The organism is Bradyrhizobium sp. BR 1433 (assembly GCF_051547665.1).
In the GTDB taxonomy this organism is placed as follows: domain Bacteria; phylum Pseudomonadota; class Alphaproteobacteria; order Rhizobiales; family Xanthobacteraceae; genus Bradyrhizobium; species Bradyrhizobium australafricanum.
This window is the reverse complement of sequence record NZ_JBPUGG010000001.1, coordinates 4,047,501-4,160,971: the sequence shown is the minus strand read 5'-3', so window position 1 is coordinate 4,160,971 and position 113,471 is coordinate 4,047,501. Positions and strand designations below refer to the sequence as shown.

General features: G+C 64.6%; 98 protein-coding genes, 2 tRNA genes, 2 rRNA genes, 10 pseudogenes and 1 riboswitch (2 of these 113 cut by a window edge). Of the genes and pseudogenes, 63 read left to right on the top strand and 49 right to left on the bottom strand.

The window, feature by feature from the left end:
* Window positions 1-423 carry the final stretch of a PepSY domain-containing protein gene (locus tag ACSKB9_RS20315; protein WP_438075269.1) on the top strand. The gene continues 1,077 nt to the left of window position 1, outside the view, so the window shows 423 of its 1,500 coding nt (coding positions 1,078-1,500); the start codon falls outside the window, past its left edge; its stop codon occupies window positions 421-423.
* A 7-nt stretch (window positions 424-430) separates the two neighbouring features.
* On the opposite strand, the gene ACSKB9_RS20310 is transcribed toward ACSKB9_RS20315, so the two are convergent.
* The gene (locus tag ACSKB9_RS20310; RefSeq protein ID WP_438075267.1) at window positions 431-904 is read right to left on the bottom strand and encodes a tetratricopeptide repeat protein; all 474 of its coding nucleotides are present in this window, start codon (window positions 902-904) and stop codon (window positions 431-433) included.
* Between the two features lie 76 nt (window positions 905-980).
* Complete coding sequence (gspD, locus tag ACSKB9_RS20305; protein ID WP_438075265.1) at window positions 981-3,362, bottom strand: type II secretion system secretin GspD; 2,382 nt, start codon at window positions 3,360-3,362, stop codon at window positions 981-983.
* Window positions 3,363-3,700: 338 nt separating this feature from the next.
* On the opposite strand from gspD, the gene ACSKB9_RS20300 reads away from it, so the two are divergent.
* The 9 genes from ACSKB9_RS20300 to ACSKB9_RS20260 are packed head-to-tail and all read left to right on the top strand — an operon-like array spanning window position 3,701 to window position 11,890.
* Entirely contained in the window at window positions 3,701-5,377 is a 1,677-nt protein-coding gene (locus tag ACSKB9_RS20300) for a GspE/PulE family protein (protein WP_438075263.1), read from the top strand.
* A gap of 4 nt (window positions 5,378-5,381) precedes the next feature.
* Window positions 5,382-6,593: a type II secretion system F family protein gene (locus tag ACSKB9_RS20295; RefSeq protein WP_253606581.1), complete on the top strand. Its 1,212-nt coding sequence runs from the start codon at window positions 5,382-5,384 to the stop codon at window positions 6,591-6,593.
* A gap of 17 nt (window positions 6,594-6,610) precedes the next feature.
* The gene (gspG, locus tag ACSKB9_RS20290; RefSeq protein WP_057017723.1) at window positions 6,611-7,129 is read left to right on the top strand and encodes a type II secretion system major pseudopilin GspG; all 519 of its coding nucleotides are present in this window, start codon (window positions 6,611-6,613) and stop codon (window positions 7,127-7,129) included.
* A gap of 15 nt (window positions 7,130-7,144) precedes the next feature.
* Window positions 7,145-7,609, top strand: coding sequence for a pilus assembly FimT family protein (locus ACSKB9_RS20285; protein WP_438075261.1), 465 nt, complete (start codon window positions 7,145-7,147; stop codon window positions 7,607-7,609).
* Window positions 7,575-7,994, top strand: a complete 420-nt coding sequence (locus tag ACSKB9_RS20280; RefSeq protein WP_438075259.1) for a prepilin-type N-terminal cleavage/methylation domain-containing protein — start codon at window positions 7,575-7,577, stop codon at window positions 7,992-7,994. Before ACSKB9_RS20285 ends, ACSKB9_RS20280 begins: the two co-directional genes overlap by 35 nt.
* The gene (locus ACSKB9_RS20275; RefSeq protein ID WP_438075257.1) at window positions 7,991-8,698 is read left to right on the top strand and encodes a PulJ/GspJ family protein; all 708 of its coding nucleotides are present in this window, start codon (window positions 7,991-7,993) and stop codon (window positions 8,696-8,698) included. The genes ACSKB9_RS20280 and ACSKB9_RS20275 overlap by 4 nt, the downstream gene beginning before the upstream one ends.
* On the top strand, window positions 8,698-10,686 hold the full coding sequence (locus ACSKB9_RS20270; RefSeq protein ID WP_438075255.1) for a PilN domain-containing protein: 1,989 nt from the start codon (window positions 8,698-8,700) through the stop codon (window positions 10,684-10,686). The genes ACSKB9_RS20275 and ACSKB9_RS20270 overlap by 1 nt, the downstream gene beginning before the upstream one ends.
* A complete protein-coding gene (gene gspM / locus ACSKB9_RS20265) occupies window positions 10,683-11,246 on the top strand; it encodes a type II secretion system protein GspM (RefSeq protein WP_063790101.1) in 564 nt (187 codons plus the stop codon). Before ACSKB9_RS20270 ends, gspM begins: the two co-directional genes overlap by 4 nt.
* Window positions 11,243-11,890, top strand: coding sequence for a hypothetical protein (locus ACSKB9_RS20260; protein WP_438075253.1), 648 nt, complete (start codon window positions 11,243-11,245; stop codon window positions 11,888-11,890). The genes gspM and ACSKB9_RS20260 overlap by 4 nt, the downstream gene beginning before the upstream one ends.
* Window positions 11,891-11,910: 20 nt before the next feature.
* Here the strand turns inward: ACSKB9_RS20260 and ACSKB9_RS20255 are convergent, their stop codons facing one another.
* Window positions 11,911-12,348 (bottom strand): prepilin peptidase, encoded by a 438-nt coding sequence (locus ACSKB9_RS20255; RefSeq protein ID WP_438075251.1) that lies wholly within the window; start codon window positions 12,346-12,348, stop codon window positions 11,911-11,913.
* 298 nt (window positions 12,349-12,646) lie between these two features.
* Here ACSKB9_RS20255 and ACSKB9_RS20250 point away from each other — a divergent pair, with 298 nt between their 5' ends.
* From ACSKB9_RS20250 to ACSKB9_RS20235, 4 genes are all read left to right on the top strand, one after another.
* Window positions 12,647-13,432 carry an EfeM/EfeO family lipoprotein gene (locus ACSKB9_RS20250; protein WP_438075249.1) on the top strand — a complete coding sequence of 262 codons (786 nt, stop codon included), beginning with the start codon at window positions 12,647-12,649 and terminating at the stop codon, window positions 13,430-13,432.
* Window positions 13,429-14,805, top strand: a complete 1,377-nt coding sequence (locus tag ACSKB9_RS20245) for a cytochrome c peroxidase (RefSeq protein ID WP_438075247.1) — start codon at window positions 13,429-13,431, stop codon at window positions 14,803-14,805. Before ACSKB9_RS20250 ends, ACSKB9_RS20245 begins: the two co-directional genes overlap by 4 nt.
* 243 nt (window positions 14,806-15,048) lie before the next feature.
* Window positions 15,049-17,100, top strand: coding sequence for a phospholipase C (locus ACSKB9_RS20240; protein ID WP_438080310.1), 2,052 nt, complete (start codon window positions 15,049-15,051; stop codon window positions 17,098-17,100).
* A gap of 118 nt (window positions 17,101-17,218) precedes the next feature.
* Window positions 17,219-17,905: a hypothetical protein gene (locus tag ACSKB9_RS20235; RefSeq protein ID WP_438075245.1), complete on the top strand. Its 687-nt coding sequence runs from the start codon at window positions 17,219-17,221 to the stop codon at window positions 17,903-17,905.
* A 12-nt stretch (window positions 17,906-17,917) separates the two neighbouring features.
* Here ACSKB9_RS20235 and ACSKB9_RS20230 read toward each other — a convergent pair whose 3' ends face one another.
* Complete coding sequence (locus ACSKB9_RS20230) at window positions 17,918-19,267, bottom strand: cytochrome c peroxidase (RefSeq protein WP_438075243.1); 1,350 nt, start codon at window positions 19,265-19,267, stop codon at window positions 17,918-17,920.
* Window positions 19,268-19,655: 388 nt separating this feature from the next.
* Between ACSKB9_RS20230 and ACSKB9_RS20225 the strand changes: the two genes are divergently transcribed.
* Window positions 19,656-20,282: an alkaline phosphatase family protein gene (locus tag ACSKB9_RS20225; RefSeq protein ID WP_438075241.1), complete on the top strand. Its 627-nt coding sequence runs from the start codon at window positions 19,656-19,658 to the stop codon at window positions 20,280-20,282.
* On the top strand, window positions 20,212-21,426 hold the full coding sequence (locus ACSKB9_RS20220; RefSeq protein WP_438075239.1) for an alkaline phosphatase family protein: 1,215 nt from the start codon (window positions 20,212-20,214) through the stop codon (window positions 21,424-21,426). Before ACSKB9_RS20225 ends, ACSKB9_RS20220 begins: the two co-directional genes overlap by 71 nt.
* A 104-nt stretch (window positions 21,427-21,530) precedes the next feature.
* Here ACSKB9_RS20220 and ACSKB9_RS20215 read toward each other — a convergent pair whose 3' ends face one another.
* Both ACSKB9_RS20215 and ACSKB9_RS20210 read right to left on the bottom strand, forming a co-directional pair.
* Entirely contained in the window at window positions 21,531-23,246 is a 1,716-nt protein-coding gene (locus tag ACSKB9_RS20215; RefSeq protein ID WP_438080309.1) for a DUF5801 repeats-in-toxin domain-containing protein, read from the bottom strand.
* Between the two features lie 19 nt (window positions 23,247-23,265).
* Window positions 23,266-26,037: a DUF5801 repeats-in-toxin domain-containing protein gene (locus ACSKB9_RS20210; RefSeq protein ID WP_438075237.1), complete on the bottom strand. Its 2,772-nt coding sequence runs from the start codon at window positions 26,035-26,037 to the stop codon at window positions 23,266-23,268.
* 446 nt (window positions 26,038-26,483) lie between these two features.
* Between ACSKB9_RS20210 and ACSKB9_RS20205 the strand changes: the two genes are divergently transcribed.
* Both ACSKB9_RS20205 and ACSKB9_RS20200 read left to right on the top strand, forming a co-directional pair.
* A complete protein-coding gene (locus ACSKB9_RS20205; RefSeq protein WP_253606599.1) occupies window positions 26,484-27,122 on the top strand; it encodes a FecR family protein in 639 nt (212 codons plus the stop codon).
* A 37-nt stretch (window positions 27,123-27,159) separates the two neighbouring features.
* Window positions 27,160-28,023: a tetratricopeptide repeat protein gene (locus tag ACSKB9_RS20200; RefSeq protein WP_438075235.1), complete on the top strand. Its 864-nt coding sequence runs from the start codon at window positions 27,160-27,162 to the stop codon at window positions 28,021-28,023.
* Window positions 28,024-28,076: 53 nt separating this feature from the next.
* Here ACSKB9_RS20200 and ACSKB9_RS20195 read toward each other — a convergent pair whose 3' ends face one another.
* The 4 genes and pseudogenes from ACSKB9_RS20195 to ACSKB9_RS20180 all read right to left on the bottom strand — a co-directional run bounded on the left by ACSKB9_RS20195 (window position 28,077) and on the right by ACSKB9_RS20180 (window position 31,684).
* Entirely contained in the window at window positions 28,077-28,943 is an 867-nt protein-coding gene (locus ACSKB9_RS20195) for an efflux RND transporter periplasmic adaptor subunit (protein WP_438075233.1), read from the bottom strand.
* Entirely contained in the window at window positions 28,940-29,146 is a 207-nt protein-coding gene (locus tag ACSKB9_RS20190) for a DUF1656 domain-containing protein (protein ID WP_028333641.1), read from the bottom strand. Before ACSKB9_RS20190 ends, ACSKB9_RS20195 begins: the two co-directional genes overlap by 4 nt.
* Window positions 29,143-31,194, bottom strand: a complete 2,052-nt coding sequence (locus ACSKB9_RS20185; RefSeq protein ID WP_438075230.1) for an FUSC family protein — start codon at window positions 31,192-31,194, stop codon at window positions 29,143-29,145. The genes ACSKB9_RS20190 and ACSKB9_RS20185 overlap by 4 nt, the downstream gene beginning before the upstream one ends.
* A gap of 2 nt (window positions 31,195-31,196) precedes the next feature.
* A pseudogene (locus ACSKB9_RS20180) lies at window positions 31,197-31,684 on the bottom strand (MarR family winged helix-turn-helix transcriptional regulator).
* Window positions 31,685-31,896: 212 nt separating this feature from the next.
* On the opposite strand from ACSKB9_RS20180, the gene ACSKB9_RS20175 reads away from it, so the two are divergent.
* From ACSKB9_RS20175 to ACSKB9_RS20160, 4 genes are read left to right on the top strand one after another with little or no spacing between them, the layout of a single operon-like run.
* Complete coding sequence (locus ACSKB9_RS20175; RefSeq protein ID WP_438075228.1) at window positions 31,897-32,073, top strand: hypothetical protein; 177 nt, start codon at window positions 31,897-31,899, stop codon at window positions 32,071-32,073.
* A gap of 16 nt (window positions 32,074-32,089) precedes the next feature.
* A complete protein-coding gene (locus ACSKB9_RS20170) occupies window positions 32,090-32,317 on the top strand; it encodes a DUF6894 family protein (protein ID WP_438075226.1) in 228 nt (75 codons plus the stop codon).
* Complete coding sequence (locus ACSKB9_RS20165) at window positions 32,314-32,550, top strand: hypothetical protein (RefSeq protein ID WP_438075224.1); 237 nt, start codon at window positions 32,314-32,316, stop codon at window positions 32,548-32,550. The genes ACSKB9_RS20170 and ACSKB9_RS20165 overlap by 4 nt, the downstream gene beginning before the upstream one ends.
* Before the next feature lie 29 nt (window positions 32,551-32,579).
* Window positions 32,580-32,792: a hypothetical protein gene (locus ACSKB9_RS20160; RefSeq protein WP_028333636.1), complete on the top strand. Its 213-nt coding sequence runs from the start codon at window positions 32,580-32,582 to the stop codon at window positions 32,790-32,792.
* 58 nt (window positions 32,793-32,850) lie between these two features.
* On the opposite strand, the gene ACSKB9_RS20155 is transcribed toward ACSKB9_RS20160, so the two are convergent.
* Window positions 32,851-33,408: an HNH endonuclease gene (locus ACSKB9_RS20155; RefSeq protein ID WP_168857820.1), complete on the bottom strand. Its 558-nt coding sequence runs from the start codon at window positions 33,406-33,408 to the stop codon at window positions 32,851-32,853.
* Window positions 33,409-33,600: 192 nt separating this feature from the next.
* On the opposite strand from ACSKB9_RS20155, the gene ACSKB9_RS20150 reads away from it, so the two are divergent.
* On the top strand, window positions 33,601-35,361 hold the full coding sequence (locus tag ACSKB9_RS20150) for a chloride channel protein (protein ID WP_253606614.1): 1,761 nt from the start codon (window positions 33,601-33,603) through the stop codon (window positions 35,359-35,361).
* Between the two features lie 109 nt (window positions 35,362-35,470).
* On the opposite strand, the pseudogene ACSKB9_RS20145 reads toward ACSKB9_RS20150, so the two are convergent.
* The 6 genes and pseudogenes from ACSKB9_RS20145 to ACSKB9_RS20120 form a co-directional block, all read right to left on the bottom strand.
* Window positions 35,471-36,447 (bottom strand): annotated as a pseudogene (locus ACSKB9_RS20145) (peptidyl-alpha-hydroxyglycine alpha-amidating lyase family protein).
* Between the two features lie 106 nt (window positions 36,448-36,553).
* Window positions 36,554-38,341 (bottom strand): flavin-containing monooxygenase, encoded by a 1,788-nt coding sequence (locus ACSKB9_RS20140; protein WP_438075221.1) that lies wholly within the window; start codon window positions 38,339-38,341, stop codon window positions 36,554-36,556.
* Window positions 38,342-38,452: 111 nt separating this feature from the next.
* Entirely contained in the window at window positions 38,453-39,538 is a 1,086-nt protein-coding gene (locus ACSKB9_RS20135) for a DUF2855 family protein (RefSeq protein ID WP_438075219.1), read from the bottom strand.
* Window positions 39,539-39,642: 104 nt separating this feature from the next.
* A complete protein-coding gene (locus ACSKB9_RS20130) occupies window positions 39,643-41,160 on the bottom strand; it encodes an acyl-CoA synthetase (RefSeq protein ID WP_438075217.1) in 1,518 nt (505 codons plus the stop codon).
* 15 nt (window positions 41,161-41,175) lie between these two features.
* Entirely contained in the window at window positions 41,176-42,366 is a 1,191-nt protein-coding gene (locus ACSKB9_RS20125; protein ID WP_438075215.1) for an ABC transporter substrate-binding protein, read from the bottom strand.
* A gap of 29 nt (window positions 42,367-42,395) precedes the next feature.
* Window positions 42,396-43,367 (bottom strand): NAD(P)H-dependent flavin oxidoreductase, encoded by a 972-nt coding sequence (locus tag ACSKB9_RS20120; RefSeq protein WP_438075213.1) that lies wholly within the window; start codon window positions 43,365-43,367, stop codon window positions 42,396-42,398.
* A 179-nt stretch (window positions 43,368-43,546) separates the two neighbouring features.
* Between ACSKB9_RS20120 and ACSKB9_RS20115 the strand changes: the two genes are divergently transcribed.
* Window positions 43,547-44,434: a LysR family transcriptional regulator gene (locus ACSKB9_RS20115; RefSeq protein WP_438075211.1), complete on the top strand. Its 888-nt coding sequence runs from the start codon at window positions 43,547-43,549 to the stop codon at window positions 44,432-44,434.
* Window positions 44,435-44,443: 9 nt separating this feature from the next.
* On the opposite strand, the gene ACSKB9_RS20110 is transcribed toward ACSKB9_RS20115, so the two are convergent.
* Window positions 44,444-46,006: a glycosyl hydrolase family 17 protein gene (locus ACSKB9_RS20110; RefSeq protein ID WP_057017748.1), complete on the bottom strand. Its 1,563-nt coding sequence runs from the start codon at window positions 46,004-46,006 to the stop codon at window positions 44,444-44,446.
* Between the two features lie 166 nt (window positions 46,007-46,172).
* Window positions 46,173-46,826, bottom strand: coding sequence for a DNA-3-methyladenine glycosylase family protein (locus tag ACSKB9_RS20105; RefSeq protein WP_229193514.1), 654 nt, complete (start codon window positions 46,824-46,826; stop codon window positions 46,173-46,175).
* 133 nt (window positions 46,827-46,959) lie between these two features.
* Between ACSKB9_RS20105 and gluQRS the strand changes: the two genes are divergently transcribed.
* On the top strand, window positions 46,960-47,829 hold the full coding sequence (gene gluQRS / locus ACSKB9_RS20100) for a tRNA glutamyl-Q(34) synthetase GluQRS (RefSeq protein ID WP_438080306.1): 870 nt from the start codon (window positions 46,960-46,962) through the stop codon (window positions 47,827-47,829).
* Between the two features lie 115 nt (window positions 47,830-47,944).
* Window positions 47,945-49,291 carry an ATP-binding protein gene (locus tag ACSKB9_RS20095; protein WP_438075209.1) on the top strand — a complete coding sequence of 449 codons (1,347 nt, stop codon included), beginning with the start codon at window positions 47,945-47,947 and terminating at the stop codon, window positions 49,289-49,291.
* On the opposite strand, the gene ACSKB9_RS20090 is transcribed toward ACSKB9_RS20095, so the two are convergent.
* Complete coding sequence (locus tag ACSKB9_RS20090; RefSeq protein WP_370143883.1) at window positions 49,218-50,078, bottom strand: YihY/virulence factor BrkB family protein; 861 nt, start codon at window positions 50,076-50,078, stop codon at window positions 49,218-49,220. The two genes, ACSKB9_RS20095 and ACSKB9_RS20090, sit on opposite strands and share 74 nt — an antisense overlap.
* Window positions 50,079-50,243: 165 nt before the next feature.
* Here ACSKB9_RS20090 and ACSKB9_RS20085 point away from each other — a divergent pair, with 165 nt between their 5' ends.
* The 5 genes from ACSKB9_RS20085 to ACSKB9_RS20065 all read left to right on the top strand — a co-directional run bounded on the left by ACSKB9_RS20085 (window position 50,244) and on the right by ACSKB9_RS20065 (window position 54,036).
* Entirely contained in the window at window positions 50,244-50,438 is a 195-nt protein-coding gene (locus ACSKB9_RS20085) for a twin transmembrane helix small protein (protein WP_028340366.1), read from the top strand.
* Between the two features lie 79 nt (window positions 50,439-50,517).
* The gene (locus ACSKB9_RS20080; protein ID WP_092080510.1) at window positions 50,518-51,090 is read left to right on the top strand and encodes a cob(I)yrinic acid a,c-diamide adenosyltransferase; all 573 of its coding nucleotides are present in this window, start codon (window positions 50,518-50,520) and stop codon (window positions 51,088-51,090) included.
* Between the two features lie 118 nt (window positions 51,091-51,208).
* On the top strand, window positions 51,209-51,958 hold the full coding sequence (locus ACSKB9_RS20075) for an electron transfer flavoprotein subunit beta/FixA family protein (protein ID WP_016845285.1): 750 nt from the start codon (window positions 51,209-51,211) through the stop codon (window positions 51,956-51,958).
* Window positions 51,958-52,908 (top strand): electron transfer flavoprotein subunit alpha/FixB family protein, encoded by a 951-nt coding sequence (locus ACSKB9_RS20070; protein WP_438075206.1) that lies wholly within the window; start codon window positions 51,958-51,960, stop codon window positions 52,906-52,908. Before ACSKB9_RS20075 ends, ACSKB9_RS20070 begins: the two co-directional genes overlap by 1 nt.
* A 246-nt stretch (window positions 52,909-53,154) precedes the next feature.
* Window positions 53,155-54,036, top strand: coding sequence for a 3-hydroxybutyryl-CoA dehydrogenase (locus tag ACSKB9_RS20065; RefSeq protein ID WP_438075204.1), 882 nt, complete (start codon window positions 53,155-53,157; stop codon window positions 54,034-54,036).
* Between the two features lie 11 nt (window positions 54,037-54,047).
* On the opposite strand, the gene ACSKB9_RS20060 is transcribed toward ACSKB9_RS20065, so the two are convergent.
* The 3 genes from ACSKB9_RS20060 to ACSKB9_RS20050 are packed head-to-tail and all read right to left on the bottom strand — an operon-like array spanning window position 54,048 to window position 55,761.
* Complete coding sequence (locus ACSKB9_RS20060; RefSeq protein WP_438075202.1) at window positions 54,048-54,173, bottom strand: hypothetical protein; 126 nt, start codon at window positions 54,171-54,173, stop codon at window positions 54,048-54,050.
* Window positions 54,170-55,381, bottom strand: a complete 1,212-nt coding sequence (locus ACSKB9_RS20055) for a pyridoxal phosphate-dependent aminotransferase (protein WP_438075200.1) — start codon at window positions 55,379-55,381, stop codon at window positions 54,170-54,172. The genes ACSKB9_RS20060 and ACSKB9_RS20055 overlap by 4 nt, the downstream gene beginning before the upstream one ends.
* The gene (locus ACSKB9_RS20050; RefSeq protein WP_438075198.1) at window positions 55,378-55,761 is read right to left on the bottom strand and encodes a tautomerase family protein; all 384 of its coding nucleotides are present in this window, start codon (window positions 55,759-55,761) and stop codon (window positions 55,378-55,380) included. Before ACSKB9_RS20050 ends, ACSKB9_RS20055 begins: the two co-directional genes overlap by 4 nt.
* A 104-nt stretch (window positions 55,762-55,865) precedes the next feature.
* On the opposite strand from ACSKB9_RS20050, the gene ACSKB9_RS20045 reads away from it, so the two are divergent.
* Entirely contained in the window at window positions 55,866-56,723 is an 858-nt protein-coding gene (locus ACSKB9_RS20045) for a LysR family transcriptional regulator (RefSeq protein ID WP_438075196.1), read from the top strand.
* Window positions 56,724-56,731: 8 nt separating this feature from the next.
* Here ACSKB9_RS20045 and ACSKB9_RS20040 read toward each other — a convergent pair whose 3' ends face one another.
* Window positions 56,732-56,989: a hypothetical protein gene (locus tag ACSKB9_RS20040; protein ID WP_438075194.1), complete on the bottom strand. Its 258-nt coding sequence runs from the start codon at window positions 56,987-56,989 to the stop codon at window positions 56,732-56,734.
* Between the two features lie 196 nt (window positions 56,990-57,185).
* Here ACSKB9_RS20040 and ACSKB9_RS20035 point away from each other — a divergent pair, with 196 nt between their 5' ends.
* The 3 genes from ACSKB9_RS20035 (at window position 57,186) to ACSKB9_RS20025 (ending at window position 58,249) form a co-directional block, all read left to right on the top strand.
* Window positions 57,186-57,761 carry a DUF2975 domain-containing protein gene (locus ACSKB9_RS20035; protein WP_438075192.1) on the top strand — a complete coding sequence of 192 codons (576 nt, stop codon included), beginning with the start codon at window positions 57,186-57,188 and terminating at the stop codon, window positions 57,759-57,761.
* A gap of 10 nt (window positions 57,762-57,771) precedes the next feature.
* Window positions 57,772-57,990 (top strand): helix-turn-helix domain-containing protein, encoded by a 219-nt coding sequence (locus ACSKB9_RS20030; RefSeq protein ID WP_057017783.1) that lies wholly within the window; start codon window positions 57,772-57,774, stop codon window positions 57,988-57,990.
* A gap of 70 nt (window positions 57,991-58,060) precedes the next feature.
* The gene (locus tag ACSKB9_RS20025) at window positions 58,061-58,249 is read left to right on the top strand and encodes a putative motility protein (RefSeq protein ID WP_229191846.1); all 189 of its coding nucleotides are present in this window, start codon (window positions 58,061-58,063) and stop codon (window positions 58,247-58,249) included.
* On the opposite strand, the pseudogene tlpA reads toward ACSKB9_RS20025, so the two are convergent.
* Window positions 58,250-58,943 (bottom strand): annotated as a pseudogene (gene tlpA / locus ACSKB9_RS20020) (thiol:disulfide interchange protein TlpA). It lies immediately after the preceding gene.
* Between the two features lie 114 nt (window positions 58,944-59,057).
* On the opposite strand from tlpA, the pseudogene argH reads away from it, so the two are divergent.
* The 3 genes and pseudogenes from argH (at window position 59,058) to lysA (ending at window position 62,098) form a co-directional block, all read left to right on the top strand.
* Window positions 59,058-60,454 (top strand): annotated as a pseudogene (gene argH / locus ACSKB9_RS20015) (argininosuccinate lyase).
* Window positions 60,455-60,546: 92 nt separating this feature from the next.
* The gene (gene lptM, locus ACSKB9_RS20010; RefSeq protein WP_018268957.1) at window positions 60,547-60,816 is read left to right on the top strand and encodes an LPS translocon maturation chaperone LptM; all 270 of its coding nucleotides are present in this window, start codon (window positions 60,547-60,549) and stop codon (window positions 60,814-60,816) included.
* Window positions 60,817-60,832: 16 nt separating this feature from the next.
* On the top strand, window positions 60,833-62,098 hold the full coding sequence (gene lysA / locus ACSKB9_RS20005; RefSeq protein WP_438075189.1) for a diaminopimelate decarboxylase: 1,266 nt from the start codon (window positions 60,833-60,835) through the stop codon (window positions 62,096-62,098).
* 180 nt (window positions 62,099-62,278) lie between these two features.
* Here the strand turns inward: lysA and ACSKB9_RS20000 are convergent, their stop codons facing one another.
* Window positions 62,279-63,190 carry an NAD(P)-dependent oxidoreductase gene (locus ACSKB9_RS20000; protein ID WP_438075187.1) on the bottom strand — a complete coding sequence of 304 codons (912 nt, stop codon included), beginning with the start codon at window positions 63,188-63,190 and terminating at the stop codon, window positions 62,279-62,281.
* Window positions 63,191-63,387: 197 nt separating this feature from the next.
* Entirely contained in the window at window positions 63,388-63,771 is a 384-nt protein-coding gene (locus ACSKB9_RS19995; protein ID WP_018268955.1) for a carboxymuconolactone decarboxylase family protein, read from the bottom strand.
* Window positions 63,772-63,943: 172 nt separating this feature from the next.
* On the opposite strand from ACSKB9_RS19995, the gene ACSKB9_RS19990 reads away from it, so the two are divergent.
* The 4 genes from ACSKB9_RS19990 (at window position 63,944) to ACSKB9_RS19975 (ending at window position 68,946) form a co-directional block, all read left to right on the top strand.
* Window positions 63,944-66,583 (top strand): TIGR02302 family protein, encoded by a 2,640-nt coding sequence (locus tag ACSKB9_RS19990; RefSeq protein WP_438075184.1) that lies wholly within the window; start codon window positions 63,944-63,946, stop codon window positions 66,581-66,583.
* Window positions 66,584-66,823: 240 nt separating this feature from the next.
* Entirely contained in the window at window positions 66,824-68,059 is a 1,236-nt protein-coding gene (locus ACSKB9_RS19985; protein ID WP_438075182.1) for a pilus assembly protein TadG-related protein, read from the top strand.
* 72 nt (window positions 68,060-68,131) lie between these two features.
* Window positions 68,132-68,572, top strand: a complete 441-nt coding sequence (locus ACSKB9_RS19980) for a TadE/TadG family type IV pilus assembly protein (RefSeq protein ID WP_141340959.1) — start codon at window positions 68,132-68,134, stop codon at window positions 68,570-68,572.
* Window positions 68,569-68,946 carry a TadE/TadG family type IV pilus assembly protein gene (locus tag ACSKB9_RS19975; protein WP_225164603.1) on the top strand — a complete coding sequence of 126 codons (378 nt, stop codon included), beginning with the start codon at window positions 68,569-68,571 and terminating at the stop codon, window positions 68,944-68,946. The genes ACSKB9_RS19980 and ACSKB9_RS19975 overlap by 4 nt, the downstream gene beginning before the upstream one ends.
* Before the next feature lie 171 nt (window positions 68,947-69,117).
* On the opposite strand, the gene ACSKB9_RS19970 is transcribed toward ACSKB9_RS19975, so the two are convergent.
* Both ACSKB9_RS19970 and ACSKB9_RS19965 read right to left on the bottom strand, forming a co-directional pair.
* On the bottom strand, window positions 69,118-69,495 hold the full coding sequence (locus ACSKB9_RS19970) for a response regulator (RefSeq protein ID WP_016845302.1): 378 nt from the start codon (window positions 69,493-69,495) through the stop codon (window positions 69,118-69,120).
* A 37-nt stretch (window positions 69,496-69,532) separates the two neighbouring features.
* The gene (locus tag ACSKB9_RS19965; RefSeq protein WP_438075179.1) at window positions 69,533-70,399 is read right to left on the bottom strand and encodes an MJ0042-type zinc finger domain-containing protein; all 867 of its coding nucleotides are present in this window, start codon (window positions 70,397-70,399) and stop codon (window positions 69,533-69,535) included.
* 181 nt (window positions 70,400-70,580) lie between these two features.
* Between ACSKB9_RS19965 and ftsE the strand changes: the two genes are divergently transcribed.
* From ftsE to ACSKB9_RS19945, 4 genes and pseudogenes are all read left to right on the top strand, one after another.
* The gene (gene ftsE / locus ACSKB9_RS19960; RefSeq protein ID WP_016845305.1) at window positions 70,581-71,240 is read left to right on the top strand and encodes a cell division ATP-binding protein FtsE; all 660 of its coding nucleotides are present in this window, start codon (window positions 70,581-70,583) and stop codon (window positions 71,238-71,240) included.
* Window positions 71,233-72,205, top strand: a pseudogene (locus tag ACSKB9_RS19955) (cell division protein FtsX). Before ftsE ends, ACSKB9_RS19955 begins: the two are co-directional and overlap by 8 nt.
* A 166-nt stretch (window positions 72,206-72,371) precedes the next feature.
* On the top strand, window positions 72,372-73,082 hold the full coding sequence (locus ACSKB9_RS19950; RefSeq protein WP_438075177.1) for a YdcF family protein: 711 nt from the start codon (window positions 72,372-72,374) through the stop codon (window positions 73,080-73,082).
* A 139-nt stretch (window positions 73,083-73,221) separates the two neighbouring features.
* A complete protein-coding gene (locus ACSKB9_RS19945) occupies window positions 73,222-73,989 on the top strand; it encodes a lysophospholipid acyltransferase family protein (protein ID WP_438075175.1) in 768 nt (255 codons plus the stop codon).
* Between the two features lie 229 nt (window positions 73,990-74,218).
* Here ACSKB9_RS19945 and ACSKB9_RS19940 read toward each other — a convergent pair whose 3' ends face one another.
* The 3 genes and pseudogenes from ACSKB9_RS19940 to ACSKB9_RS19930 form a co-directional block, all read right to left on the bottom strand.
* Window positions 74,219-75,442 carry an ABC transporter substrate-binding protein gene (locus ACSKB9_RS19940; protein ID WP_438075173.1) on the bottom strand — a complete coding sequence of 408 codons (1,224 nt, stop codon included), beginning with the start codon at window positions 75,440-75,442 and terminating at the stop codon, window positions 74,219-74,221.
* Window positions 75,443-75,604: 162 nt separating this feature from the next.
* Window positions 75,605-75,757 (bottom strand): annotated as a pseudogene (locus tag ACSKB9_RS19935) (aldehyde dehydrogenase family protein); the annotation flags it as partial.
* A gap of 6 nt (window positions 75,758-75,763) precedes the next feature.
* Entirely contained in the window at window positions 75,764-76,675 is a 912-nt protein-coding gene (locus tag ACSKB9_RS19930) for a LysR family transcriptional regulator (protein ID WP_438075171.1), read from the bottom strand.
* A 130-nt stretch (window positions 76,676-76,805) separates the two neighbouring features.
* Here ACSKB9_RS19930 and ACSKB9_RS19925 point away from each other — a divergent pair, with 130 nt between their 5' ends.
* Window positions 76,806-78,035 (top strand): MFS transporter, encoded by a 1,230-nt coding sequence (locus tag ACSKB9_RS19925; RefSeq protein ID WP_438075169.1) that lies wholly within the window; start codon window positions 76,806-76,808, stop codon window positions 78,033-78,035.
* A gap of 175 nt (window positions 78,036-78,210) precedes the next feature.
* Here the strand turns inward: ACSKB9_RS19925 and ACSKB9_RS19920 are convergent.
* From ACSKB9_RS19920 to ACSKB9_RS19910, 3 genes and pseudogenes are all read right to left on the bottom strand, one after another.
* Window positions 78,211-79,690 (bottom strand): annotated as a pseudogene (locus ACSKB9_RS19920) (aldehyde dehydrogenase).
* Window positions 79,691-79,800: 110 nt separating this feature from the next.
* On the bottom strand, window positions 79,801-80,268 hold the full coding sequence (locus ACSKB9_RS19915) for a peroxiredoxin family protein (RefSeq protein ID WP_438075167.1): 468 nt from the start codon (window positions 80,266-80,268) through the stop codon (window positions 79,801-79,803).
* A gap of 188 nt (window positions 80,269-80,456) precedes the next feature.
* Entirely contained in the window at window positions 80,457-81,338 is an 882-nt protein-coding gene (locus tag ACSKB9_RS19910) for a LysR substrate-binding domain-containing protein (protein ID WP_438075165.1), read from the bottom strand.
* A 128-nt stretch (window positions 81,339-81,466) separates the two neighbouring features.
* On the opposite strand from ACSKB9_RS19910, the gene ACSKB9_RS19905 reads away from it, so the two are divergent.
* Window positions 81,467-82,120, top strand: coding sequence for a hydrolase (locus ACSKB9_RS19905; protein ID WP_438075163.1), 654 nt, complete (start codon window positions 81,467-81,469; stop codon window positions 82,118-82,120).
* Window positions 82,121-82,272: 152 nt separating this feature from the next.
* On the opposite strand, the gene ACSKB9_RS19900 is transcribed toward ACSKB9_RS19905, so the two are convergent.
* A complete protein-coding gene (locus ACSKB9_RS19900) occupies window positions 82,273-85,566 on the bottom strand; it encodes an efflux RND transporter permease subunit (protein WP_438075161.1) in 3,294 nt (1,097 codons plus the stop codon).
* Between the two features lie 64 nt (window positions 85,567-85,630).
* On the opposite strand from ACSKB9_RS19900, the gene ACSKB9_RS19895 reads away from it, so the two are divergent.
* Window positions 85,631-85,864, top strand: coding sequence for a hypothetical protein (locus ACSKB9_RS19895; RefSeq protein ID WP_438075159.1), 234 nt, complete (start codon window positions 85,631-85,633; stop codon window positions 85,862-85,864).
* 17 nt (window positions 85,865-85,881) lie between these two features.
* Here the strand turns inward: ACSKB9_RS19895 and ACSKB9_RS19890 are convergent, their stop codons facing one another.
* The gene (locus ACSKB9_RS19890; protein WP_057017872.1) at window positions 85,882-86,478 is read right to left on the bottom strand and encodes a gamma-glutamylcyclotransferase; all 597 of its coding nucleotides are present in this window, start codon (window positions 86,476-86,478) and stop codon (window positions 85,882-85,884) included.
* 153 nt (window positions 86,479-86,631) lie between these two features.
* Here ACSKB9_RS19890 and ACSKB9_RS19885 point away from each other — a divergent pair, with 153 nt between their 5' ends.
* Window positions 86,632-87,819, top strand: a complete 1,188-nt coding sequence (locus tag ACSKB9_RS19885; RefSeq protein WP_438075157.1) for a DUF2125 domain-containing protein — start codon at window positions 86,632-86,634, stop codon at window positions 87,817-87,819.
* A gap of 41 nt (window positions 87,820-87,860) precedes the next feature.
* Here ACSKB9_RS19885 and ACSKB9_RS19880 read toward each other — a convergent pair whose 3' ends face one another.
* Window positions 87,861-88,178 carry an antibiotic biosynthesis monooxygenase family protein gene (locus ACSKB9_RS19880; protein WP_438075155.1) on the bottom strand — a complete coding sequence of 106 codons (318 nt, stop codon included), beginning with the start codon at window positions 88,176-88,178 and terminating at the stop codon, window positions 87,861-87,863.
* Between the two features lie 252 nt (window positions 88,179-88,430).
* Here ACSKB9_RS19880 and ACSKB9_RS19875 point away from each other — a divergent pair, with 252 nt between their 5' ends.
* From ACSKB9_RS19875 to ACSKB9_RS19865, 3 genes are all read left to right on the top strand, one after another.
* The gene (locus tag ACSKB9_RS19875; RefSeq protein ID WP_438075153.1) at window positions 88,431-89,909 is read left to right on the top strand and encodes a hypothetical protein; all 1,479 of its coding nucleotides are present in this window, start codon (window positions 88,431-88,433) and stop codon (window positions 89,907-89,909) included.
* Between the two features lie 218 nt (window positions 89,910-90,127).
* Window positions 90,128-90,634, top strand: a complete 507-nt coding sequence (locus ACSKB9_RS19870; protein WP_438075151.1) for a hypothetical protein — start codon at window positions 90,128-90,130, stop codon at window positions 90,632-90,634.
* Window positions 90,635-90,729: 95 nt separating this feature from the next.
* Entirely contained in the window at window positions 90,730-91,719 is a 990-nt protein-coding gene (locus ACSKB9_RS19865; protein ID WP_438075149.1) for a Bug family tripartite tricarboxylate transporter substrate binding protein, read from the top strand.
* A gap of 35 nt (window positions 91,720-91,754) precedes the next feature.
* On the opposite strand, the gene ACSKB9_RS19860 is transcribed toward ACSKB9_RS19865, so the two are convergent.
* From ACSKB9_RS19860 to ACSKB9_RS19840, 5 genes and pseudogenes are all read right to left on the bottom strand, one after another.
* Window positions 91,755-92,108, bottom strand: a complete 354-nt coding sequence (locus tag ACSKB9_RS19860) for a hypothetical protein (RefSeq protein ID WP_438075147.1) — start codon at window positions 92,106-92,108, stop codon at window positions 91,755-91,757.
* Between the two features lie 694 nt (window positions 92,109-92,802).
* Window positions 92,803-93,285, bottom strand: a complete 483-nt coding sequence (locus ACSKB9_RS19855) for a VOC family protein (RefSeq protein ID WP_438075145.1) — start codon at window positions 93,283-93,285, stop codon at window positions 92,803-92,805.
* 314 nt (window positions 93,286-93,599) lie between these two features.
* Complete coding sequence (locus tag ACSKB9_RS19850) at window positions 93,600-94,532, bottom strand: prephenate/arogenate dehydrogenase family protein (RefSeq protein ID WP_438075143.1); 933 nt, start codon at window positions 94,530-94,532, stop codon at window positions 93,600-93,602.
* A gap of 4 nt (window positions 94,533-94,536) precedes the next feature.
* Window positions 94,537-95,634 (bottom strand): histidinol-phosphate transaminase, encoded by a 1,098-nt coding sequence (hisC, locus tag ACSKB9_RS19845; protein ID WP_168859392.1) that lies wholly within the window; start codon window positions 95,632-95,634, stop codon window positions 94,537-94,539.
* Window positions 95,635-95,733: 99 nt separating this feature from the next.
* Window positions 95,734-96,582 (bottom strand): annotated as a pseudogene (locus tag ACSKB9_RS19840) (chorismate mutase).
* A gap of 174 nt (window positions 96,583-96,756) precedes the next feature.
* A riboswitch (SAM riboswitch) is annotated at window positions 96,757-96,836 on the top strand.
* Window positions 96,837-96,920: 84 nt separating this feature from the next.
* On the opposite strand from ACSKB9_RS19840, the pseudogene metX reads away from it, so the two are divergent.
* Window positions 96,921-98,127: pseudogene (metX, locus tag ACSKB9_RS19835) on the top strand (homoserine O-acetyltransferase MetX).
* Entirely contained in the window at window positions 98,124-98,789 is a 666-nt protein-coding gene (metW, locus tag ACSKB9_RS19830; RefSeq protein WP_028341893.1) for a methionine biosynthesis protein MetW, read from the top strand. Before metX ends, metW begins: the two are co-directional and overlap by 4 nt.
* A 91-nt stretch (window positions 98,790-98,880) precedes the next feature.
* Here metW and ACSKB9_RS19825 read toward each other — a convergent pair whose 3' ends face one another.
* Window positions 98,881-99,753 carry an alpha/beta fold hydrolase gene (locus ACSKB9_RS19825; protein WP_438075141.1) on the bottom strand — a complete coding sequence of 291 codons (873 nt, stop codon included), beginning with the start codon at window positions 99,751-99,753 and terminating at the stop codon, window positions 98,881-98,883.
* 230 nt (window positions 99,754-99,983) lie between these two features.
* On the opposite strand from ACSKB9_RS19825, the gene ACSKB9_RS19820 reads away from it, so the two are divergent.
* A complete protein-coding gene (locus ACSKB9_RS19820) occupies window positions 99,984-100,649 on the top strand; it encodes a TIGR02594 family protein (protein ID WP_438075139.1) in 666 nt (221 codons plus the stop codon).
* Window positions 100,650-100,690: 41 nt separating this feature from the next.
* On the opposite strand, the gene ACSKB9_RS19815 is transcribed toward ACSKB9_RS19820, so the two are convergent.
* Window positions 100,691-101,482: an MOSC domain-containing protein gene (locus tag ACSKB9_RS19815; protein ID WP_438075137.1), complete on the bottom strand. Its 792-nt coding sequence runs from the start codon at window positions 101,480-101,482 to the stop codon at window positions 100,691-100,693.
* Between the two features lie 55 nt (window positions 101,483-101,537).
* Window positions 101,538-102,053, bottom strand: coding sequence for an N-acetyltransferase family protein (locus ACSKB9_RS19810; RefSeq protein ID WP_438075135.1), 516 nt, complete (start codon window positions 102,051-102,053; stop codon window positions 101,538-101,540).
* Between the two features lie 57 nt (window positions 102,054-102,110).
* Here ACSKB9_RS19810 and ACSKB9_RS19805 point away from each other — a divergent pair, with 57 nt between their 5' ends.
* From ACSKB9_RS19805 to ACSKB9_RS19795, 3 genes and pseudogenes are all read left to right on the top strand, one after another.
* Window positions 102,111-102,674 carry a helix-turn-helix domain-containing protein gene (locus tag ACSKB9_RS19805; RefSeq protein WP_438075133.1) on the top strand — a complete coding sequence of 188 codons (564 nt, stop codon included), beginning with the start codon at window positions 102,111-102,113 and terminating at the stop codon, window positions 102,672-102,674.
* Window positions 102,675-102,865: 191 nt separating this feature from the next.
* A pseudogene (gene clpB, locus ACSKB9_RS19800) lies at window positions 102,866-105,518 on the top strand (ATP-dependent chaperone ClpB).
* Window positions 105,519-105,811: 293 nt separating this feature from the next.
* Window positions 105,812-106,222: a hypothetical protein gene (locus ACSKB9_RS19795; protein ID WP_438075132.1), complete on the top strand. Its 411-nt coding sequence runs from the start codon at window positions 105,812-105,814 to the stop codon at window positions 106,220-106,222.
* A 16-nt stretch (window positions 106,223-106,238) separates the two neighbouring features.
* Here the strand turns inward: ACSKB9_RS19795 and ACSKB9_RS19790 are convergent, their stop codons facing one another.
* The 3 genes from ACSKB9_RS19790 to ACSKB9_RS19780 all read right to left on the bottom strand — a co-directional run bounded on the left by ACSKB9_RS19790 (window position 106,239) and on the right by ACSKB9_RS19780 (window position 109,215).
* On the bottom strand, window positions 106,239-106,496 hold the full coding sequence (locus ACSKB9_RS19790; protein ID WP_438075130.1) for a hypothetical protein: 258 nt from the start codon (window positions 106,494-106,496) through the stop codon (window positions 106,239-106,241).
* A gap of 84 nt (window positions 106,497-106,580) precedes the next feature.
* The gene (locus tag ACSKB9_RS19785) at window positions 106,581-106,943 is read right to left on the bottom strand and encodes an SPW repeat protein (protein WP_438075128.1); all 363 of its coding nucleotides are present in this window, start codon (window positions 106,941-106,943) and stop codon (window positions 106,581-106,583) included.
* Between the two features lie 208 nt (window positions 106,944-107,151).
* Window positions 107,152-109,215 carry a M23 family metallopeptidase gene (locus ACSKB9_RS19780; RefSeq protein ID WP_438075126.1) on the bottom strand — a complete coding sequence of 688 codons (2,064 nt, stop codon included), beginning with the start codon at window positions 109,213-109,215 and terminating at the stop codon, window positions 107,152-107,154.
* Between the two features lie 1,008 nt (window positions 109,216-110,223).
* Between ACSKB9_RS19780 and ACSKB9_RS19775 the strand changes: the two genes are divergently transcribed.
* The 4 genes from ACSKB9_RS19775 to ACSKB9_RS19760 form a co-directional block, all read left to right on the top strand.
* Window positions 110,224-111,712 (top strand): 16S ribosomal RNA (locus ACSKB9_RS19775).
* Between the two features lie 211 nt (window positions 111,713-111,923).
* Window positions 111,924-112,000, top strand: a tRNA-Ile gene (locus ACSKB9_RS19770).
* Window positions 112,001-112,035: 35 nt separating this feature from the next.
* Window positions 112,036-112,111, top strand: a tRNA-Ala gene (locus tag ACSKB9_RS19765).
* 418 nt (window positions 112,112-112,529) lie between these two features.
* Window positions 112,530-113,471: ribosomal RNA gene (locus tag ACSKB9_RS19760) — 23S ribosomal RNA — on the top strand; it runs 1,904 nt beyond the window's last position.
* Together the 16S and 23S rRNA genes with 2 tRNA genes alongside form the textbook arrangement of a ribosomal RNA operon.

Here is a 113,471-nt window from a genome sequence, read left to right as displayed (position 1 = left end):
GACGAGATCATCGCTGCCGCCCGACACGCAATGCCCGGCGCTGCGATGACATCAGCGCGGCAGCTCGATGAACCCGACGCCTACTGGTACACGCTGCACCAGACGCGCGAGCTTCCCGTATTGCGGATCGGCTTCGACGATCCCGCCCACACCTGGCTGCACATCTCCCCCGTCACCGGCGAGATCCTCGACCGCAACGACGACAGCCGCCGGTTCTACCGCTGGCTGTTCAACGCGCTGCACAGCGTCGACTTCCCGCTGCTGCTGCGCATCTCGCCGGCGCGCGACGTCGTGGTGTGGCTGCTATCGGCGGCTGGTACGATTATCTCGATCAGCGGGATCGTGATCGGCTGGCGCCGGTTGCGGCGGCGGAAGGTACGAGGCAGGGGCGTGTCGGCGGGCCTCGTGCGCACACCCCCGTAAGGCGCGATTACTTGACGGTCAGGTGCACGTCCGGCGCCGGCCGATCGGGTGCCCATTCCAGTGCGAACCGCTGTCCGGCAATGATCTCATAGGTCGAAAGCTTGGATGCGACCGCATCGCGGAACCGGAGATAGGCATCGCGCTGCCGCCCGTTCGAGCGGGCCGCGGCCAGATTGAGCCATTTGTAGGCCAGCACGAAATCCGTCGGAACGCCGTGACCCTTGTCGTACATCAGGCCGAGCTGGGCCTGCGCGAACGGGTCGCCCTGCACGGCGCCGCGATAGTAGCAGTCGGCGGCGGCTGCGTAGGCCTGCGGCACGCCGAAGCCGTGCTCATACAAGAAGCCCAGCATGCCGAGGGCGCGCGCATTGCCGTGCTCGGCGGCCGGGGCGAGCTCCCGAGCCGCCCGGGCATAGTCGCCGCGATGGAAGGCGGCCGATCCGCGCGCCACGCTGTCGGCGCTCGCGACAGAGGCGCTCATCGCCCAAAGCACGATCGCAAGCGAAGCCGAGAGGCCTGTCCGTGGTGCGAGAACGCGGCGCATCCTGCTGCTTGGCTCAGTGATAGCTGGTGGTGATCGGTGCATTGGTCGATGTCGTGGCGATGCTGCCGCGCAATTTCGATCGAAGCTCCTCGGCCACGGTCTGGGCGTCGGAACCATTGCGGATGATCTGCGGGCGGATGAAGATGATCAGCTCGGTGCGCTGGGTGCCGTTGCTCTGATGTCCGAAGGCGTCACCGAGGCCCGGAATCTGGTCGAGCACCGGAAGCGCATTGCGGGCGCCGCTCTGCTGCTCGCTGATCAGGCCCGCTAGCAGCACGGTCTGACCGTTGGCCACCGAGATCTGGCTCTTGACCCGTCGTTCCGAAACGGTCGGCGTCAGGTTGACCGTGCTGCCGCTGCTTTGGGGAACGTTGCTGATCTCCTGCTCGACATCGAGCCGCACAGTGCCGTTCACGCTGACGCGCGGCGAGACCTTCAGGATGATGCCGGTGTTGCGATAGTCGATGGTGTTGACCACCGTGTTGCTCGTGGTCAGCACCGTCGCGCTGCCGGTCGAGACCGGGACGACGTCGCCGACCTGCAGGGTCGCGACCTGGTTGTTGATCACCACCAGCGAGGGATTGGACAGCACCTTGACGCTGGTGACGGCATGCAGCGCATCCAGGATCAGGCTCGGCTGCGTTGCATTTCCGATCAGGAAGTTGAAGCCTGGGAAGCTCTGGTTGATGAAGGCGTTGGTGAGCGATCCCGCGACCGAGACCGCGCCGGTGGTCGCGTCCGTGGTGGTCGCAGGCGCGGAAGTGGCCTGGGTTCCGAGGATCGAGCCGGCGTTCGGCTTCAGGCCGAGGTTCTGGCTGGTGAGATAGGTCTGCACGCCATAGGACAAGGTGTTGTTGAGCGTGACCTCGGCGATCGTAGCGTCGATCGCGACCTGGAGCTGCGGCTCGTCGATCTGCAGCAGGGTCGACTCGATGATGCGGTAGTTGGCCTGGTCGGCATAGATCAGGAGATTGTTGTTCACGACATCGGGCGTGATGCGGACGTCCTGCATGACGGGCTGCCCGTTGCCGCCGCCGGCACCGCGTCCGGCATCCAGCGCGGCATTGTTGCCCTGGCCAGGATTGTTGGGATTGTTCGCTTGCCCGCCGGCGCCGAATCCCTGGCCCAGGCCTGTTGCGCCTGTCCCCGACGTGCCGCGGGATGCGAAGCCGCTCATGCCTGAATTCGCGCCGTTGTTGTTGTTGAGCGACAGACGGTCGGCGACGCTCGAGGTCGACGAGGTGCCGGACCCGGGCGCGAGCTGGCTGTCGGCACTGTCGAGCAGGTTGCCGGACGATCCGCCAAGGAACATGTCGGTCAGGACCCGTGCGATCTGGCGCGCATCGCCGTATTTGACGCGGTAGACATGGACCGAGGTGCGCGCCGTGTCGTTGCGGTCGAGGCGCTTGATCCAGGTCGCAGCCGTGTGCAGCATGTCGGGCTTCTTGGTCACGACCAGGATCGCGTTCAGGCGCGCGATCGGCATGAACTTGATGACATTCTGGCTGAGGCCGTTCTCGCCGGAATCGACGATCTTCTCCAGCTCGGCAATGACAGGCGCGGGCGAGCCGCTCGAGATCGGGAAGATGCCGACGGATTGGCCGCGCATCCAGTCGACGTCGAAGCTGAGCACGGTATCGACCGCGGTGCGGCGCTCGGCGCCGGTGCCCTGGATCAGCAGCAGATTGCGCGTCGTGTCGGCGCGGATCGCGCCGGCCCTGGTGGCGAAGCTGTCGGTCAGCTTCATGAGGGTCTGCGCCGACACATATTGCAGGGGGACCACCGAGATGCCGAATCCGGGTTCCGGATTGGCCGCCGCGGCATCGACGCGGCCGCCGCCGACGGCGTCGCCGAGCGGCGTCAGGCGATAGCCTGCCGTATCCTTGAGCAGCACGACGCCGCTCAGGCGGAGTGCGTTTTCAAGCACGAAGACCATGTCGGACTTCGGCACCGGACGGACCGAGACCAGGCTGACCGTGCCCTGCACCCGCGGGTCGATGGTGTAGCCGACATGCAGGATGTCGCCGAGCACTACCTTGGCGACGGTCGCCACCGGCGTGCTCTCGAAATTCAGATCGAAGCCGTTGCCGTTCGACGCCGGTTGCGGCCGCGCTTCCGCGACCGCCGTCACTTCGCTTCCGTCATACATCGCCGCGCGGACGCTGCCGCTCTGGCTGCCGCCCGTCGCCGCCAGTGCGTTCGCCGGTTGCGGCTGGCGCTGCGCCAGATCCAGCGAGCGCACCTTGTCGGTGACGTCGAGTTGGGATGCGTCTACGCTCTCGCCGACCGTCGCGGAATTGCAGGACGCCAACAACCCCAGTGACGTCAAGGCAAAAATGGCTGCGAGGCCGCCACGGATCGTCGGGCAGCGGCCCACTGTGCCTACGCGTTGCATGAAGGCCCTTCGCTTTGACTAACTGAAATTTCGATTGCTTGCGACGATCGGTCCTACCCCGGAGGAACTCTTAGCGATCGAACATGACAGAAATAAATTGGTTACATGATTGTCGTTCGCGACCTGCCCATCGCATCGCACCTAAACTGTGCAGCCGGCGCGCTGCTTGTGTCCGCGATGCCACCCTCAAAGTTTCTTGAGCGGGACGAATGATGTGACTTCGCACAGCTGTCACACTTCGGATCGATAACCGCACAATCGCCGGGGGAGCCGAACACGACGGCACGCAGCGGCACTTGGCACGAACTGATCCGGGATAGTGTGGCGGGATATCGAGAATGGCCAACGACCTGTCCGTTCGGTTCGTGGATTATCTGCGTCAGAACAATCACCTGGCGCCGAGCGATGGACCGGCTGAGCGGACCGGGCAGGGCGCCGATGTCAGGCAATTGAAGCTGTGGGAGGTCACCAGCCTCTCCCCGACCGAATTCGCCGACGAAGCCGCGCGCTTCTTTGCGCTCGGCCGCCTGGCGCTCCAGGAGATGACGTCGGCCGAACCGCTGGTCGGGGCGTTCTCGCCGCGCTTCCTGCGCGAGACCATGGTCTATCCGTGCCGGGCGGCCGACGGGACCACGGTGCTCGCGGTCGTCGACCCGACCGATCAGGCGACGCTGCGGGCGGCACAGATCGTGCTTGGCGCCGGCATCCATGTGAAAGTGGCTTCGTCGGAAGACATCGCCATCGCGCTGAACAACTCTTCCAGCGCCGAGGAGGCCGAGGCCGCCGATAGCGCGGCGGCGCTGCCCCGCGAAGACGACATCGAGAGCCTGCGCGATCTCGCCAGCGGCGCGCCGGTGGTGCGCGCGGTCAACGATCTCATCGAGAAGGCGGTCGAGCTTCGCGCCAGCGACATCCATATCGAGCCGTTTTCCGGCGGGCTGATGGTGCGCTTGCGGATCGATGGCCTGCTCCGGCCGGTCGCCGCGCTGTCGGGCGTGCTGCCACAGGCGGTGGTCTCCCGCATCAAGATCATCGCCAACCTCAATATCGCCGAGCGCCGCCTGCCGCAGGATGGCGCGGCGCGGCTGCGGGCCGGTCGCACCGACATCGATATCCGCGTCGCGATCATGCCGACGCAGCACGGCGAATCCTGTGTCATCCGCATCCTGCCCAAGGATCGCGGCTTGCTGGTGGTCGAAAAGCTCGGATTCTCCGAGCCTGACGAAGCCAAGCTGCGGCGGCTCTTGAAGCTGCCGCACGGCATGGTCGTGATCACGGGGCCGACCGGCAGCGGCAAGACCACGACGCTGGCGACGATCCTGTCGATCCTCAATGAGCCCAGCCGCAAGATCCTGACCATCGAGGATCCGGTCGAATACGAGCTTCCCGGCGTCAACCAGTCCCAGATCAAGCCCGCGATCGGCCTGACCTTCGCCACCGCCCTGCGGTCCTTCGTTCGCCAGGACCCTGACGTGATCATGGTCGGTGAAGTCAGAGATTCCGAGACCGCGCATGTCGCGGTGCATGCGGCGCTGACCGGGCATCTGGTGCTGACGACGCTGCACACCGAGACCGCGGCTGCCGCGGTGCCGCGTCTGCTCGACCTCGGGGTCGAAGGCTATCTGTTGCGTTCGGTGCTGCGCGGCGTGATCGCGCAGCGTCTGGTACGGCAACTCTGCGAGCGCTGCAAGACGGCGCGGCCGCTGGCAGCGGCTGATTTCGCCGAGGATCCCCGGCTCGCTGCGCTCGGCTTCAAGGCCGACGAGATCATTCAGGAGCCATGCGGCTGCGAGCGCTGCGGCGGGACCGGCTATCGCGGCCGCCTCGGCGTGTTCGAGCTGCTCGAACTGTCCAATGAACTGCGCGAACTGATCGGGGAGCGAACCGACGGGCTGAAGATCGATACGATAGCGATCCGCTCGGGCATGACCACGATGCTCGACGATGGGGTCGCCAAATGCCGCGCCGGATTGACCTCGCCCGCCGAGATCCTCCGCGTCGCAACGGTGCGGTGACGCCGTGCCGAATTATCGCTATCGCGCTCTGACCCAGGCCGGCGAGATCGTGAACGGCACGATCTCCGCCCCGACGGCGGCCGAGGTGGCGCGGCGGATCGAATATCTCAAGCTGCTGCCGATCGAAACCACCGAGGACAAGCGCGCATCCGGCGGCACCGGTGGCCGCAGCCTGTTCGGCGGGCCGAGCGCGGCCGAGGTCACTACGTTCACGCGTGATCTCGCACTGCTGCTCAAGGCCGGTGCGCGTCTCGACGATGCCTTGGAGCTGCTGTCGGGCGACGCGGACGTGGGCCGGATGCGTCCGGTGGTGGCGAAAATTCGCGCCGCCCTGCTCACCGGCGAGAGCTTTGCCGACGCGGTCGCCGATCATCCAACCCTGTTCCAGCCGATGTACATCGCCCTGGTCCGGGTGGGAGAGATCTCCGGCACGCTCGATTCTGTGCTGGAGATGCTGGGCACCGAGCGCGCGCGTTCCGAGCAGATGCGGCGCAAGCTGACCGACGCCATGCAATATCCGGCCTTCGTGCTGGTCGCGGCGTCCGGCGTGATGCTGTTCTTCCTGCTGTTCGTGCTGCCGCAATTCTCGACCGTGCTCGGCGATTTCGGCGGCAAGTCGGACACGGCGCTCGCCAGCTTCATTGCGGTATCGGATTTCCTGCGCGCCAATGCCACCGCGGCAAGCCTGATCAGCGCGGCAACGATTGCGCTCGCATGGTGGCTGCTGCGGCAGGCGCGCGTCCGCGCCGCGCTGGTCAACGCCATCTCGCGGGTGCCGGGCATCAGCAGCGCCTTCCAGTTCTATCGCGCCAGCCTGTTCTGCCGCAATCTCGGCGTCCTGCTCGGCAGCGGTGTCAACCTCACCGCCGCGCTGCGCATCCTGGTCGACATCATGTCAGTGACCGGAAGCGAGGCGAACTGGACCGCCGCCGCCGACCGCGTCCGCCATGGCGGCAAATTGTCGGAAGCACTCGCCGTGGCGGACAGCCTGCCGCCGATGGCGGTCCGCATGCTGCGGCTCGGTGAAGAGACCGGGCAGCTGCCGGTGCTGGCCGGGCGGGTCGCGGAATTCTACGAAGCAAAATTGCAGCGCAGCCTGGACCGGGTCGTCGGCATCGTCGGTCCGCTGGCGATCATCACGATCAGCACCGTCGTCGGCGGACTGATCGTGTCGGTCATGACGGCGCTGCTCTCGGTCACGCAGCTAGTCGGTTAGAGCAGGGGTCATCGGCCATGATATCGCGCAACACCATCATAAAGGCATTCGCCACGCGAGTGGAACGCGCTCGCGCGCCGTCGCAAAGCCAGAGGCGTTCGGGGCAGGAGGGCTTCACGCTGGTCGAGATGCTGGTGGTGATCGCGATCATCGGCCTGATCATGGGGCTGATCGGCCCGCGCGTGCTCAACTATCTCAGCGAATCCAAGGTCAAGACCGCGCGCATTCAGCTGCAGAGCTTCTCCAGCGCGCTCGACCTGTTCTATCTCGACGCCGGGCGCTTCCCGTCCACGGCTGAGGGGCTTGCCGCGCTGGTGCGGCGCACGCCGGGGGTCGCGGCCTGGAACGGCCCGTATCTGAAGGGCGGCAACGTGCCGAACGATCCCTGGAACCACCCCTATCTCTATCGCTCGCCCGGCGAGCACGGACCCTATGACATCGTCTCCTACGGCTCCGATGGTCAGGAGGGCGGCAGCGGCACCTCGGCCGATATCTCGCTCGAGAAGACCACCGCCGCCAACAACAACGACCAGTAAGGATGCATCGCAAGCATGAGTGACGCGACGCAGCGCGGTTTCACCCTGCTCGAGATGGTGTGCGTGCTCGCCATCATCGCGCTGCTGGCGGCCGTGCTGCTTCCGTTCATTCCGCACCAGACCTCGCGATCGCGCCTGCAGGCCTATGCATTGCAGACCGCGACGCTGCTGAAGGCCGATCGGAATGCCGCCATCGAGCGCAGCACCAGTGTTGCGACGCTGGTCGATGCGCCGAGCCGGGTGATCCACTCCGGCGCGTCGCGCATGACGGTGCGGATCCCCGAAGACGTGCGGTTCGATGCCGTGCTGCCGCAGAGCTGTCAGCGCCGCGCCGCACTGTCGACGATCCGCTTCTTCGCCAATGGCGGTTCCTGCGGCGGCTCCATCGCGCTGACGCGGCTCGATGCGGGATATGAGGTCCGCGTCAACTGGCTTACCGGAAGGGTTGAAATCGTTGCTCGCGACGTCGCCACCAACTAACCGCACTGATGCGGGGTTCACCATCATCGAGGTGCTGGTGGCGCTGGCGCTGGTGGCCGTCTCGATCGTTGCGATCGGCGCCGTCATGGGCGTCAAGACGCGCGGCGTGCGGGCGCTGGAGCAGCACGTGGCGCTGATGCAGGCGGTGCGCACCTTGATGACGGTCGGCATCCCGCCCCGCGCGGAATTGCAGTCGGGCACCTCGACGGGGCAGGCGGAGGGCTACCGCTGGACGATTGATGTCAGTCCGCTCGGTGGCGACTGGAAAGTGCCCGAGGGCAATGTGCCCTGGGCTCCGGAGCTGGTGCGGATTCGCGTCAAATCTCCGGGCGGTGCGCTGTCTGACATTCGCACCGTACGCCTGATGCCGAGGGCATCGGAATGACCCGGGCATGGGCAGACCAGCGAACAGGCGAGCGCGGCTTCACGCTGATCGAGACCATCGTCGCGCTGGCGCTGATGGGGCTGTTGCTGTCGGCGCTCGCCAGCATCACGGCGCAGTGGCTGCCGAGCTGGAACAGGGGCCTCGACCGGATCCAGCGCAGCGAATTGATCGGGATCGCGCTGGAGCGGATCGGCGCCGATCTTGCCGCCGCGGAGTTCGTTGCCGCCAACCGCGACAGCCACAAGCCGCTGTTCGACGGATCGGAGTTGTCCGTGACGTTCGTGCGCACGTCGGTGGGGCCGAATGCCGGGCCGGGGCTCGACGTGGTGCGCCTTGGCGAGACGCGCGATCGCGGCGAGTTCGTCACGGTTCGCACGCAGACGCGGTTCACGCCGCTGGCGGACGGGGTGTCGCTGTCGGAGCAGGTCCATCTCGGCAGCCCGGTGGTGCTGCTGCGCGCGCCCTACCGGCTGTCGTTCGCCTATGCCGGTGCTGACCGGGCCTGGAAGAGCGCCTGGAGGGACGCGGACAGACTGCCGGCGATGATCCGGCTGACCGTGCGCGATGCGGCGAGCCAGCGCGTCCTGTCGGTTTCGACCATCGCGCCGGTCCATGTCCAGATTCCGAGCGACTGCACCAAGCCGGACGGCAATTGCGGCGACAAGCAGAGTTCCGGAAGTGCCACCGATCAGGGGAAGACGTGATGCGCGCGTCCGGCAATGTCGGCCGATCGCCGGCCAATCGCGGCTTCGTCATCGTTGCGGTGCTCTGGATCCTGCTGGCGCTGTCGTCGCTGGCGATCATTTTCTCGGCCTATCTGGCCGCGTCGGCGCGCGCGCTGGCGGCCAGCGACCTGTCGTTGCAGACCGAGGCGCTGGTGTCGGCCGGGCTCGAGCTCACCGCCTATCAGCTGACGCTGACGGACGAGAAGACGAGACCACAGTACGGGGCGCTTCATTTCGGGCTGGACGATGCCAGCGTCGGCGTCACCTTCACGTCGGAGGCCGGCCGCCTTGATCTGAACTACGCGTCGAAGGAAATGCTGATCGGCCTGTTCGTCGTGCTCGGCGCCCGCAAGGACGCCGCCGCCGAATATGCCGACCGGATCGTCGGCTGGCGAACCCGGCCCGCGCCGGGCAGCGAGAATGTGGAGGCGGCGCGCTACAACGCGCTTGGCTATTCGCCGCGGCAGGGGCTGTTCACCCATGTCAACGAGCTGGCGCTGGTCGCCGGTATCCCCGAAGCGTTTGTTGATCGCGTGTTGCCGTTCGTGACGGTGTTCAACGGCGGTCCGGATGTTGATCCGACCATCGCTGCGCCGGAAGTCGCTCTCGCCGTCGATAAGGCGTCGGGGAAGGACCAGCGACGGCTTCGGGGCGCGTCCGGCTTCGCCGAACAGCATCGCCGCGGCCGCGCAGGCCCCAAACCAGCAAAGCGCGGCATCGACGGCGCAGAGCCCGTGCTATCGGATCGCAATCTCGATCCGCTTCCGCAACGGTCACCGGACCACATCCGAGGCGGTGATCGCCCTCGGCGACAAGGTCGAGCCCTATCGGGTGTTGTCCTGGCAAAACGACGTCGAGCCGCGGAACCCGGTTCTGCTGCGCAAGGGAGGATGATGGCAATGCTTGCCGAGGCACAGCAATGGTTCGAGCAATGGATCGGCGCGGTCGCGACCACCGTCGACGGCGTCGCCGGCAGGTTCATGCGCCGGCGCAGCATCGAGCTCGACGAGAATGGCGACGGCACGTTCACCGCCCGCCTCGCGGTCTCGAAGGATGGCTCGCCTTCGATGCCGGTTTCGTTCCGGCTCGATCACGATGCGCCGCAGCCTCCGCTGCCGGCGGAGTGGAAGACCGCGTTCGACGGCAGCCGCATCGAGGTGCGTTTGCGATCGGATCAAATCGTCAGCCGCGTGCTCGATTTCCCGAGCCAGGCAAGCGACTTCCTCGACGGCATGATCCGCGCGCAGGTCGACCGGCTGACACCTTGGAGCGCCGCCGATGCCGTGTTTGGCTGGAGTTCGCCGCAGCCGATCGCCAATGACCGCATTGAAGTCGCGTTCGGCGCGACCGCGGCGACGAAGGTCGATCCGTTGATCCGGATGGCGAGGATGCTCGGCGCCGCCTCCGTCGCGGTCTTCGCGCCGGCGGTTGGCGGCGACGGCGCCGCGCAGCAGGTGACGCTGCTCGACAAGTCGCTGCGCGGCCTTGCCGGGCCTTCGGTTCCGCGCCTGTTGCGCGTCGGCCTGGTCTCGACAGCGGCCGCGGCCGCGGTCTCGCTGCTGCTGAACATCTATCTCGGCGGGTGGCTGCAATCCGAGCAGGACGATCTGCAACACCGGATCGCGCAGCGCCGCGCCGCGCTGCGTCTCGATGCCAATGGCGACTCGTCCGGGCTCGGCCTGCTGGCCAAGCGCAAGCAGACGACGCCGTCGAGCGTCATGGTCCTGGAAGCGGTCTCGCGCGTGCTGCCCGACACGACCTATGTGACGGAGCTTCGCATCGAGGGCAACAAGGTGCAGGTGGTGGGACTGACCCAGGATGCGCCATCCCTGATCCGGTTGCTGGAGCAGTCGCCGCAATTCACCCGCGCGACGTTCTTCGCGCCGACGACGCGTGCGGCAAATGAATCGGCCGAGCGGTTCCACGTCGAGGCCAACATCACTGCTTATTTTGGATCCGGCTCATGAGCGCAGCATCCCGATCGCTGACCGCTGTCAGCACCTCGCCAATGGTCGCGACCGCGAGCTATCTCGGCCTGTTCGTGCTGCTGCTCTTTGTCGTCATCTCGTCGCTCTCGGACATCATCGGCCTGCGCAGCGATGTTGCGGCAGCGGCCGGATTGCTGGAGCAACTGGAGGGGCGATCCAGGGCGAATACCGCGCCAGGTCAGCCGGCGATGCCGACCGGCTCGGCCTATCTCGAGGGGGCGACCGTCACGGTGGCCGGCGCCACCTTGCTGCAACGGGTGTCGGGTGCGGTGATCAAGGCCGGCGGCAACGTGCTGTCGACGCAGCTCGATGTTCCCAACGCGCCGGCCAAGGCCGGCTTCATCAGCATGGTCGCGAGCAGCGAGATCGAGCAGGCGCAATTGCAGCAGGTGCTCTACGATCTGGAAGCCGGCATGCCGTTTTTGTTCATCGACCAACTGGTCGTGCAACCCGTCGCCGACGAGGCCGCCAAGGGCGCCGATCCCGGCAAGCTGCGCGTGCTGCTCGGCGTCTCCGGACAATGGCGAGGAGCGAAATGATGCGACGCTTCGCAGCGACCATCGTGCTGTTGGCAGTGTCGGCCTATTCGGCGCCGGCCGCGGTGCCTGCCCCGTCCGGCGATGCATTGGACGCCGGGATGCTCGACGATACCCGCCTCGGTGGACCGGTGCTGAGTTCACCGCCGCCGTCCGAACCGGTGACGTCGGTCCGGGTGGCCCCGTCGCCGGCACCGACACCCCGGCCGCTCAGCGCCAATCCGTTGTGGGGCATCCCGCTCAAGACGCTGTCCAACACGCGCGACCGGCCGGTGTTCTCGCCGTCGCGGCGACCGCCACCTGCCGTCGTTGCGGAACCGGAGGTCAGCAAGCCAGCGCCGCCGCCGCCGCGTAAGGTCGCGATCGAGCCACCGCCGCTGTCGCTGGTCGGCACGATTGCGGGAGATGACGAAAGCTTCGGGATCTTTCTCGATCAGTCGAACAAGACGGCGCTGCGGCTGAAGATCGGCGATGACTTCCAGGGATGGAAGCTGCGGTCCATCAACGGCCGCGAAGTCACGATGCAGAAGGACGATCAGGGGGCCGTGCTCACATTGCCCCAGCCCGGCGGCGACGAGAGCGGCGATGTCCGCCTGGTTCCGGTCAGCACCGAAAGGAAGCCCTTGGCCGCGCGGCGCCAGATGTGACCGCGCGTCGGACCGAGATGCTAGTTCAACGCGAGCCAGCTCTGAAGGGCCGGCGTCACGAGAAGCCCGAGCGCCAGAAACGGGCCGAACGGGATCGAGGTCTGGCGCTTCATCTCGTGACCTGCGAGTTGCAGGCCGCCGGCAACACCGAGCGCCGCGAGTGCCGCGATCAGCAGCAAGGTCGGAACGCCTGTCGCGCCGACCCAGATCGCCGCCGCGGCAAGAAACTTGACGTCGCCAAGTCCCAATCCGTCGACATGCCGCAAGGCGAAGTAAAGACGCTGCAGTAGAAGGAACACGATGCCGACCAGGACCGCAATCGCCGTGGCGGTGAAGGCGGCCATCGTGCCTTCGGTGACGACGACGTTGGCGAGACCGAGCGCCGCGATCGCAAGGTTCAGCCAATTGGGGATGATGCCGTGGCGAAGATCGATCAGCGCGACCGCGCAGCAAAGCATGCAAAGCGCGCCGTAAGATCCGATAAAATAGAGAGCTTCGCGATCAATCTGCATGACGACGGACAAGTGTGACGGGTGCGAACGTTGTGTTGCAACAACTCACGCGCGTTGAACAGTCCAATTTCAATCCGTCTGCAGCACCACCAACGAGTTTGCGAGATTGTGATCGTCATCGACGATTGCGAAGCAGAAAAGATGCGACAAAAAGTCTGCGCTGTCACAAATCCGCATAGGATACCGACAATAGTTCGCTCCGCTACATGCCGCGAGCCCTTCGTGGCAGACGAGTGGGTTGACTATGCACAAGATGCAAGTGGCGGCGTGCCTTGCTTTGCTGGCAGCGTTCGCAGGCGTGCGCGCCGCGAATGCCGGCGCTCTCGAGGAGGGCGCCGAGCGCTACCGGCCATATTTGATCGAGGGCGTCGCCAGTGCGCTGACAGGCGCGCGTGCACTGCGCGAGCGCGCCGCAGCGGCGGATTTGCCCGGAGCGAAGAAGGCCTGGCTATCGGCGCGCGCCGGCTGGGAGCGCTCAGAGGTGTTCACCGCGGGGTTCGTGCCTGAGCTCGACGCACAGATCGACGCCTGGCCGAACGCGGACAGCGGGTTCCACGCCATCGAGGCGAAACTGTTCGGAGCTGCCAGCACCGACGTGGTCACCGATGCGACCGGCCTTGTCGAGCATCTGAACGATCTCCACGGCAAGCTCAAGGATATCAAGCTGACGCCGCAGGGCCTTCTGGATGGCACGGTGCGGCTCGCTTACGAAGTCGGAGAGAGCAAGGCCGATGGCGGCGAGTCGCGCATCAGCGGCACCTCGCTGGACGACATGCGCAACAATATCGCCGGGATCGATTTCGCCTACCATACGATCTTCTCGGCCGCGCTCAACACGGTCGACGGCAAGCTCGACGAGATGGTGACCAACCGGATCGAACAGCTCGAAGCGATCGTCGCCACGCCCGACCTGCCGCATGTCAACATTGCCGAACTGCGCCAGACCAGTGAGGAACTGGTGGTTGCGCTGCAGAGCGCCTCGGCAAAGCTCGGGCTGCAGCGGCCGACCCTGGAGGCCCAGGCGCGATGACATCGCTTCACCTGCGTCTGGCTGCGCTGCTCTCCGGTGTCATCGCCCTGGCACTGCTTGGGCGTGCGGTGGCGTTTCCGGTCGACGGTGACAAGACCGTGCTGCCTGTCGCGACCGAACTGAACGAGGATGCGCTCGACAAGCCGCGCGAGGTGTTCCAGTCCGAGCGGACCGGAGCCAAGTCGTATCTGGTGAATCTCGGCGATCTCGCATTCAATTCGCCCGGGCTGCTCGGTGACGTGGCGCGGCAGGCCGGCGTGAGCTGCGGCACCTGCCACGTCAATGGCGCGAACAACGCCAAATTCTTCATGCCGAAGATGTCGAGCCGGCCCGGCACGTTCGACACCACCGGTCCGCTGTTCAATCCGAAGGCCAACAATCTGGCGTTCGATCCAGTGCGGATCCCGAGCCTGCGCGGCGCCCGTTATCTAGCGCCCTACGGCGCCGACGGCCGATTCGCCTCGCTGCGCGACTTCGTCCACAACGTCATCACCAACGAGTTCGCAGGTCCCGAGCCGTCGCCGGCAACGCTCGATGCGATCGTGGCGTATATTCACGACATCGACTTCCTGCCCAATCCGAGCCTTGGACCCGCCGGACGGCTGGCCGGCAAGATCAGCGACGCGGAGCGCCGCGGCGAGGTGCTGTTCGCAAAGCCGTTCCCGCACGATCCCGCGCTGAGCTGCGCGGGATGCCACGTTCCGTCGTCCGGCTTTGTCGATCACCAGCAGCACGATGTCGGTTCGGGCGGACTGTTCAAGACGCCGACGCTGCGCAATGCCGATTTCAACGCGCCGTACTTTCACGACGGCCGCTTCGACAATTACGACCAGGTCGTCGATTATTTCGACCGGACCTTTCAGCTCGAGCTCTCGGCGCAGGACAAGGGCGACCTCGTCGCCGATCTCACGGCAGTCGGCGATGGCGTTCAGCCCTATGAGCGCGACGGCGCCGGGGCAACGCTGAAGGAGATCAACGATTTCTCGACGGTGCTCGCGACCGCGATTCCGTCCGGTGACAAGGACATCGTCGCGCTGGCGGTCGATACGATCGGTCGCGAGTTGCGCGAGTTGACCGAGCAATATCCCGACCGCAAGAACACCAGCGTCTCGGGCGGCGAGCAGCAGCGCGTACTTGCGCGCAACGGCCTCAAGGAGCTCGTGCTCACGCTGCGGCGAATCGAGATGGCGGTTGCGGCAGGGCGCAACGCGGATGCCGCAACCGAGTTCAGGAATTATCGCAATCTGATGGCTGCTGCAGTGCCTGCGCTGTTGGCCAGCGCCGAGCCATGGTCGCTATTCAATCAAGGCGTGCATGACCAGCATTATGCTGCGCTTCGCCAGGTGATGCGCTCCAAGCACCTTTCGCATTGATTGCGTTGTATTGAAGTGATTTTGCGATCTGCGCTGCGGCGCGGATGCGTGATGAATTTTCGATCATTGGTTGCATGGTCGAATCGTGGAGATGCACCGCGCGGCGGCAGATGTCTCCTCAGAAAATATTTGAACGTTTCGAAATTTCTTGCGCGCTTTCATGTAAGCGAAAACGATGCGTCATATTGTCGCACTAAGCAGTGTGTGTTGCTAACCGCAAACACCCTGAGGTCGACAATGAGTTTGAATTACAAAAAGCACTGGCGAACCAGCACCGCGCTCTGCATCGCGTCAACGGTGCTCGTCGCAACAGCCGCATATGCCGCTCACTATCCGGGCGGCCGCAGTGATTGGGACAAGCGTCCGCATCACAATCACCAGGCGCACGAAGAGGGCGATCGTGCGAATCATGGGAACCATGGCCATCATGGTGACGGCGATCACGGCGTGAAGACCGCGTCGCCGATCAAGCACGTCATCATCCTGATCGGTGAGAACCGCGGCCTCGATCACACCTTCGGTATCTACAAGCCGAAGGGCAAGGGGCAGACCATCTCCAACCTGTTGTCGAAGGGCATCGTCAACGAGGATGGAACGCCGGGACCGAACTTTGCGCAGGCGCAGCAGTCCTCGGTCGCGGGCCAGCCCTTGTACTATGTCGGCGCGCCGACGATCGCGAAGTCGCCCTACAACGCGACCAACCCGATGCCGCAGCCGAACACGGCCGGCACGCCGACCGCGCAGAGCGACACCGCGCCCCCGTTCAAGACGATCGCCGAAGCCAGCGTCGAGAAGGACATGGACCCGGCCGATCTCGACATCCTCACCACCGGCTTCAGCGCCCTGCCGACCGGTGTGCTGGATACCCGCATTCCCGGCGCCGGCGGTCTGAACGGACCGTTCCAGCTGCAGGGTGAGCAGATCAGCGACGACGACTACACCGGCGACTCGACGCATCGCTTCTACCAGGATTGGCAGCAGGAAGACTGCAGCGCCGCCAACGCCACCAAGAAGAACAATTCGGGCTGCCTGAACGATCTGTTCCCGTTCGTGATGGCGACCTATTCGGCGTCCAACAAGAGCATGGCCAACTCGATGGGCTACTACAACGCCCAGCAGGGGCAGGCTCCGGTCCTGAAGATGCTGGCCGACCGCTTCACCCTGAGCGACAACTTCCACCAGTCGTTCCATGGCGGCACCGGCGCGAACCACTTCATGCTCGGTACCGGTGACGCGGCCTTCTGGAGCGACGGCAAGGGCAATCCGGTGACGCCGCCGGCCAACCTGATCGCCAATCCGAATCCGGTCGCGGGTTCGGTCAACCGCTACACCGTCGACGGCAATTGGAGCAATTGCTCTGATGTCTTCCAGCCCGGCGTCAAGCCGATCGTCACCTACCTCAACAATCTGCCATACGCGGCGGAGCCGAACTGCAAGCCCAACCACTACTACATGCTCAACAACGTCAACCCGGGCTATCTGCCGAACGGCGCGCTGTCGGGTGGCAACAACGTGCCGCCGTCGTCGGTTCGCACGATCGGCGATGCGCTCATGGAGAAGAACGTCTCCTGGGCGTTCTACGGTGGCGCGTTCAACGACGCCGTGGCGCTTTCCAACGCCGCGGTTGCCGCCAATCCGTCGAACCCCAACCTCAGCGCCGCTGCGGTCGCCGATCCGGCGCACGCGCTCGGCGTTGCCTACTGCCAGATCTGCAATCCGTTCCAGTATGCGACCTCGATCATGGCCAACCCGGCCGTGCGTCAGGCTCACATGAAGGACACTGCCGATCTGATCACGGCGATCCAGAACAACACGCTGCCTGCGGTGTCGTTCGGCAAGCCGGACGGCCTGCTCGACGGTCATCCGCAGAGCTCGAAGGTTGACCTGTTCGAGGCCTATGTCCTGAACGTGCTCAACTCGCTGGACAACAACCCGGAGCTGAAGGCTGAAACCGCTGTCTTCATCACCTGGGACGAGGCCGGCGGCTATTGGGACTCCGGCTACCAGCAGTCCATCGACTTCTTCGGCGACGGACCGCGCATTCCGACCCTGATCCTTTCGCCCTATTCGACGGGCGGCAAGGTCAACCACAACTACGCCGACCACGTTTCGCTGCTGAAGTTCATCGAGCGCAACTGGGCTCTCCAGCCGCTCACGAACCGCAGCCGCGACAACCTGCCGAACCCGACCTACTCGAAGAACAACGAGTACGTTCCGACCAACAGCCCGGCATTGTCTGACATGTTCGACGCGTTCGACTTCAGCAAGCCGGTCACGTTGTCCTACACCGAGTGATCAAGCTCTCGCCCACGGCGAGGTTTTGACTCCATCCGAGGCCGGCGCCGATCGAACCAATGGTTCGGTCGGCGCCGTCATGTTCTGTCCCCACCACCTGATCGACCGGAGACACGCGATGAAACGCAACGAGAAGACGTGCTCGATCAGCGCCAGCGTCGCGGCCGGCCTGCTTGCCGTTGCCATCCTGGCCGGCACGGCGATCCCGGCCGCGGCACAGCAGTTTTCCGCCGACCTCGTCGCGAACAAGGACGACACGGCAACCGCCATGGGAGCCTTGCGGGTCTCGGGCGGAAAAGCACGGATCGAGACAAGCGCGCTGCCCGACGGCTTCTTCCTGATCGATACGGGCAAGCCCGCGGCCTATTTCGTCCGTCCGGCGGCACGGGTTTACATGGACGCGCGGCAATCGAGCCCGCTCACCCGGATGTTCATTCCGGTTGATCCGGATGATCCCTGCCGGCAATGGCTGGCGATGGCGCAGCTGTCCGCGCCGATCGACCTCGCGACGTGGCACTGCCAGCGCGATGGAGCGGAAACCATCGCGGGGCACGACGCAGACGTCTTTCGAATCGCCGCGCCGTCCGGTTTGAGCTTTGTCGGCTGGATCGACCGCGCGCGCAGATTTCCGGTACGGATCAAGACCGCGGATGGGACGGTGATCGCTGCCGATCACATCCGCGACGAGCCGCAGCCGGCGCAGACGTTCGAAATCCCCGCAGGCTTGCGCAAGTTCGACCCGCGGGCCTTGATCCGTCGGATACAGCAGAGCGATGTGTGGGTTGAGCCGCCGGCTTCGGAGTGAGCACGCTGTCCGTTATTGCGACTGCTGGCTTGTCACCGGCAGGATCCGGCCGAGCGCGGTGTAGTGCGACTGATGCACGTTGCTGTTGAACAGCGACCAGGGTTCGGCCTTTTTCAGAGCGACGGGTACGTCGAAGTGCGCCAGCTGCGCAAAGTTGCGATATTCAGCCATCGCGTCGTCGATACGGCCGGCGGCGACGTCGAGATCGATGCGGCGCAGGGTGAGAACGAGGTCCTTCAGGATCGCGCGCGCCGCCAGCCGCTCGTCCTTGCCACCGATCGCGGTGTTCCTGATGTCCGGGATGCGCTCGGTCAGTTCGCGCAGCTCGGCTCCGACCCCGGTCACGGCCAGCGACACCACCGCGGTGTCGGCAGCCGGGATCGCGACCTCGAGGACGCTCGAGAGCTCGAGCACCTCTTTCATCCGGAGCATGATGCCGTCCTTGTCGAACGGGCGTTCGCCGTCGCCGACCGCATTCAGATAGGCCACGAGGTCCTGGGTGTCCTGGGTCGATAGTTCGAGGTCGAACACACGATCGAAATGATCGACCACCTGTTCATAGCTGTCGTAGCGGCCATCGTGGAAATACGGGGCGTTGAAGTTGGCGTTCAGCAAAGTCGGGGTCTTCACCAGTCCACCGGATCCGACGTCGTGGCGCATCTGGTCGTTGAAGGTACCACCCGGAACATGACAACCGGCGCAGCTCAGCTCGGCCTGCTTCGGGAACGGCTTGAAGAACAGCGCCTCGCCGCGGCGCTCGGCCAGGCTCGCCTGCGCGGCAAGCCTGCCGCCGGGTGCAATCTTCGGATTGGGCAGGAAATCGATATCGTTGATATAGGCGACGAGGCCGTCGAGGACCTCGTCGCGCGGCTTAGGACCGGAAAATTCATTGACGATGACATTGTAGACGAAGTCGCGCAGCGACGTGATGCGCCCGTCATGTCCGTAGGGGGCGAGGAAGCGGGCGCCGCGCAGGCTTGGAATCCTCACCGGATCGAGGATGCTGTTGAACGTCTTCGCGTTGAAGACAAGGCTGGTCGTATCGAAGGTGCCCGGCCGGGAGGATGCGCCCGGAACGAACAGTTTCGGGTTCGATGCGCCGTTGACGTGACAGGTGCCGCAGCTCATCTCGGCCTGACGCGCCTTGCCGCCGAGGATGGAAGGCGAGTTGAACGCTAGATCGCCGAGATTGACCAAATAGGACTTTCGCCCACCGACGGCTTCGGAATGAAAGAGTTCGCGCGGCCGCGCCAGCGCCTCCTCGGAAAATTCAGTGCCGGCCGGCAGCACGGTCTGGTCGCCGCCGAGCGGGAACGCCGTCGCGCGCAACGGGAGCAGGGCAACGACGAGCGCCAGCCACACGCCCCGTGCCGGTCTGACGCCGCGATCAGCGGCTGTCGCACGATGTTTTCCGGAGCCGGACGCCAGAATATCCCAAGCCATCGCGCGAAAACGCCCCTGTCACAAATGCATATGCGCTGCCGTGCGTCGGAAGATGTCACGGAGGTGACAGTTTCCTGTCGGCAGGATCAATGACCATCTGACTGGATAGACGAATTTTGATTGCGGTTTGATGACGCTCGATCAGCGAAGCGCAGCGCAGTCTGCGTTTGACAGGATGAAAGTCTGTTGGTGCGCGAGCATCCTTCCGCGCGTTTGCGCGCGCGTCGAAAAACAGTCATCCCAGCGAAATGTGTTTTGCATAGCGTGTAGCTCCATTTCTATTTCTTTCTAAAATCAGGAGAGCACTATGCGGCTTTGGGGAGCCATTCCGGCGCTCGCGGTTGTTGCTGGCGCCGTTGTCATCTCGCCGGTAGCAAACGCAGAGAATTTGGTCGAGAAGATCGTTGATGAGTTCAAGCACGAGATCAAGGACGAGCTGCGCGACCTGCGGGATCGTGGCCATGAAGGCGTGCACCAGTACAAGCACATCGTCGTCATCTATCAGGAGAACCACAGCTTCGATAACCTCTACGGTCACTGGGGCGACGTCGGCCGCGACCGGATCAACGGCACATCCTATGCCGATCAGGCGCACACCCTGCAGGTTCGGCAGGACAACCAGACCGTCTATGCTTGTCTGCTGCAGAACGACGTCAACCTGACTTCTCCGTCGCCGCAACCGAACGAGCTGCACCGACAATACGGGCACGGTCGCGATCCTGAGCGCCTTCAGGAACAAGCCGTTCGAGATCAACGAATTCATTCCGACCTCGGCCACCACCTGCCCGAAGCCGCTCGGCGCTTTCGCGGCTCACGGTTTCCTCAACGGCACCGGCGCGCCCGGCGGCTGCACCGCGGACATCGTGCACCGCTTCTACAGCGAGCAGTACCAGCTCAACGGCGGCCGGCAGAACCGCTACATGACCGGCAGTGATGCGGCGGGTCTGGTGATGGGCTATTACGACACCAAGAAGCTGCCCATCTACACCTATCTCCACGGCAACGGCGCGCCGAACTACATCATTGCCGACAGCTTCTTCCAGGGCGCCTTCGGCGGTTCGTTCCTCGACCACCAGTTCCTGGTCGCCGCCGCGGCGCCGCAGTTCGTCGGTGCCCTGAATGACGGCAGCGCCAACGATTTCCACTCGATCGTCGATGCCAACGGCATGCCGACCAGCACGCCGCTCTACACGCCGCTCTCGACCGTGAAGGATGCGCAGCTGACGGCGAAGTGCAATCAGGCCGGCCTGCCGGCGGGCCTCGCCTGCGGCGACTACGCGGTCAACACGACGCAGCCGTTCTATCAGCCCTATTCCCCGGGCACCGCCGACATCAAGCGCCTGCCGCCGCTGCACACGCCGAACATCGGCGATCGGCTGTCGGCAAAGCGCGTCGATTGGGCTTGGTATTCGGGCGGCTGGTCGAACGCCAACGGCGACGTCGGCGCTTCGGGCTGGACCAACGGCAACGGCACGACCTGCACCGACCCGAACCATGTCTCCACGGCGGTGTTCCCGAACTGCCCGGACGTGGATTTCCAGTATCACCATCAGGCGCTCAATTACTTCGCCAACTACGCGCCCGGAACGCAGGCCCGCAAGGATCGTCTGAAGGACGAGGCGGAGTTCATCCAGGCGGCGAAGACCGGCCGGCTGAAGCAGGTCAGCTTCATCAAGCCGATCGGCGAGGAAAACGAGCATCCGGGCTACACCAGCGAGTCCGAAGGCAGCCAGCATCTCGTCGATCTCGTCAAGGCGATCGTCGAGGGGCCGGATGGCAAGGACACGCTGATCGTCATCACCTATGACGAGTTCGGCGGGCAGTGGGATCACGTTCCGCCGCCGCCGTTCAACCGTCATGGTGCCGAAGCCAAGGCCGCGGACCAGTGGGGCCCGGGCACCCGCATTCCGGCGCTCTTGATCGCCAAGCGCTTCAACAAGTCGGGCGTCGCGCATGAGGACTTCGACACCACGTCGATCCTCAAGATGCTCGAAAAGCGCTTCGATCTCGATCCGCTGGTGACGCGCCCGGTGCGCAGCCTCTCGGCGGCGCTGAAGGCCGGCGAGGGCTGGCACTGACACGAGAAACGCTGCCGGCCCGCGTCAACGTCCGACGCGGGCCGGAGTGCCGGCCACGCGCCCAAGGGATCGCTAGACGAAGGGATCGCTACACGAAGCGATCGCTACATGATCAGATCGTGTAGCGGATGGGTCATGACGGCGTCCGGCGTATGGTCCGGGAAGAAATCTGCTTGGTGCTCCGGGACCGGCCCAACTGTCGGCGTTCCACCAGCTGCAACTTCTTGTGCCAGCTGGAATCCAGCGGAATCGTCCTGGCGGCCGAACCACGCGAGGCTTTGATCGAATTGTGGAGGGGACGAAGCTCCCTGCTGTTCAAGGCTCGAAGGCTCCGCGAAATGAAAGGACTGCTCGGTCGTTCCCGACGTTCCGCCGTCTACAAAGGGCAAGATTGCCTGAGACAATGCCGCGTCCTCGTGGCTACTCGTTGACATCGGACTAACATCGGGTGCGGGAGCGCTGGCGCCGACCGGCGGCGCGGGGCTGTCCTGGCTGGCGGCGAATATGAAGGTGTCCATCCCCGCCGTGTGGCACTGAATATCGACCTGAAGGCTGCTCGTGGCCGAATCGCCGTCCGCATCGACCGCCGTCACATCGAACAGCAGATCCGCATTGATGCTCGTCTTTTCGGTATAGCTGATGTTGTTGATCGCGAAGGTGGGACACCCGGCTTCCACCCGATCGTAGTCGACCTGGACTTGATCGAACGACCTGTCAACGTAAAGCGTATACGTCGTCGTCGTGGCATCAAAGGTGTAGGTGTCGATCAGCGAAGCATCCGATGTCTCCTGCACCACGAAGCCGGCACTGCCGCAGAGCGGCCTGGGAACATCGATGCAGAAGTCGTGAACGTCGGCGCTGCCATCAAGAACCTTGAGGATCACACCGGCGGTGCCGTAGCCCTGCCATTCCGTGAGATTGAAGCCGACCTGCGACTGCTTCTCGGTGAACGCGAGATTCAACTGCTCGGCCGGGTCCATCTGCAGTCCACTGTCGCCGACCGCAATACCGCAGTCCGATGCCTTGACATCGAGCGGCTGGCCGGCGCAGTCCGACCCGGTAATAACCAGTTGTCCGTCCGGAGCCGTCAATGACGGCGTGCCGCAGATCGGGGCATCAAAATCGGAGCCATGGACGGTGACGTCCTTCGACGGCCCGGCGTGCTCGAGATCAAAGCAGAATGTTCCATCCGGATTGATCAGCAACTTGAAATAAGGATCGTCCAACCTGCCGCCGCAATCGGTAAGATACGCGTCGAGTTCGACGCCGCCGCCCACTTCATGGGTCGTATAGTAGAAGTTGTAGTCATCGCCATGTCCGGTGACGTGCACCGCGGTGACGCCGTTGCCCAGGCATGATGTGGCCAGATCATATCCCGTGCAGCCGACCGGACCGTTGTGGACGGCAACGAACATCGCGGCATCGCCATCCGCGCCGAAATTGATATCGTAGGTACCTGTCGCAGTCTGATGATCCTGAGCGGCGACGAAGGTCTCCGGGAAGCCGCAAATGGTCGGGTGATCGTCCGTGATCGTCAGTTGCTTGCCGAGGTCGATGCACGCGCTCTGGAAGTCGCCGTCCTTGTCCGTGATGGTGGCAACCAGGTTTACGACGCCGGCGGTCAGCGACACGGCTTCGCCGCTGTCAGGGCCGGCGCAGGCCGGATGCGTCACCGCGCGATATTCGGTGAAGGTGACGCATCCCGTGGCCGGATCAACCGCGATGGTGAATGCCAGCGCGCCACTTGCTGTGCCAACATGGCCTTCGATGGTGTTGCCGTTCAGAACCAGCACGTCGGAGCAGCCGGTATGCGAATCGATCAGACCGGATGGGGTGCAGTCACCTCCGTTGATCGACAGTGCATAGTGAGTTCGTCGCGCCGTCGGCGCCCTGGAGCGAGGTGAACGCCGTCGAGAAATCGGCAGAAATTTTCGTCAGCGCGGCGTCCGGTGCCGAGCCCGCGACATGGTCGTCCAGTGCCGTTGCCGTCAGGTGCGTCTCGCTCAGCGTCAGCGACGGAGCGGTGCAATTGGCCCGGATGCAGGGGCCATCGTCGCTGATGGTCAGCCTGCTGCCGAGGTCGAGGCCGGCGCTCTGGAAGTCGCCGTCCTTGTCCGTGATCGTGGCAGTCAGGCTCACGATGCCCGCGGCCAGCGATACGGCTTCGCCGCTGTCCGGGCTGGTGCCGAGCGGTTGCTCCACCGGCCGGTAGTCGGTGAAGGTCACGCGTCCCGTGGCCGGATCGAGCGTAATGGTGAACGCCAGTGTGCCGTTGGTCGCGCCGACGCGGCCTTCGATCGTGTTGCCGTTCAGAACCAGCAGGTCAGCGAGGCCGGTATGCGAGTCGATCAGCCCCGACGCCGTGCCGTTGCCGCCGGTGATGGTCAGCGCGTAGCGGATGGTCGCGCCATCGGCGCCTTGCACCGAAGTGAACGCCGTCGAGAAATCGGCGGAAGTCGTCGTCAGCGCCGCGTCCGGCGCCGTGCCGGCGATGTGGTCGTCCAGCGCCGTTGCCGTCAGATGCGTCTCACTCAGCGTCAGCGATGGAGCTGTGCCCGCCGCCTCGATGCGCGGGCCGTCGTCCGTGATTGTCAGCTGCTTGCCGAGATCGATGCTTAGATCCTGGTACTGGCCGTCGCTCTCCGTGACCGTCGCGATCAGGTTGACGAGGCCGGTCCCCAGCGCGATCCCTTCGCCGCTGTCAGGGCTGGTGCCCGACGATTGTTCGACCGCGCGGTGCTCGACGAAGGTCACGCGGCCCGTGGCCGGGTCAACCGTGATGGTGAACGCGAGCGCCCCGCTTGCTGTGCCGACATGGCCTTCGATGGTGTTGCCGTTCAGAACCAGCAGGTCGGCGAGGCCGGTATGCGAATCGATCAGCCCTGACGCCGTACCGTTGCCGCCGGTGATCGTCAGTGCGTAGCTGACCGTCAGACCCGGTTCGGTGACGAATGCCGCCGAGAACTCGCCTGATGTCGTCGTCAGCGCGGCGTCCGGTGCCGAGCCGGCGATGTTGTCGTCCAGCGTCGTCGCTGTCAGATGGGTCTCGCTCAACGTCAGCGATGGCGTGGTCCCAACCTCGATCAGCGGGCCGTGGATGGTGAGTGTCACCGTCTGCGGGGTTCCGCCGATCGTGGTCACCGTGAAGCTGTCGGTCAGCGTGTTGCCGACATGGAGGGCTTGCACGGAGCTGTTGGCGTTGTCGAGCGTATAGGTCCACACGCCGGCCGTTGTGAGCGTGAATGAGCCGTAGCCACCTGCGCTTGTCGTCGGCGCGTTCACGGCGGTGAAGGTATTGGCGGGATCGTCGACATCGGTGTCGGTGAGCGTGCCCTTTGCGATGAGCAGGCCGGGCGAGGCATGACTGACGCCGACCGCACCCACCACCGCGCCGGCCATGGTGCCGGAGATGATGGAGGCGTCGTCGGCGCCCAGGATGCTGATGTCGAAGCTCTCGCTGGCCGAAAGCGCGCCGTCCGAGACCGTGATCACGAAGCTCTGGGTCGTGTTGGCCTTCAGCGCGTTGATTGCGGTATTGTTCGGAACGAAGGTGTAGCTTCCGGTCGCGCTGTTGAGATAGAGCGTGCCAAAAGTACCGACGCTCGACACGTCGTATGTCGCCTGTCCCAGCACCGTATCGCCTGTGGCGCCTCCGCTGATGCCGAATTTCAGTGCGCCGCCCTTGATGCTGCTCGCGGAAAAGGTCCCGCTCGCCGCATTGAAGTCGTCAAATATCACCGTATCGATTTCAGTCGGCCCCGCTCCGAGGTTCAGCTTCGGCGGAACCGGCGGCAGCTTGAAGAGATCATTTTTCGCGAAGGTCGCTACCGGGAGCGGCCCGAGCGTATCTTGCACCGGCGACAGCGGGGACTGCTGAATAAAATTGATCGGCAGCAGCAGTTGTCCGCCTTCGAGAGCAGGCATGCCGGATCCTTTCGATGCCGGTCCTTTCTCGAAATAGGCAAGGGTCTCCTGTTGGGCCTCCCGTAATTCCTCCATGTGCGAAGGGGAATTCGTGGCATGGTTCACGCCGACGGAGGAGCCTCTTCTGCTCAGGATGATCGTCTCTTCGGGATCCTCGACGATGATGTGACGGGGGATCGCCTCCTTGGTGACGAGTTCGAACACGCCGTGGTGGAGGTCCTTGTATTTGATGTTGTCGTCGTCTAGGAGCGTGACGTTCGGCTCCGCGGCTCGGGCGTCCTCCAGCAGCGAGAAGGTCAGGGCGGCCAGCGACAGCATGCCGAGGCCGCTGGCGCGGATGGTGCCAACCGGTGTGTCCGCCGTCAGGACACCAGACCCTGCGAGCCGGCTGCCGATGAGGCGGACGAGGCTTCTGGTTTTCGCGAACAGGCCCGGCCGCAAGCCCCCGCTGGGGTCCTGCGCGATGTCCAACTCCAGCCGGGTGCCGGCCGGCAAATTGAGCACCCTGCCATCGACCAGGCGGATTTCGATCCGCCCGCCGGCTCCGACCTCGATGACGTCACCCTGGCGAACGGGATCGCCAGCTACGATTTGAATCGGTATGCCGCGGGCACCCGCGATCGTGCCGCAGCCGATCGCCGTCCGAACAGTGCCAACTACGCGGGGCGGCTGGCCCAAAACGGCCATGCACGCGTCCCCGAACTCTACGCCGGACGCAACTGACATTGGCTTTTTGCCTGTTGGGCAGTTCGAGCGGAAAGTGGCGCCGCAGTCTTTTTATTTTGGCTTGGTTCGGCCACGCGGCGAAAAACCACGCGCCGTCAGCCATAGGCTTGTCCGCTGAAACGTCCTGATTGAAACCAAATTCGGCAGTAAAAATGGAATTCCAATACTGCGGGGGAGCCTTACAAAAAGGACAGAACAGCTGTCCTTTATCGCGCGTGCAGCCCCGCAAAATTAATAGTATGATTACCATGCAAATTGTCCACTTATTAATTTTTAGTCGAACTGCGTCAGGCATTTAGGCCTGTCTGCGACAACTCGTCTGGCACTCAAGGTCCTGCGGTCTCGGCCCGGTGGTCCCGGTCACCCATCGAGCCCCGGCACGACAAGACCTTTTCGAGGAGGGGATCGTGCGCATCCATTTGATTGTTCAATTGCTTGCAAGCTTCGTCCTGGCGCTCGCAACGCTCACGTCCGGCCAGGTCCAGGCGCAAACCGAACCGGACAATATCCAATTGAAATTCATCGGAAGGGTCGTAGCCGCCACGGGTTCGGTCACGATCGAGCATCCGAATGCAGTCGTCGTTCAGGCAGGGCTGCCCGGCAAACTGCCTCAGGCGCAGGTCGGCGACCCCGTGTATCTGGGCGACGTGGTGCAAACTGGAGCTGACGGACGCGTCGGGATCAATTTCTCCGACGGCACTTCGTTTAATCTGTCGAGCAACGCCAAGATGGCGATGACCGAGTTCGTGTACGACCCGAACGGCAAGTCGAACTCGACCTTGCTCAAACTGACCAATGGGACGTTCACCTTCGTTGCCGGCAACATTGCGAAGACCGGAGACATGAAGATCGACACCCCTGTCGCAACGATGGGCATTCGAGGCACCACGCCACGCATCGAGATATCGGACGATGGAACGGTGAGGTTCGCCACGCTCGTTGAAGAGGGCAAGAGCAAGGTCAGGAAGGTCGGGACTCGAACGCCGCAGCAACCTGAGCAAAACACCCTTCACAAGTTCAATCCCAACATCTGTCGAGGGTGCTAGGCCAGGCGCAGCCAGTTTCGTGCAAGCAAGGCCCGATATGAAACTTCGTGCAAGCGCCGGCGCAATTGTCAGCCTGATATCGCTCCTCGTTGCGACGCTCCCAGTGTTGCCGGCGGTCGCGCAGAACCCGAAGAAGGATAGCTATCTCCGCACTATCGGATTGTGCAGCGGCCTCGATCGCACACCGGCCGACGCGCGCATTGCTGCCTGCACGGCGCTGATCGATGCGGGGCAGGACATGACCCAGGCTGGCCTCGCGATCGCCTACAACAACCGTGGCAACGCCTACGCCGCCAAGGGAGACTATGACGGCGCCATCCGGGATTTCGATCGATCGATCGAGCTCAATCCGACCTACACCAAGCCGTTCAACAACCGCGGCGTGGCCTATCTCAGGAAGCGCGAATATGATCGCGCGACCGACGCCTTCGATCAGGCGATCAAGCTCAACCCGAACTACGGCGAGGCCTTCGCCAACCGCGCCGGCGCCTATTTGAAGAAGAACGATTATGCGCGCGCGGCGCAGGACTACGATGAGGCAATTCGGCTCGAGCCGAAGCTCGACGGGGTGTGGAACGGACGCTGCTGGAGCCGGGCCATCCTCGGCGAATTGCAGGCGGCGCTGGAAGATTGCAACAAGGCCCTTCAATCGGCGTCAGCCAACGCCGCGACGTATGACTCGCGTGGCCTGATCTATCTGAAGACCGGCGAGCTCGGCGCGGCGATCGCCGACTACAGCTCCGCACTTCGCATCGATCCCAAGCTCGCAAGTGCACTTTATGGCCGCGGCCTGGCGAAGGTGAAGCAGGGTGACAAGGCTGGCGGCAATACCGACATGGCGGCGGCCAAGGCGATCCAGGGCAGCATCGGCGACGATTTCACACGCTACGGCGTGCGATAGGCGAGTGGTCGACGACTTGATGCTATCGCCGCGGATGCGCCCCGGCCGGCCGGCTAGTCCATGATCTCGACCGTCGCCGAACGGCCGGCGACCAGCGCGATGCGATCCGGCAGGTGGTCCAGCGCGATGCGCACGGGGATGCGCTGTGCGAGCCGAACCCAGCTGAAGGTCGGATTGACGTTTGCGAGCAGGCTCGCGCCGGCCGCGCGGTCGCGATCCTCGATGCCGGCCGCAATGCTCTCGACATGTCCGGTGAGCCGCACCGGCTCGCCCATCAGCCGGATCTGCGCCTTGTCGCCGACGCGAATGCGCGCGAGCTTGGTCTCCTCGAAATAGCCTTCCACATGCAGCGTGTCGGTGTCGACCAGCGCCATCACGCCCTTGCCGGCGGTGACGTAGGCGCCCGGCCGCAGGTCCATATTGGTGATGGTGCCGTTCACCGAAGCGTGCACCTCGCTGCGATCCAGATTGAGCTGAGCGACCGCGCGGTCGGCGACCGCCTTGTCATAGGCCGCCTTGGCCTGCAGCTGCGTCGCCAGAACCTGCTCCTGCTTCTGCTGCGACACCGCATCGGTGGTCAGCGAGCTGTAGCGTTTGAGGTCGGCGTCGGCCTGATCCAGCGTCGCGCGATGGCCGGCGACCACAGCATCGGCCTGCTTCAGCGCCAGGGCAAAGCGTGCGCGATCGATCCGGAACAGGATGTCGCCGCGATGCACCGGCTGATTGTCCCTGACCAGCACGTCGGTGACGAAGCCCGAGACGTCGGGGGCCACCTGGATCACGTCGGCGCGGACCCGGCCGTCGCGGGTCCATGGCGATTCCATATAGTAAACCCAGAGTGCGCGAGCGACAGCGAGCGCGGCGACGACGGCGACCGCGGTCAGCGCAACCCGGCCGAGCCAGGCGAAATTCGCTTTCATGGTAGAAACTCCGAAAGATAAACCACGACGCCGAGCAGGCATACGTACAGGGCGAAATTGAACAGCGCGCGATGCCAGACCAGCCGGTAGAATCCGAAGCGCTGCATGATCCGGCTCACCACCGCGCTCAGCGCATAGGCAACTATGAGCCACAGCAGCAGCGCCGGAACGAGCACGCCATAAATGTCGAGCTCATATCTCATGCGGCGAAACTCTCCTCGGGTTGCGATCGATACGCGGGTGCATCCGGAAACAGGCTGCGGCGGATGCCGACGAGACCGAGCAATGCATCGTCCCGCGCGCGCTCATTGGGGTCCTTGACGACCGCGGTCAGCGCCGCATCGATGCATGACAACAGTTCGGCCGGCATTGCCTGGTCCGCACGGGCGCGAAACGCCGCCGCGAGGTCGTCGAGCATATCGTCGATGGCACGCACGGTCACTGCGGCGAGGCCGTAGCGGGCCCGCCTGAGGTCGATGATGTTGAGCCCGATGCGGAGCTGGACCAGGCTGTCGGCATCGCGGCGGTCGCTCTCGGAGATGAAGGCGATCCGCTGGACCAATAGTCCGAGCCGATGCAGCATCAGGCCGGCAAACTGCGCGCGATCGCCGTGGCCGCGCCGCTCGGCCGCGACCGCGAGCGCCTGCCAACTCGACGTCATCAGCCGCTTGGCGATCCATTCGGCGCCGACGCCGCGCGCGATCCGCGTTACGATCTCCGCGATCACAACACCGAGGAAGAAGGCGACCGACGTGTTGGCGAAACTGGCGAAATCCGCGCTGTAGGTCGATTGCAGCGCGAGCAGCGTCGCGGTGTTGGCGGCGAGCGCCATGCCGATCGGCGCGGTCTTGGGTCGTGCGATCAAAAAGCCGTACAGGAGGAAGGTCGGCGCCAGTGCCGCGATCAGGACCTCGACATGGGAGATGCCGGGCACCAGCGCGAACTGATAGATTGCGACGATGACGATCGCGACCAGTGAAAACAGGCCGAAGGCCCGGATGCTGCGCGCAGGCTCGTCCTGTGCGGCGAAGAAGGAGCAGGCGACCGCCGCCATCATCGGCGCCGAGGCGCCATCGGCCCAGCCGGTCGCAATCCACAGGCCGCAGCAGATCAGGATGGCGACCGCCGCGCCCGCGGCCGACCACAGCGCCATGCCGTGGTCGCGATGACGGACCGGTGCGGCCCCCGACTCCGGGTGGAACGTCAGCGGGACGGTGGAGATATCCCGGCCCGCGGCGATCGCATCGCCCAGCGCGCGGCAGTCGGCCGAGATGTCGACAAGCTCGCGCAGCCGGAGCAGCAGGCTGATCGTGATGATGCGCTCCCGCGGCGCGATGCCGTCGAGCGCAGATCGCCGCTCGGCGATTGCGGTGCGGATCTGCTCGCCGGATTGCCGCTGGCGGTCCTCGTCCACGATCCATGCGGCGATATCGCCGATCAGCCGTTGCAGTTCCGGTTGCCGTCGCAGCGCCGCTTCGCCTAGTGCGGCAAGCCGGTCCTCGATCGACGTGATGATCGGCAACAGCATCAGCATGCGCAGCCGGACCTCGCCGAGGCCACGCACGGTGCCGGCGTCGGCCAGCCGGTCATAGGCGACATGGGTCGCCAGCGTATCGATCTCGACGATGTCGGTCGCAAGACGGAGGCGTTGGGCCCGGCGCGTCTCGCCGGTCCCACGGTCAAGCAGCACGTCGCGTGACAGACGGCGCGCATCCGACAGCCAGCTCCTGATGCGGCCGCCGACCGCCGGCGCGACGCTGCGGGGAAACACCACCGTCGACACCAGGCTCGCACAGATGATGCCGAGCGAGATCTCCTCGACCCGTGCCAGCGCTACATCGAAGATGCTGCCCGGTTCGGCCACCGACGGAAAGCCGATCAATGCGACAGTATATCCGCCCAGCATGAAGACATAGCTGCGCGGCGTGCCGTCGAGCAGCGACAGATAAAGGCAGAGCCCGACCCAGAGCGCGATCGCGAGGCACAGTAGCTCCGGTGCATTGACCAGGTTCGGCACCAGGGCGACCGTGACGCTCGCGCCGACCAGCGTACCGATCACGCGGAAGAACGCCTTCGAGCTGGTCGCGCCGGCCAGCGGCTGCGAGGTGATGTAGACCGTCGCCATCGCCCAATAGGGACGCGGCAGATCGATCGCCAGGGCGATGACAAGCGCCAGCATCGACGCCGCGAACGTCTTCAACGCGAAGATGAGATCCGCGTGGCGGACCAGGAACGGCTCTTCCGCGCGCATGACTATTTCGCCTCTGGAGCAGTCCTGGCTGGCGCAGTCCTGGCGTCCTGCAGGCGGCTCGCCCGCTGCTCGATGAGCTGCAGCGTCTCGAAGGTTACCGCAAGTTCCGCGCTGCCGATATCCTTCAGCAGGCTGGCCCGTACGCGACGCAGCACCCGATTGATCTCCTCGACCTTGGCTCCGCCGGCCGCGGTGAGATGCAGCGTCTTGGCGCGCCGGTCGGTCGGGTCCTCGCGACGCTCGACCAGGCCTTCGGACTGCAGCAGATCGATCAGCCGCACCAGTGAAGGCCCCTCGATTCCCAATTCATCCGCCAGCACGCCTTGCCGGACGTTCTCCCCCGGCGCGACAACACCAGCAGTGGAATCGCCGTCGCGTAGGATAGTCCGTGGTCGGACAAGGCCTGATCCGACTCGCGGCGCCAGATCCGGGCCAGCCTGGTCACCAGGCGGCCGATCTCGGCGTGGATATGGGACTGCGAAGGCGGCATGCAAATTAGATAGGATACGAACTATTAGGAGGCAATGATATACTGCGAACATCGCGGACGATCACGCGAATGCGATCCTGCGTGAGGAAGCGTCAATACTGCTGCGGGATCGACCTCGATGCGCTGGTTATGCTCGGTTGCGGGCGGACCTTGAGCGCGGCGGGTTAGGAACACATCGGGATACAGATGCTTCTGTTCTTGAGGAGATTGTCATGAACAGAAAGCCGGTAACGCAGGATTCCGGACGCTCGAGCGACTGGGGTTCCCACGCGCAAACCGACAAGCCGTGGAAGGGAAACCCGGAGAAGGAGCAGCGCTCAGGAGACGCGAAGGCCTCCGGAGACGAGAAGCCGGACCTGGAAAAGTGGCGTGAATCGAACACGCATTGATGCGCGGAGATAGCCAATGTCCGCCTTTCATTTCGCGATCGTGAATGATGAGCGTGTGATCGATGCAACCGGTCAGCCGGTTGCCGACCGCGATGAAGCCATTGCGGTGGCCAAGCGGCTCGCCATCGACCTTGCGGAGACCCGACAGGAATATCTGGGCCGCGGCTACTACATCTCGGTGATCGGCAGCGACGCCCGCGAAATTCACCGCGAAAGCATCGATAGTGCCGAGAAGAGCGGATGAACGATGCCGCCCCGGCGGGCGGCAAGAGAGCAAGGCTTCGAGAACAAGGCTTTGAGAACAAGGCCTGGAGAGACCGAATGGATATGGGCCTTGAAATCATCTATGGCATCGGAGCGCTCGTGCTGCTGACCGCTTTGATCTTCGGCGTGCTTCAACACCATTTTCGCAGCAGGCGCGCGGTGCAGGCCGACGAGGAGGTCGTCCGCGACAGATACAAGCGGAACGAGACCTGACGCGGAGCCGCTGGCGCAAGGAGGAGACGATGGGATTGGCTCAATATGCGGTGATTGCGGCCGGCGAGGAATGGGGCGTCCTGCACGACGGCAATCTCAACGGCGGATACGCCACCAAGGAAGCTGCATTCGAATCAGCGGCGGCCGCCGCGGCTCTGGCGATCAGGATGGGGCACGAGGTCCACGTCAGCGTTCCCGGACGCGAGGAGGGCGAGGCGGCCCTCACCAAGCGACCCGCCTGATCCAAATCACAGCAGTACGGCTTGCAGCCGGTGTGACGACGATGCGCGCCAGCGCGCTCTACGGATCGAGCTCAGTATCCCAGTAGAGATAATCGAGCCAGCTCTCGTGCAGATAGTTCGGCGGAAACAGCCGGCCGTTGCGATGCAGCTGATGCACAGTCGGGGCGTAGGGCGTCTGCTTCGGAAACATCCTGGCCTGCTGCGGCGTCAGATTGCCCTTGCGCAAATTGCAGGGCGAGCAGGCGGCGACGACGTTTTCCCAGGTGGTCTGGCCACCCTTGCTGCGCGGAATGATGTGATCGAAGGTGAGATCGTCGCCCGACAGGCAATACTGGCAGCTGAATCGGTCGCGCAGGAAAACGTTGAACCGGGTGAAGGCGGGGTGGGTGGTCGGCTTGACGAAGGACTTGAGGGATACGACGCTCGGCAGCTGGATTTCGAAGGAAGGACTTCGTACCGCCCGGTCGTAATATTCGACGATGTTGACACGATCGAGGAACACCGCCTTGATCGCGTCCTGCCAGGACCAGAGCGACAGCGGGTAATAACTCAGCGGCCGGAAGTCCGCATTCAAGACCAGCACCGGCCAACCGCCTTGCGAGACATGTGCGTTCAAATAACGCTCCTGAACTCCCACTAGCTGCGAAGCAGCATGCACTCACATACTACAGGCAGCGTGACGGGATTGTGAAGAGCAATGAGCGGCTTATCCGCCGCGCCCTGCCATGTTCCTGCCCCGATTGCCTCCCGCCCGCGAGGCCCGTAAAGGGAGCCGCAAGGCCCTGTCGGCCAGTGACGGACCCTGCCGATGACCACGACCTCAAGCTATCTCGAGGCGCCGCGCCGGTTGCGCGCGTTCGTGCGCGCGCACGAGACGAGCCTTGTGGTGCTGGCGGTGCTGATCGGCGCCATTGGCGGCCTCGTGGTTGCGGTCATGAGCGGCCTCGTCACGGTGCTGCATTCGGTGCTGTTCAATCTGCCGCTCGGCGACCGGTTGTCGAGCCAGCCCAGCATCGATCCGGTGCGCGCGCTCGTGGTTCCCACGATCGGCGGCCTGCTGCTGGGATTTGCGTTCCTTCTGTTGCTCCGGGTCCGGCCGGCCCGCGAAATCGACCCGATCGAGGCCAACGCGCTTTATGGCGGGCGGATGTCGTTCCGCGGCAGCGTGATCGTAGCGCTGCAGACGATCTGGTCGAGCGGCGTCGGCGGCTCGGTCGGGCTCGAGGCCGGCTACACCCAGCTCTCCAGCGGCCTCGCCGCCTCGCTCGGCCGCGGCTTTCACCTCCGCCGCAACGACCAGCGAATCATGGTGGGCTGCGGCGCCGCGGCGGCGATCGCCGGTGCGTTCAGCGCGCCGCTCGCGGGCGCGTTCTACGCTTTCGAACTTGTGATCGGCGGCTATACGCCGGCCAGCCTGACCCCGGTCGGCGTGGCGGCGGTGACCGGCTACTTCGTCGCCCATGCCTTCGAGCCACTGCCGCTCGGCGTCGGCGTCGGAACCGTCGGCGATGTGCTCGGACGGGATCTTGCGATCGCCGCGCTGCTCGGCATGGTCGCGGCCCTGACCGGCATTGCGATCATGCGCGGCGTGACACTGTGCGAGGCGCTGCTGACCAAGAGCCGGCTGTGGCCGCCGCTGCGGCCGGCGCTCGGCGGGCTTGCGGTCGGCGCGATGGCGCTATTGACGCCGCAGGTGATGTCGTCGGGCCACGGCGCGCTGCGCTTCGCGGGCATCGTGGCGATGCCGCTTGCCTTCATCGCCGGCGTGTTCGCGCTGAAGGCGGTTGCGTCGATCGTTTCGCTCGGCTCGGGCTTTCGTGGCGGATTGTTCTTCGCCACGCTGTTCATGGGCGCGCTCGGCGGCCGGCTGTTCGCCGCCGGCGTGGACATCGTGTGGCCGGGGCTGAACCTCGACCCCAACGCCTATGCGGTGATCGGCATGAGCGCGCTGTCGGCCTCGGTGATCGGCGGTCCGCTCACGATGTCGTTCATCGCGCTGGAATCCACCGGCAACCTCTGGCTCACGACCGCGGTGCTGGTCGCGGTCATCATCTCGACCACGATCACGCGCGAGCTGTTCGGCTATTCGTTCGCGACCTGGCGATTGCATCTGCGCGGCGAGACCATCCGCAGCGCCGCCGATATCGGCTGGATTCGCGATCTCACGGTCGGCAAGATGATGCGGCAGGACATGACGACGGTGAACGCCGCGATGCCGATCGAGGCGTTCCGCGAGGAATTCCCGCCGGGCTCGAAGACCCAGGTCGTCGCGGTCGACGGCGAGGGGCATTACGCCGGGCTTGCGCTGGTCGCCGAAGCGCACGCGCCGGATCTCGAGGCCGACAAGGGGCTTGCCGCGATTCTGCGCTACGCCGACGTGGTGCTGCATCCCGGCATGAACGTGCAGGAGGCGATCGCGGTGTTCGACGCGGCCGAAGCGGAATCGCTCGCCGTGGTCGAAGGCGACGGCGACCGCCGGCCGATCGGCCTGCTCACCGAAGCGCACGCGATGCGGCGCTATGCGGAAGAATCCGAGCAGCGCCGCCGCGAGGTGATCGGCGAGATTTGATTTTACTGTCCTCGGCGTCATTGCGAGGAGCGAAGCGACGAAGCGATCCATCTATCCCCGAGTTGTGGCATGGATTGCTTCGCTGTGCTCGCAATGACAACGTAGAGGGCTACGCCGTCACGCGCTCCAGCTTCTGCAGGCATCGTGTCACGCGCACCGTGGCCGGCATCTCGGTGTCCGGAAAGCTGGTCTTCCAGTCGGTGACGCCGACTTCGCCGACATAGATGTCGCCGCGGGAATCCAGCGCGATGCCGTGCGGCGCCAGGAATTTGCCGGTCTCGACGCCGGGGCCTTGCTCGCCGCCGAGGCGCGCGATGCGCTTTCCGGTGTGATCCACGATCGACAGCCGCGGGCCGAGATTGGGCACCTTGCGATTCACCGCCATGCCGGGGCCGAGCTCGCCGATCACGAAGTTCGGCCGCTTGCCGCCGCCGCAGCAGCACAGCGCGCAGGGCCGGTGCAGGTTGTTCCACTGCGTCTCGTATCTGCCGTTGCCGTCGAACACCTGGACGCGATGGTTCTCGCGGTCGGCGACGTAGACCCAGCCATCGGCGTCGGTCGCGATGTTGTGCACGATGTTGAACTGGCCGGGATCGGTGCCGGGCTCGCCCAGGTTTTGATCAACTTGCCATCCGGCGTGTATTTGTGGACGCAGGCATTGCCGTAGCCATCGGAGACATAGATCTCGCCCTTCGGCGACAGCGCGGTATGGGTGCAGCGATGGAACGGCTCGCCGCTCATGAACGGCGCCGGCTTGTTCGGGATGCCGATCGTCAGCAGCACCTTGCCGTCGGTCGAGCATTTGCGCACGGTGTGGTCGCCGTCATCGGTGCAATAGAGATTGTCGTCGGCGTCGATATGCAGGCCGTGGGCGCGCGAGAACACGCCTTCGCCCCAGCTCTTGATGAAATTCCCCTCGCGGTCGAGCACCACCATCGGATGGTCGCCGCGGTTGAAAACGTAGACGCGGTCCTTGCTGTTGACCGCGACGGAGGCAACATCGGTCAGGCTCCAGCCGTCGGGGAGTTTTGCGAAGTTCTCCACCACGCGATAGCGGTGTTCGCCGGTGCCCAGGATGGTTGGCATAAGATGTCTCCCCAAGATCCTCATTCCGGGGCGATGCGCAGCATCGAACCCGGAATCTCGAGGTTCCGGGTCTGCGCTTCGCGCATCCCGGAACGACGGCAGGTTTCTACGAAAAATCCGCCCGTGGCCCGACGTCGCGCGGCAACAGGCCTTCCTCGATCGCCTTGATCTGCAATGCGAGATAGCGCGAGTTGATGCGGCATTGCGCGAGGCTGCCGGCGATGAACCACAGGCCGGGCTGCGGCGTGCGGGTGTACATGTTGCGCAGCTCCTGGCCGTCGCCAAAGCCCCAGATCGGGCCGACGCGCGCGGTCATCGCCTCGCCGAACAGCTTCTTCACCAGCTCTTCCTGCGGCCGGTAGCCGGTCGCGAGCACGATCAGGTCGGCCTCAATCATCTTGCCGTTCTTCAGCCGCGCGCCCTCGCTGACGAAGGTCTCGATGTCGGCGAATTGCTGCAGGGCGACCGCGCCGCTCGCGACCAGATCGGAGCAACCGACGTTGAAGTAATAGCCGCCGCCGCGGGTCAGGTATTTGAACTGCCAGCCGGTGCCGCCATCGCCGAAATCAAGCTTGAAGCCCTTGCGCGCGAGGCTGTCGAGCAGCGGCTTGTCGAGCTCTTTCGACTGCTCGGTCATCAGCACATGGCTGCGTTTGGCGAGCGCGAGCGGCATCGAGGTCGCGATCAAATCATTGTCCTCGAGCGTACCATCATTGTAGGCGGCATAGGCCAGCTGCGCCGACGGCTCGATATTGGTGATCAGCGTCGAGGAGCGCTGTACCAGCGTGACCTCGGCGCCCGAGGAATGCAGGTCCTGCGCAATGTCGTGGCCGCTGTTGCCGGTACCGATCACCAGCGCGCGCTTGCCGGTCCAGCTCTCGCCGTCCTCGTAGCGGCTGGAATGCATGATCTTGCCGGAAAAATCTTTCAAGCCGGGGATATCGGGCAGATTGGGAATGCCGCTGACGCCGGTCGCCATCACGACATGGCGCGGCTGCATTGTCCGTGTCGTGCCGTCGGCGCGGCGCAGCTCGACGGTCCAACGCCCATCCGCATCGTCATAGCTGCCGCCGACAAATTCCGTGCCGGTCCAGAAGTTCAGCTCCATGGCGTCGACATAGGCTTCGAACCAGTTGGCGAGCTTGTCCTTCGGGATGTAGGTCGGCCAGTTCGGCGGGAACGGCATGTAGGGCAGGTGATTGACCTGCACCTGGTTGTGCAGGGTCAGCGCGTGATAGCGCTTGCGCCAATTGTCGCCGACGCGCGCCTCGCGGTCGACGATCAGCGCGTCGATCTTGAGCTGTTGCAGCCGCGCGGCGATCGCAAGTCCCGCCTGTCCGCCGCCGATCACCAGCACGTCGGGGTCGCGGTCGGCATATCCGGCGGATGCCTTGCGCAGGTCGAGCCAGTTGGGGCCGCGGAAGTCGCGCGAATAGGCCTGCCCGCGCGGCCTGGTGTGGCCCTGCTGCTCCTCAAAACCCTTCAGCTCCTCGAGCACCGTCAGCAAGGTCCAGGCTTTCAGGCGATCGTCGTCGGCGGCATCGGGGATCAGCCGCACGATGCCATGGCCGCGGCCAACCGCCGTCTCGAATTTGAAGATCGCCTCGATCGCATGGTTGCCGGCGCGTGTCACCCGTCGGGGCGGGGCGCGATCGGCATCGATGCGGAAGTCATGCGGCGCGCTGTGACGCGCATGCGCCGGCAGCTCCTCGATGATTGCGAAGGCCCGGTTGACGGTCTGGATGTTCCAGCTCAGCGCCAGCACGTCGCGCCAGTAGCTGTCGGGATGGAACAGTGGCTTCAGCAGCACATCGTCCGGGCTCGCCAGCGCATCTTCGAACTGCACGAGCCAATTGTCGGCGGCGACCGAAATATCGTCCGTCTTGTCGAGCATTGAGCGTTTCTCGTCATCGGCCGCCTTGCTGATATTTTCGTGGCGGCGTTCCCTTTCCGCGAAGCCTATACCCATTCGAAGGCGTGCAGAAAGGGCGCGACGAGATAGCGCCTATTCGGCCAGCGACAGGATCAGGCCTTGATCCGGCGGAACGCGGCCTTGCAGGGTATCGAGATAGGCCTCGCGCACCGCGGCCGGGCCGCGCCGCTCGACCACGTCAAGCCAATTCGGCAGATGCGGCACGAGCTCCGCCCATGCGGCGCCAAAACGCTGGTCGATGCCGCCGGGACCCCATTCCTTGGCGCGCTTGCGGATCTGGTCCGGGGCGAAGAACCAGACCGGCTTGGCGCCTGGCAGCGTCGGCTCCTCCGGCTCGCTCGCACGGTGCGTCAGCCCGACCCGGCCGGAATAGACCATCTGCGCGCCGAAGTGCCGGTGCAGACTTTCGCGCAGCGCACTGTTGCCGGCCATGTCGACATAGGCTGTAGGTTCGGCCGACGGGATCGCAGTGACCTGGTCATAGGTGACGACCTCGTCGTAGCAGCCGAGCGAGCTGACGAAATCGACATTGCCTCTGGAGGTCAGCCCGATCACGGGGATACCCCGCTTGTGCACGAGATGGGCGAGGCCGAACGCGGTCTTGCTCGAGGCCGACGACAGGATGACGCGGCGGGCGCCGTAGAACGCATTCTCGGCGAGGGCGTCGTCGACCAGGAACGACAGCATGAACAAGGGCAGCAGCAGTGCGCGGAAATCGCCCTGCCGGCCGGCATAGGTCGGATCGCCGGAGACGCGGGCGTAAGCGTTGTAGACCGGCGAGACCTCCTGCCGGTGCGCGGCGCCGTCGCGCAGGCCGCGCTTGCTGACGTCGGCCGCCTCGATCACCAGATGGGTCGCCATCGGGAAATAGCCGAACAGCGTTTCGCCGGCTGCGATCATCGGATGTTTCGAGATCAGCACCTCGCCAAAGCCCCACACCGGGATGATGCCGTAGCCTTCGGGCGCCGGGAACAGATGCCAGTATTTCAGCTGCTCGCCGATCACGGCGTAGGTGATGTTGTTGGCGGTGAAGGCGAAGCGGGTCACCTTCACCAGCAGCGCATCGGCCGGCAGCGCCGCGGCATCGGGCAACAGCGTCTCGATCAGCTTGCACTGCTGCAGGTCGTTGCGGATGACGATGAAGTCGGTCGAGTTCATGGCGATGATCCCAGCTTCCGATGCGCCGGCATCGTTGCGTCGATTGCCGGCCTTTTGCAACAGCAACTAAGTTTCAAACGCCGTTCGCTTCGCCGTCACATCGTTCAGCGAAGCTGTCCTTCGCGGTAGAGGTCGCGCAGCTTGCGCTTGAAGATCTTGCCGGTGGCCTCGCGCGGCAGCGCGTCCATGAAGCGGATGTCTCGTGGCACCTTGAAATTGGCGAGCTTGCCGCGCAGGAAATCCTGGATCGCCGCAACCGACAGCGTGCTGCCCGCTTCCGGCTCGACGCAGGCGAACAGCCGCTCGCCATACTCGTCGTCGGGGACGCCGAACACCGCGCAGTCGCGGACGCCTGCCATGCCGATCAGGGCATTCTCGATCTCGGCGGGGTAGATGTTGACGCCGCCCGAGATCACCATGTCCCGCTTGCGATCGCACAGGAACAGATAGCCGTCTGCGTCGAGATAGCCGACATCGCCGACGCTGATCAGGTCGTCGCGGTCGGCCTCGGCGCGCGCCTTGGCGTTGCCGTGGTAATCGAAATCCGAGATTGCCGTCTGGCGCATGAAGATCTCGCCGGGCTCGCCGACGTCGCATTGCGTTCCGTCGGGCCGGAATATCCTGACGATGCCGCCCTCGATCGCGCGGCCGACGGTGCCGGGCTTGGCCAGCGCTTCGGCTGACGAATGCCAGACCGGGATGCCGGTCTCGGTCGAGCCGAGATATTCGTTGATGACCGGTCCCCACCACTCGATCATCGCGCGCTTGACGTCGACGGGGCAGGGCGCCGCGCCGTGGACGATGAAGCGCAGCGACGACAGGTCGTGGCGGCACCGCGTCTCCTCGGGCAGGCGCAGCAGCCGCACGAACATGGTCGGCACCATATGCATGTGGGTGACATGGTGGCGCTCGATCAGTTGCAGCAGATCTTCCGGATCGAAGCGCGGCTCAAGCACGATCTTGCAGCCGTTGCGGAACGCGAGCATTCCGTAGGAGTGCGGCGCCGAATGATACATCGGACCGTTCATCAGGATCACCTGATCCTCGTTCGGCTTGACGCCATAGGTGATGGCGCCGACCCGCGCGGCCGCCGCCTGCTGCTCGGGCCGCATCGGCTTGCGCTTGACGCCCTTCGGCAGTCCTGTTGTGCCCGAGGTGTAGAACATCGGCGCCGCGCCGATCGGCGCGTCGGTCAGCGGTTGGTGCGTCTCCCGCCAGACGTCCCAGTCGGTCAGGCCTTCAGGCACGCGCGTGAGCGCCGGCATCACGCCGTAGGCCGCGGCGATCTCCGGTGGCGTCGTCACCACCAGCAGCTTGATTGCCGGCGGCAGGCCGTCGCGGATCTGCGGCAGCAGATCGGCGTGGCAGACCAGCGTGTCGGCGCCGCTGTCGGACAGGATGTAGGCGACCTCGTCGGCCTTCAGATGCCAGTTGATCGGCACCACCGGACTGCCGAGCGCGGCCGAAGCCGCGACCACCTCGAACAGTGCGAAATCGTTGCGCAGCATCATGCCGACCGGCTTGCCGCCCTGCACGCCAAGCGCCCGGAAGCCGCTGGCCGCCCGCGCGATGCGGGCGTGAATGTCGCCGTAGCTGATCTGTCTGTCGCCGCTGATGATCATGTCGCGCCTCGTCTCCTAGCGATCGTCCAGGATCTCGCCGAAGCTGATCCAGCTCTTGCCGTTGAACCGGCGCAGCCGCAACTGCTGGAACGGCAGATAGTCGTCCGGCCCGGTCGATACCGTCATGCCCGGCAACAATAGCGGCATCGGAACGTCGCGCAATGACGCCGCCTGGCGCATGATGTTTTCGCGGCTGAAATCGTTCTTGCAGGCCTTCAGCACGGCCATCAGCAGTGTCGCATAATGATAGCCCGCCGAGTAGTTCGAGTTGCTGAGGTCCGCATTGGGCAGGTACTGCTTCATGAAGGCAAGATAGTCCTTCACGGCGGGATCATCGGCCCATTGCGCATCCATCGTGTCCTTCTGGTTGCTGGACGAGATCAGGCCGACCGCGTTCTCGAGCCCGGCGGGCTCCAGGAACGAGATCGACGACGCGGAGGTCGGTACGAAGAACGGGTCCGGCTTCCAGCCGATCTCGGCCACGCCCTTGATCATCTGCGGCGTGAACTTGCCGAGCACGACACCGAACAGCACATCGGCACCGGACGCCTTCAGGGTCGCGAGCTGCGAGCTGATAGTGGGCGCTGAGGTCTCGTAGCTCGCTTCCGCGACGATCATGCTCGCGGCCTTGCCGCCGAGCGCACGCTTGAAGCCGGCGACATAGTCGCGGCCGAAATCGTCGTTCTGCGCAAGGATCGCGATCTTTGCGTCGGGCTTGGCCTGCAGCACATATTTGGCATAGACCACGCCCTCAGATTCGTAGGACGCCATGCCTGGCATGGTCCACGGATAGGTCTTCGGGTCGGCCCATTTGGTCGCGCCGCTCAGCACGAATAATTGCGGGATCTTCTTGCTGTTGAGATAGCGGTGCACGGCGTTGTTGGTGGCGGTGCCGAGCGAGCCGAACATCATCAGCACCTCCTCCTGCTCCACCAGCTTGCGGGTCTGCTCGACGGTCTTCGGCGGCGAATAGGCGTCGTCCAGCGTGATGAATTTCACCTGCCGGCCATTGATGCCGCCCTCTGCGTTGACCTTCGCGAAAAACGCTTCCTGGGCGCGGCCGATGGTGCCGAAGCCGGAGACCGGTCCGCTATAGGGCAGCGTCTGGCCGATCCGGATCGCTTCGTTGCCGTTGTCGGCGGCGGCCGTGCTGGCGATTGCGCAGACCGCAAGCGCGGCTGCCAGCGCGTGTTGCGCTCGTTTCATGGTTCACTCCCGGACTTTGTGAAACAGCGTCAGGCGCTGGCGCGCAGGAAGTCGCTGCGCGCCGCGGCGAACTCGGACTTGAGCCGCGCCACCAGTTCGGCGACCGGCGGGGCGTCGGTAATCTGGCCGATGCCCTGGCCCGAACCCCAGATGTCGCGCCAGGCCTTGGCCTTCATGTTGCCGCCGGAGCCGAAGTTCATCCTGGATTTGTCGGCGACCGGCAGATTGCCCGGATCGAGACCTGCCGCCGCGATCGACGGTCCGAGATAGTTGCCGTGCACGCCGGTGAACAGGTTCGAATAGATGATGTCGTGCGCGGCGTATTCGGTCAGCGCCTGCTTGTACCTGATATCCGCGTTGGCTTCCTCGGTCGCGATGAAGCGGGTGCCGATATAGGCGAGGTCGGCGCCGAGCGCGAGCGCGGATGCGATGCTCCAGCCGTCGGAGATCGCGCCCGACAGCAGGATCGTGCCCTTGAACCATTGCTTGACCTCGCGCACCAGCGCGAACGGCGACAGCGTGCCGGCATGGCCGCCGGCGCCGGCGCAGACCAGGATCAGGCCGTCGACGCCCTGCTCGGCGGCCTTGCGCGCGTGCTTCACGTTGATGACGTCGTGGAACACCACACCGCCATAGGAGTGCGCGGCCTCGACGATCTCGGACGGCGGGCGCAGCGAGGTGATGATCACGGGCACCTTGTGCTTCACGCAGGTTTCCATGTCGCGCATCAGGCGGTCGTTGGAGGCGTGGCAGATTTGGTTGACGGCGTAGGGCGCGACCTTCTTTTCCGGATGCAGCGCCTGGTACTCGCCGAGCTCGTCCTCGATCTGGGTCAGCCATTCGTCGAGCTTTTCGGCCGGGCGGGCGTTCAGCGCCGGGAACGAGCCAACGATGCCGGCCTTGCACTGCGCGATCACGAGCTCCGGCCCCGAGACGATGAACAGCGGGGAGCCGACGACCGGCAGTTCAAGCCTTTTGGCGAGCGAAACGGGCAGCGTCATTTTCGGATCCTCCATGCGCGTCGCCCGGCCGGCAGCCGGGGCGGATCGCGATTTATTGTGATGGCTGGAGCGGTGGCGCTCTTGGCGCGGCAATATAAGGCTGGACGGTTCGGTCATCGCGTTCAATATTGAACATCGGACCGACCAGAAATGAACGATGTCGCAGGAAGGGGAGCGGCATGGACTGGGAGCTTTGCAAGACATTCGTCGCGGTGGCGGAGACACGCAGCCTCGCCGGGGCGGCAAGGCGGCTGCGCATCAGCCACCCCACCGTCGGTCGCAACGTCGCGGCGCTCGAGCAGCAACTCGGCACACGCCTGTTCGCGCGTTCCAATGACGGCCTGTCGCTGACGTCGCATGGCCGCAAATTCCTCGAACACGCCGAAGCGATGGCCGCGGCGGCCTTGCGCGCGGAGGCGGCCGCGTCCGCCACCGGTGGGCAGGCGCGCGGTGTCGTGAAGCTGTCGATCGGCGCGACGCTGGCCGCGCACTGGCTGATGCCGCGCCTCGGCCCGTTCCTGCGCGATCACGCCAACATCCAGCTCGAGATCATCACTCATCCGTTCCCGGCCAGCGTACGCCGCCGCGAGGCCGACGTGGTGCTACGGCCGGTCGATGCGGGCGAGGAGAATCTGATCGGGCGCAAGATCGGACGGCTCGGCACCGGCTTCTACGCGTCCCGCGACTATGCGGCAGGCCGCAAGCTGCCGGAGCGGCGGGACGAGTGGCGGGGCCACCATGTGATCGGCTTTGCCGACCAGGCCTCGAACGCGCATCTGGCGCGCTGGAGCGATGTCATCACCCGGCAGGGCACGCTGGTGATGCGCTGTTCCTCGCAGGGCGACATGCTGGCAGCGGCGCGGGCTGGGCTCGGGATTTGCGCGCTGTCCTGCCTGGTCGGGGCCGACTACCCCGATCTGGTGCGGGTCGCGCCGCAAAAGCTCTCGAGCCTCTCCGATCTCTGGCTGCTCGCCCATCCCGATCTGGTCGAGCTTCCCGCGGTGCGCGCCGTCATCGGCTTCGTCACCGACTGCGCGCGCGAGGATCGCGTCAGGCTGCGCGGCTAGTGCGCGTTGTCAAGCACGCGCCCGCAACAGCGTCACCGCGAGCAGGACAAAGGCCGCGCAGGTCCATAGCGACTGCCAGTTCTCCGCCCCTTCGTTGAATCCTGTGTAGATCGCCGTTGCAATGAAAATGCCGGCAAAGATCGACTCCGCCAGTGGGCGGATTCCCTTCGTGGGAGGATTGAGCAGCGTCACGGCCGCAAAGGGCACCGCCGCCATGGTGAGAGGCGCGAAAGGGAAATCAATGAAGCGCGGGTCGAACACGAGACCGATTGCGGTCGCCGTGCCGATCACGACGGTGATCATCAAGGCCAGTCCGTGCAGGGTTGCCAGCACCGATTCAGTGTGGTGACCCTTCGGACCCAACACTTCGAAAAAGCTGGGCGGTGCGCGGCCCGACATCAGGGCGTTGGCGCTCAACACCGGCGAAGCCGTGGCCGCCACCAGCAGCGAGCCCCACACAAGCCAGCCTCCCGTTCCGTAGCTTTCATAGACCAATCTTTGCTCGGCGACGCCAAACAGGATTCCAGCCGTGGTCGCCGATAGCGCGACCGCAAGCCATGACGCGAATGCGGGCTTTCTCGGCTTGCGGCGCAAGGTCAGCCATGCCGCGCCGAATACCAGGATCGCCAGCGCCAATCCGCTGACCATTTGCAGCTTCCAGAGCGGAAAATTGCTGACCGGCTGGCCCGGCGGATATTTCGGCATGCGCTGCTCGGAATCGAACAGGCCCCAGGAGCCGCCGACCGTGCCCTCGATCTCCCGCTTCCATCCTTCATCATAGGCCTCGAACAGGTTGACGCGGAAATGCTCGCGCCGGGCAAGATCGAGGACCTCCGAAACCACTCGCGCCTGATTGATGCGGGACGGCAGCGCGGACTCGCGCATGCGCCCCTCGCTGGGCCAGCCGATTTCTCCGATAAAGATTTCCTTGCCTGGAAAAGCCGCGGCGATTTGCCGGCGCATCTCGTCGGCGTGAGCGGCGGCATCTTCCGCCCGGATTGGCACGTTTTCCCAATAGGGCAGGATGTGAACCGTGACGAAGTCGACGGCGTCGGAGAGCTCGCGATTGCTCAGCCAGAATTCCCAGACGTCGGCATAGGTGACGGGCACGGAGACCTGCGCCTTGATCGAGCGGATGGTGGCGGCAAGGTCGGAAGCCGACATTTCCTTGCGCAGCAAGACCTCGTTGCCGACCACGAGCGCGATGATGGTTTCCGGATATTCCTGGGCGAGGCGGATCGCGGTGGCGACCTGCGTTGCATTCTTCTTCCGGTCCCGATCGAGGAAGATGCCCTGAATGACTTTCAGCCCTGCCTTGGCCGCGAGTGCGGGAATCTGATCGAGACCAAGATCGGTCGCATAGGTGCGGATGCAGTCGGATATCTTCGCGAGTTGCGCGAGGTCTTCCGCGATCTGTTCCGGCGAGACCTGCGTCGCCGGCGAAAGCGATGTCTGATTGTTACGGAACGGCGCGTACGAGATGCATTGCACCTTGTCGTTCGGATCGATCGGCGCGCGCGGCAGGTTGACCGGGACGCCGAGCCACCACCACGCCGCGGCGATCGCGCCCAGGGATAACGAGAGAAGCGTCAGCGGGATACGGAGAGAAATCAGGTCCGTCTCCTTGCAATAAGGACGTGCTGCGCGTGCAAAATGGGCGAGGCCGGCAAATTGAAAAACTATATCTCTGCTGATTCTATATCACGCGATCACGCAGTTGGTGTGCTTTTCTCCACGACTACTTTGCACCGGCGATCACGCCCTCGCGATTTCTGAGCACGCGATAATATGCCCACCACAGATGCGCTGCGGCGCCGCGCAGCGGACGCCACGGCTCCGCAAGCGGCGCCATCTGCTTCGGCGTCGGCCGATCCTTCAAGCCGAGCCCGACCTTGACCGCTTCCTGCACGGCGAGGTCGCCCGCGGGCCAGGCATCGCCATGGCCGAGGCAGAACAGCAGATAGACATCGGCGGTCCACGGGCCGATCCCGGGCAGCGCCGTCAGCGTGTTGTGCGCCGCATCGGCCTCCTCATTGGCAAGGACGTCGAGGTTCAGCCGCTCCTCGGCGAGCTCGCGCGCGATGTGCTTCAGCGTCTTGATCTTGGCCGCCGACAGCCCGAGCCGGCCGAGCCGGTCGGCCCGCGCCTTGCGGATCGCGTCATGGTGGAACGGGTCGAACGCCGTGCTGACGCGCCCCCAGATCGCCGCCGCACTCGCGGTCGAGAGCTGCTGGCCGCAGATGATCGCGGCAAGCCCGGCAAATCCGGGCTCGCGCTGCCGGATCGCCGGCATGCCGGTCAGCTCCAGGATCGGGCGCAGGCGGCGGTCCTGGTCGACCAGTTTGTGGATCGCGTCGTCGAGGTCGGCCTGGGTTTCGAGATGAATCAGCATTTGCGGGGTCTGCATCGGCTTGTCAGGCGCGGGCTTGACCCGCGCATCGATCTCCTATCGTAACAGAGTCTTGTCCGGGCGCATGAACCAGAGTCGCCAGGGCAAGCCCGGCAATGACGCGTGACCGATGACCATGCCACCCGCTTTCCGCTTCGCGCCGAGTCCGAACGGCTACCTGCATCTCGGCCACGCCTATTCGGCGCTGCTCAACCACGACCTCGCGCGGCAGTCGAGCGGACGCTTGCTGCTGCGGATCGAGGACATCGACGCGACGCGCTGCCGGCCGGAATTCGAGCAGGCGATTTATGAGGATCTGGCCTGGCTCGGCATCGCCTGGGAGACCCCGGTGCGGCGGCAGTCCGAGCATTTTGCCGCCTATGGCGCCGCGATCGACCGCCTGTCGGCCCAGGGGCTGGTCTACCCGAGCTTCGAAAGCCGGGCCGAGATCGCGCGCCTGGTCGCGGAGCGCGAGGCTGGCGGCGCGTGGCCGCGCGATCCGGACGGCGCGCCGCTTTATCCGGGGCTGGCCAAATCGCTGTCGGCCGCGGCGCGCGACCGGCTGATCGGGCAGGGCGTGCCGTTCGCGTTGCGGCTCGACATGGCCTCAGCCCGCGCGCGTGCCGGCGACCTGCGTTGGCTAGAAGCGGGCGAGGGGCCGGCTGGCGAGAGCGGAGACGTCGTGGCCCGGCCTGAGGCCTGGGGCGACGTGATCCTGGCGCGCAAGGAGACCCCAACCAGCTACCATCTCTCCGTCGTGATCGATGACGCCCTGCAGGGCATTACCGATGTCGTCAGGGGCGTTGACCTGTTCTGGTCGACCAGCGTGCATCGGCTGTTGCAGGAACTGCTCGGCCTGCCCGTGCCAAACTACCGGCACCACCGGCTGATCCGAGACGCGGCCGGCCAAAAGCTGTCGAAATCGACCCAGGCGACCGGACTGCGCGAATTGCGGGCGGCTGGGGCGAGCCCGGCCGATATCCGCCGCCTGGTCGGCTTGCCGTGAATTCTGGCGAATTGATCGCATGATGGCGTTTTGCGCGGGCGCGCCGTAAACGTCGCCGTGACTCCGGCACGCCTGGCATGCCATGTTGTTGACCGGGGCGGGGATCACGGAGACCATGGCGTCAAAATCGCGCGCACGGCGCAGCAAGCGGCCATCCAAAGGGACGCCGCCGAAGACACGCGCCGCCAAAACGCGTGCTGCCAAGACACGGACTGCCAAGACACCGACTGCCAAGACACGAACGGCCAAGGCCCGCGCCGCCAAGGTGGCGGCCAGGCCGCGCCGCAAGCGGGCCGTGCCCGAGCCGGCCCCGAAGGCCGGTCCCGGCATGGTCGATGCCGCGCTTGCCGCCTTTGCCCATGAGGTGCGGACGCCGCTCACCGGAATCCTTGCGATCAGCAATCTGCTCGCGACATCCGATCTCGGCGAGCGCGAGCGGCGCTGGGTCGACACCATCAAGGCCGGCGCCGAACATCTGGCGAGCCTTGCGACCCTGTTCGTCGACGCCGCCCGGAGCGAGGGGCCGGGGCTCGAGATCCGGCAGGATTTCTTCGACCTGCGCACGCTGGCGCGCCACGCAGCCGATTCGCTGGCCGGCCGCGCGGCAGCCAAGGGGCTGCAAGCTTCCGTCGAGGTCTCCGACCAGCTGCCTGCCTTCGCGGTCGGCGATCCCGTCCGTCTGCGCGCGGCGCTGGAAAATCTGATCGACAACGCGGTGAAGTTCACCGAGCAGGGCAGCATCGAGCTGCGTATCGTGCCGGTGGGCATGGTCAAGGCAAGGTCGGGCGACAAGATCGGCGTCGCGTTCGCGATCTCCGACAGCGGCATCGGCCTGTCGCTATCGGAGGTCAAGCGCCTTTTCCGGCCGTTCTCGCAGGCCAACGTCTCGATCGCCGCGCGGTTCGGCGGCGCCGGGCTCGGCCTGTCGTCCGTCAGGCAGCTCGCGCGCGCCATGGGCGGCGACATCGTCGCGGACCGGCGCGCCGGCGGGGGCACCACCTTCACGCTCAAGGTGGAGCTGGCGCCCGCCGAAGGGCCGGCCGGCACCGCCTCCGGCGAGAGCGCGGCGGCGCTGCTGTCGCAAGGGCTGCGGCTGCTCAGTGTCGAGGACAATCCGTTCGGCCGCGTCGTGCTCAACACGATCCTGACCGAGCTCGGCCACCACGCCGAATTCGTCGGTCAGGGCGAGGCCGCGCCCGACCGGCTCGTGCAGGGCGCCTTCGACGCCGTGCTGATGGACATGGTGCTGCCCGGCATCGGTGGCATCGAGGCGATCAAGCGCATCCGCGCGCTGCCGCCGCCGCACGGCCGCATCGTGATTGTCGGGATTTCCGGCCGGGCCGAGGACGAGGCCGCGGCGCGCGCTGCCGGCGCCGACGGCTTCCTGGTCAAGCCTGTGTCCCCGCGGGCGCTCGCGACTGCGCTGCATGAAGCGACACGCCGTGCGGCAACCGCGACTTGATGATCGCCGCGTTCAACTCGCCGCCGAACACGAAGATCGCGGCGATGAAATACAGGAACACCAGTGCGATCACCACCGAGGCCAGCCCCGCATACATCGTGACGTAGTTGTTGGCGAAGCGTGCCAGGTACATGCCGAAGCCGATGCCCGAGAGCAGCGAAGCCACCATGGTGAAGATGATGCCGGGCAGGATCTGCGTGAAGCTGCGACGGCCCGCCGGCAGCCAGGCGTGCAGGATGAAGAGCGCGACGACCAGCGCCAGGATCGTGACGCCGTAGCGGGCGGTGTTGAGCAGGCTCTCGTTTGATTCGACGAAGAACGGGATATAGCGCCGCGCCGCCTCGATGATCAGCGGTCCGAGCACGATCAGGAAAGCCATCGCGAGCGAGGTGAACGCCGCGACCAGCGTGTAGCCGATCGACTCCAGCCGCAGCCAGTACCAGCGCCGCGGCTCGATCACGGCATAGGCGCGGTTCAGCGCCACCCGCAGCGCCTCGACGCCGTTGGAGGCGAAGTAGACCGCGAGCACCGCGCCGATGGTCAGGATATCGCCGCGGGTGTTGGTCAGCACGTCGTGGATCTGGCCGGACAGCGCCTCGGCGACCTGCTGCGGCCAGACCTGCAGCATCAGCCCGACCGCCTGGTCGGCGAGTTGCTTGGAGCCGAAGAAGCCGGCCACCGAGGTCAGCACGATCAGGAACGGAAACAGCGCCATCAGCGTCGACAGCGCGATGTGGCTCGCGATCGCCCAGCCGTCGTCGGCGAGGAACGTGTAAAAGGCATCCATCACGACGTGGGTGACGTAACGAAGCTGCTTCACATTCCACCCGGCATTGTCGAAAACCGCTCGGCCCAGAACCGACCCAGCATCTGATATTACGCGCTGAAAAGCCAGTTGGTTGCATGGCCGGGCTGTGTGGAAGTCCGCGTCCTGCGGTGTTATGTACCGCAAATGACATCTCTCCTCAGCACGATCATTCTTCCCATCGCCGTCGGCGCCGTCGCGCTGGTGCTCCTGCTCGGCCTCATCAATATGATGAAGGGCGGCTCGCCGAACACGTCGCAGAAGCTGATGCGGCTGCGCGTGCTGCTGCAGTTCGTCGCCATCGTCATCGCAATGCTCGCGGTCTGGGCGATGGGGCGTTAGGTGAGGTAGATTTGTCGGGCTATTCTCCACCTCTCCCGATCGGAGTGGTGAACTCGAACATCGAACACCGGAGCCTGCCATGGTTGTTCTCAATCGGATCTACACGCGCACCGGCGATGACGGCACCACCGCGCTCGGCTCCGGCGAGCGGCGGCCGAAATACGATCTGCGCATTGCCGCCTATGGCACGGTCGACGAGACCAATGCCGCGATCGGCGTGGTGCGGCTGCATCTTGCCGGCAGCCCCGCGGTCGATGCGATGCTCGGCCGGATCCAGAACGATCTGTTCGATCTCGGCGCCGACCTCGCGGTGCCCGAACGCGAGGGCAAGGCCGAACGTCTGCGGATGCTGGCAAGCCAGGTCGAGCGGCTCGAGCGCGATATCGACAGCCTGAACGACCAGCTCGCGCCGCTGACCTCGTTCGTGCTGCCCGGCGGCACGCCTGCCTCTGCCTATCTGCATCTCGCCCGGACGATATGTCGCCGCGCGGAACGGATGATGGTGGAACTCGCCGCCCAACCCGACGAGCCGGTCAATCAGGCTGGCATCCAGTATATGAACCGGCTGTCGGATTTCCTGTTCGTTGCCAGCCGCTTCCAGAACAATAAGGGAGCGGGAGACGTGTTGTGGGTGCCGGGCCAGAACCGCTAAACTGGTTCAAAACCGGGGGACGGTTTTTTGGCTTTGGCGCGTTGACCGGGAGAAACGGGACCTTTCAGGTTCCGCGCCAGCCAACCGAAACCCATAAAATCAAAGCGAAAGAGGATCGATGAAGGTTCTTGTGCCGGTAAAGCGGGTCGTCGACTACAACGTCAAGGTCCGCGTCAAGAGTGACGGGACGGGCGTGGAGCTCGCCAACGTCAAGATGTCGATGAACCCGTTCGACGAAATCGCCGTCGAGGAAGCGCTGCGGCTGAAGGAAGCCGGCAAGGCGACCGAAGTGGTGGTGGTGTCGATCGGACCCGCGCAGGCCTCCGAGACCATTCGCACCGGACTTGCGATGGGTGCCGACCGCGGCATCCTGGTCAAGGCCGAAGGCAATGTCGAACCGCTCGCGGTTGCCAAGATCCTGAAGGCGGTGGTCGAGGCGGAGCAGCCCGGCCTCGTCATTCTCGGCAAGCAGGCGATCGACGACGACTCGAACCAGACCGGCCAGATGCTGGCCGCGCTGCTCGGCTGGTCGCAGGCGACCTTCGCCTCCAAGCTCGAGGTCGAAGGATCCGACTTCAAGGTCACCCGCGAAGTCGACGGCGGCCTGCAGACCATCAAGCTCAAGGGCCCGGCGATCGTCACCACCGACCTGCGCCTGAACGAGCCGCGCTATGCGTCGCTGCCCAACATCATGAAGGCGAAGAAGAAGCCGATCGACGACAAGAGCGTCGCTGACTACGGCGTCGATGTGACGCCGCGTCTGGAAGTGCTGAAGACCGCGGAACCGGCAGGCCGCAAGGCGGGCGTCAAGGTCAAGGACGTCGCCGAACTCGTGAACAAGCTCAAGACCGAAGCCGGGGTTCTCTGATGACGACGCTGTTGATTGCTGAACACGACCACGAGACGCTGAAGGACGCGACCAACAAGGCGCTGACCGCGGCGAGCCAGCTCGGCGGCGATGTCCATGTGCTGGTTGCCGGTGGCGGCCAGGGCACCAAGGCGGCGGCGGAAGCAGCCGCCAAGCTTGCCGGCGTCACCAAGGTGCTGGTGGCCGAAGGCCCGGCCTATGAACACGACCTTGCCGAGCCGCTGGCCGCGCTGATCGTCGCGCTGGCTCCTGGCTATGACGCGTTCGTCGCGCCCGCGACCTCGCGCTTCAAGAATGTGATGCCGCGCGTCGCGGCCTTGCTCGACGTCATGCAGGTCTCCGAGATCATCAAGGTCGTCGCCCCCGACACCTTCGAGCGGCCGATCTATGCCGGCAACGCGATCCAGACCGTGAAGTCGAAGGACGCCAAGAAGGTGATTACGGTGCGCACCTCGACCTTCGCCGCCGCCGCCGAAGGCGGCAGCGCTGCGATCGATAACGCCGCTGCGGCCGCCGATCCCGGCCTGTCGACGTTCGTCGGCGAGGAAGTCGCCAAGAGCGACCGTCCCGAGCTGACCTCGGCCAAGATCATCGTCTCGGGCGGCCGCGCCATGCAGAGCCGCGAGAACTTCGCCAAGTACATCGAGCCGCTCGCCGACAAGCTCGGCGCCGGCGTCGGCGCCTCGCGCGCCGCGGTCGATGCCGGCTATGCGCCGAACGACTGGCAGGTCGGCCAGACCGGCAAGGTGGTGGCTCCGGAACTTTATGTCGCGGTCGGCATCTCCGGCGCGATCCAGCATCTGGCCGGCATGAAGGACTCCAAGGTGATCGTCGCCATCAACAAGGATGAGGACGCGCCGATCTTCCAGGTCGCCGATTACGGCCTGGTCGCCGACCTCTACCAGGCGGTTCCGGAGCTAACCGAAGCGCTCGGCAAGCTCGGAAAGTAAGCGACAAGACACCGGCCGGATGGGTAAGCTCCGGCCGGTGTTATTATTTTCGAGGCAATGATCCGGAAACGTTTTTCCGAAAGGATCATGCTCGACAGGGGAAATGGGACCCGGATGTGATGACCTGTCATCACATCATGGTCCCGGAAACGTTTTCCGACGGATTGGGCAACCCGGAAGGCTTTACTTCGGGTATCGTTGGAATTGGGCAGGCGCGATGTGCGCGCCGTTCCGGTGGATGACAAGATGACGGTGGCAATCAAAAAGGTCGGCGTGATCGGTTCGGGTCAGATGGGCAATGGCATTGCCCATGTGGCGGCGCTGGCCGGCTTCGACGTGGTGCTCAATGACGTGTCCGGCGACCGGCTGAAGTCGGCGCTGGCGACCATCAACGGCAATCTGACCCGGCAGGTCGCGAAGAAGGCGATCAGCGAGAGCGACCGCAAGCAGGCGCTCGACCGCATCGCCTCCGCCGAGTCGCTCGACGCGCTCGCCGATTGCGATCTCGTGATCGAGACCGCGATCGAGAAGGAAGAGACCAAGCGCAAGATCTTCCACGAGGTCTGTGCGGTACTGAAGCCGGAGGCGATCGTCGCGACCAACTCGTCGTCGATCTCGATCACAAGGCTCGCCGCCTCGACCGACCGCCCGGAGAAGTTCATCGGCATTCATTTCATGAATCCGGTGCCGGCGATGGAACTGGTCGAGTTGATCCGCGGCATCGCCACCGACGACATGACCTTCGACACCGCCAAGGCGTTCGTCGCCAAGCTCGGCAAACAGGTCGCGGTGTCGGAAGATTTCCCCGCCTTCATCGTCAACCGCATCCTGTTGCCGATGATCAACGAGGCGATCTACACGCTGTATGAAGGCGTCGGTAACGTCGAGGCGATCGATGCCGCGATGAAGCTCGGCGCGCACCATCCGATGGGCCCGCTCGAGCTCGCCGATTTCATCGGCCTCGACACCTGTCTGTCGATCATGCAGGTGCTGCACGAGGGGCTGGCCAACTCCAAGTACCGGCCGTGTCCGCTGCTGGTGAAGTATGTCGAGGCCGGTTGGCTCGGACGCAAGAGCCAGCGCGGCTTCTACGACTATCGCGGCGACAAGCCAATCCCGACGCGGTAATCGTCGCGTCTTCAGATCAGTGCCCGCAGCAGCGCAAGCGTCGCCGGCACGAGACCGACGATCATCATCACACCCGCGCCAAGTCCGAGCAGATGCGCGGTCAGCGCAAGGCGCTGGCTCTGCGCGTGAGACGTCATTGCAGCGCCGCGCAGGCGCGCTTCAGCCGCCTTGCGGCCTCCTCGATGATGGCTGACGGGTTAGCGAAGCTGAGGCGGATATAGGGCGACAGCCCGAGATCCTCGCCGGGAAACACCACCACATCGGCCGCCTCGAGCAGATAGGCCGACAAATCGCGGTCGGTCCGGATCACTCTGCCGTCGAGCGCGCGCTTTCCGATCACGCCGGCGCAGCCGACCAGCAGATAGAACGTGCCTTCCGGCGGCGAGCAGGACAGCCCGGCGCATTCGTTCAGCAGGTCAGCAAAGCGGTCACGCTTGGCGCGAAGGATGGCGGCACGCTCGAGCAGCATATCCTGCGCGCCGTCGAGCGCGGCAACCGCCGCGGCCTGGCTGATCGACGATGCGCCGGACGTGGTCTGCGACTGGATCGTGATCATCTCGCGGATCAGCGCCGCGGGTCCGGCGGCATAACCGATGCGCCAACCCATCATTGCATAGCTCTTGGCGAGGCCGCTGACGGTCAGTGTCCGCGGCTTCAGGCGCGGCTCGATTTCCGCAAGCGTCGGCGCGGGCGAGCCATTGAACACGATGTGCTCGTAGAGCCCGTCGGCCAGCACCCAGATGTCCGGATGTCGCAGCAGGACCGTGGCGATCTCGGACAGATCATCACGCGAATACAGCGCGCCGGATGGGTTGACCGGATTGTTGACGATGATCCAGCGGGTTCGCGCCGAGATCGCCGCCTGCAAATCCTCCGCGCGCAGCTTGAAGCCGTCGTTCTGCGCACACGGCACCACCACCGGCGCCGCGCCGGCCAGCCGCACCTGATCGAGATAGGGCGCCCAATACGGCGCGGGGATGATCACCTCGTCGTCGGGCGCCAGGGTCGCCAGCAGCGCGTTGAACAGCGCCTGCGTCGAGCCGTTGGTGATGACGATCTCGTCCAGACCATAGTCGAGATGATGGTCGCGCAGCAGCGCGGCGTGCACCGCCCGCTTCAGCTTCGGCGTGCCGTCGACATCGGTGTAACGGGTTTCGCCGCGCAATGCCGCGTCATGCGCCGCCGTGATCACATGCTCCGGTGTCGGGAAGTCCAGATTGCCCGACGACAGCTCGATGATGTCGCGCCCGGCGGCGCGCAGTTCGCGGGCGCGGCGGCGCAGCACCGATGCGGGCGATGCCGTGATGCCGCTCATGCGCGGTGAGAGAAGCGGTGCAGCGGTCATCGGACGTATTGCGCCTCACCGTTGCCGAACGACCAGTTCTCGGGGAGCACCTCGACAAGGTTGATGAAGATGTCCTCGGCGCGCAGGCCGGGGCTTTCGGTCAGCCGTTCGGCGATCCGTCGATAGAGCTTCTGCTTCTGCGCCACCGGGCGGGTATTGCTGACCGTGATCTGAATGATGATCAGGTCAGCGCTGCGCCTGATGCCGAGATAGTCGGCGCCATAGATGAAATCGCCGTCGTCGTGCTCGGAGATCGTCATGAAACGATCGCCTTCCGGCACGTCGAAGGTCTCGCGCATGGCGCGATAAAGGCTTTCGAGAACGGCCTTGCGGTAGGCGGCGGGCTTGCCCCGTCGCAATGAAACGCGGGTCAGCGGCATGATGGTGGCTCTCCTGGTGGCGTCACGGGCCGCCGATCCTAGGGGCTCCTTGTTCATTGAAAAACGGTATGATAAAGCATTTCAATGATTTCATATTTAAATGAATGACCATGAAGGCGCTCGACCTCGAGGCGGTCCAGGCGTTCGTCCTGGTGGCCGATCTCAGCAGCTTCACGCGCGCGGCGCAGGCGATGGAGACCACACAGTCCGCGGTCAGCCTGAAGATCAGGCGTCTGGAAGACGGCCTCGGCCGGCGGTTGCTGGAGCGAACGCCGCGGCTGGTTCGGCTGTCAGCTGAAGGTGCCGCCTTCCTCGGCGCCGCGCGCAATCTGGTGGCTGCGCATCAATCGGCGATCAGCTCGTTTGCCGTCGAGCATCGGCGATTGGTCGTCGGCATCAGCCACCACATCGTCGGATCGGAGCTCGCCTCGCTGCTGAAGCGGATGAACAGCACCGATCCCGGGCTGGTGATTCAGCTGCACGTCGATACGTCGCGTTCGGTGCTCAGCGCATTCGACGACGGCAAGCTTGACGCCGCGATCGTGCTCCGCCACGACGCCAAGCGCCGCGATGGCGACGTGCTGTTCGAGGAATCGTTCGGCTGGATGGCCGCGCCCGATTTTCACCATCGGCCGGGAGAGCCGTTGCGCCTCGCCACGCAAGCCGAGCCGTGCAGCGTGCGGGCCATGGCGGTCGAGGTTCTCGACGCCGCCGGCATCGCCTGGACCGAGGCGTTCGTCGGCGGCGGGCTGTCGACGATCGGAGCCGCGATCTCCGCAGGCCTTGCGGTCGCAGCGCTGGCGCGCCGGGTAGCGCCGGCGGATACCGTCGACCTCGGACCAAAGCTCGGCCTGCCGCTGTTGCCGTCCCGCGACGTGGTGCTGTACTCGAAGCTGTCTGACGCGCGGACCCGGCAGGCGCTGCGCACCCTCGGCGCGGCCTTCGCGGCGAACGCGGCCTGAGCGGCTGTTCATTCTGTCAGACGGCAGCCGGCGCGCTTGAGCATGTCGCGGATGATCAGCGGCGTTGCCGGTGTCTCGGTCGCTGCGGTGGTCGCCGCGCCGGCGATCGCGTCACGGGCCTGCTGGGCGTCGAGCGTCAGCCGTCGGGCGCAGGGTGGCACGCCGTGCGCTGCATCGAGCAGCCAGCCGGCGGTTTCGCCGGCGCCGGCCAGATAGGCCGTCAGGGCCTGCCGCGCGGTCGGATTGGTGGCGGCCTGATCCAGCATGGCCCTGACTTGCGCGACGGAGATTTGCCCACGCGATGTCGAGGGTTGAGCGTGCGCGGCTGTCGTCAATGAGAGGAGGGCGCAGATGGAGCGGCTCGGGCGGTTCAGCATGAATTGGCCTTTCGATGTATGTTGACTTGCAGATATTAATTATCGTAAAACAATAATATCAGATCAACAACCATCAAGGTCGAGCATGTCCGCGTCCCTCTCGTCAGAGCTTTCCCGATCCGCACGGCCAGCGCGCCTCGAACGCATCCGCGCGGTCAGCCGCGTGCTCGCCTACGCCTGCATCGGCATTTCGCTCCTGCTTGCTGTTGGATTGCTGGCCTATTGGGTGGCGAGCCCGGATCAAGCGATCCTGCGCGACGCCGGGCTGACCGGCATCGCGTTCCATCCTGTCGGCTGGCTGGTGCGGCTGATGGGCCTCGCGGTCTCGGCGTTGCCGCTCGCCGGTCTGATCTGGGGATTGTCGCGCGTGCGCGGCTGCTTCAATGCGTTCGCGCAGGGGCGCTTCTTCACGGCCGACAACGTGGCGAGGTTGCGCGACCTAGCGATCGCGATGCTGGTTTCGACCTTGCTCAAGCCGTTGATCGGCGCGCTGCTCTCGATCCTGCTGAGCTGGCAAACCTACGCGCAGGGCAAATCCATCGTCGTCGCGTTCGGGTCCGACACCCTGCTCGCGTTGCTGTTCGCCGGCCTGGTCGCGGTCACGGCCTGGGTGATGGCCGAGGCCAATGCGATCGCCGATGAGCACGCGCAATTCGTCTGAGGCATTCGCGATGCCGATCCGGGTCAGGCTGAATGTGATGCTCGCCGAGCGCAACGTGAAATCGAAGGAGCTTGCCGAATATGTCGGGATCACCGAGGCCAACCTGTCCCTGCTCAAGCAGGGCAAGGTGAAGGGCGTCAGGTTCGATACGCTGGAACGGATCTGCACCTATCTGAAGTGCCAGCCCGGGGACCTCTTGCGCCATGAAGCGGACGATGCGTCAGCCTGATGCGGCCATCGATTACCCAAGCATTAACTTTCGCGCGTTACCTCAAACCCCAGTTTTGGGAGTGCCGCGTATGGACATGATGAGCATGGTCACCAGCATCCTGTCGATGCAGCAGGGTAGTCTGCAGGGTGAGATCGCAACCCGCGTGACCAAGCAGAACCTCGACGCCGAGAAGTTCGCGGTTCAGACCCTGCTCGGTACGCCTTCCACCGCGAATTTGTCGCCCGGCATCGGCGACAACCTCAACGCCGTCGCCTGATCAGAACCCGGCTGCGGCTGGCTGCAGCGCGGCCTTCACCAGCTTGATCGCGTCGTCGCTCGCCCATTCGGCGGGACCGGCGATATTGGCGATTTCGCAGCCCTTGCCGTCGACCAGCACCGAGGTCGGCATGCCCAGCGCCTTGCCTATGTTCTTAAGATCCTGAAAAACCTTGGCTTTCTGATCCGAAAAATAGCCGAGACTGGTCAGATTGGCCTCTTTCAGGAAGTTTTTCGGCTTGTCCGGGTCGCGGGTGTCGATGTTGATCGCGACCACCTCGAAATCCTTGCCGCCGAGCTTGGTCTGCAGGCTGTTCGAGCGCCGGCATTTCCTTGCGGCAGGGCACGCACCAGGTCGCCCACAAATTGACCAGCACGGTCTTGCCGCGCCAGTCCGAGAGCTTCTTCGGCTGGCCGTTAGCATCCTCGAAGGTGAGGTCGGGCAGCATCAAGGGGGTGGTCGCCATGGTCAGCGCCGCGACCTCGCCATGGGCGAGCGGGGCGATCTTCTTCGCAAGAGCCACCGCGCTGTTGCAGGCGATATCGCCGCCAGCGGGATGCTTGAGGCTGGAGACCCCGACATAGCCGATCACGGCCCCGGCCAGCACGGCGCCGATCACCAGCGGGATACGCCACTTGGCGGTCGGCCTGGCGGTCGGATTGGATGGGGTCGTCTCGGGCATATCGTTTGTCATCCTGGGTCGATGTGGCTAAGCAGTGCCGGGAATACGACCGGAACTGCGGTGCTGTTTCGCCGCCTCCGGCCATGAAACCGCAAGGCTGAAATACGAATTCGTGAGCGAGATGTCATGAGCAACAAGATGTGGGGCGGCCGGTTCTCGGAACGTCCCGACGCGATCATGGAGGAAATCAACGTCTCCATCGACGTCGATCGTCACCTTTATGCCCAGGACATTGCCGCGTCCAAGGCCCACGCCGCGATGCTCGCCGCGCAGGGCATCATCACGTCCGCTGATGCGAAAAATATCGGCAAAGGTCTAGACACGATTTTGTCAGAGATCGGCAAGGGCGATTTCGATTTCAAGCGCGCGCTCGAGGACATTCATATGAATGTCGAGTCGCGGCTGTCCGAATTGATCGGGCCCGCGGCGGGCCGGCTGCACACCGCGCGCTCCCGCAACGACCAGGTCGCGACCGATTTCCGGCTCTATGTCCGCGACACCATCGATGAGACCAATGCGGCGCTGGCCGCGTTCCAGCAGGCGCTGGTCGCCCGCGCGCTGGAGCATGCCGGCACTGTGATGCCGGGCTTCACCCATCTGCAGACCGCGCAGCCCGTGACCTTCGGTCATCATCTCCTGGCCTATGTCGAGATGGCCGGCCGCGACCGTGGCCGCTTTGCCGACGCGCGCAAGCGGCTGAACGAATCGCCGCTGGGAGCGGCCGCGCTCGCCGGCACCTCGTTTCCGATCGACCGCGCCGCGACCGCGAAGGCGCTCGGCTTCGACCGTCCGATGGCCAATTCGCTCGACGCGGTGTCCGACCGCGATTTCGTGCTGGAGACGCTGTCGGCGGCCGCGATCTGCGCTGTGCACATGTCGCGCTTCGCCGAGGAGATCGTGATCTGGACCTCGCCCCTGGTCGGCCTCGTCAAGCTCAGCGACAAGTTCACCACCGGCTCGTCGATCATGCCGCAGAAGCGCAATCCGGACGCGGCCGAGTTGGTCCGCGCCAAGACCGGCCGCGTGATCGGCGCGCTCACCGCGCTGCTGATCGTGATGAAGGGCCTGCCGCTCGCCTATCAAAAGGACATGCAGGAGGACAAGCAGGGGGCGATGGAGGCTTTCGAGGCGCTGTCACTGGCAATTCGCGCCATGACAGGCATGGTCGAGGACCTGGTGCCGGACGAAGCAAAGATGAAGGCCGCCGCCGGCGAGGGCTACGCCACCGCCACCGACCTCGCTGACTGGCTGGTCCGCACCTGAAGATGCCGTTCCGCGACGCCCACCACGTGACCGGGCGTATCGTCGGCCTGGCCTCGAAGCAGGGCGTGGCGCTGCACGAGCTGCCGCTCAAGGCCATGCAGGAGGTCGAGCCCAAGATCACGGCCGACGCGCTGAAAGTGCTCAGCGTCGAATCCTCGGTGCAGAGCCGGACCTCGTTCGGCGGCACGGCGCCGAAGAATGTGATGGCGCAGGCCAAGGCCTGGGCCAAGCGGCTGGAAAAAGAGCGAAAATTGGGCTGAACCGGAAAATTTGGCCGTGATTTCATGGCGCTCCGCCTCTCGCCAGAGCACGCCAATGTTTGTATGGTGCCGCCCGAATTGGGGAATTCGTCGTGATTAGCAAGAACCGCCTGACCCCCTCGGGATGGGCCATCATTGTGCTGGGCGTATCAGCGCTGGCGCTCGGCGGCTGCGGCCGCAAGGGACCGCTCGACCTGCCGCCGACCGCGAACGTCGCGCCGGGCGCGGCACCGAGCGACACCGAGAGCGAGCGGGCAGCGCAGCCCAGCGTGTTCAACCCGACCTATGGCTCGGAGGCCGCGCCGGCCGCGCCGCGAGGCAATAAACGGCCCTTCATCCTCGATCCGCTGCTCGGCAATTAGTATTTAAAAGCGTGTCATGAACCATTTCGACTATCGCAACGGCGTGCTGCATGCCGAGGCGGTCAATCTCGTTGAGCTGGCGGAGGCCGTCGGCACGCCGTTCTATTGCTATTCGACCGCGACGCTGGAGCGCCACTACCGCGTCTTCACCGAAGCCTTCGCCGGCGAGAAGACGCTGGTCTGCTACGCCATGAAAGCGAACTCCAACCAGTCGGTGCTGCGCACGCTGGCCAAGCTCGGCGCCGGCGCCGACGTGGTGTCCGGCGGCGAGTTGAAGCGGGCGCTGACGGCCGGTATTCCGCCGTCGAAGATCGTGTTCTCCGGGGTCGGCAAGACCGAGGGCGAGCTGCGCGCCGCGCTTGCCACCGACATCCTCTGCATCAATATCGAGTCCGAGCCGGAGCTCGAGATGCTGTCGCGTCTCGCGGTCGAGATGAAGAAGACGGCCCGCATCTCCGTGCGGGTCAATCCCGATGTCGATGCCGGCACCCATGCCAAGATCTCGACCGGCAAATCCGAGAACAAGTTCGGCATTCCGATCGCACGCGCCCGCGAGGTCTATGCCCGTGCGGCAAAGCTACCGGGCATCAAGGTCACCGGTACCGATGTGCATATCGGCAGCCAGATCACCGATCTCGGCCCGCTGGAGGTCGCCTTCCGGCTGCTCGCCGAATTCGTGCAGACGCTGCGCGCCGACGGCCACGACATCTCGCATATCGATTTCGGCGGCGGCCTCGGCATCCCCTATTACATGGATCGAGCCGCGCCGCCGGCGCCGGACGCCTATGCGGCGATGGTCAAGCGCGTCACGCACAATCTCGGCTGCACGCTGATGTTCGAGCCGGGCCGCATGATCGTCGGCAATGCCGGCATCCTCGTCACCCGCGTGATCCATGTGAAGCCGGGCGATGCCAAGAACTTCGTCATCATCGACGCCGCGATGAACGACCTGATCCGGCCGACGCTGTATGAAGCGCATCACAACATTCTGCCGGTGCGCCAGCCTGCGCCCGGCACCCCGACCATGATTGCCGACGTGGTCGGCCCGGTCTGCGAGACCGGCGATTACCTCGCGCTCGACCGCTCGCTGCCGCAGCCGAAGGCCGGCGATCTGCTGGCGATCATGACCGCCGGCGCCTACGGCGCGGTGCAGTCCGGCACCTACAACACGCGGCCTCTGGTGCCCGAAGTGCTGGTCAAGGACGACCAGTACGCTGTGGTCCGCCCGCGCGTCGACGTCGACGCCCTGATCGCGATGGACAAGCCGGCGCCGTGGCTGTGATGGCCGGTGTCGCGCCTCACTAACGGTGTCGTCCCTGCGCAAGCAGGGACCCATAACCACCGTTCTTGATTGTTGTACTGAGCTGGGGCCCCAGCTCGGCTAACTACAAACGCCTGTGGTTATGGGTCCCGGGTCGCGCTTCGCTTGCCCGGGACGACAGCGCTGATTTGACGACGACCTTTACTTCGCGGCGTGACTGCCGCCTTTACCGCCGCCGACGATCACGCCCGCGGCCTTCTCGATCGGCTTGATCGCCGCGGTGAAGTCCGACTCCGGTCCCTCGTCGCGGATGATGACTTCCCAGAGCCGGCCGACCGCTTCGGCGACTTCCATCGACAGCCCGAGCGCGCGCATTTCCTCGACCGCAAGCCGCACGTCCTTCACCATCAGACCGGTAGCGAAGCCGAAGTCGAAGCTGCGCGGCAAGACCGAGCGCGGAAACTTGTCGCGGCTCGCGGTGTTCAGCCCGGAGCCGGCATTGATGACGTCGATCATCACGGCCGGATCGAGCCCGGACTTGACGCCCATCACAACAGCCTCCGAGGTCGCCACCATCGCGGTCGCCGACAGGAAGTTGTTGGCGAGCTTCATGGTCTGGCCGGAGCCCGGCTTGGTGCCGATGAAGAACACCTTGCCGACGACGTCGAGCGCGCCCTTCACCAGTTCGAAATCGGCGCGCGGGCCCGACACCATCACTGCCAGCGTGCCCTTCTCGGCGCCGGCGACGCCGCCGGAGACCGGGCTGTCGATCTGCACGATGTTCTTCTTGGCCAACAGCTCGTGGATCTTCACCGCCATCCGCGAGCCGACGGTGGAGAGGTCGATGAAGCGTTTGACGCGCGTGCCCTCGATCACGCCGCCCGCGCCGGTCGCGACCTCGAGTGAGGCCTGCAGCGAGGGCAGGCTCGCCATCACGGTCTCGACGCGGTCGGCGATGTCCTTGGGCGAGGTTGCGGCCACCGCGCCGAGTGCGACCAGCCTGTCGAGCGCGTCCTTGCTGGTGTCGAACACGGTGAGCTTGTGGCCGGCCTCGATCAGCCGGCGCGCCATCGGGAAGCCCATCTTCCCGAGGCCGATGAATCCGATTTCCATGAGTCGTTTCCTCTATGTCGTTATGTGCGGAGCCGCGCACCCCACATTCGCTGTCGTCCCGGCGAAGGCCGGGACCCATTACGACCGCGGTTGATTGCTGTGCTCCGCTGGAGCCCCAGCGTGTTCCCACCACGAAGGCCTGTGGTTATGGGTCCTGGCTTTCGCCAGGACGACATTGCGTGTGAGGCAGCAGCGTCTCACGCCTTGTTGTCGAGTTCGGCGAACACCTCGCGCGCGATGCGGAAGCTGTCGACGCCGGCCGGGATGCCGGCATAGATCGAGACCTGCATGAAGATCTCGCGGATTTCGTCGCGGGACACGCCGTTGGTCAGCGCGCCCTTGATGTGGGCCTTCAATTCGTGCGGCCGGTTCAGGATCGAGATCATGGCGAGGTTGAGCATGCTGCGGGTCTTGCGCGGCAGTTCCTCGCGGCCCCAGACCGCGCCCCAGCAATATTCGGTGACGAGTTCCTGGAATGGCTTGTTGAAGCTGTCCGAATTCTTCAGCGCATTGTTGACATAGGCTTCGCCCAGCACCGCCTTGCGGATTTCGAGCCCCTTGTCGTGCGTTTTTTGGTCCATATCGCGTTCCTCATGCGTTAATGCGATGGTTCGGCCGGGACGTTACGGGGTCGAACCGCCGCAGTCACGCCTTCGTGTTATGCGTATTTCCCGGTGTGGGTTACTGCCTGGAACGGGTGCCTCAAAGCCGCCGCCGTGCTAGGCTGACCTGCCGGCTACCCCGGAGATTTTATTGAGCGGAGCCAACATCGACCCCTCTGACCCGTCACGCGCCGTCCGCGACAGCGATGCGATCGCGCGGCTGAAACTGACAGAGGCTCTGCAGCGGGCAAGGTTCGCGATTGGGTGGGAACGGGCCTGGCCGCATCTGGCCCGGTTCCTGACGGTCGCAGGATTGTTCCTGGTCGCGTCCTGGGCCGGGCTGTGGCTGGTGCTGCCGTTTGTCGCACGCGTGGCCGGCGCCGGCCTGTTCGCGATTGCCGCGCTCGCGGCGCTGTCGCCGCTGGTGCGCTTCCGCTGGCCGAGCCGCGAGGAGGGCCTGAGCCGGCTCGACCGCGGCGCCGGCATTCGCCATCGTCCGGCGACCACGCTCTCCGACACGCTCACCAACAAGGACCCGTTTGCGCTGGCGCTGTGGCAGGCGCAGCGCGAGCGCACGCTGGCCTCGATCAAGCGCATCCGCGCCGGGCTGCCGCGGCCGCGCGTGTCGCTGCACGACCCCTGGGCGCTGCGCGCGCTGGTCATCGTGATGCTGGTCGCGAGCTATGTCGCCGCCGGCGACGAGCGCGGCCTGCGGGTCGCCTCCGCATTCGACTGGAACGGCATCATGGCGCCGGCCAATGTCCGGGTCGATGCCTGGGTGACGCCGCCCAACTACACCGGCAAGCCGCCGATCATTCTGTCGAACGCCAACAAGGACGCCAACGCGGCGGACACCACCCCGCTCGCGGTTCCGGCCGGCAGCACGCTCCTGGTGCGCTCCAGCGGCGGCAGCATCGACGTCGTTGTCGGTGGCGGTGTTACCGAGGTCGCGCCGGACGGGCAGGCGCCCAAGGGCACCAACGAGCGGCATTTCAAGATCACCGGCGACGGCACCGCGCATGTCCGTGCGCCGGCCGGCCAGCCGCAGTGGAAATTCACCGCGACGCCGGACCGCCCGCCGTCGATTGCGCTCGCCAAGGATCCGGAGCGGCAGGCGCGCGGCGCGCTGCAGATGTCCTACCGGCTCGAGGACGATTACGGCGTCAGCGAAGCGCGCGCGCAATTCGCGGTGCGGCCGAGCGATGCGCCCAAGGATGCGTCCAAGGATGCTGACGGCAAGAAGGATGCCGACGGCAAGGCGGCGCAACCACGGCCGTTGTTCGAGCCGCCGCAATTCGCGCTGGTGCTGCCGAATGCGCGCACCCGCAACGGCGTCGGCCAGACCGTGAAGGACCTCAGTGAGGATCCCTATGCCGGCGCCGACGTGACCTTGACGCTGACGGCTAAGGACGAGGCCGGCAATGAGGGCAAGAGCGAGCCGTTCAACATGCGGCTGCCGGAGCGCCTGTTCACCAAGCCGCTGGCGCGCGCGCTGATCGAGCAGCGCCGTATCCTGGCGCTCGACGCCAACCAGAACGGCCAGGTGTTCGCCGCGCTCGAGGCGCTGATGATCGCGCCCGAAATGTTCATGCCGGAGACCGGCTATTACCTTGGCCTGCACACCGTGAGCCGGCAGCTCGAGGCGGCGCGCACCGACGACCAATTGCGCGAGGTGGTCGCCAGCCTGTGGTCGCTCGCCGTCACCATCGAGGACGGCAACATCTCGGACGTCGACAAGGCGCTGCGCGCGGCGCAGGACGCGCTCAAGCAGGCGCTGGAGCGCGGCGCGACCGACGAGGAGATCAAGAAGCTCACCGACAATCTGCGCGCGGCGCTGGACAATTTCCTGCGCCAGATGGTCGAGCAGTTCCGCAACAATCCGCAGCAGCTCGCTCGGCCGCTCGATCCCAATGCCAAGGTGCTGAGCCAGCAGGATCTCAAGAATATGCTCGATCGCATGGAACGGCTGTCACGCTCCGGCGACAAGGATGCGGCGCGGCAGCTGCTCGAGCAGATGCAGCAGATGCTGGAGAACCTGCAGATGGCGCAGCCCAATCAGGGCGACGACGACATGCAGCAGTCGCTCAACGAACTCGGCGACATGATCCGCAAGCAGCAGCAATTGCGCGACAAGACCTTCAAGCAGGGCCAGGATTCCCGCCGCGACCGCATGCGCGGCAAGCAGGGCGAGCAGTCGATGGGCGACCTGCAGCAGGACCAGCAGGCGCTGCGCGACCGCCTGAAGAAGCTTCAGGAAGAGCTCGCCAAGCGCGGCATGGGGCCGGATCAGCGTGGCCAGAAGGGCCAGCAAGGGCAGAAGGGCCAGGGTCAGAAGGGCGACCAGGCGCAGCAGGGCGATCAAGGCGGCGACCAGGGCGATGACGGCGATGATGGGCTCGACCAGGCCGATTCCGCGATGGGCGATGCCTCCGGGCGGCTCGGCGAGGGCAATGCCGACGGTGCGGTGGATTCGCAGGGCCGTGCGCTGGATGCGCTGCGCAAGGGCGCCCAGAGCCTCGCCGACGCGATGCAGCAGGGCGATGGCGACCAGCCGGGCGACAGCCCCGGCAACCGCGCCGGCCGCCAGCAGAGCGGCGGCAATCAGACCGATCCGCTCGGCCGCCCGTTGCATGGCCGGGAATTCGGCGACGACTACACGGTGAAGATCCCCGGCGAGATCGACGTGCAGCGCGTCCGCCGCATCCTCGAAGAGCTGCGCCGCCGCCTCGCCGATCCAGCGCGGCCGCAGATCGAGCTCGACTACATCGAGCGGCTGCTGAAGGACTATTGAGCGGCCGGCAGGTCGCTCGCATTGCGGCGGGGCGGCCAGGTCCGAACGTCCTCCCCGTCTGCTCACACAATTTTACTAAAATTCTCGGGTTCCCGTTGGCGCGCATTTAATTCGCCTGCGTCAACCTGTTTCTGAAAATTGGCAAGCGTCTCAGGAGAGCACATGAGGCACAGCCGTTTATTCATTGCATCGTCATACCGGCCATTGGGTATTACTCGCCGGCACCAACATAAGACCAGCTTGGTTCGACAATTCGTTCGAGACCAGTCGGGCAGCTATGTCATCATTTCAGCGCTGCTCATGCCGGTCCTGGTCGGCACGGCAGGGCTCGGTACCGAAGTGGGATGGTGGTACTACAAACATAAGAACATGCAGAGTGCCGCCGACTCCGGCGCGGTCAGCGCCGCAACGGCGGCAAGTGCAGGCGCCGACCTTTTGTCCGAAGCCAATGCGGTCACGGCAAACTACGGTTACGCGAACGGGGCGAACAACGTCACGGTCACGGTGAATCAACCGCCGAAGACCGGCAGTCAGACGTCGAACCTGCAGGCGGTCGAAGTCATCGTGAGCCAACCGCAACCGCGGTTGCTGTCAGCCTTGTTCGGCTCGGCCCCGGTGCCGGTCACCGCGCGCGCGGTCGCGCTGCCGAATTCCGGGACGGGCTGCGTGCTTGCGCTCAACGCCAGCGCCAGTCCCGCGGTCAACGTGAGCGGCGGCAACCAGCTCAACCTGATCAAGTGCAACCTTTACAGCAACTCGGGTGCAAGCCCATCGCTCAACGTGGCCGGCAGCGCGACGGTCGCCGCCAATCAGGTCGGCGTCGTCGGCGACGTCTCCGGCACCAGCAACATCACCGCCACCAACGGCGTCAAGACGCATGTGAAGCCAATGGCTGACCCGTATGCGAACGTCTCTCCGCCGTCGAAGCCGAGCTGCACGAACGCCAAGATTACGGTCAATTCCAACGGAAAGACGAACTCCCTCAGCCCCGGCTGCTACTCGGGCAGCATTACGGTGAACGCCGGCGCAACGCTGAACCTCGATCCGGGCATCTATTACCTGGACGGCTCGAACCTCAGCGTCGCGGGCAACGCCACCATCACGGGCAGCGGCGTGACCCTGGTCTTTACGGGCTCGGGAAGCAAGTGGGGCACGGCTTCGATCGGCAGCAACGCCATCATCGATCTGACGGCGCCGACCTCCGGCTCCACGAAGGGCATCGTCATGTATGGCGACCGCAACATGCCGGCCGGGACTACCTTTAATCTCACGGGTGGCGGCACCCAGAACTTCGGCGGCGCCATCTACCTGCCGAAGGCCGACCTCAGCTTCAGTGGTGGAAACGGCACAAGCACATCCTGCACCAAGATCATCGCAGATACCTTGACGTTCACCGGCACGTCGAACGTGCAGGTCAATTGTTCGGCGCTTGGCACCGCGACGATAGGCACTCAAACCGCGCAACTCATCGAGTGAGGTTGGCTCCGATGCAAATCCAGAGGTCCTCATCCAACAGCCGTGGTCGATTGGTTTTCTCTGACGCGGCTTGTGCGTACCGCCGTTCACGACAGGGGCGGCGTCGCGGCCATCGAATTCGGCATCATGATCCCGTTGCTGTCCCTGATGGTCGTCTCGGTAACCGACATCGGACTCGCGCTCTATCGCAAGATGCAGGTCGAGAATGCCGCGCAGGCGGGAGCGCAATACGCCATCGTGCGCGGCTTTGACGAGACTGGCGTCACCAGCGCCGTAACAGCCGCCACGAATTCCACGGCCATCAATGCTTCGCCCAAGCCGTACCAGTTTTGCGGGTGCCCGACCAGTTCGGGGGTCAGCACCGTCAGTTGCGGTGCGGTCTGCCCCAGCGGCGCGCAGGCCGGAACATATGCCATGGTTTCGGCGCAAGGGACCTACTACACGCTGATCAATTATCAGATCGTGGCGGCCACCTACACCTATAGCGCCCAGTCCACTGCGAGGCTGCAGTGAAACTCACACCGCTATGGCGGGACAATCGAGGGGCCTCCGCGCTGGAATTCGCCCTGACCGCTCCCGTGTTCTTCCTGTTCATATTTGGCATCATCGAATTCGGACTGCTGTTCTGGACTCAGCTCGGGCTGCAGCACGGCACCGAAATGGCGGCGCGTTGCGCGACCGTCAACAGCACGCTCTGTCCAAGCGGCAGCGCCATCACGAATTACGCCGCACAGCAGGCGTTCGGCCTCACGCTCCCGGCGCAGACATTCACCTATTCCACGTCAGCCTGCGGCAACGTGGTCAGCGCGAGTTATGCATTTCAATTTGCGCAATTTCTCAATCTGTCCCCGGTGACGCTGACCGCCCGGGCATGCTTTCCGAGTTGAGCTCGTAACCCTAGTGTCCCGAATCCGAAGTTCGCATCATTTGCCGCACCTTCGGAGCGAACTTCGGATTCGATAAGGACACTAGCAAACTTATGATTCTAGTGTGCTTTATGAATGCGAAGTTCGTGAAAGTGGCTGCCGCGAAATCGCACGAACTTCGCATTCAGCACACTAGCCGGCCTTCCGGGCCGCCAGCGCGTCCGCGACTGCGGTGCGGATATCGGCCACCGAGAACGGTTTCGTCACCACGTCATGCACGATCGCCTCGAGGCCGGAGGCGCGTTCGCGCTGATGGGCGAAGCCGGTCATCAGCAGGATCTTCAGCGCAGGGAAGTCGCGCGCCGCGGTCAGCGCCAGTGCGATTCCGTCCATCACGGGCATCTGGATGTCGGTGAGCAGAAGGTCGAACGCGCCTTCGTCGCGCGTCAGCACCTCCAGCGCCTCGGCGCCGTCCTGCGCGGTCACGGTTTCGTGGCCGTCCATGGCGATTGCGCGCGCCACCAGCGAGCGCATCGAGTCTTCGTCGTCGGCGATCAGAACACGCGTCATGGTGATTGGTCGGTTCCCGATGGAGTTGGCCGGCGGCTCACGCGCGGCCGCCGGTGAGATCACGCTTGTTGAAGAAGCGTACGTCGATATTGCGGCCTTCGGGCGGCGGCGAGGCGAGGCGCGACTTGAAGAAGGCCCGCTCGCCGGGATTGAGCACCGGCTGCTCCAGCACGGCGTTCCAGGCATAGATTTCGGCGCCCTGGGCGTCGCGGACCGAGAAGCGCAGCCGAGGCAATTCGACCGGCTTCCTGGTCTGGCCGACGATCATGCCCTCGATCACCAGCACCGGCTTGCCGTCCACGGTCTCGTTGGTGATCTTGAGATCCTTGAAGGCGAGCCCGCGCAGATTCACGTCGAGCCCGGCCATCTTGTAGAACAACGCGGTCTGCGGCAGCAGCCGCACCACGTCGTTGCGCCAGACGAATAGCGCGATGATCAGCGCGGCCATGGCGCCGCAGGTGGTCGGCAGGGCTCCGATCACGGGCATGAACGGAATTCGGGGCAGGGCGGGCAGGCGGAACAGGCGGGGAAGCCGGGGCAGGCGGAAGCGGCCCCTGGTTCCCGCGTCCCCGGCGTCGGCATGGGCCGCGGCATCCGCCTCGGCCAGCGCCGGCCATTCCGTGGCGGCGTCGCTGCCCTCGGTGGGCAAATCGGCCGAAATCGAGGGGCTCTCGACCATCGGGGTCGCGTCAGCCTCCTCCGGGCCCATGGCCTCCCATTCGGCGGCGAGGTCGGACCCGGCGGACTGATAGGCCAGAGTGGGCGCGGTTGCCCCGATGGCGTCCTCCGGCCGGGCCAGCCAGACCTCCCGGCAGCGGGAACAACGGACGGTACGTCCGGCCTCGCCAAGGGTGGCCGGATTGATTGCGTAGGATGTTGTACAATGCGGGCAGACAATATGCATGGAGGCCGAATCTCCACCGTGTGGATGCCCGGATGCTACTTAGCGACCGTTAACGAATCGGAAACCATAACCGAAGCACAAGCTTTCTGTGCGGTTCGCGGGCGCTCGGCCGGGGTTCGGGCCGTCTTCGCCGTCGGTGTGGGGTATTGGGCCATCGGCCCTCTCGAACGGAGCTAGCGCATTGGTTCGGTTCGAAAATGTCGGTCTGCGCTACGGGCTCGGCCCGGAGATTTTGCGCGACCTCTCGTTCATGATCCCGGCGCACTCGTTCCAGTTCCTCACCGGGCCGTCGGGCGCGGGCAAGACCTCGCTGCTGCGGCTGTTGTTCCTGTCGTTGCGGCCGACCCGCGGGCTGGTCAATCTGTTCGGCAAGGACGTCTCGCTGCTGAGCAAGGATCAGGTCGCCGACCTGCGCAAGCGGATCGGCATCGTCCTGCAGGATTTTCGCCTGCTCGATCACATGACCACCTATGAGAACGTCGCGCTGCCGTTCCGCGTGATGGGCCGCGAGGAATCGAGCTATCGCCGCGAGGTGATCGATCTCTTGAAATGGGTCGGCCTCGGCGAGCGCATGGATGCGCTGCCGCCGATCCTGTCGGGCGGCGAGAAGCAGCGCGCCGCGATCGCGCGCGCGGTGATCTCGCGGCCGCAACTGCTGTTGGCGGACGAGCCGACCGGCAGCGTCGATCCGACGCTCGGGCGCCGCCTGCTGCGGCTGTTCATCGAGCTCAACAAGTCCGGCACCGCGGTCATCATCGCGACCCACGACATCACGCTCATGGATCAATACGAGGCGAGGCGGCTGGTGCTGCATCAGGGACGGCTGCACATCTATGAATAGGAGCGGCGACGAGAAAGTGTCGTTGGTCGATCTCGGGCGCGAACGCCCGCAGGTCCCGGCCACCGCGCGCAACATGTCGCCGATCGTGCCGCGCGCCTCGATCTCGGGCCGTGCGCTGGTCGCGGTCGTCGCGATCATGACCTTCCTCGCCTCGCTGACGACAGGCACCGTGCTGCTAGTCAGCGCGTCGGCCGCCGAATGGCAGTCGGAAGTGTCGAGCGAGATCACCATCCAGGTGCGCTCCTCGCCGGGCCGCGATCTCGATCGCGACGCGCAGGCCGCGGTGGAGGCGATGCGGGCGCAGCCCGGCATTCTCGAGGTCCGTCCGTTCAGCAAGGAGGAATCCGCCAAGCTGCTGGAGCCGTGGCTCGGCAGCGGGCTCTCGATCGAACGAACTGCCGGTGCCGCGCGTCATCGTGGCGCGGGTGCAGCCCGGCACCACGCTCGATCTCGCCGGCTTACGCGCGCGGGTGACGCAGGCGGCGCCGACCGCAAGCGTCGACGATCACCGCGCCTGGATCGAGCGCATGCGCTCGATGACCGGCGCCACGACGTTTGCCGGCGTCGGCATCCTCATCCTCGTGATCATCGCAACCATCATCTCGGTGTCGTTCGCGACCCGCGGCGCGATGGCCGCCAACCGCCCGATCGTCGAGGTGCTGCATTTCGTCGGCGCCGGCGACAGCTTCATCGCCAACCGCTTCCTGCGGCATTTCCTTCGGCTCGGCCTCGAAGGCGGGCTGATCGGCGGCGGCGCGGCGATGCTGGCGTTCGGCTTCTCCGAGTCGATCGCCAACTGGTTCTCCGGCACGCCGGTGGGTGACCAGTTCGCGGCCCTGCTCGGCACGTTCTCGCTGCGTCCGTCGGGCTATCTGGTGCTGGCGATGCAGGCGGTGCTGATCGCGGCGATCACCGCGTGGGCATCGCGCCGCACCCTGTTTGCCACGCTCGACGACATCGACTGACGGCGCCGCGAAAACTCGAAATCATGGCGCCGCCTCGTGTGATCGCATTTCGTCGCCCAAGTGTGATTTCGCGCGCGTGCACGCGGCACTGGTCCCGGGGAAAACCGGTTTCCACTTTTCCGGATCATGCTTTAAAATCCCCCCGGGGGAAGGATAACCGCATCACATGAGTTTGCAGTCCGACGATACGTCGCCGAATGGCTTTGCCGCGCGCCCGCGCGGCTGGCTGCGCGCCGTCATCGTCGCGCCGTTGGCGCTTGCCTTCGTCGCTGCGGCGGTCGGCTTTGTCGGCTTCCTCTCGCAATTGCGCGGCGTCGAGACCGACCCGCCGCAAAATGCCGACGGCATCGTGGTGCTGACCGGCGGCTCGTCGCGGGTGTCCGACGCCATGGAACTGTTGGCTGCCGGCTACGGCAAGCGTTTGCTGATCTCGGGCGTACATCCGACCAACGACGCCAGCGACATTTCCCGCTCTGTGCCGGACAGCAAGGGGCTGATGAGCTGCTGCGTCGATCTCGACCGCTCGGCGCTGAACACCCGCAGCAACGCGGCGGAGACGCGGCGCTGGGCGCGCGAGCGCGGCTTCAAGTCGCTGATCGTGGTGACCTCGAACTACCACATGCCGCGGGCGATCGTGGAACTGTCACATGCGATGCCCGACGTCACGCTGATCCCGTTCGCGGTGGTCGGTGACAAATGGCGCGACGAGCCGTGGTGGACGAGTGGCGCGACGTTCCGTCTCTTGCTATCGGAATACGCCAAATATGTCGCCGCGGAGATGCGGGTGCGGTTGGCCGGTCTCGGCCTCGACCTGACCTCCGATCTCGCCGAGCCGGCTGCCGCGCCGCGCCGCCCGGCGACGGCGCTGGCGAATTGATGTATCAGGCACCGTCATTCCGGGGCGATGCGCGGCATCGAACCCCAATTCGTAATTGCGAATTGTGGAATCTCGAGATTCCGGGTCTGGTGCTGACGCACCACCCCGGAATGACGGTGTAAAGGATAGTGTTGAGAGAATGACTTCAATCTTCCTGCGCTCGCTGATCTTCAACGTGCTGTTCTATCTCGTGCTGGTGGCGATCTGCATCATCGCGCTGCCGGCGCTGCTGCTGCCGCGGGGGGCGTTGATGGCGCTCGAAGCCGCGTGGGCCAACATCAGCCTGTTCCTGATGCGCGTGATCTGCAACATCAGGATCGAGTTTCGCGGGATCGAGAAGATTCCGAGCGGGCCGCTGGTGGTCGCCTCGAAGCACCAGTCGTTCTGGGAGACCTTCGCGCTGGTGCGCTTCTTCGAGCATCCGCTGTTCATCCTGAAGCGCGAGCTGATGATGATCCCGGTGTTCGGCTGGTACCTCAAGAAGGTCGGCATGATCTCGGTCGAGCGCGGCGGCGGCCCGCGCTCGCTGATCAAGACGCTGAAGCGCGCAGCGGCCGAGGTGAAGCTCGGCCGCCAACTTGTGATCTTTCCCGAGGGCACCCGCACCGCGCCCGGTGCCGCGCCGAACTACAAGGCCGGCGTCGCGCAGATCTATGCCGAGAGCGGCGTGCCGTGCCTGCCGATCGCGCTCAATTCCGGGCTGTTCTGGCCGCGCCGCACCTTCATGCGCTATCCCGGCACGCTGGTGGTCGAATTCCTCGATCCGCTGCCGCCGGGCCTGCCGCGCGATGAGTTCATGGCTCGCTTGCGCGACCAGATCGAAACCGCCACCACCCGCATCGTCGAGGCCGGCCGCGCCGAGCAGGCGAAATTGTTCGGCGGTGTGCCGGACGCGGCGAAAGGGTAGGGCGCAGCACAAGCCCTGGTGCGGTTGCTGCCGCGAATTTCGTGCCCGCGGTTTCGTCGGTCCCTTCAGAAATCGTCATGCCCGGGCTTGTCCCGGGCATCCACGTCTTTGGTTTGAAGCAAGACGTGGATGACCGGGCATAGGCAAGCCGAAGCGACGCCGTCCTTCGGACGGTTGTGCCCGGCCCGTGACGATGCGGTGAGTTACCGTATCGCGAATGGCGTCGCCACTACTGACCGGCCGCCGCGTCGGTGTTGAAGGTCTCGCCTTGCGGTACCCAACTCTTGCCGTCGAATGTTGCGATCTGCATCTGCGTGAACGGCGCATAGCGGTCCGGCCGCGTCGAGATGGCGATGCCGGGCAGCAGCAGCGGCGCGACCACCTTGTTGAGGTTGGTTGCCTGCTTCAGCAAATTCTCGCGCGTCAGATCATCGCCGCACATCTCGATGACCTTCACCGTCATATAGGCCGAGATGTAGCCGGTGACGTTGCTGCCGTCGGCGATGTCGCCTTGCGGATACCACTTCGCCAGGAATTCCTTGAACTCCTTCACGTCGGCGGCGTTCTCCCAGGTGGGATCGGTCGGCGTCTTGAACGCCAGCGCGGTCAATAATCCCTTCGAAGCCTCGATGCCGGCCGGCTCCATGACGCCCTTGATCGATGAGGAGACGCTGACCACGTAGTTCAGCGGTTTCCATCCGAGCTCGTAGACCTTGCGTATCGCCTGCGCGCCGAACTTGGGCGTCGCCATCGTGAACAGCGTGTCGGCGCCGGAGGCTTTCAGGGAGACGATCTGCGAATTGACCGTCGGATCGGAAACCTCGTAGGTCACTTCCTTCACGATCATCGTCTTCGCCTTGTCGCCGAGGCCATCCTTCAGCCCCTTGACGTAATCCTTTCCGGCATCGTCGTTCTGGGAGAACACGCCGAGCTTCGCGTCGGGCTTGTTCTTCAACAGATATTTGGCGAAGATCATGCCCTCCATCTGGTAGGGCGGATAAAGCTGGGTGGTCCACGGGAAGTTCTTCGGGTCGTCCCATTTTGCCGCGCCCGTCGAAATGAAGATCTGCGGGACCTTCTTTTGGTTCAGATATTTCTGGATCGCTGAATTCGTCGGCGTGCCGATGGTGCCGATGATCGCCAGCACCTCGTCCTGTTCGACGAGGCGTCGCGTTTGCTCCACGGTCTTCGGCGGCGAATAGGCGTCGTCCAGTGAAATGAGCTTGATCTTTCGGCCGTTGACGCCGCCCTTCGCGTTGATCATCGCGTAGTAGGCTTCTTCCATGCGCCCCTGGGTGCCGTAAGCGGACGCCGGGCCGCTATAGGGCATGGTCTGGCCGATCTTCACCTCGGTATCGGTGACGCCGGGGCCGTATTTCTTGTCGGCGAGGGCAGGTTGGGCGGCGGCGAGCATGAGCGCGCAGAACACTGCGCGCGAGTAACGAAACGTCATGGCGAATCTCCCCGAATATCGGCCACGCTCTTCGGCGTGTGCCGTAGACGCTCATGATCGCTGCTCCACCCTGCACGTCAAGTGCGACAGCTCGGCGCGCGGGTGCCGTCGTACCTCTGTCCGTCCGAGAGCGGTGAAGCAAGCGATGTCAGTGCGGAAAACTCACCGCATCACGAACGGGTTCGCCGGCACATCGGTTGCGGTCGAGATCCAGACGCTCTTGGTTTCCTGATATTCGCGGACCACGTCGATGCCGCTTTCGCGGCCGACGCCGGAGTGCTTCATGCCGCCGAACGGCATCATGGAGCTGGTCGCACTGATTTAGCCGCGCTTTCTTTGCCCTGCTTCAGGATGGCGTAGCGCGTCGACGACCACCTTGAATGCGGCCGAGTTCTGCCGGGATGTCGGGTAGTAGATAAAGTAGCCCTCGAACTTCGGCGACCAGTCGTCGAGCACCACGACGAGCTCGCCCGACTGGACATGTTGCGCCGCCATGTCCTCGGGAACGTAGGCGATGCCGAAGCCCTTCAGGGCGGCATCGATCATGGCGCGAGAGTCATTGAAGGTCACTTGCCCCTCGACGCGCGCCCGGAGTTCGGCGCCATTCTTGGCGAACTCCCACACGTAGTGACCACCCGCCGCCTGGCGTCGCTTGATGCAGATGTGCTTGATGAGATCTTTCGGATGCCTTGGTTTGGGGTGCTCTTTCAAATAGGTGGGAGAGGCGACCGCGACCAGCCGCCAGTCCGGGCCGATGCGCACCGCGACCATGTCTTTCTCCACGCTCTCACCGAGACGGATTCCAGCATCGAAGCCGTCCTTGACGATGTTGCGGAACCCGGTGTCGAGACTGAACTCGACCTTGATGTCAGGATATTTTTTGAGGACCGACGACAGCCTCGGCCAGACGGCCGTTTCCAGCGCATGGTCCGAGAGCGTGATCCGGATGGTGCCGGATGGCGTGTCGCGCAGCGACATCAGCGCCGCGATGTCACGCTCGATTTCCTCGATGCGCGGCGCCAGTGACTGCTGAAGACGCTCGCCCGCTTCGGTCAGACCGACGCTGCGCGTCGTGCGCGTGAGCAGCCGCAGGCCCATCTGGGATTCAAGGCGCTTGATCGTATGGCTGAGTGTCGACTGCACGATGCCCAGTTTCGCCGCGGCCTTGGTGAAGCTGCGCTCGCGGGCGACGGCAACGAAGGCCAGTAAGTCGTTGAAATCCCAGCTTGCCATGGGCGTCAGTATTCATGGTTCAGGTCGATTAATGCAAGCGAATTATGGCGGCTAATCGAACACTGTGGCGGGCCCTATGTGTTGCCGTGAACAGCGCCAAACTGGGCGCTTCTCTGAACATGGATGCCCGATGGACGCCACGATCAATCAAAAGACACCGCAGCCAATGGCCGCATGGAGCGCCGTCTTCGCGATGACGCTGTGCGCCTCGACCCTCATCGCGTCCGAGTGGATGCCGGTGAGCCTGCTCACGCCGATCGCAGCAGGCCTTGAGTTGACCGAAGGACAGGCCGGGCAAGCCATTTCCGTGTCCGGCTTCTTCGCCATCCTGACCAGTCTTTTCATCTCGGCCGCAACGCGTGGCGTCGACCGGCGCACCGTCTTGTTGTGGCTGACCAGTGTCATGCTGATCTCCGGCGTCGTTGTCGCGTTCGCGCCCAATTATACGGTCTTCATGGCAGGGCGCGCGCTTGTCGGGATGGTCGTCGGCGGATTCTGGTCGATGTCCGCCGCAACGATGATCCGCATCGTGCCGGGCAAGGACGTGCCGCGCGCGTTGGCGGTTCTCAATGGCGGCAACGCCCTCGCGACGACGATTGCCGCGCCGCTCGGCAGCTTTCTCGGTCAGTATATCGGCTGGCGCGGCGCGTTCTTTTGCGTGGTGCCGATCGCGGCGCTGACCTTGTTTTGGCAATTCGTCACGCTCCCCAGGATGCCGAGCCGTGAGCGGGCGAGTGCGGCAGCGGCATTCAAGGTGCTGCGCCGGCCTGGAGTTCCCTACGGCATGCTCGCAGCGGCGCTGTTTTTCCTCGGGCAGTTCGCACTTTTCACGTATTTACGGCCATTCTTCGAAACGGTAACGCGCGTCGATGTCACGACGATCTCGGCACTGTTGCTTGTGATGGGCGTCGCGGGTCTGATCGGCACTGCACTGATCGGTGTAGTCATCCGCGATCGCCTCTATACGTTCCTCGTATTGATGCCGTTCGCAATGGCCGTAATTGCCGTTGCCCTGATCGCGACGGGTTCGTCACTGGGCGCCACGGCGGCGCTGATGTTCCTGTGGGGCTTCATCGGCACGGCGGCGCCCGTTGGCTGGTGGACCTGGCTGAGCCAGGCCTTGCCCGATGACGCTGAAGCAGGCGGCGGGCTGATGGTCGCGGTAGTCCAGTTGGCCATCACGGCGGGTGCCGCGGGTGGTGGCGTTCTCTTCGACAGCAGCGGCTATCGTGCCACGTTCCTGTTCAGCGCCGTCATCCTTGCGCTCTCGTCGCTGGTGATTTTGGTCGGAGCGCTCCGTCGCAAGGCAGAGGTCAATTCGCGGTGCACGGCTTGTGCATCAGCAAGGCCAGCCGCGTGACGGTGCGTTTTGCGCGTGATCAGTACGGCAATCGCCGCAGGTGAAGGCTATCGTGCGATGGACGAGCGCCGCGCGATCAAGACGCTGCTGACCGTGTGACGGCAGCTATGGCGAATTCGATGACTGCGCAGACTTGGTGCACCTCTCCCCGCCGGGGAGAGGTGCTGAGCCCCCGTCACCGCATTACGAACGGGTTCGCCGGCACGTCCGTCGCGGTCGAGATCCAGACGCTCTTGGTCTCCTGATATTCGCGGACCGCGTCGATGCCGCTTTCGCGGCCGACGCCGGAGTGCTTCATGCCGCCGAACGGCATCATGTAGCTGATGGCCCGGTAGGTGTTCACCCACACGGTGCCGGCGCGCAGTTGCTTCGGCACGCGGATGGCGCGCGCGAGATCCTTGGTCCAGATGCCGGCGGCGAGGCCGTAGATCGTGTCGTTGGCGATCCGGATCGCATCCTCCTCGGTGTCGAAGGAGATAATCGACAGTACCGGCCCGAACACCTCCTCGCGCGCGATCCGCATGGTGTTGTCGACATCGGTGAAGATGGTCGGTTCGACGAACTGGCCGCCCTTGATGCCGTCGCCGGTGGCCGGCTTGCCGCCGAGCAGGCAGCGCGCGCCCTCGGCCTTGGCGATGTCGATATAGTCGAGCACCTTCTTGTACTGCGCCTGCGTCGTGATCGGGCCGACATTGGTGTCGGACTGCATGGGATCGCCGATCTTGGCGGACTTTGCCAGCTCCAGCACCCGCGCGACGAATTTCTCCTTGATCGAGCTCTGCACCAGAAGGCGCGATCCCGCGATGCAGGTCTGCCCCGTGGCGGCGAAGATGCCGGAGATCGCGCCGGCCGCGGCGGCGGTGAGGTCGGCGTCCTCGAACACGATGTTGGGCGACTTGCCGCCGAGCTCGAGCGAGACGCGCTTCAGGCTCTTGGCCGCGGTCGTAGACTTTCGCGCCGGTCGTATCCGATCCGGTGAAGGTGATCTTGGCGACGCCCGGATGGGCGATCAGCGCGGAGCCCGCCTCGGGACCGAAGCCGGTCACCACGTTGAAGATGCCGTCGGGAATTCCGGCCTCCTTGGTCAGCGCCGCGAATTCCAGTGTGCTGGCCGAGGTGAATTCCGACGGCTTGACGACCACGGCGCACCCGGCGGCGAGCGCGGCGGCGCATTTCCAGGCGACGAACAGCAACGGCGAATTCCATGCGGTCAGCGCCGCGACCACCCCGACCGGTTCATGGGTCGTGTAGGCGAAGGTGTCCGCCTTGTCGATCGGCACCAGGCCGCCCTCGAGCTTGTCGACGAGCCCGCCGAAATACCACCACCACTCCGGATGGTAGCGCAGCTGGCCGAGCATCTCGGCCATCAGCTTGCCGTTGTCGCGCACCTCGATCTCGGCAAGGCGCTCAGCATTGGCCGCGACGAGGTCGCCGAGCTTGCGCATCACCTTGCCGCGCGCGGAGGCTGTCATCATCGCCCAGGGGCCGCGCCACATCGCCTCATTGGCTGATTTCACCGCCTTGTCGGCGTCGGCGGCCGTGCCGCGCGGAATCTTCGCCCAGGCCTCGCCGCGATAGGGATCGATGCTGTCGAACCATTCGCCATTGGCGGGGTCGACATACTGGCCGTTGATGTAGAGCTGATAGGTTTTCATGACATCCTCCCGCAAGGCGATGGTTCTGGTTGGCGGAACGCTATCACTCATTGCGCGACGCCGTCATAACGCAGTCGCGTGAGCCGGGTTGCAGCCGGGGCGGGCCGCTATCAGCCATGCGGCGCGGCAAGCTCGGCCGCGATGATCGCGCCGAGCGCCATGTCGCTCTGTTGTCCGAAGCCATGATGCACGATGTTGCCGTCGCGGCCGATCAGGATGCTGGTCGGCGTTCCCTGCATGCCGTAGCGCTGCATGGTGACCGGGATCGGCGTGCCTTCGCCGGCCTCGTCGACGCCGATCGGGAAGGTCAGCCGGTACTCGTGGATGAAGGCTTCCAGCGACACCTCCGTCATCGCCGCGTGGTGCTCGAATACGGTGTGCAGCCCGATCACCTGCAGGTCCGAACGCTTGAACAGCTCGAACGCGCGCTGGGTCTGCGGCGTGCCGTGCGCGACGCAGCCGGGGCACAGCATCTGGAACGCGTGCAGCAGGACCGGCCGTCCGCGCAGCCCAGCCAGGGTTAGCGGCTCGCTGGTGTTGAACCAGCGCGACGCGGCGAGTTCAGGTGCGGGAGTCACAGATCAGTTCCTTGCGTCTGCCACCTCGCGGCAGGGTGGCAAGATCGGTGCGGGTCTGTCAACGACCGGCGAAGCATGACCCGGAAAGTGCGAAGCGGTTTTCCGGACCGCATGTCCTCTGCGGCCTCAAGCCCGCGCGGCATGCGTCGTCTCTTTCGTGATCGGCGGATCATTCGGACAGGGGCGGCTCACGCAAGGGGCGGATTTTCTTCGAGACGCTCGATCAACAATTCAGTGAGGGCACGTACCTTCCGTGAGGGGTGTTGGCCCGGCGGGCGAACGACGTATGCACCCGCCGAAGGTGGCGGATGGCGTGTCATCACCGGAACCAGCGCTCCGGATGCCAAGTATTGATGGATGACGCAATCGGGGAGCCAGGCGACGCCGAGCCCCGCTGCCGCGGCAACGGCGAGAGCTGTGCCGTTGTCGGCCTTGAAGCGTCCCCGCGGATGGACCGTGACGATTTCGTCGCCATCCATGAGTTGCCAGGTTTCGGTGCCCTGCATCAGCGCTTCATGGGCGATGAGTTCGTCCAGCGTCTCGGGGGCACCGTGCGCCTCAATATAGTCCGGGCTCGCGACAAGCTTCCCGTAGATCGGCCCGACGCGCTTCGCGATCAGGTCGGAGTCCTCGAGATAACCAACCCGGATAGCGCAATCAAATCCCTCGGCAATAAGATCGACGAAGCGATCGCTGTAGGCGGTGTAGATGTGAAGCTGCGGATAGCGTCGCGCCATTTCCGCGAGTATGGGGGCGAAGTGGGTAGGTCCGAAAGAAAGCGGCACAGCAATTCGCAAGCGGCCACTTAGTTCTCCGGCAGGCAGGATTGTTTCCTTGGCCGCATCGATTTCGGCGCGGACTCTGGCTGCATGATCTCGAAATGTGTTCCCGGCTTCTGTGAGAGCAGCGCCACGGGTGGTTCTTGCAAGGAGTTGGACGCCTAGTTCCACCTCAAGCCGGATCAGCCGCCGGCTGACGATCGACTTCGAAACGCCGAGCCGTCGCGCGGCGGCCGAGACGCCACCAGCATCGGCAACTTCGACGAATGCAATCACGTCTTCGATGTCCAACTCAGCGTTCCCCGTTTTGCGACACAGCTTGGCAGAATAGGGCGCTATCGTATCACAAAAGGGAATGACAAGTGTCCGGGCACGGCGCCGCAGGCGGCGCGTGTCTCGCCACAACAGAGGATGCATTCATGAGCTTTCGTAATGGGCTTGCTTCGCTTCTTCGTCCTGAAGAATTGGTGCTCGTTCTGATCGACCATCAGCCCTACCAGCTTGCGAACGTGAACAGCCACGAACCGCAGATGGTGATCAACAATACGGCGGGCTTGGCGAAGGCCGCCAAGGCCTTCAATGTCCCCACGATCCTGACGAGCGTGGTAGCGGAACGAGGCGGACTGCTCTTCCCCCAAATTACCGATGTGTTTCCCGGCCAGGAGGTGATCGACCGTACGTTCATCAACACCTGGCAGGACCGGAAGGTGGTGGATGCGGTCAAGGCTACCGGCCGCAAGCAGCTTGTCATCGCGGGCCTATGGACCGAGGTGTGTGTCGCGATGCCGGCGATCCAGGCACTCGGTGAAGGCTGGGACGTGACGGTGGTCACCGACGCGTCGGGCGCCGTGTCGGTCGAGGCGCACGAGGTCGCCATCCAGCGCATGATCGCGGCTGGCGCTAACATGATGACCTGGCTCGCGGTGGCGGCCGAATGGCAGCGCGACTGGGCCCGGACCGAACAGGCCGCCAAACTGACTGAGGTGGTCACGCAGCATGCCGGCGGAAGCGGCATCGCGTTTCTGTGGGAGCAACAGTTGCTCAACACGCCCGTGCCGAGCACCCGAGACTGATCTAATCGGGATGACGAGGACCACGAGCGATGTGCCGCGAGAGCTGGCCGTTTGTCGAGCCTCGTCATTTCCCTCCCTATGAGAGTCGTCCATGCCTGGAAAGCGGGCCAGGCCCGAGCCGTGGGCTCGATTGCGGTGTTTTCGTCGCCTGGTCAGGACGCGCGTGCTGCGGCCCGGCGTGCGCGGCGCGCGGCGCGGCGGCGCTGGGTCCAGAGCCTGGCGCGGTCGAGATAGAGATAGACCACCGGCGTCGTGTAGAGGGTCAGGATCTGGCTCAGGATCAGCCCGCCGAAGATCGCGATGCCGAGCGGCTGGCGCAGCTCGCTGCCTTCGCCGAGGCCGATCATCAGCGGCACCGCGCCGAACAGGGCAGCCAGCGTCGTCATCATGATCGGCCGGAAGCGCATCAGGCAGGCCTCGTAGATCGCATCGCGCGACGACAGCCCGCGCTGGCGCTCGGCATCGAGCGCGAAGTCGATCATCATGATCGCGTTCTTCTTCACGATGCCGACCAAGAGGATCACCCCGATCATGCCGATGATGTCGAAATCGGTGTGCGACAGCATCAAGGCCGCCACCGCGCCGACGCCGGCCGAGGGCAAAGTGGAGAGGATGGTCAGCGGGTGGATGTAGCTCTCGTAGAGCATGCCGAGCGAGATGTAGATCGTCGCCAGCGCGGCGAGGATCAGGAACAGCTCGTTCGCCAGCGCCTGCTGGAAGATTTTCGCGGAGCCCGCAAACCCGCCGGAAATGCCCGCGGGCATGCCGAGCGCGTGCATCGCGTTCTCGATTGTGGTGGTCGCCGTGCTCAGCGAGACGCCCGGCGGCAGGTTGAACGAGATGGTGCTCGAGACCAGGAGATCCTGGTGGTTGACGGAAAGCGGCGTCTCGCCATGCTCGAAGCGCGCGACGCTCGACAGCGGGATCATGGTCTCCGCGCTGGTGGAGACCGCGGTACCGGTCGATGCGACGCCCTTGCCGGTGGCGCCGATCGAATTGGTGGCCTGGTTGCGCACCACATTGGCGGCGACCGCGCTGACCGAGCTTTTTTGCGAGGACGAGGCCACCGTGCCGGCCACGGCATTGGTGCTCTGCGTGCCGCTCGCCGAGCCGCCCGAGGTCGAGATATAGACCTCCTTGAGGGTCTGCGGGTCCTGCGAGAAACGCGGCGCGACCTCCATGATGACATGATACTGGTTGCGCGCGACGAAAATGGTCGAGACTTGGCGCTGCCCGAACGCGTCATAGAGCGTGTTGTCGAGCTGGCTGACGGTGATCCCGAGCCGGGAGGCGGCGTCGCGATCGATGATCAGATTGGCTTGCAGCGCCTTGTTCTGCTGGTCGCTGTTGACGTCGGCGAGCGTCGGCTCCTTCTGCAATGCCGCGACGAGCTTCGGCGTCCACTCGTTCAGCTCCTCGAAGGTCGAGCCCTTCAGCGTGTACTGATACGCCGCATTGCCCGAGCGTCCGCCGGCGCCGAGGTCGCCGATCGATTGCAGGAACAGCGTGGCGCCCGCGACGCTTGCCAATGGCTCGCGCAGCCGCTCGATCACCTTGTCGGCGCGCAGCCGGCGCTCGTCCATCGGCTTCAGCGAGGCGAACACGGTGCCGGTGTTGGTGCCGCCGGGACCCACGCCGCCGCCGCCGGTGAAGCCGACCGCGGTGTCGACCGCCGGATCTGATTTCACGATGTCGATGAACTGGGTCAGCTTCTGCTGCATCAGCTGGAACGAGGTGCTCTGGTCGGCCTGGATCGAGCCGACCAGCAATCCGGTGTCCTGCTGCGGCACGAAGCCCTTGGGCACCACCTTGTAGAGATGGAAGTTCAAATAGAGCGTCGAGCAGAGGATCAGCATCACCAGGAGCGGATGGCGCAGCGCGAGGCCGAGCGTCGCGCGGTAGCCGTTCAGCATCAGCTCGAAGATGCGTTCGCTGATCCGGTAGATCCGGCCGTGCGGCCGGCCCTCCTCCTTGCGCAGCAGTACCGCGCACATCATCGGCGTCGTGGTCAGCGAGACCACCAGCGAGATCACGATCGCGATCGTGATGGTCATGGCGAATTCGCGGAACAGGCGGCCGACCAGGCCGCCCATCAGCAGGATCGGCACGAACACCGCGATCAGCGACACGCTCATCGACAGCACCGTGAAGCCGACCTCGCGGGTGCCGACCAGCGTCGCCTCGAGCCGCGACAGCCCGGCGTCCATGTGGCGGGTGATGTTCTCCAGCACCACGATGGCGTCGTCGACCACGAAGCCGGTCGCCACCGTCAGTGCCATCAGCGAGAAGATATCGAGCGTATAGCCGAGCAAATACATCACGGCGAAGGTCGCGATCAGCGACACGCCGACCGCCACCACCGGGACCAGCGTGGCCCGCGCATTGCGCAGGAAGGCGAACACCACCAGGATCACCAGGGCCACCGCGATCAACAGCGTGATCTCGACGTCGTGCAGCGAGGCCCGGATTGTCTTCGAGCGGTCCATCGCGAGGGTGATGTCAACCGCAGGCGAGACCGAGGCCTTCAGCTGCGGCATCAGCCCTTTCACGGTGTCGACCATCTTGATGATGTTGGCGCCCGGCTGCCGGTACACGATCATCACGACGGCCGGCTTGCCGTTGGAAAGGCCGAGCGTGCGCACATTCTCGACGGAATCGATCACGTCGCCGACATCGGTCAGGCGCACCGCCGCGCCGTTGCGGTAGGCGACGACCAGCGGCCTGTAGTCGGCCGCCTTGCGGGCCTGGTCGTTGGCGTAGATCTGGTAGCGCTGGTTGCCGACGTCGATGCCGCCCTTCGGGCTGTGCGCATTGGCGCTCGAGAGCGCGGCGCGGACGTCCTCGAGCCCGATGCCGTATTTGTACAGCGCCGGCGGGATCAGCTCGACGCGCACCGCCGGCAGCGAGCCGCCGCCGACCGAGACTTCGCCGACGCCTTCGACCTGCGACAGCTTCTGCGCCAGCACGGTGGAGGCGGCGTCATAGAGCTCGGCCGGCGTCAACGTGTCCGAGGTCAAGGTGTAGATCAGGATCGGCGCCGAGGCCGGGTTGAACTTGCGGTAGGTCGGATTGGCGCGCAGGTTGGTCGGCAGGTCGGCGCGCGCCGCGTTGATCGCCGCCTGCACGTCCCGTGCGGCGCCGTTGATGTCGCGGTCGATGTCGAACTGCAGCGTGATGCGGGCGGAGCCGAGCGAGGACACCGACGTCATTTCGGTGACGCTGGCGATCTGGCCGAGGTGGCGCTCGAGCGGGCTTGCCACCGTGGAGGCGACGTCGGCCGGGCTGGCGCCGGGCAGGGTCGCCTGCACCATGATGGTCGGGATGTCGACGTCGGGCAGCGGCGACACCGGCAGCTTGAAGAACGCAATGATGCCCGCCACCACCAGTCCAAGCGACAGCAGCGTGGTGCCGACCGGCCGTCGGACAAAGGGGGCGGAGAGGTTCATCGAATTTGCGAGCGCTGTTTGCGGATCAGCTTCTATCCGTCCGCGCCGGGATGCAAAAGCCTAAATGTCACAGGGCGGCGCCATACCGCCGCCGCGATTTGCCGGATGCACGCGGCGCACGCCGAAAAACGAGGATCTGGCAACAACCCGTTTACAAAGGCTGATCGATGATCGTGGCGAAGCGCAGTCGCAAGCACTGCGCAAAGGCCAAATGAAGAAGCTCAAGGCATTCCGCAAGTCGCCGGATAGTCCGCTCGGCGAGGTCGTTAAACGACGGCTGGCCAAGCGAACTAAGTAGAGCCTCGCGACGCAGCCTTACGCATCCCGGGCATCCTGCAGCGGGTGACGCGCCGCGTGGGCATCATGCAGCATCGTCGCTAGCTGGTGCAGCTGCGTGTCGCGAAAGCCCTGCTTCTCGATCGAGGCCACTGTCGAGAGCACATAGTCGCGGTTGTTGCCGGAGCGGCCGTGGCCCTGCAGCACCAGGCGCTGCTGCTCGGCGAGCGACAGCCGCCCGGCATATTGCACATGACCGCGATCGACCACATAGGCCAGCGCGCTGACGCGCTCGCGCGCCGCATTCTCCAGCCACACCGAGCGCATCACCTCGCGATAGACGTTGGTGGTCTGTTCGCGTCCGCGCAAATAGGCGATGGTGTCGTGGCGCAGGCGGGCGGCGACGCGGAATGCGATGCCGCGGCAGGCGCCGCCGCGGTCGAGCCCGAGCACCAGGCCCGGCTTCTCCGGCGTGCCGCGGTGGTCGAACGAATAGACGCAGAGCGCGCGGTGCTCGCCGATCAGCCTCGCCGGCACCTGTTCCAGGAACTCGAAGCCCGGCTTCCACATCAGTGAGCCATAGCCGAACACCCAGAGGTCGCCGTCGGTTTCGGAATGGGGAGGATTTGCTGACATCGCGCTGATGGGCTAGCAGAACGGGCCGTCGAAGCGAAGCGGATTCCGTGATGTTTCCAAGGCTTGCTGAAGGCTCGCTCAAGGGTTGCTCGGGGCTTGTTCAAGGCTCGCGGCCGCTTAGATTTTGACAAATTCGCCCGCCAAAGGACCTGCATGTCGGATCAGACCTCCGCCCCCCGCCGCCGCTCGCGCTTCGGCCTTTATGTCGTCCCCGTCGCGGTCCTGATCGCCGCGGTTGCGTGGAGCGGCTTCTGGTTCTTCGCCGCCTCGCAGGTCGGCGTGCAGGCCGATGCCTGGCGCGCGCAGGAGGCGAAGGCCGGCCGGGTCTATGATTGCGGCGACCGTTCGGTGGCGGGCTACCCGTTCCGGTTCGAGGTCCGCTGCACCGATCCGAGCGTGATGCTGGTCTCGCAGACCGCCGCGCCGCAGATGGCGTTCGTGGCGCGGCTCGCCGAGATCCTGGTCGTGGCGCAGATCTACGATCCCAAGCTCGTGATCGCCGAATTCAAGGGCCCGGCCACGATCGCCGAGCGCGGCGCGCAGCCGACGCTGTCGGTGAGCTGGAGCAAGGCACGCAGCAGCGTGGTCGGCCTGCCGGCGCCGCCGCAGCGCGCCTCGCTGGTGTTCGACGATCTCGCCATCGACCGCACCGGCGGCGCGGCGCCGGCGCCGCTGGCGCGGGTCAATCACATCGAGCTGCACGGCAGGCAGGTCGACGGCTCGGCGCCGGACAGTCCGGCGATCGAGGCCGTGCTGCAGATTGCCGGCGGCACCTTGCAGGAGGTGCATCCGCTGCTCGCCCAGCCGTTCAACGCCGACATCCATGCGCGGCTCAATGGCCTGAAGGATTTCTCGCCGAAACCCTGGCCCGATCGCTTCCGCGAGATCCAGGCCGCCGGCGGCAGCGTCGAGATCCAGCAGTCGCGGATCGAGCAGGGCGATGTGCTGTCGGTCGCGGCCGGCACGCTGCGCCTCAACGCGCAAGGGCGCATCGAGGGCGAATTACAGATGACGGTCGCCGGCCTCGAGCGCGTCATCCCCGCGCTCGGCATCGACAAGATGCTGGAGGAGGGCGTGCCGCAGGCAACGCTTGATCGCGTCGCGCCCGGCGTGAAGAGCCAGGACCTCAGCAATCTCTTTGGCGCGCTGGATCGCGCCATCCCCGGCCTCGGCAAGGTGATCAAGCAGAACGCCAATGCCGGCATTTCCGCCGGCGTCAATTCGCTCGGCACCGAGGCTACCCTCGAAGGCAAGAAGGCGCGCAGCTTCCCGCTGCGCTTCGCCGACGGCGCGGTGTTCTTGGGGCCGCTGAAAGTCGCGCAGATTCCGCCGCTGTTCTGAGCCGCGGCGGATTGCGCTGGCGCGAGCTCGCCCACGCACTGTCAGGCGTGCTCAAACGGGCCGATCTCGCGGATCACCTTGCAGATCTGCAGGAAGCCGCTGGCGTAGAACTCGGCATGTCCTCGCCTCATGGTTTCAACATGATCGGGATGATTGCGCCAGGCTTCGAGCGCCTCCTCCGAAGCAAAGCGAAACAGGGTGAGCTCCTCGCCATCCGCCGCCCTGAATGATTTCACCGTCAGGAATCCCGGAAGGCGGCTGACAATGTCGTACATGCGTTCGCCGAGCCGGTTGTATTCGTCGAGCGGGGCGTTCTCCCGTAGCTTCAAGTCAGCAACGACAATGACTTCACCGATCATGTTGCAGTCCTCCGTCGATCCAATGTCCGTGGCAGGTTGAAAACCATCGCCCGAACACAATTCGAAATCGCGGCCGGTGTTGTTACGCCTCCACCCAGGGCGTTCCTCGCGCGATATCGTCCGTTGCGGCAATCTATTCCCGCCGCCGCGATGAGAAAAACGTGACCGGAATAATGCGCCCCGGCGCGAATATCACTCCCCGAGTACCGCTCTCTTTCGCCTGAGGAAACAACCTCGTGTGGAGGAGAAGCGATGCGAATTCTCGGGGGAATTCTGCTCGGCAGCATGCTGCTGTCGGCAGGTCCGGCGTTGGCGGAGGACGATGCGTCCGAGCTGCGTGCGCTGAAGGCTCGGCTCAAGCAGCTCGAGCAGAAAATGGAGACGCAGGCGCGCAAGGAGGAGGCGCTGGCCGCAAGACAGAATGCAATTCAGAACGCGCAGATGACGGCCAAGGCGCCGGTGCCGTTCGATCCCTGCGCATCGGGCAAGCTCTGCTACAAGGGCGTCACCTTCACCTTCGGCGGCTGGGTCGATCTCACCGGCATCTATCGCAGCCGCAACCTCGCCTCCGATTCGGGCTCGGTCTACAACTTCATCCCGTTCCCGCAGAGCAAGAACTACAACACCGGCGAGTCACGCTTCACCGCGCGCCAGACCCGCTTCTCGGTGCTCGCCGAAGCCAACGCCACGGAGAACATCCACGTCGCCGGCTATGGCGAGCTCGATTTCGAGGGCGCGGCGCAGACCGCCAATTCGGTCGCGACCAATTCGTTCAATCCGCGGCTGCGGCAGGCCAGCATCGAGATCGACCGCAGCGATCTCGGCCTGCATGTCCTGGCCGGCCAATCATGGTCGCTGAACACGCCGAGCAAGGCCGGCATCGATCCGCGAGGGGCCGATACGCCGGGCGTGATCGATTTCGAGCTGGTGCCGGGCTTTCTCGGCGCGCGCCAACCCGGCGTCCGGGTCTGGCAGGATATCGGGCCGGAGTTCAAGCTCGCGGTCTCGGCGGAGAATCCGCAGACATCCTTTTTCGGCGGCAACAACCCGCTGGTCGGCACGCCGGCGGTTGGCCCGCAGGGCGTGCTCAATCCGAATCTGCTGGTCAATCTCACCGGTCCGGGCGGCAGCTTCTTCAACAGCCTGAACAATGTCAGCCTCAACCACGTTCCGGATTTCACCGTGAAGGGCGCGTGGGATCCGCGGCTCGGGCACTACAAGCTGCATGTCGAGGCGTGGGCGCTCTACCGCGACTTCTATGATCGCTTCAACTTCGCCAATCACGACGTCAACACGGTCAGCTTCGGCGGCCACCTCTCGGCCGAGATCGTGCCGAAGCTGCTCGAGGTGCAGGCCTCCGCCTCCTACGGTGCGCTGGGCCGCTTCACCGCAACGCCATTCCCGGATGCAACCGTGCGCCAGGACGGCTCGATCCAGCCGCTGCCGATCACGGCTTTCCTGGTCGGCTCGGTCTGGCACACGACGCCGTCGCTCGATCTCTACGCCTATGCCGGGCTCGAAAAGACCAAGGCGACCTTCTCCAATGTCGGCACGGTGCCGTTCGGCTACGGCAATCCGCTCTACAACAACCTCGGCTGCAACATCGAGAACTCGCCGGCCGCGACCTGCAACGGCAACACTTCGGAGGTGAGGCAGTACACCGCGGGCTTCTACGACACGATCTTCAAGGGCTCCTACGGCACCATCAAGGCCGGCGCGCAATATTCCTGACACCCAGCGCTTCGCCTTCCAGGGTGTCGGCGGCGCGCCGAAGACCGACGACCACATCGTCATGACCCAGATCCGCTACTACCCGTTCTAGGGCGCGACGAGATCAGGTTGAGCTGGAGCGACAACGGCAGTTCACCTCTCCCCGGTGGGGAGAGGTGAATCGAGTTCGCGGTGCCGTCTCAGTCTAAATTCATCACCAGTGATGAAGGAGAGGTCAGATGAGGATCGTGACCAGACCGAAGCAGAGGGCCGTGATCGCGCGCGAATTGATGATGGTCAGCCGCGCCGCGCATGTGCTGCAGCGAACTGGCCTCGCGATGGCCGGTGCCATGGCCGGCACCTTCGTCGCCGCCCAGCTCGCCAAGGGCCATGTCGCTGTCTTCGGCACGCTGATCTTCATCGCAACGACGATCGTGATCGGCGCCGCCGGCTTCTATCTCGGAATCGATATTCCCAAGCCCGCGATGCGCGGCACGGGTCGCATCGATGCCGTCGAACTGATGAGCGCGGGCGGCATCTTCCTCGCCGCGTTGGCTGCGCTGGTGTCGGTCTACGGCATCGTGTTCGACGAGATTCCGCCGCGCGCCTGGGAGTTCGTGATCGGCACCTGGTGGTTCGGCGGCGGCATCATGCTGGCGACCGCCGGTCTCGTCGGCCGTCAGCGGCCGGCGAACGCCGCCGCGATGTCGACGCGGCCGATCCGGGATCAACGGCTGCGGCGGTGAGCACGGTCGCAGACCTGCGGCCCGCTGCGCCAATCTGTCCCGTAGCTGCGATCGGCCGATGCGATACCCTCACCAAAAAATCGGGGAGGGACTTCATGCCAGCGAAATTCACCCGCCGTCACGTCATCGCTGCCGGAACCGCTGCCGCTGCGATGCCCTTCCTGCCGCGCGGCGCCTCGGCGCAAGCCGCCTGGCCCTCGCGGCAAATCCGCATGATCTGCAGCTACCCCGCCGGCGGGCAGACCGATCTTTTGGCACGCGCCTTCGGCGAATTCATCGCAAGGCAAGTCGGGCAAACCGTCGTCATCGAGAACAAGGCGGGCGCCTCGGGCTCGATCGGCGCCGCCGAGGTGGCGCGCGCCGCGCCTGACGGTCACACCATCTTGTGCTCGATCTCGACCACTTACGTGATGAACCGCGCGATGATGAAGAACCCCGGTTACGACATGGACAAGGATCTGACGCTGGTCAGCGTGATCCCGGGCGCCGGGCTGCTGCTGGTCGCGAGCCCGAAATTGGGCGTCAAGACACTGGCGGAATTCGTCGCCTATGCGCGCAGCAGCGGCAAGGTGAATTTCGGCACCTACAGCGCGGGCTCCGCGCCGCACATGACGATCAACGAGCTTAACAAGCAGTATGGCCTCACCATCGAGCCGATCCACTATCGCGGCGAGGCACCGATGTGGACCGGGCTCGCGGAAGGCACGCTCGATGTCGCGATGGGCAGCTACACCGCCGCGCAAACCGTCCTGCAGAGCAACCGGGGTGTCGCGTTCGCCGTGCATTCGAAGAAGGTCGACGCGATCCCCGAGATCACGACGCTGCCCGAGCAGGGCGCGACGTCGAAGTTCTTCACCGTGAGCGGCTTCTCGGGCTGGGCATTGCCGAAGGCGACGCCGCAGCCGATCGTCGATCGGCTGTCGGAGATTTGCGTCGCCGCCAATAACGATCCGAAGGTCAAGGAGGTGCTCGCGACCTTCGTGCTGGAGCCCGCGATCGGCTTCAAGGACAGCAATGCGCTGTATCAGCGCGAATTGCCGGTCTGGATGGAGGCCGCGCAGTCACTCGGCCTGCCGCCGGCTTGAAGCGATCCGGAACTGAAGGATGGCTGGATCGACGGTCACCATTCGTCGTAGAACCACTCCCTCGGGATACGAGGCCGCGCTCTTGCGTAGGGCGGGATAGACGTCCGCTCGGGCTTGCGCGCGGCCGGCGCCGGCTGCGTCGGAGCCGGTAACGCCTTCGGCTCGGAAACTTTCGCGAGCGCTCGTTTCATTTCTTCCTGGCTCGCCTTGAGTTCCTCAATGGCTTTGGAGCTCTCGCGGGCCATCTGTTGCTGGTTCGCCTTTAGTTGCTCGATATTTCGCTGAACATTTGCGAGGTCGCGTGCGATCGTTTGCAGCAGCTGCGTCTGATCGGGAAGGGCTGTGTTGGCCGTCGGCGCGGCGTCCTGCGGTGGTGCGGTCTGAGGCAACGGCGTCGCTTGGGGCGGAGCGGCGTCTGCCGCGGCGACCTGAACCGCAGGTGGAGTGGGCTGCGCCGGAGGCTGCGGATCATCCGGCGGCAATGCTGGAGTTGAACCAGCTGCGGCGCCCAACGGGCGACAAGCAGCTTGGCCTCCCCGCCATATGATGACTGCAAAGCCAGGGCAGCGACCACGATACAGGCTGCCACCGACAAGGCGGTGAGGGCGCGGAATACCGGTCTTCCGGGCGGCGATTGCGAGGCAAGTCGGGAAGAAGCAGGGCTGGGCCCGGAAGAAGCGGGGTTGGGTCCAACCGAGGGCGGGTTTGGCTGCGCCGACGGGTGGGACGCGGCATCGCGCTCCATTCTCGCGAGCTGTTCACTCAAGCGCGTGAGTTCTTCATCGGCGCGCGCAATCTGCTTTTGGGCTTCCGCGAGTCGTTCGTCGGCGCGCGCGCTCGGGCTATCGCTCGATCCAACTGGGTTCGGAGTGGGTGTGGAGTTCATTGACGTTTCCCTTTCCGTCCAATGTCACCCAAGAGTGCCGACTCGGCTATCCGTCAGGGGCGATCAGCCTCCAGCACTCCCTTCAGTCTTGTCTAAAGAATGGCCGGATGATAGCGCGCCCGAGGTCTCGTGATAATGGGGCGGGATATTGGCCCGGGCTAGCCGGAGATCGGGTCCGCTCGGGTCAAAAGCCGACATCATTCCGCGCTGCTTGGGGCAATGCAAACGGCCCTGGCCAGCGTAGTCTCAGGCGTCCCGCTGGACCAACTCGAAGGCGATGCCCTCCGGCCCTCGAACAGCCGGAGCTTCCGGCTGATGTAGTCCATCTCCTCGCTCAGCATGGTGACACCGTTGGCCACCAGGTGCGCGGTGGCCGCCTCGATGTCGTCGACGCGGAAGGCGAGGTGATTGAAGCCCAGCTTTCGCAGATTGGTCGGGTGCACCCCCGGATCGGTCCCCGGGGGCGGGTCGAACTGAAGCAGCTGGATTTCGAAATCCGCTCCTTCGAGTGCGAGGGTGATGTGCTGCGCTCTCATGGCCGGCATGCCCATGTACCGGGCGGGAACGCCGCCGTCGATGGTCGCGACGTGAGTCTTCTTGAAGCCGAGCAGTGCGAAGAATTCGATCGCCGGGCCGGCATCTGCCACTGCGATAGTCACATGATCCGGACTGAGTATCATCTGATCGCTCCCTGTCATCAGCGCCGCGCCGGCTTTCCTGCTGGAGGCTATCAGCTCGCTCCGTCCGCCGGTAGGTGGGTCGGCCCTGCGGCGACACAATCCGACGGGCAATCAGCGATTCATGTCGCGAGAATGCGGACGTGTGACCCACAAGCAGCGCAACACACTCGGTGTCGTCCCGGCGAAAGCCGGACCCATAACCACAGCTGGTCATTGTTGCGCGATGCTGGGACGACGAGTCCCGTCAACCACACCCGCCGCGGAGTATGGGTCCGGCTTTCGCCGGGACGACGAATGGAGAGAAGTCGTCCCGCTTACGTCTTCAAATTCGCATGCGGCCGGCCGAAGTCGGGTGCGGCGGAGTCCTGGCCGGTCTCGACGATGCCGCGGCGGATGGCACGGGTGCGGGTGAAGTGGTCGAACAGCGCTTCGCCGTCGCCGCGCCGGATCGCGCGGGTCAGCTTCGACAGATCCTCGTTGAAGGTGCCGAGCATCTCGAGCACGGCGTCCTTGTTGGCGAGGAATACGTCGCGCCACATCGTCGGGTCCGAGGCCGCGATGCGGGTGAAGTCGCGGAAGCTGCCGGCGGAGAATTTGATGACCTCGGATTCCGTCACCTGCGCCAGCTCGTCGGCGGTGCCGACGATGGTGTAGGCGATCAGATGCGGCAGATGGCTGGTGATCGCGAGCACGAGGTCATGATGGTCGGGCGTCATGATCTCGACCTTGGCGCCGAGCGCGGCCCAGAACGTTCGCAATCGGTCGGTCGCCGCGGGATCGGTGCCTTCGGGCGGGGTGAGGATGCACCAGCGGTTGATGAACAGCTCGGCGAAGCCGGAATCCGGCCCCGAATGCTCGGTGCCGGCCACCGGATGCGCCGGGACAAAGTGGACGCCGTCAGGCAGATGCGGCGCCATGTCCTTGACGACGGCGCCCTTCACCGAGCCGACGTCGGAGATGATCGCGCCGGGCTTCAGATGCGGCGCGATCTCAGCGGCGACCGGGCCGCAGGCGCCGACCGGGATGCAGAGGATGACGAGGTCGGCATCCTTCACCGCCTCGATGTTGGTCTCGACGACGCGATCAACGATGCCGAGTTCGGCGACGCGCGCACGCGTCTTCTCCGAGCGCGCGGTGGTCACGATCTCGCCGACCAGCCCTTGCGCGCGCGCGCCGCGCGCGATCGAGCCGCCGATCAGGCCGAAGCCGATCAGCGCGATGCGTTGGAAGAGCGGGGCGGTGGTCACGATGTCACTTTCCGGCCAGGAAGTCGCGCAGCCCCTCGACCACGAGGCGGTTGGCCTCCTCGGTGCCAATGGTCATGCGCAGCGCATGCGGCAGCTTGTAATTGTTGAGTGCGCGCAGCACGAGGCCGCGCCGTGTGAGATAGGCGTCGGCTTCCGCCGCGGTCTTGCCCTTGTCGGTCGGGAAATGGATCAGCACGAAATTGGCGACGCTCGGCGTCACCTTCAGCCCGAGCTTGCCGATCTCCTCGGTCAGCCAGTTGCGCCATTGTTCGGTGTGGGTTCGCGACATCTGCACATGCGCCGAGTCCTCGATCGCCGCCACCGCCGCCAGCATCGCCGGCGTCGTGACGTTGAACGGACCGCGGATACGGTTGCAGGCATCGACGATATGCGCCGGCCCGAACATCCAGCCGATCCGCAGCGCCGCAAGGCCGTGGATCTTCGAGAAGGTGTGCGTCACCACCGTGTTGTCCGTGGTCGCGACCAGCTCGATGCCGAGCTCGTAGTCGTTGCGCGAGACGTAGTCGGCATAGGCGGCGTCGAGCACCAGCAGCACATGCGACGGCAGCGCGGCGCGCAGCCGCTTGACCTCGTCGAACGGGATGTAGGTGCCGGTCGGATTGTTCGGGTTGGCGAGCCAGACCAGTTTCGTGCGCGGCGTCACCACCTTGAGTATGGCGTCGACGTCGGCCGTGAAATTGGTCTCGGCCGCGATCACGTTCCTGGCGCCGTTCGCCATGGTGGCGATCGGGTAAACCAGGAAGCCGTGGGTGGTCGAGATCGCCTCGTCGCCGGGCGCGAGATAGGTGTGCGCCAGCAGGTTGAGGATTTCGTCGGAGCCGGCGCCGCAGATGATGCGGTCGGGATCGAGCCCGTAGGCGCGGCCGATCGCCTCGCGCAGCACGCGCGAGGTGCCTTCCGGATAGTCCTCGAGATGGTCAGCCGCCGCCTTGTAGGCCGCGATCGCCTTCGGAGACGGCCCGAACGGCGTCTCGTTGGCGGACAGCTTGAACACTTTGCGGCCCGGTTCCGGCACCGGGCTCTTGCCGGGCGTGTAGGGCGCAATATCGAGGATGCCGGGGTTCGGCACGGGGCGGGACATCATCAACTCCGAACAGAGCGTTTTCGAGCGAAGTGGATACCGGTTCGCGTGAAGAAAACGCGTCAAAACAAAAGCCTGGACGGGCGGCTGGCTCTTACTTCAGGTCCTGGCCGATCCGTTAGAGGGCACCGTATAGCGCGTTGCGTGGCTGCCGACGAGGGCCGACGAGCGGACCGAGGCGCCGGCCTTGATCAGGGCGAGCTTGATGGCCTCGAAATCGTGTCCGGTGACCGAGACCAGGAGCGCCGCGCCGTCGAAAGCGGTGTCGGGGACCGCGACGATCTCGGCGAGCGGCGCAAGCGCCCGGGCGACATCGGCGTTCCAGCCGGAGACGCGCACGCTCCAGGTCTGCACTTCGGTGACCATGGCGTCGTCGGCGACCCGCGAGATCACGAACACCGGCAGCGCGGCGGGATGGTCGGCGCGTTCGAGGAACGGCAGCCGCGCGATGATCTTCGGCGCGCCACTGGCCTCGAGCGCATTCCACCACGCCGTACGGCTTGCGATCGCGGAGACCAGCGCGAGGTCGCCCTTCGACTTCGCCACCGCCTCGACCGCGGCCTGTGCGCTGAAATGCGACACGTAAGGCACCACGAAGCCGAAGTGAAACCGCGCCGAGTTCGCGCATGGCCGACTTGCCGACCGAAACATCGGCATGCACCGCGAACGGCGCCTGCACATAGGTGAAGGTCGAGATGATGACGCGCCAGATGCTCTCGATGGTGTCGAGCGGCAGGATGCCGCGATGACGCCGCACCAGCTCGCGCATCATGCTGGCCTCGCGTGCCGGGCGGAATGCCGAGCCGACCTCCTGGGTCTCTCGACCTGGATCAGGCGGTCGATGATGTCGCCGCGCGCCATCAACAGGCGGTGTACCTGCTCGTCGATCGCATCGATCTCCTTGCGCAGATCCTGCAGCGAGGGCGGCGACGGGGGTGGGTTGGACATGCTCTCAAACCTTGTCGTCAGGGCGGCCCGTTGCCGCATCGGACAGGGTCCCTGATTAGGAAAGACGGGCAGCGAAAGCAAAGAGAAACGTCGCAGGCGTGCCTTGCGCATTCGGTTAACCAATCGGCCGTGGACGGGGCTGTCTTGACGGCGGGGGGCATGGGGACTACGTTCCCTGCGTCCCGTGGTCATTTGAGCCGGCCGGCTTGCAGCCACGTTAAACAACTCGCTAAACAGGCCGGGGACCTTATCAGCTCCCGGCCGAACCTTTGTTCAGGCCGGGTTTTTTATTGGCCTGAGGTCCGTCGAGCCTCCCGCGCGGAGGCAGGGTCGCCTAGATGAGCAACGTGCGTCCGATACCGAGCCCACAAACCCCGAGCGATGATCGCGCCCATGAGGCCGACCATCCGTCGTCATTGGTGGCGAAGTTCGGGATGGACCAGCCGCTCAAGCTCGATTGCGGCGTCGATCTCGCACCATTCCAGATCGCCTACCAGACCTATGGCGAGCTCAATGCCGACCGCTCCAACGCGATCCTGGTCTGCCACGCGCTGACCGGCGATCAGCATGTCAACAACATCCATCCCGTCACTGGCAAGCCCGGCTGGTGGGAGACCATGGTCGGCATCGGCCGGCCGATCGATCCCGACAAGTACTTCATCATCTGCTCCAATGTGATCGGCGGCTGCATGGGCTCGACCGGCCCTGCGTCGTTGAACCCCGCGACCGGCAAGGTGTGGGGACTCGATTTCCCGATCATCACCATCCCCGACATGGTGCGTGCGCAGGCGATGCTGATCGATCGTCTCGGCATCACGACGCTGTTCTGCGTGGTCGGCGGCTCGATGGGCGGCATGCAGGTCCTGCAATGGACCGCGGCCTATCCGGAGCGCGTGTTCTCGACGCTCGCGATCGCCTGCTCGACGCGCCACTCGGCGCAGAACATCGCGTTCCACGAGCTCGGCCGCCAGGCCGTGATGGCCGATCCGGACTGGCGCGGCGGCCGCTATGTCGACGAGGACACCCATCCGCACCGCGGATTGGCGGTGGCGCGGATGGCCGCGCACATCACCTATCTCTCGGACGCCGCGCTGCACCGCAAGTTCGGACGGCGGATGCAGGACCGCGAGCTGCCGACCTTCTCGTTCGATGCGGATTTCCAGGTCGAGAGCTATCTGCGCTACCAGGGCTCGTCCTTTGTCGAGCGCTTCGATGCCAACTCCGATCTCTGATCTGACCCGCGCGATGGACTATTTCGACATCGCCGCCGACCACAACGGCGTGCTGGCGAAGGCGTTCACCGGCATCCAAACGCGGTTCTGCGTGGTGTCGTTCACCAGCGACTGGCTGTTTCCGACCTCGGAATCGCGCGCGCTGGTGCATGCGCTGAACGCGTCGAGCGCGCGGGTGTCGTTCGCCGAGATCGAGACCGACAAGGGGCACGATGCCTTCCTGCTCGACGTGCCCGAATTCCTCGAGATCTCCCGTGCCTTCCTGCCGGCCGCAGCCAAGGCGCGCGGACTGAAGGACGGCGGCCAGTCATGAGCATGCAGCAGACATTGCCCTTGCCGGGCATCGCGCCGGAGCGGACCGGCGGCCATCGCACCGATCATCTGCTGGTCGCCGACATGGTGCGGCCGGGCTCGCGCGTGCTCGATGTCGGCTGCGGCGATGGCGAGCTGTTGCAGCTCTTGGAAAGCCGCGGCATCGACGGCCGCGGAATTGAGCTGTCACGCGAGGGCGTCAATGGCTGCGTCGCCAAGGGGCTCGCCGTGGTGCAGGGCGATGCCGACACCGATCTCGTCAACTATCCCGACGATGCGTTCGACTACGTGATCCTGTCGCAGACCTTGCAGGCGACGCGGCAGCCCAAGGTGGTGCTGGAGAATCTGCTGCGGATTGGCCAGCGCGCCATCGTCTCGTTCCCGAATTTCGGGTTCTGGAAGATGCGGCTGCAGCTTCTGATCGGCGGCCACATGCCGCGCACCGAGAATTTGCCGGCGAGCTGGTACGACACCTCGAACATCCACTTCTGCACCATCAAGGATTTCGTGCAGCTCTGCGAGGAGATCAACGTCAAGATGGAGCGCGCGGTGGCGCTCGATCTCTACGGCCGTCCGGTGCCGCTCAACCTGCCGTGGTGGGTGTGGAACATGTTCGGCGAGCAGGGCGTGTTCCTGCTCAGCCGGGGTGGGCAGGGGAAGTGACGTCATGGCGTCATTCCGGGGCACGCGAAGCGTGAACCCGGAATCTCGAGATTCCGGGTTCGATGCTGCGCATCGCCCCGGAATGACAGGACTACACCGGCGCCGCCACCAGCGACCGCGGATCGCGCACCGGCCAGCGGCCGGCTTCGACCAGCGCGATGAAGCGCTCGACCATCTCGTTGAACAGCGCCGGCTCCTCGAGGTTGAGGACGTGGCCCGACTTCGGGAAGAACGAGAGGCCGGCGGCCGGCAGATGCTGCTTCAGGAACATGCTGGGCGCGATGCAATTGTCGTCCTCGTCGCCGCACAAGATCAGCGCCGGCGTCGCGGCGCGCTTGATGGCGTCGGTCATGGTGTAGATCGAGGGCCGACCGCCCTGGAAGCTGCGCATCGTGTTGGCTGAGCCTCTGGCGTCGTGGCGGGCGAGCGCGGCGTAGAAATCGGCGTGGCCGCGCGGATCCTTGACCAGGAACGGAATCCGGCTCGGCGCCTCGCGCGTCACCTTGGCGACCTCGACCGCGCCGATGCTCTCATATTGCTCGGCATTGGCACGGCACTGCGCGCGGAAGGCATCGAGATTCTCGAGGCTGGAGCCGGAGCCGACGGCGGCCAGCGTCATCGACAGCGCGCGCTCCGGCGCGTTGAGGGCGACCTGCAGCGACGAATAGGAGCCCATCGAGAGCCCGACGAAATGCGCCTTGGTGAGGCCGAGATGGTCGAGCACGGCGAGCGCGTCGGTATGGAAGTGCTGGTAGGTGTAGACGTCGGCACTCGCAGGCACGTCGGACGGCGTGTAACCGCGCGCCGAATAGGCGATGCAGCGGTGGCCGCGCGCGAAGTAGCGCATCTGCGGCTCCCAATTGGTGTGATCAGCGGCGAACTCGTGCAGGAAGATGATCGGGGTTCCGCTGCCGGCCTCTTCGAAATGAAGACGGACATGATCTTTCGTCGTGGCGTAGGGCATTGAAATTCTCCTCTCGTTGGCCGCCTCCAGATTTGCAGTTAATTTTCGAGGCCGCAATGCGGCAGTTCCGGTTCCTTTCTCGTCATCGAATCATCGCGGAATGACCCAGAAATTGTTCCCGCAGTGCCGCATGAAATCTTCCTCGCGCCATCCCGATTTTCAAAACAACCGCCGTGTTCCCCCGGAACGCGACGGGGAGTTAGGGGGCGTTACAGAGGATCTAGTGAAGTATGGTTCAGTTGCTTGCGTGTCGCCGGTCGCTTTGTGTTTTGGCGCTGGCTCTGTGTTCGCTCACTCTCGCCGTGATCTCCGCCGCTCCGGCATCCGCCCGTCCGCATCATTCACGTCACGCGCATTCGGCCCATGCCGGCCATCACGCGGGTCACTATGCACATCGTCATTATCGGCAGGCAGCGCGGCTGTCGCGCGCCGAGCGCCGCGCACTCGAGCAGCCGGGCGGGATCGTCGAAACCAATGCGGCGCCGTTGCCCGGCAGCGCTGACCCAGTGCCCAATACCGGCGGCGTCAGCGCGGCAGGCGACTTCGGCTCGTCCGGTATCGTCGCCGAGGCGCGCCGCTATCTCGGCGGCAATCCGACCGGCCGCTCCAGCCTGTGGTGCGCCCGCTTCATGAACATGGTGCTGCAGCACACCGGCCATCGCGGCACCGGCTCTGACATGGCGAGCTCGTTCGCCAAATACGGCACGCGCGTTTCGGGACCGCAGGTCGGCGCCATCGCCGTGATGAGCCGTCGCGGCGGCGGCCATGTCGGCATCATCACCGGCGTCGATGCCAAGGGCAATCCGATCATGATCTCGGGCAACAGTGGCCACCGCGTCCGCGAGACGCGGGTCTCGCGTGGCCGCATCTACGCCTATGTGATGCCGACCAACTGATCGCTCGAAAGCGGGCAGGGCGCGTACGCGCCTTGCCCGGCCTACGACGCTACAGGTCCCTCGGCGGCAATCGTGTCGCCGGCGGCGGCGCCGCCATCGCTGATGATCTCGGCATAGATGCCGCATTCATTATTGCCGAAGCGCTGCATCAGCGTGTTCGGCACCGAGAGGTCGCGCGCGCCGGTATCGGGATCGACATTGACCGCGGCGCAGCGGGTGATGCGCTTCACCACCCTGGCCCGGGCGCTGCCGATCGCAATGGTCTGGTCGAGCAGGCTGGCTTCATGCCAGGCCGGCCAGCCCTCGACATAGAGGTTGGCGCGGAAGCGCAGCGGATGGACCGGCGCCTGCACCATCTCCTCGATCGCCCGCAGGCTCGCCAGATTGATGATCGAGACCACCTTGCGCGACACGTCAGAGAAGCTGTGCCCGGGGCTGACCAGCACCCTGGGCGGCCCCTTGATCTGGCCGGTATGATGATCGGCGAAATAGCGCTCGATCACGGCGCGGCCTTCCGCGGTCTCGAGGTCGCCCTGGGCCACCATCGCGCCATCCCGGCGCAGCGTCAGCACGTGGCTGTCATCGTCGAAATGGGCACGCAGCGGCGCCAGCCACTCGTCCCGCTGCAGCATCAGGAAATGCGGTTTCGGCAGCCATTTCGGCGCCGAGGGATCGAAACCGCTCGGGCCGTTCTCGATCGCATAGCGGCGATCGGAGCGGAGCGTCTCACCGATCTTGAGCTCTGCGTGCGGCAGCGACTCGGGCGTGAGGCCCTTGACGGGGTAGCGATAGATGCCGGTGATCCTGGCGGAGGGAGCGTGTGTGTTGTCCATCCGCTCGCTCTAGCCTGTTTGGCGGGCGAGGAGAACTGCCGGCCGCGGGAAGGTACTAGTCGGCGCGCGCCGCTCCGGGAGTGTCCAGCAGGCGCTGCATGAACACGAGATCGAGCCAGCGGCCGAACTTGCGTCCGACCTCCTGCATCCGGGCGACCTCGACAAAGCCGGCCTGCGCGTGCAGCCGCAGCGAGGCGGGATTGCCGCCGTCGATGCCGGCGATCATGACGTGCTTGCCGAGCGCGGTGGCCGCGGCGATCAGCTCGTCGACGATGATCCGGCCGAGGCCGCGGCCGCGATGATCGGCATGGATATAGACGCTGTGCTCGACGCTGTAGCGGTAACCCGGGAAGGCCCGGAAGTCGCCGAATGTGCCGTAGCCGAGCACCGTCGTCCCCTCGACGGCCACCAGCACGGGATAGCCCAGAGCCTGCCGCGCCGTCATCCAGGCCAGCCTCTCGGCCTCGGAATCCTGCTTCTCCGTCCAGATCGCGTTCGAGTTGGCGACCGCCTCGTTGAAGATCGCGGTAATCTCAGGGATGTCCTGCTCGGTGGCGGGGCGGATAATCATCGGTGGTTCCTTGACGCGCCTCTTGAATGGACCCCATCGTCTACTATATAAGACAATATGTCAATTATAGAGGACAGCGCCGATGAGGCTCTCGGGCGGCGGGTTCGCGCCGAACGGGAGGGCCGCGGCTGGTCGCTGGCGGACCTCGCCGGGCGGGCCGGCGTGTCCAAGGCCATGCTGAGCAAGATCGAGCGGGCGGAGGCAAGCCCGACGGCGGCGACGCTGTCGCGGATCGCCACGGCCTACGGTCTGACCATGGCCGCGTTGTTCGAGGTTGCCTCACACAATTCCCGCCTGCAGCGGGCCAAGGATCAGCCGGTGTGGCGCGATCCGAAGGCGGCCTATCTGCGGCGGCAGGTGTTCCTGCATCCGGCCAATCCGCTGGAGCTGGTGGAGATCGAGCTGCCTGCGAGGCAGGAAGCCGGCTTCCCCGCCAGCGCCTATCACCTGGTCCGCCAGGTGGTCTGGGTGATCAGCGGCCGCCTCACCTTGATGGAAGGGGCGGAGCGCCATGAGCTCGCTGCGGGCGACCGCGTCGAGCTCGGTCCGCCGTCGGACATCGTCTTCCGTAACGAAACGGCTCAGCCCTGCCGCTACCTTGTCGCCATCGTGCGGCGCTGAGCTTCATCGGGTGAAATCGCAGGCTGTGGCTCTTCCGTTTTGGAACCAAGTGCCCACATCTGCGGCAAGCCTGAACAATGATGGCGACGACCAGAGGCTGGTTGAGGAACGTCAACGCGGCCCGCGGAAACCCAATGAAGATGCCGTTGTCATGCCTGAATGGGTGACGATGGCAGGCCGAGGGAAAACGAATGAACATTGAGAAGTACACCGAGCGCGCGCGCGGATTCATCCAGTCTGCCCAGTCGCTCGCAATGCGCGACGGTCACCAGCAGTTCTCGCCGCTGCATCTGTTGAAGGTGCTGCTGGACGACAATGAGGGGCTCGCCGGCGGTCTGATCGACCGTGCCGGCGGCAATTCCAGAGCGATCCTGAAAGCGACCGAAGAGGCGCTGAACAAGCTGCCGAAGGTCTCGGGCAATGGCGCCGGACAGGTCTACCTGTCGCCGGAGCTGGCGCGCGCCTTCGATGCGGCGGAAAAGGCCGCCGACAAGGCCGGCGACAGTTTTGTCACCGTCGAGCGGCTGCTGCTCGGGCTCACGCTCGAGAAGGGCAGCGAGGCGGCAAGCATTCTGAGCAAGGGCGGCGTCACGGCGCAGAACCTGAACGCGGCGATCGAAGCGCTGCGCAAGGGCCGCACTGCTGACAGTGCGACCGCCGAGAACGCTTACGACGCGCTGAAGAAATATGCCCGCGACCTGACCCAGGCTGCGCGCGACGGCAAGCTCGACCCGGTGATCGGCCGCGACGAGGAGATCCGCCGCACGATTCAAGTTCTGTCGCGGCGGACCAAGAACAATCCCGTCCTGATCGGTGAGCCCGGCGTCGGCAAGACCGCCATCGTCGAGGGCCTGGCGCTGCGCATCCTCAACGGCGACGTGCCGGAGAGCCTGAAGGACAAGAAGCTGCTGTCGCTCGACATGGGCGCCCTGATCGCCGGCGCGAAATATCGCGGCGAGTTCGAGGAGCGGCTGAAGTCGGTCCTGCAGGAGGTCTCGACCGCCGAGGGCGGCATCATCCTGTTCATCGACGAGATGCACACGCTGATCGGCGCCGGCAAGACCGACGGCGCGATGGACGCGTCCAACCTGTTGAAGCCGGCGCTCGCGCGCGGCGAGCTGCACTGTATCGGTGCGACCACGCTCGACGAGTACCGCAAGCATGTCGAGAAGGATGCGGCGCTGGCCCGCCGGTTCCAGCCGATCTATGTCAGCGAGCCGACGGTCGAGGACACCATCTCGATCCTGCGCGGCCTCAAGGACAAGTACGAGCAGCATCACGGCGTGCGCATCACCGACTCCGCGCTGGTGGCGGCGACCACGCTGTCGAACCGCTACATCACCGACCGCTTCCTGCCCGACAAGGCCATCGACCTGATGGACGAGGCGGCGGCGCGGCTGAAGATGCAGGTTGATTCGAAGCCGGAAGAGCTCGATTCGCTCGATCGCGACATCATCCGGCTGAAGATCGAGCAGGAGGCGCTGAAGAAGGAGAACGATGCCGGCTCCAAGAGCCGCTTGCAGACCCTGGAGAAGGAGCTCGCCGGGCTGGAGGAGCGGTCGACGGCGCTGACGGCGCGCTGGAGCGCGGAGAAGAACAAGCTCTCCAATGCCCAGAAGTTGAAGAGCGAACTCGATGCGCTCCGCGTCGAGCTGGCCAATGCGCAGCGTCGCGGCGAATTCCAGAAGGCGGGCGAGCTGGCCTATGGCCGGATTCCCGAGCTGGAAAAGAAGCTCGCCGATATCGAGGCGCAAGCGAACAGCAAGCCGAACGGCGGCGAGATGATGGAGGAGGCGGTCACCGCCAACCATATCGCGCAGGTCGTCTCGCGCTGGACCGGCGTGCCGGTCGACAAGATGCTGGAGGGCGAAAAGGACAAGCTCCTGAAAATGGAGGATAGTCTCGCCAAGCGCGTCGTCGGCCAGGCCGAAGCCGTGCGTGCGGTGGCGACCGCCGTGCGCCGTGCCCGCGCCGGCCTGCAGGATCCGAACCGGCCGACCGGCTCGTTCATGTTCTTAGGCCCCACCGGCGTCGGCAAGACCGAGCTGACCAAGGCGCTCGCCGCTGACCTGTTCAACGACGAGACCGCGATGGTCCGCCTCGACATGTCCGAGTACATGGAGAAGCACTCGGTCTCGCGGCTGATCGGCGCGCCTCCCGGCTATGTCGGCTACGACGAGGGCGGGGCCCTGACCGAAGCGGTGCGGCGGCGGCCCTATCAGGTGGTGCTGTTCGACGAGATCGAGAAGGCGCATCCCGACGTCTTCAACGTGCTGTTGCAGGTGCTCGACGACGGCCGCCTGACCGATGGTCAGGGCCGCACCGTCGACTTCCGCAACACGCTGATCATCATGACTTCGAATCTCGGTTCGGAGTTGCTGGTAAATCAGCCGGAGGGCGAGGACACCGCGGCGGTCCGCGATCAGGTGATGGGCGTCGTGCGGGCGCATTTCAGGCCGGAATTCCTGAACCGCATCGACGAGATCATCCTGTTCCACCGCCTGCAGAAGAGCGAGATGGGCCGCATCGTCGAGATCCAGTTCGCGCGGCTGACCAAGCTGCTCGAGGATCGCAAGATCGAGCTCACGCTGGACGCTGAAGGCGCGCAACTGGCTCGCGGAGAAGGGCTGGGATCCGGCTTACGGCGCCCGCCCGCTGAAGCGGGTGATCCAGCGCAGTGTGCAGGATCCGCTGGCCGAGATGATCCTCGCCGGCGAGGTCAAGGACGGCGATCATGTCGTGATCTCGGAGAAGGGCAACGTGCTGACCTTCAACGGTCAGGTGCCCAAAACCGCCGAGATCGTGCAGTTCGAGGCCCCGGTCTCGAAGCGCAAGCTGAACTGAGCGTTTCGATAGCGAAACCGGATGCGGCCTGGCGACAGGCCGCATCCATCGCCATGACATCGGCGGGCCGCATGCGACGGAGTTCCTGTTCGGCGGCCGGTTTTGTGAGCTCGAATTAATGAAACCGCCTCGGGACGGCGTTCGTTTTCATCCTGAATGATCGGCTGGCGTGGCAGCGTCCCGCGCAGCTGCAAAGGAACTATCTGGCCCCAATCGCAGCGCTGATTCGCGCGCCACCTTGCATCATCCTGCAAAGCCACACCGCCGGTCGCCCTCAGCAGAAGGCGAATCTCATGACCAGGGAACTCATCGCCCATAACCGTCCCGTCTATGACGAGCTTCATCCCCGCGTCTACGGCGCAGCCGTCTGCCTGGTCGCGTGGTTCGCGTTGGCGGCTTGGATACTGTTCGACCGCCAGGACGACGTCGAGCTATCGCTGATGTTCGTCAGCGTGTTGCTGCTTGTCGCGGTGCTCCTGCCGTGGCTGCTCTCGCAGATCTGGCAGAAATATGACTACCGGCACGACCTGCATCAGCGATCGATTCCGTTCCGCGAGTGGCGGGGAGGCAAATTCGCGGTCTGGGGCAGCACCATCAACAGCACCGATGCCGCGATCGACATGCTGCTTCCGCTCGCATCGGTCGCATTCGGGCTGACCGCGATCGGAATCGTGTTCCTGATCTGCGCCAGCCTCGCGCCGTAAATCTTGCCAGGACCCGTCATTCCTGCGGGGCGATGGGCGGTGACGGCTCGTCGTCCTCGCTGGGCTCGAGTTCGGACAGGATGTCGACCAGCTCGCGGGCGCGGCCGGTGGCCAGCGGCTTGCCGGCATTCATCAGCGGCTCGTCATTGGCGAGCCAGGCCTGCGCCTCGGCAAGCTCGGTGATTGTTGCCCCGGATGCGATGATCCTAGCGATCGTGACGTCATCGGCGTGGCCGACGGCCTTCAGTACGTCGTCGCGGGTGAGCTGGGTCATGGTTGCAAATCCTCATTGCACACAGAGATGCCCTTACCCGGCGGCCATCGCGGCCATCGGGTAAGGATGCGTGAGTTCAATGCCTCAGCTGTGCGTCGTGAGCCGGGGCGGATGCTGGGACATTACCCAGAGCTCGATCGCCGCAAGGACCGCGACTGCGATGCCGATGACAACGTGCACGGTCATCGCGGTTGTGGCTCCCTGGAAACCAAGGACCCACGGCGAGACCAGCGCCCAAAGCCCGACGATGAGGTTCAGCCACTCCTCCCAGACCGCGAAGGCCGCGAGCGCGGCGATCGCAAGAATTGCCATCACAATGCCGACGATATGGGCGTTGGCGGAAACCCTTCCACCGTCGAAATTGAACAGCCAAGGCGACGAGAAGAGGATGGCGCCGAGGATCAGGTTTGCGACGTCGCACAGTTTTGCGTTCGTCCAGTTCTCCATGACACCCTCCAATGGAGGTTTCACCTGCGAATCAACTGGACGACCGCCGTCCGGGTTCCCGTCTTGTTCCGCGAAATTTTGGCCGAAATCGCCGCCAGTGGCCTCCGGCGGCGCGTGTTTTGACGCGGCAGTCAGCTTCCAAAGGGCAATCAGCTTCCAAAGAAAGCGCCGCGGCGTTGTCGGACGGCCCGTGTGGCCTGGGGAATGATCAGCGGTTGCTGGTAGACCGCGCCATCGGGGTGCTGCCAGTGGCGTCCGAGACGATTCGCGAGCTGCCGCGGCTGGACATCTGGGCCTCGATCCGGTCGCGCTCCTTCTCGAAGTTCGCCAGCATCGGGCCTTCGAGCGAACGGCCGCGCGGCAGCTTCACGCGCATCGGGTCGACGAATCGGCCGTTGACCAGGATTTCGTAGTGGACATGCGGGCCGGTCGACTGGCCGGTCGAGCCGACGAAGCCGATCACCTGGCCCTGCCGCACCTTCTTGCCGATCTCCATGCCCTTGGCGAAGGCCGACATGTGGCCGTAGGCCGTCTCGTAGCCATTGGCATGCTTCATGCGGATATATTTGCCGTAACCGCCCTCGTATCCGACCTTCTCGAGCACGCCGTTGCCGGACGCGAAGATCGGCGTGCCGTAGGCGGTGGCCCAGTCGACGCCGGTGTGCATCTTCACATAGCCGAGGATCGGGTGGCGGCGGCCGCCGAAGCCCGAACGCATGATCGCGTTGTTGACCGGCTTGCGCACCAGGAACTTCTTCGCGCTCTTGCCGGTCTCGTCATAGTAATCGACGAGGCCGTCGTCCGAGCTCTGGAATCGGTAGTATTTCTTGGTCTCGCCGCCCACGGTCAGCGCGGCGTAGAGCACTTCGGTCTTTTCGGTGCTGGTGACGCCCTCGTCCTCGCCGGCAAAGAACACGTCGAACGAGTCGCCGGGCTGGACCTTGCGCTGGAAATCGACGTCGTAGGAGTAGATCTTGACCATGTCTTCGATGACGGTCGGCGGCACCTTGTTGCGCAGCGCGGTCTCGTAAATGCTCTGATAGAGCCGCACGCCGCTGCCATCATCCTCGTCATCGTCGCTGGAATTGTCGGCGGTCTCGGTGACGGTGTTCATGCTCTGCACGTCAACGGCAACGTATTTGCCGAGATCGGACAGTGCGGCGACGGCCTCGATGACGGATTCGTTGGCGACGATCACGCGATAGGGCTGCAGCCTGACATTCGGTCCGGGAGCGGCCGGCGCCATCAGGATTCGTACCTTCTGGCCTTCCTTCAGGCCGCCGTCGCGGCCGCGCGGACCGAGCGTCGCGGCGATCGCCTTCGCCTCCTCGGGCGTTGCGCCCTGATCGCGCAGGATCGAGGTGATGCTGTCGCCCTTCCTGACGACGTGAACCCGTTCACCGACCGGATTGCCGCCGGTGACCTGCTCTTTGGTCTTCGGCAGCAGGGTGACGTTCTCCGGCACCACGCGGGTCTCGAAGCCGGCATAGGGATCGGAGGTGTTGCCCTCGGTGGCGTAGGCCATCCTCATGTCGGGGCCGGCGCCGCTCGCGTCAGCCGCGGCATTGGCGAGTGAAGCGTAGCGCACCGAGCCGCCGGAGCCGCGCCAGTTGGCGGCGTCACGGACCCGCATCAGCACGTCGTCGAGCGCGACGACGGCGGCGAGCTTGGCTTTCGGCAGCACGGAGCCGAGATCCTTGGTGACGAACGAGACCTCGGCGTCGGGCTCGGCCGCGGCATTCGGATCCTCGGCCGCCGCCGGCGTGTCGGAGCCGACATCGGTCAGCAGACGCTGCGCATTGAACGCAGGGATTTTTGCCGACAGATCGCTCGTGGTCATCGAGAGATTGCCGGAAATTCGGATGAAGGGCCGCACCCGCATCACGTCGCGATTGCCGACGCGGGTCACGGTCGACACGCGCACCAGGCTGCGGGAGGCGGAGGATTCGCTGGGCGGCGGCAGGCGGTCGCCTTTGTGCAGGCTGACGACGCGATCGTTGCCGGTGAACGCGCCGCGGAGCGCGCCTTCAACGCGCTCCGGCACCTTGGCGAAGGTCATCTCGCCGTCGAGCGACGCAAAAACGGCGCCGCCGATCAGGGCCGCGCCACATAGTCCAGTCAGAATGGTGCCGCTAAACCATTGAACGGAGACACGGCGGCGGTCGATCACCGCGGCCTCGGTGCCGTCGACTGAAAGCGGCGGTTCGTGACCGAGATCGATCATCCCGGTCTCGCGCCCAATGCCGCTTCCGCGTGACGCCCGTTGGCTCAACCCGATATCCCCCCAAATTCCAGCAACTGCGATCGACCTCAGCTCGTCCTCGTCCCCACCTTGATCCCCCGAAGAGGAATCTCGGCAGTGTGGCGAGCCACACGCATCGAATTCGAGAAGCCGATGGCCATTAGCTAGCCGCACTCTCGAACGTCAATGGTGTGCAGATCTCTCGATGTTGCTCGGCCGCGAAGGGAAGAGGCGACGGATTCTTGGAGAAAATCGCCTGGTCCCCCAGAAAAACCGCCCCAGCCCCCACAGGTTACGAGCGGTTCAATGCATTCGTTATAGCCAGAACGTCGCAGGATTGTGGCTCAAGTGCGGCATTTGAGGTGGAAAAGCTTCCCTGAAAGCAGGTCGATGCCCGCCGCCCGGCCCCGGGGCGGTCGGAACCCGTTTTGGAGGGCCTCACGGGCTCCCCGGCGACGAACTTTTTTTAAAGTTTTTTGCCGCGAGGGCTGGGTGGCGAATTTTTACCTCCGACCTAAGCCACGGAAAGCACGAGAATTTCTTCGCACTGCACAAGCGATTTGGGCGTGCGACGATTTGTTGACAATGGCCGTTGACAATCCCGAGGGGTGCGGACTATAAACCAACCACTGAGCGCGGCGCCGCCGGGTCACTGACCAAGGCGAGCGAACGCGCCACTGATGCTCCTCACTTCGATGAGTGACACAACAGCCGACATAAATCGGTTGAAGTTCACCGTCGGCCGGTGAAGGGTAGAACCACCCTCTAAGGGTGTGGGGTCATCGGATCCCGGGCTGTTTGACAAGTGAAGATGAAGAAAGAGAAACGTGGACGGCGGAGTCCTTGCGTCTCTCGGAATACTTGAAAGCTTCGGCTTTTGACTTCTGAGAGTGGACGAAAGACTTCGGCGGTACACGTTTTAAAGGTTACACCATCGCTGCCAACGATGTGAATCGCAGGCGGCTCGTTGACTTCGGTCGACGAAGAATGGTGGGACCTCGTCAAACGTTGTGATCAGCCGGTTCAAGGTTTCAAGTCCAACTTGAGAGTTTGATCCTGGCTCAGAGCGAACGCTGGCGGCAGGCTTAACACATGCAAGTCGAGCGGGCATAGCAATATGTCAGCGGCAGACGGGTGAGTAACGCGTGGGAACGTACCTTTTGGTTCGGAACAACTGAGGGAAACTTCAGCTAATACCGGATAAGCCCTTACGGGGAAAGATTTATCGCCGAAAGATCGGCCCGCGTCTGATTAGCTAGTTGGTGAGGTAATGGCTCACCAAGGCGACGATCAGTAGCTGGTCTGAGAGGATGATCAGCCACATTGGGACTGAGACACGGCCCAAACTCCTACGGGAGGCAGCAGTGGGGAATATTGGACAATGGGCGCAAGCCTGATCCAGCCATGCCGCGTGAGTGATGAAGGCCCTAGGGTTGTAAAGCTCTTTTGTGCGGGAAGATAATGACGGTACCGCAAGAATAAGCCCCGGCTAACTTCGTGCCAGCAGCCGCGGTAATACGAAGGGGGCTAGCGTTGCTCGGAATCACTGGGCGTAAAGGGTGCGTAGGCGGGTCTTTAAGTCAGGGGTGAAATCCTGGAGCTCAACTCCAGAACTGCCTTTGATACTGAAGATCTTGAGTTCGGGAGAGGTGAGTGGAACTGCGAGTGTAGAGGTGAAATTCGTAGATATTCGCAAGAACACCAGTGGCGAAGGCGGCTCACTGGCCCGATACTGACGCTGAGGCACGAAAGCGTGGGGAGCAAACAGGATTAGATACCCTGGTAGTCCACGCCGTAAACGATGAATGCCAGCCGTTAGTGGGTTTACTCACTAGTGGCGCAGCTAACGCTTTAAGCATTCCGCCTGGGGAGTACGGTCGCAAGATTAAAACTCAAAGGAATTGACGGGGGCCCGCACAAGCGGTGGAGCATGTGGTTTAATTCGACGCAACGCGCAGAACCTTACCAGCCCTTGACATCCCGGTCGCGGACTCCAGAGACGGAGTTCTTCAGTTCGGCTGGACCGGAGACAGGTGCTGCATGGCTGTCGTCAGCTCGTGTCGTGAGATGTTGGGTTAAGTCCCGCAACGAGCGCAACCCCCGTCCTTAGTTGCTACCATTTAGTTGAGCACTCTAAGGAGACTGCCGGTGATAAGCCGCGAGGAAGGTGGGGATGACGTCAAGTCCTCATGGCCCTTACGGGCTGGGCTACACACGTGCTACAATGGCGGTGACAATGGGATGCTAAGGGGCGACCCTTCGCAAATCTCAAAAAGCCGTCTCAGTTCGGATTGGGCTCTGCAACTCGAGCCCATGAAGTTGGAATCGCTAGTAATCGTGGATCAGCACGCCACGGTGAATACGTTCCCGGGCCTTGTACACACCGCCCGTCACACCATGGGAGTTGGTTTTACCTGAAGACGGTGCGCTAACCGAAAGGGGGCAGCCGGCCACGGTAGGGTCAGCGACTGGGGTGAAGTCGTAACAAGGTAGCCGTAGGGGAACCTGCGGCTGGATCACCTCCTTTCTAAGGATGATCCTTCAGATCAGCTCACGCTATCTATCGGATCGTTTTAGAAACATTCAGGGGCCAACAGTTTCAGGATTGTTGAGCTCCATTGGCGGGATTTCGCCGTCTTCGTTTCTCTTTCTTCGCGGACGAACACGCGCCAGGGGCTGAGCGCTGTGCGATGCACCGACTTCAGGTCGAGTGCGCGCCGGCATGTCTCTCGTGTTAGGGGCTTGTAGCTCAGTTGGTTAGAGCGCGCGCTTGATAAGCGTGAGGTCGGAAGTTCAAGTCTTCCCAGGCCCACCATTTTGATCGAGTGCGGAGCATTCGTCTTCTGGTACGGGGCCATAGCTCAGCTGGGAGAGCGCGTGCTTTGCAAGCATGAGGTCGTCGGTTCGATCCCGTCTGGCTCCACCAGATGGAATTGAAGCTCGAGAATGCGCCTTTGCAGGAATCTCTGTTCATATCGTCCGCGAAACATCACTTCGCACTCATTGGTCCGGATGGACGGTGACGTGCGTGTTTTCTGACATCGTAAAGAGGAGATCGATCCGAGTTTGGGTCAAGCGAAGCAATTCGCCTGAGCCATTCATTATCTCCGGGATCATTTCGGCGCTCGCTTTCAATCGCAAGATTGGATGCGGGTTGTAAATGATCTCTTTTAGCGAAGCTTGACCGCCTCGCTATCGGGCCGATCTTACGAAGCAAGCTGGTCTTTCTAGTCAGTGTCCGGCTGCGCAATCGCATTCATCGAGGATGCGTGCCTGAGACTTCGGTCTTCGGGCGGTTGTGCAGACAACATTCTGCCGAGTGTGTGGACATTGATAATGAGAGCAATCAAGTGCCTTAAGGGTGTTCGGTGGATGCCTTGGCGCTGAGAGGCGATGAAGGACGTGCTACGCTGCGATAAGCCGTGGGGAGCTGCGAAGAAGCTTTGATCCGCGGATTTCCGAATGGGGAAACCCACCTTCGATAGCCGGAACTCCAAGACCTTGTGTGTTGGGGTTCGACCAGAAATGCGAGAAATCAAACCGCGAGGTTTTGGATTTCCGGTTATCAAGAGAAGGTATGAGACCTCTGAATAAAATAGGAGGTTTTAAGCAAACCCAGGGAACTGAAACATCTAAGTACCTGGAGGAAAGGACATCAATCGAGACTCCGTTAGTAGTGGCGAGCGAACGCGGACCAGGCCAGTGATACATCAAAGACAATCGGAACCTGTCAGGAAAGCAGGGCCTTAGAGGGTGATAGCCCCGTACGAGTAATGCGATGATGTATCCACGAGTAAGGCGGGACACGTGTAATCCTGTCTGAACACGGGGGGACCACCCTCCAAGCCTAAGTACTCCTCAGCGACCGATAGCGAACCAGTACCGTGAGGGAAAGGTGAAAAGCACCCCGACGAGGGGAGTGAAATAGACCTGAAACCGGACACCTACAAACAGACGGAGCCCAAGATACGTTCTGGGTGACGTCGTACCTTTTGTATTATGGGCCAGCGACTTAATTTAACGAGCAAGCTTAAGCCGATAGGCGAAGGCGTAGCGAAAGCGAGTCTGAATAGGGCGTCAAGTTCGTTGTATTAGACCCGAAACCTAGTGATCTAGCCATGAGCAGGTTGAAGGTGAGGTAACACTCACTGGAGGACCGAACGGGTGCCTGTTGAAAAAGGCTCCGATGACTTGTGGTTAGGGGTGAAAGGCCAATCAAACTGGGAAATAGCTGGTTCTCCGCGAAAGATATTTAGGTATCGCCTCGGATGAATACCTCAGGGGGT

Coding starts and splice junctions, on each gene's coding strand:
- ACSKB9_RS20310 (WP_438075267.1), bottom strand. CDS start 904: ATGAGCGCCTCTGTCGCGAGCGCCGACAGCGTGGCGCGCGGATCGGCC.
- gspD (WP_438075265.1), bottom strand. CDS start 3,362: ATGCAACGCGTAGGCACAGTGGGCCGCTGCCCGACGATCCGTGGCGGC.
- ACSKB9_RS20300 (WP_438075263.1), top strand. CDS start 3,701: ATGGCCAACGACCTGTCCGTTCGGTTCGTGGATTATCTGCGTCAGAAC.
- gspG (WP_057017723.1), top strand. CDS start 6,611: ATGATATCGCGCAACACCATCATAAAGGCATTCGCCACGCGAGTGGAA.
- ACSKB9_RS20285 (WP_438075261.1), top strand. CDS start 7,145: ATGAGTGACGCGACGCAGCGCGGTTTCACCCTGCTCGAGATGGTGTGC.
- ACSKB9_RS20275 (WP_438075257.1), top strand. CDS start 7,991: ATGACCCGGGCATGGGCAGACCAGCGAACAGGCGAGCGCGGCTTCACG.
- ACSKB9_RS20270 (WP_438075255.1), top strand. CDS start 8,698: ATGCGCGCGTCCGGCAATGTCGGCCGATCGCCGGCCAATCGCGGCTTC.
- gspM (WP_063790101.1), top strand. CDS start 10,683: ATGAGCGCAGCATCCCGATCGCTGACCGCTGTCAGCACCTCGCCAATG.
- ACSKB9_RS20260 (WP_438075253.1), top strand. CDS start 11,243: ATGATGCGACGCTTCGCAGCGACCATCGTGCTGTTGGCAGTGTCGGCC.
- ACSKB9_RS20255 (WP_438075251.1), bottom strand. CDS start 12,348: ATGCTTTGCTGCGCGGTCGCGCTGATCGATCTTCGCCACGGCATCATC.
- ACSKB9_RS20250 (WP_438075249.1), top strand. CDS start 12,647: ATGCACAAGATGCAAGTGGCGGCGTGCCTTGCTTTGCTGGCAGCGTTC.
- ACSKB9_RS20245 (WP_438075247.1), top strand. CDS start 13,429: ATGACATCGCTTCACCTGCGTCTGGCTGCGCTGCTCTCCGGTGTCATC.
- ACSKB9_RS20235 (WP_438075245.1), top strand. CDS start 17,219: ATGAAACGCAACGAGAAGACGTGCTCGATCAGCGCCAGCGTCGCGGCC.
- ACSKB9_RS20225 (WP_438075241.1), top strand. CDS start 19,656: ATGCGGCTTTGGGGAGCCATTCCGGCGCTCGCGGTTGTTGCTGGCGCC.
- ACSKB9_RS20210 (WP_438075237.1), bottom strand. CDS start 26,037: ATGGCCGTTTTGGGCCAGCCGCCCCGCGTAGTTGGCACTGTTCGGACG.
- ACSKB9_RS20200 (WP_438075235.1), top strand. CDS start 27,160: ATGAAACTTCGTGCAAGCGCCGGCGCAATTGTCAGCCTGATATCGCTC.
- ACSKB9_RS20195 (WP_438075233.1), bottom strand. CDS start 28,943: ATGAAAGCGAATTTCGCCTGGCTCGGCCGGGTTGCGCTGACCGCGGTC.
- ACSKB9_RS20190 (WP_028333641.1), bottom strand. CDS start 29,146: ATGAGATATGAGCTCGACATTTATGGCGTGCTCGTTCCGGCGCTGCTG.
- ACSKB9_RS20185 (WP_438075230.1), bottom strand. CDS start 31,194: ATGCGCGCGGAAGAGCCGTTCCTGGTCCGCCACGCGGATCTCATCTTC.
- ACSKB9_RS20175 (WP_438075228.1), top strand. CDS start 31,897: ATGAACAGAAAGCCGGTAACGCAGGATTCCGGACGCTCGAGCGACTGG.
- ACSKB9_RS20170 (WP_438075226.1), top strand. CDS start 32,090: ATGTCCGCCTTTCATTTCGCGATCGTGAATGATGAGCGTGTGATCGAT.
- ACSKB9_RS20165 (WP_438075224.1), top strand. CDS start 32,314: ATGAACGATGCCGCCCCGGCGGGCGGCAAGAGAGCAAGGCTTCGAGAA.
- ACSKB9_RS20160 (WP_028333636.1), top strand. CDS start 32,580: ATGGGATTGGCTCAATATGCGGTGATTGCGGCCGGCGAGGAATGGGGC.
- ACSKB9_RS20150 (WP_253606614.1), top strand. CDS start 33,601: ATGACCACGACCTCAAGCTATCTCGAGGCGCCGCGCCGGTTGCGCGCG.
- ACSKB9_RS20140 (WP_438075221.1), bottom strand. CDS start 38,341: ATGCTCGACAAGACGGACGATATTTCGGTCGCCGCCGACAATTGGCTC.
- ACSKB9_RS20135 (WP_438075219.1), bottom strand. CDS start 39,538: ATGAACTCGACCGACTTCATCGTCATCCGCAACGACCTGCAGCAGTGC.
- ACSKB9_RS20130 (WP_438075217.1), bottom strand. CDS start 41,160: ATGATCATCAGCGGCGACAGACAGATCAGCTACGGCGACATTCACGCC.
- ACSKB9_RS20125 (WP_438075215.1), bottom strand. CDS start 42,366: ATGAAACGAGCGCAACACGCGCTGGCAGCCGCGCTTGCGGTCTGCGCA.
- ACSKB9_RS20120 (WP_438075213.1), bottom strand. CDS start 43,367: ATGACGCTGCCCGTTTCGCTCGCCAAAAGGCTTGAACTGCCGGTCGTC.
- ACSKB9_RS20115 (WP_438075211.1), top strand. CDS start 43,547: ATGGACTGGGAGCTTTGCAAGACATTCGTCGCGGTGGCGGAGACACGC.
- ACSKB9_RS20105 (WP_229193514.1), bottom strand. CDS start 46,826: ATGCTGATTCATCTCGAAACCCAGGCCGACCTCGACGACGCGATCCAC.
- gluQRS (WP_438080306.1), top strand. CDS start 46,960: ATGCCACCCGCTTTCCGCTTCGCGCCGAGTCCGAACGGCTACCTGCAT.
- ACSKB9_RS20095 (WP_438075209.1), top strand. CDS start 47,945: ATGGCGTCAAAATCGCGCGCACGGCGCAGCAAGCGGCCATCCAAAGGG.
- ACSKB9_RS20090 (WP_370143883.1), bottom strand. CDS start 50,078: ATGGATGCCTTTTACACGTTCCTCGCCGACGACGGCTGGGCGATCGCG.
- ACSKB9_RS20085 (WP_028340366.1), top strand. CDS start 50,244: ATGACATCTCTCCTCAGCACGATCATTCTTCCCATCGCCGTCGGCGCC.
- ACSKB9_RS20080 (WP_092080510.1), top strand. CDS start 50,518: ATGGTTGTTCTCAATCGGATCTACACGCGCACCGGCGATGACGGCACC.
- ACSKB9_RS20075 (WP_016845285.1), top strand. CDS start 51,209: ATGAAGGTTCTTGTGCCGGTAAAGCGGGTCGTCGACTACAACGTCAAG.
- ACSKB9_RS20070 (WP_438075206.1), top strand. CDS start 51,958: ATGACGACGCTGTTGATTGCTGAACACGACCACGAGACGCTGAAGGAC.
- ACSKB9_RS20065 (WP_438075204.1), top strand. CDS start 53,155: ATGACGGTGGCAATCAAAAAGGTCGGCGTGATCGGTTCGGGTCAGATG.
- ACSKB9_RS20060 (WP_438075202.1), bottom strand. CDS start 54,173: ATGACGTCTCACGCGCAGAGCCAGCGCCTTGCGCTGACCGCGCATCTG.
- ACSKB9_RS20055 (WP_438075200.1), bottom strand. CDS start 55,381: ATGACCGCTGCACCGCTTCTCTCACCGCGCATGAGCGGCATCACGGCA.
- ACSKB9_RS20050 (WP_438075198.1), bottom strand. CDS start 55,761: ATGCCGCTGACCCGCGTTTCATTGCGACGGGGCAAGCCCGCCGCCTAC.
- ACSKB9_RS20045 (WP_438075196.1), top strand. CDS start 55,866: ATGACCATGAAGGCGCTCGACCTCGAGGCGGTCCAGGCGTTCGTCCTG.
- ACSKB9_RS20040 (WP_438075194.1), bottom strand. CDS start 56,989: ATGCTGGATCAGGCCGCCACCAATCCGACCGCGCGGCAGGCCCTGACG.
- ACSKB9_RS20035 (WP_438075192.1), top strand. CDS start 57,186: ATGTCCGCGTCCCTCTCGTCAGAGCTTTCCCGATCCGCACGGCCAGCG.
- ACSKB9_RS20030 (WP_057017783.1), top strand. CDS start 57,772: ATGCCGATCCGGGTCAGGCTGAATGTGATGCTCGCCGAGCGCAACGTG.
- ACSKB9_RS20025 (WP_229191846.1), top strand. CDS start 58,061: ATGGACATGATGAGCATGGTCACCAGCATCCTGTCGATGCAGCAGGGT.
- lysA (WP_438075189.1), top strand. CDS start 60,833: ATGAACCATTTCGACTATCGCAACGGCGTGCTGCATGCCGAGGCGGTC.
- ACSKB9_RS20000 (WP_438075187.1), bottom strand. CDS start 63,190: ATGGAAATCGGATTCATCGGCCTCGGGAAGATGGGCTTCCCGATGGCG.
- ACSKB9_RS19995 (WP_018268955.1), bottom strand. CDS start 63,771: ATGGACCAAAAAACGCACGACAAGGGGCTCGAAATCCGCAAGGCGGTG.
- ACSKB9_RS19970 (WP_016845302.1), bottom strand. CDS start 69,495: ATGACGCGTGTTCTGATCGCCGACGACGAAGACTCGATGCGCTCGCTG.
- ACSKB9_RS19965 (WP_438075179.1), bottom strand. CDS start 70,399: ATGCATATTGTCTGCCCGCATTGTACAACATCCTACGCAATCAATCCG.
- ACSKB9_RS19950 (WP_438075177.1), top strand. CDS start 72,372: ATGAGTTTGCAGTCCGACGATACGTCGCCGAATGGCTTTGCCGCGCGC.
- ACSKB9_RS19945 (WP_438075175.1), top strand. CDS start 73,222: ATGACTTCAATCTTCCTGCGCTCGCTGATCTTCAACGTGCTGTTCTAT.
- ACSKB9_RS19940 (WP_438075173.1), bottom strand. CDS start 75,442: ATGACGTTTCGTTACTCGCGCGCAGTGTTCTGCGCGCTCATGCTCGCC.
- ACSKB9_RS19930 (WP_438075171.1), bottom strand. CDS start 76,675: ATGGCAAGCTGGGATTTCAACGACTTACTGGCCTTCGTTGCCGTCGCC.
- ACSKB9_RS19925 (WP_438075169.1), top strand. CDS start 76,806: ATGGACGCCACGATCAATCAAAAGACACCGCAGCCAATGGCCGCATGG.
- ACSKB9_RS19905 (WP_438075163.1), top strand. CDS start 81,467: ATGAGCTTTCGTAATGGGCTTGCTTCGCTTCTTCGTCCTGAAGAATTG.
- ACSKB9_RS19900 (WP_438075161.1), bottom strand. CDS start 85,566: ATGAACCTCTCCGCCCCCTTTGTCCGACGGCCGGTCGGCACCACGCTG.
- ACSKB9_RS19895 (WP_438075159.1), top strand. CDS start 85,631: ATGTCACAGGGCGGCGCCATACCGCCGCCGCGATTTGCCGGATGCACG.
- ACSKB9_RS19890 (WP_057017872.1), bottom strand. CDS start 86,478: ATGTCAGCAAATCCTCCCCATTCCGAAACCGACGGCGACCTCTGGGTG.
- ACSKB9_RS19885 (WP_438075157.1), top strand. CDS start 86,632: ATGTCGGATCAGACCTCCGCCCCCCGCCGCCGCTCGCGCTTCGGCCTT.
- ACSKB9_RS19880 (WP_438075155.1), bottom strand. CDS start 88,178: ATGATCGGTGAAGTCATTGTCGTTGCTGACTTGAAGCTACGGGAGAAC.
- ACSKB9_RS19875 (WP_438075153.1), top strand. CDS start 88,431: ATGCGAATTCTCGGGGGAATTCTGCTCGGCAGCATGCTGCTGTCGGCA.
- ACSKB9_RS19870 (WP_438075151.1), top strand. CDS start 90,128: ATGAGGATCGTGACCAGACCGAAGCAGAGGGCCGTGATCGCGCGCGAA.
- ACSKB9_RS19865 (WP_438075149.1), top strand. CDS start 90,730: ATGCCAGCGAAATTCACCCGCCGTCACGTCATCGCTGCCGGAACCGCT.
- ACSKB9_RS19855 (WP_438075145.1), bottom strand. CDS start 93,285: ATGATACTCAGTCCGGATCATGTGACTATCGCAGTGGCAGATGCCGGC.
- hisC (WP_168859392.1), bottom strand. CDS start 95,634: ATGTCCCGCCCCGTGCCGAACCCCGGCATCCTCGATATTGCGCCCTAC.
- metW (WP_028341893.1), top strand. CDS start 98,124: ATGAGCATGCAGCAGACATTGCCCTTGCCGGGCATCGCGCCGGAGCGG.
- ACSKB9_RS19825 (WP_438075141.1), bottom strand. CDS start 99,753: ATGCCCTACGCCACGACGAAAGATCATGTCCGTCTTCATTTCGAAGAG.
- ACSKB9_RS19820 (WP_438075139.1), top strand. CDS start 99,984: ATGGTTCAGTTGCTTGCGTGTCGCCGGTCGCTTTGTGTTTTGGCGCTG.
- ACSKB9_RS19815 (WP_438075137.1), bottom strand. CDS start 101,482: ATGGACAACACACACGCTCCCTCCGCCAGGATCACCGGCATCTATCGC.
- ACSKB9_RS19810 (WP_438075135.1), bottom strand. CDS start 102,053: ATGATTATCCGCCCCGCCACCGAGCAGGACATCCCTGAGATTACCGCG.
- ACSKB9_RS19805 (WP_438075133.1), top strand. CDS start 102,111: ATGTCAATTATAGAGGACAGCGCCGATGAGGCTCTCGGGCGGCGGGTT.
- ACSKB9_RS19795 (WP_438075132.1), top strand. CDS start 105,812: ATGACCAGGGAACTCATCGCCCATAACCGTCCCGTCTATGACGAGCTT.
- ACSKB9_RS19790 (WP_438075130.1), bottom strand. CDS start 106,496: ATGACCCAGCTCACCCGCGACGACGTACTGAAGGCCGTCGGCCACGCC.
- ACSKB9_RS19785 (WP_438075128.1), bottom strand. CDS start 106,943: ATGGAGAACTGGACGAACGCAAAACTGTGCGACGTCGCAAACCTGATC.